The sequence below is a fragment of the Parvibaculum sp. genome, assembly GCF_039680535.1.
GTDB lineage: Bacteria > Pseudomonadota > Alphaproteobacteria > Parvibaculales > Parvibaculaceae > Parvibaculum.
This window is the reverse complement of sequence record NZ_JBDKSS010000023.1, coordinates 1-112,761: the sequence shown is the minus strand read 5'-3', so window position 1 is coordinate 112,761 and position 112,761 is coordinate 1. Positions and strand designations below refer to the sequence as shown.

General features: G+C 62.5%; 111 protein-coding genes and 1 pseudogene (1 of these 112 only partly in view). 67 read left to right on the top strand and 45 right to left on the bottom strand.

What is annotated here, in order from left to right:
• Positions 1-785 carry the 5' portion of a D-amino acid dehydrogenase gene (locus ABFC66_RS15280; protein ID WP_346741830.1) on the bottom strand. 499 nt of this gene lie to the left of the window's left edge, so 785 of the gene's 1,284 nt are visible here — the first part of the coding sequence; the start codon lies at positions 783-785; the stop codon falls past the left edge of the window.
• 110 nt (positions 786-895) lie between these two features.
• On the opposite strand from ABFC66_RS15280, the gene ABFC66_RS15275 reads away from it, so the two are divergent.
• Entirely contained in the window at positions 896-2,218 is a 1,323-nt protein-coding gene (locus ABFC66_RS15275) for an aminotransferase class III-fold pyridoxal phosphate-dependent enzyme (RefSeq protein ID WP_346741829.1), read from the top strand.
• 2 nt (positions 2,219-2,220) lie between these two features.
• Here the strand turns inward: ABFC66_RS15275 and ABFC66_RS15270 are convergent, their stop codons facing one another.
• A complete protein-coding gene (locus ABFC66_RS15270) occupies positions 2,221-3,804 on the bottom strand; it encodes a peptide chain release factor 3 (RefSeq protein WP_346741828.1) in 1,584 nt (527 codons plus the stop codon).
• Between the two features lie 194 nt (positions 3,805-3,998).
• On the opposite strand from ABFC66_RS15270, the gene ABFC66_RS15265 reads away from it, so the two are divergent.
• Positions 3,999-4,217 carry a hypothetical protein gene (locus ABFC66_RS15265; protein ID WP_346741827.1) on the top strand — a complete coding sequence of 73 codons (219 nt, stop codon included), beginning with the start codon at positions 3,999-4,001 and terminating at the stop codon, positions 4,215-4,217.
• A 3-nt stretch (positions 4,218-4,220) separates the two neighbouring features.
• Here the strand turns inward: ABFC66_RS15265 and ABFC66_RS15260 are convergent, their stop codons facing one another.
• Complete coding sequence (locus ABFC66_RS15260; RefSeq protein WP_346741826.1) at positions 4,221-4,562, bottom strand: DUF1491 family protein; 342 nt, start codon at positions 4,560-4,562, stop codon at positions 4,221-4,223.
• A 257-nt stretch (positions 4,563-4,819) separates the two neighbouring features.
• Here ABFC66_RS15260 and ABFC66_RS15255 point away from each other — a divergent pair, with 257 nt between their 5' ends.
• The 3 genes from ABFC66_RS15255 (at position 4,820) to ABFC66_RS15245 (ending at position 7,263) form a co-directional block, all read left to right on the top strand.
• Positions 4,820-5,881, top strand: a complete 1,062-nt coding sequence (locus tag ABFC66_RS15255; RefSeq protein WP_346741825.1) for a hypothetical protein — start codon at positions 4,820-4,822, stop codon at positions 5,879-5,881.
• Positions 5,882-6,207: 326 nt separating this feature from the next.
• The gene (locus ABFC66_RS15250) at positions 6,208-6,624 is read left to right on the top strand and encodes a DUF5330 domain-containing protein (RefSeq protein WP_346741824.1); all 417 of its coding nucleotides are present in this window, start codon (positions 6,208-6,210) and stop codon (positions 6,622-6,624) included.
• A gap of 210 nt (positions 6,625-6,834) precedes the next feature.
• Positions 6,835-7,263 (top strand): SufE family protein, encoded by a 429-nt coding sequence (locus ABFC66_RS15245; protein ID WP_346741823.1) that lies wholly within the window; start codon positions 6,835-6,837, stop codon positions 7,261-7,263.
• On the opposite strand, the gene ABFC66_RS15240 is transcribed toward ABFC66_RS15245, so the two are convergent.
• On the bottom strand, positions 7,254-8,057 hold the full coding sequence (locus tag ABFC66_RS15240) for a DUF6456 domain-containing protein (protein ID WP_346741822.1): 804 nt from the start codon (positions 8,055-8,057) through the stop codon (positions 7,254-7,256). The two genes, ABFC66_RS15245 and ABFC66_RS15240, sit on opposite strands and share 10 nt — an antisense overlap.
• Complete coding sequence (locus ABFC66_RS15235) at positions 8,054-8,494, bottom strand: helix-turn-helix domain-containing protein (protein ID WP_346741821.1); 441 nt, start codon at positions 8,492-8,494, stop codon at positions 8,054-8,056. Before ABFC66_RS15235 ends, ABFC66_RS15240 begins: the two co-directional genes overlap by 4 nt.
• A 146-nt stretch (positions 8,495-8,640) precedes the next feature.
• Between ABFC66_RS15235 and ABFC66_RS15230 the strand changes: the two genes are divergently transcribed.
• Entirely contained in the window at positions 8,641-9,213 is a 573-nt protein-coding gene (locus ABFC66_RS15230) for a helix-turn-helix transcriptional regulator (RefSeq protein WP_346741820.1), read from the top strand.
• A 53-nt stretch (positions 9,214-9,266) separates the two neighbouring features.
• On the opposite strand, the gene ABFC66_RS15225 is transcribed toward ABFC66_RS15230, so the two are convergent.
• From ABFC66_RS15225 to ABFC66_RS15215, 3 genes are all read right to left on the bottom strand, one after another.
• Positions 9,267-9,734, bottom strand: a complete 468-nt coding sequence (locus ABFC66_RS15225; protein ID WP_346741819.1) for a hypothetical protein — start codon at positions 9,732-9,734, stop codon at positions 9,267-9,269.
• Positions 9,735-9,764: 30 nt separating this feature from the next.
• Positions 9,765-10,307 carry a PAS domain-containing protein gene (locus tag ABFC66_RS15220; RefSeq protein ID WP_346741818.1) on the bottom strand — a complete coding sequence of 181 codons (543 nt, stop codon included), beginning with the start codon at positions 10,305-10,307 and terminating at the stop codon, positions 9,765-9,767.
• Positions 10,308-10,425: 118 nt separating this feature from the next.
• Positions 10,426-10,851 carry a MucR family transcriptional regulator gene (locus ABFC66_RS15215; protein WP_346741817.1) on the bottom strand — a complete coding sequence of 142 codons (426 nt, stop codon included), beginning with the start codon at positions 10,849-10,851 and terminating at the stop codon, positions 10,426-10,428.
• Between the two features lie 356 nt (positions 10,852-11,207).
• Here ABFC66_RS15215 and ABFC66_RS15210 point away from each other — a divergent pair, with 356 nt between their 5' ends.
• The gene (locus ABFC66_RS15210) at positions 11,208-12,266 is read left to right on the top strand and encodes an aromatic ring-hydroxylating dioxygenase subunit alpha (protein WP_346741816.1); all 1,059 of its coding nucleotides are present in this window, start codon (positions 11,208-11,210) and stop codon (positions 12,264-12,266) included.
• A 152-nt stretch (positions 12,267-12,418) separates the two neighbouring features.
• Positions 12,419-13,213, top strand: coding sequence for a helix-turn-helix transcriptional regulator (locus ABFC66_RS15205; RefSeq protein WP_346741815.1), 795 nt, complete (start codon positions 12,419-12,421; stop codon positions 13,211-13,213).
• A 5-nt stretch (positions 13,214-13,218) separates the two neighbouring features.
• On the opposite strand, the gene ABFC66_RS15200 is transcribed toward ABFC66_RS15205, so the two are convergent.
• Positions 13,219-14,334 (bottom strand): DUF2336 domain-containing protein, encoded by a 1,116-nt coding sequence (locus tag ABFC66_RS15200; RefSeq protein WP_346741814.1) that lies wholly within the window; start codon positions 14,332-14,334, stop codon positions 13,219-13,221.
• Positions 14,335-14,499: 165 nt separating this feature from the next.
• Here ABFC66_RS15200 and ABFC66_RS15195 point away from each other — a divergent pair, with 165 nt between their 5' ends.
• The 3 genes from ABFC66_RS15195 to ABFC66_RS15185 are packed head-to-tail and all read left to right on the top strand — an operon-like array spanning position 14,500 to position 15,584.
• Positions 14,500-14,820, top strand: coding sequence for a hypothetical protein (locus tag ABFC66_RS15195; RefSeq protein WP_346741813.1), 321 nt, complete (start codon positions 14,500-14,502; stop codon positions 14,818-14,820).
• Between the two features lie 39 nt (positions 14,821-14,859).
• Positions 14,860-15,135 (top strand): hypothetical protein, encoded by a 276-nt coding sequence (locus tag ABFC66_RS15190; protein WP_346741812.1) that lies wholly within the window; start codon positions 14,860-14,862, stop codon positions 15,133-15,135.
• A 35-nt stretch (positions 15,136-15,170) separates the two neighbouring features.
• Positions 15,171-15,584 (top strand): hypothetical protein, encoded by a 414-nt coding sequence (locus ABFC66_RS15185; protein ID WP_346741811.1) that lies wholly within the window; start codon positions 15,171-15,173, stop codon positions 15,582-15,584.
• 10 nt (positions 15,585-15,594) lie between these two features.
• On the opposite strand, the gene ABFC66_RS15180 is transcribed toward ABFC66_RS15185, so the two are convergent.
• Positions 15,595-16,716, bottom strand: a complete 1,122-nt coding sequence (locus tag ABFC66_RS15180) for a citrate synthase/methylcitrate synthase (protein ID WP_346741810.1) — start codon at positions 16,714-16,716, stop codon at positions 15,595-15,597.
• Between the two features lie 111 nt (positions 16,717-16,827).
• Here ABFC66_RS15180 and ABFC66_RS15175 point away from each other — a divergent pair, with 111 nt between their 5' ends.
• The gene (locus ABFC66_RS15175) at positions 16,828-18,084 is read left to right on the top strand and encodes a citrate synthase family protein (RefSeq protein ID WP_346741809.1); all 1,257 of its coding nucleotides are present in this window, start codon (positions 16,828-16,830) and stop codon (positions 18,082-18,084) included.
• Positions 18,081-18,749, top strand: coding sequence for an NAD(P)H-binding protein (locus ABFC66_RS15170; RefSeq protein WP_346741808.1), 669 nt, complete (start codon positions 18,081-18,083; stop codon positions 18,747-18,749). The genes ABFC66_RS15175 and ABFC66_RS15170 overlap by 4 nt, the downstream gene beginning before the upstream one ends.
• Positions 18,750-18,751: 2 nt before the next feature.
• Here ABFC66_RS15170 and ABFC66_RS15165 read toward each other — a convergent pair whose 3' ends face one another.
• Positions 18,752-19,930, bottom strand: a complete 1,179-nt coding sequence (locus ABFC66_RS15165; RefSeq protein WP_346741807.1) for an ATP-binding protein — start codon at positions 19,928-19,930, stop codon at positions 18,752-18,754.
• A gap of 217 nt (positions 19,931-20,147) precedes the next feature.
• Here ABFC66_RS15165 and ABFC66_RS15160 point away from each other — a divergent pair, with 217 nt between their 5' ends.
• Positions 20,148-21,428 carry an MFS transporter gene (locus tag ABFC66_RS15160; protein ID WP_346741806.1) on the top strand — a complete coding sequence of 427 codons (1,281 nt, stop codon included), beginning with the start codon at positions 20,148-20,150 and terminating at the stop codon, positions 21,426-21,428.
• A 6-nt stretch (positions 21,429-21,434) separates the two neighbouring features.
• Positions 21,435-22,199, top strand: coding sequence for a hypothetical protein (locus ABFC66_RS15155; protein WP_346741805.1), 765 nt, complete (start codon positions 21,435-21,437; stop codon positions 22,197-22,199).
• A 49-nt stretch (positions 22,200-22,248) separates the two neighbouring features.
• Here the strand turns inward: ABFC66_RS15155 and ABFC66_RS15150 are convergent, their stop codons facing one another.
• Positions 22,249-23,154, bottom strand: a complete 906-nt coding sequence (locus tag ABFC66_RS15150) for a crotonase/enoyl-CoA hydratase family protein (protein WP_346741804.1) — start codon at positions 23,152-23,154, stop codon at positions 22,249-22,251.
• Positions 23,155-23,385: 231 nt separating this feature from the next.
• Between ABFC66_RS15150 and ABFC66_RS15145 the strand changes: the two genes are divergently transcribed.
• From ABFC66_RS15145 to ABFC66_RS15125, 5 genes are all read left to right on the top strand, one after another.
• Positions 23,386-24,933, top strand: a complete 1,548-nt coding sequence (locus ABFC66_RS15145; protein ID WP_346741803.1) for an AMP-binding protein — start codon at positions 23,386-23,388, stop codon at positions 24,931-24,933.
• Between the two features lie 87 nt (positions 24,934-25,020).
• Complete coding sequence (locus tag ABFC66_RS15140; RefSeq protein WP_346741802.1) at positions 25,021-25,503, top strand: OmpA family protein; 483 nt, start codon at positions 25,021-25,023, stop codon at positions 25,501-25,503.
• 118 nt (positions 25,504-25,621) lie between these two features.
• Complete coding sequence (locus ABFC66_RS15135) at positions 25,622-26,074, top strand: MaoC family dehydratase (protein WP_346741801.1); 453 nt, start codon at positions 25,622-25,624, stop codon at positions 26,072-26,074.
• Between the two features lie 58 nt (positions 26,075-26,132).
• Positions 26,133-26,558 (top strand): peptide-methionine (R)-S-oxide reductase MsrB, encoded by a 426-nt coding sequence (gene msrB, locus ABFC66_RS15130; RefSeq protein WP_346741800.1) that lies wholly within the window; start codon positions 26,133-26,135, stop codon positions 26,556-26,558.
• Positions 26,559-26,675: 117 nt separating this feature from the next.
• Positions 26,676-28,769, top strand: a complete 2,094-nt coding sequence (locus tag ABFC66_RS15125; protein WP_346741799.1) for a S9 family peptidase — start codon at positions 26,676-26,678, stop codon at positions 28,767-28,769.
• Between the two features lie 48 nt (positions 28,770-28,817).
• Here the strand turns inward: ABFC66_RS15125 and ABFC66_RS15120 are convergent, their stop codons facing one another.
• Both ABFC66_RS15120 and ABFC66_RS15115 read right to left on the bottom strand, forming a co-directional pair.
• Entirely contained in the window at positions 28,818-29,351 is a 534-nt protein-coding gene (locus tag ABFC66_RS15120; protein WP_346741798.1) for a DUF1254 domain-containing protein, read from the bottom strand.
• Entirely contained in the window at positions 29,348-29,923 is a 576-nt protein-coding gene (locus ABFC66_RS15115; RefSeq protein ID WP_346741797.1) for a DUF1214 domain-containing protein, read from the bottom strand. Before ABFC66_RS15115 ends, ABFC66_RS15120 begins: the two co-directional genes overlap by 4 nt.
• A gap of 114 nt (positions 29,924-30,037) precedes the next feature.
• Here ABFC66_RS15115 and ABFC66_RS15110 point away from each other — a divergent pair, with 114 nt between their 5' ends.
• Positions 30,038-30,799, top strand: coding sequence for a DNA-binding transcriptional regulator (locus ABFC66_RS15110; RefSeq protein WP_346741796.1), 762 nt, complete (start codon positions 30,038-30,040; stop codon positions 30,797-30,799).
• Here the strand turns inward: ABFC66_RS15110 and ABFC66_RS15105 are convergent.
• Positions 30,796-32,742: a cellulase family glycosylhydrolase gene (locus ABFC66_RS15105; protein ID WP_346741795.1), complete on the bottom strand. Its 1,947-nt coding sequence runs from the start codon at positions 32,740-32,742 to the stop codon at positions 30,796-30,798. The two genes, ABFC66_RS15110 and ABFC66_RS15105, sit on opposite strands and share 4 nt — an antisense overlap.
• Positions 32,743-32,885: 143 nt before the next feature.
• Between ABFC66_RS15105 and ABFC66_RS15100 the strand changes: the two genes are divergently transcribed.
• From ABFC66_RS15100 to ABFC66_RS15090, 3 genes are all read left to right on the top strand, one after another.
• Positions 32,886-33,929: a serine hydrolase gene (locus ABFC66_RS15100; RefSeq protein WP_346741794.1), complete on the top strand. Its 1,044-nt coding sequence runs from the start codon at positions 32,886-32,888 to the stop codon at positions 33,927-33,929.
• A gap of 38 nt (positions 33,930-33,967) precedes the next feature.
• A complete protein-coding gene (locus tag ABFC66_RS15095) occupies positions 33,968-35,209 on the top strand; it encodes a serine hydrolase domain-containing protein (protein WP_346741793.1) in 1,242 nt (413 codons plus the stop codon).
• 142 nt (positions 35,210-35,351) lie between these two features.
• On the top strand, positions 35,352-36,257 hold the full coding sequence (locus ABFC66_RS15090) for an EamA family transporter (protein ID WP_346741792.1): 906 nt from the start codon (positions 35,352-35,354) through the stop codon (positions 36,255-36,257).
• Here the strand turns inward: ABFC66_RS15090 and ABFC66_RS15085 are convergent, their stop codons facing one another.
• A complete protein-coding gene (locus ABFC66_RS15085; protein WP_346741791.1) occupies positions 36,258-37,124 on the bottom strand; it encodes a TauD/TfdA family dioxygenase in 867 nt (288 codons plus the stop codon).
• Between the two features lie 83 nt (positions 37,125-37,207).
• Positions 37,208-38,041: a TauD/TfdA family dioxygenase gene (locus tag ABFC66_RS15080; protein WP_346741790.1), complete on the bottom strand. Its 834-nt coding sequence runs from the start codon at positions 38,039-38,041 to the stop codon at positions 37,208-37,210.
• Positions 38,042-38,135: 94 nt separating this feature from the next.
• On the opposite strand from ABFC66_RS15080, the gene ABFC66_RS15075 reads away from it, so the two are divergent.
• On the top strand, positions 38,136-38,843 hold the full coding sequence (locus tag ABFC66_RS15075) for a Crp/Fnr family transcriptional regulator (protein ID WP_346741789.1): 708 nt from the start codon (positions 38,136-38,138) through the stop codon (positions 38,841-38,843).
• A gap of 140 nt (positions 38,844-38,983) precedes the next feature.
• Here the strand turns inward: ABFC66_RS15075 and ABFC66_RS15070 are convergent, their stop codons facing one another.
• Positions 38,984-39,982, bottom strand: a complete 999-nt coding sequence (locus tag ABFC66_RS15070) for a nitronate monooxygenase family protein (protein WP_346741788.1) — start codon at positions 39,980-39,982, stop codon at positions 38,984-38,986.
• A gap of 195 nt (positions 39,983-40,177) precedes the next feature.
• Between ABFC66_RS15070 and ABFC66_RS15065 the strand changes: the two genes are divergently transcribed.
• Entirely contained in the window at positions 40,178-41,092 is a 915-nt protein-coding gene (locus ABFC66_RS15065; RefSeq protein ID WP_346741787.1) for a LysR family transcriptional regulator, read from the top strand.
• 100 nt (positions 41,093-41,192) lie between these two features.
• Entirely contained in the window at positions 41,193-42,200 is a 1,008-nt protein-coding gene (locus ABFC66_RS15060; RefSeq protein ID WP_346741786.1) for a nitronate monooxygenase family protein, read from the top strand.
• A gap of 170 nt (positions 42,201-42,370) precedes the next feature.
• Here ABFC66_RS15060 and ABFC66_RS15055 read toward each other — a convergent pair whose 3' ends face one another.
• Complete coding sequence (locus ABFC66_RS15055; protein ID WP_346741785.1) at positions 42,371-43,378, bottom strand: SDR family NAD(P)-dependent oxidoreductase; 1,008 nt, start codon at positions 43,376-43,378, stop codon at positions 42,371-42,373.
• A 97-nt stretch (positions 43,379-43,475) separates the two neighbouring features.
• Here ABFC66_RS15055 and ABFC66_RS15050 point away from each other — a divergent pair, with 97 nt between their 5' ends.
• From ABFC66_RS15050 to ABFC66_RS15035, 4 genes are all read left to right on the top strand, one after another.
• Positions 43,476-44,372, top strand: a complete 897-nt coding sequence (locus ABFC66_RS15050) for a LysR family transcriptional regulator (protein ID WP_346741784.1) — start codon at positions 43,476-43,478, stop codon at positions 44,370-44,372.
• Between the two features lie 84 nt (positions 44,373-44,456).
• Complete coding sequence (locus tag ABFC66_RS15045) at positions 44,457-45,659, top strand: acyl-CoA dehydrogenase (protein ID WP_346741783.1); 1,203 nt, start codon at positions 44,457-44,459, stop codon at positions 45,657-45,659.
• Between the two features lie 60 nt (positions 45,660-45,719).
• Positions 45,720-46,949 carry an MFS transporter gene (locus tag ABFC66_RS15040; protein WP_346741782.1) on the top strand — a complete coding sequence of 410 codons (1,230 nt, stop codon included), beginning with the start codon at positions 45,720-45,722 and terminating at the stop codon, positions 46,947-46,949.
• Between the two features lie 256 nt (positions 46,950-47,205).
• Positions 47,206-48,591 carry a CoA transferase gene (locus ABFC66_RS15035; RefSeq protein WP_346741781.1) on the top strand — a complete coding sequence of 462 codons (1,386 nt, stop codon included), beginning with the start codon at positions 47,206-47,208 and terminating at the stop codon, positions 48,589-48,591.
• On the opposite strand, the gene ABFC66_RS15030 is transcribed toward ABFC66_RS15035, so the two are convergent.
• From ABFC66_RS15030 to ABFC66_RS15015, 4 genes are all read right to left on the bottom strand, one after another.
• Positions 48,592-49,146: a DUF882 domain-containing protein gene (locus ABFC66_RS15030; protein WP_346741780.1), complete on the bottom strand. Its 555-nt coding sequence runs from the start codon at positions 49,144-49,146 to the stop codon at positions 48,592-48,594. It abuts the gene before it with no gap.
• Positions 49,147-49,254: 108 nt separating this feature from the next.
• Complete coding sequence (locus tag ABFC66_RS15025) at positions 49,255-50,736, bottom strand: L,D-transpeptidase family protein (RefSeq protein ID WP_346741779.1); 1,482 nt, start codon at positions 50,734-50,736, stop codon at positions 49,255-49,257.
• 224 nt (positions 50,737-50,960) lie between these two features.
• Positions 50,961-51,620, bottom strand: a complete 660-nt coding sequence (locus tag ABFC66_RS15020; protein ID WP_346741778.1) for a class I SAM-dependent methyltransferase — start codon at positions 51,618-51,620, stop codon at positions 50,961-50,963.
• Between the two features lie 9 nt (positions 51,621-51,629).
• Positions 51,630-52,859, bottom strand: a complete 1,230-nt coding sequence (locus ABFC66_RS15015; protein ID WP_346741847.1) for a DUF3419 family protein — start codon at positions 52,857-52,859, stop codon at positions 51,630-51,632.
• Positions 52,860-53,186: 327 nt separating this feature from the next.
• Between ABFC66_RS15015 and ABFC66_RS15010 the strand changes: the two genes are divergently transcribed.
• Positions 53,187-53,825 carry an HAD-IIIA family hydrolase gene (locus ABFC66_RS15010; protein ID WP_346741777.1) on the top strand — a complete coding sequence of 213 codons (639 nt, stop codon included), beginning with the start codon at positions 53,187-53,189 and terminating at the stop codon, positions 53,823-53,825.
• A gap of 106 nt (positions 53,826-53,931) precedes the next feature.
• Positions 53,932-55,056, top strand: a complete 1,125-nt coding sequence (rffA, locus tag ABFC66_RS15005) for a dTDP-4-amino-4,6-dideoxygalactose transaminase (protein WP_346741776.1) — start codon at positions 53,932-53,934, stop codon at positions 55,054-55,056.
• 5 nt (positions 55,057-55,061) lie between these two features.
• On the opposite strand, the gene ABFC66_RS15000 is transcribed toward rffA, so the two are convergent.
• Both ABFC66_RS15000 and ABFC66_RS14995 read right to left on the bottom strand, forming a co-directional pair.
• Positions 55,062-55,379, bottom strand: a complete 318-nt coding sequence (locus ABFC66_RS15000) for a rhodanese-like domain-containing protein (RefSeq protein WP_346741775.1) — start codon at positions 55,377-55,379, stop codon at positions 55,062-55,064.
• Entirely contained in the window at positions 55,379-55,717 is a 339-nt protein-coding gene (locus tag ABFC66_RS14995) for a metalloregulator ArsR/SmtB family transcription factor (protein ID WP_346741774.1), read from the bottom strand. Before ABFC66_RS14995 ends, ABFC66_RS15000 begins: the two co-directional genes overlap by 1 nt.
• A gap of 284 nt (positions 55,718-56,001) precedes the next feature.
• Between ABFC66_RS14995 and ABFC66_RS14990 the strand changes: the two genes are divergently transcribed.
• The 18 genes from ABFC66_RS14990 to ABFC66_RS14905 all read left to right on the top strand — a co-directional run bounded on the left by ABFC66_RS14990 (position 56,002) and on the right by ABFC66_RS14905 (position 75,348).
• Positions 56,002-57,483: a 4-hydroxyphenylacetate 3-hydroxylase N-terminal domain-containing protein gene (locus tag ABFC66_RS14990; RefSeq protein WP_346741773.1), complete on the top strand. Its 1,482-nt coding sequence runs from the start codon at positions 56,002-56,004 to the stop codon at positions 57,481-57,483.
• Between the two features lie 6 nt (positions 57,484-57,489).
• Positions 57,490-58,686 (top strand): amidase, encoded by a 1,197-nt coding sequence (locus tag ABFC66_RS14985; RefSeq protein WP_346741772.1) that lies wholly within the window; start codon positions 57,490-57,492, stop codon positions 58,684-58,686.
• Positions 58,683-59,603, top strand: a complete 921-nt coding sequence (locus tag ABFC66_RS14980) for a polysaccharide deacetylase family protein (RefSeq protein ID WP_346741771.1) — start codon at positions 58,683-58,685, stop codon at positions 59,601-59,603. Before ABFC66_RS14985 ends, ABFC66_RS14980 begins: the two co-directional genes overlap by 4 nt.
• Positions 59,600-61,108: an amidohydrolase family protein gene (locus tag ABFC66_RS14975; RefSeq protein ID WP_346741770.1), complete on the top strand. Its 1,509-nt coding sequence runs from the start codon at positions 59,600-59,602 to the stop codon at positions 61,106-61,108. Before ABFC66_RS14980 ends, ABFC66_RS14975 begins: the two co-directional genes overlap by 4 nt.
• The gene (locus tag ABFC66_RS14970) at positions 61,105-61,617 is read left to right on the top strand and encodes a flavin reductase family protein (RefSeq protein WP_346741769.1); all 513 of its coding nucleotides are present in this window, start codon (positions 61,105-61,107) and stop codon (positions 61,615-61,617) included. The genes ABFC66_RS14975 and ABFC66_RS14970 overlap by 4 nt, the downstream gene beginning before the upstream one ends.
• Complete coding sequence (locus ABFC66_RS14965; RefSeq protein WP_346741768.1) at positions 61,618-62,337, top strand: Asp/Glu/hydantoin racemase; 720 nt, start codon at positions 61,618-61,620, stop codon at positions 62,335-62,337. It begins immediately after the preceding gene.
• Between the two features lie 3 nt (positions 62,338-62,340).
• Positions 62,341-63,354: an asparaginase gene (locus ABFC66_RS14960; RefSeq protein WP_346741767.1), complete on the top strand. Its 1,014-nt coding sequence runs from the start codon at positions 62,341-62,343 to the stop codon at positions 63,352-63,354.
• The gene (locus ABFC66_RS14955; RefSeq protein ID WP_346741766.1) at positions 63,354-64,250 is read left to right on the top strand and encodes a polysaccharide deacetylase; all 897 of its coding nucleotides are present in this window, start codon (positions 63,354-63,356) and stop codon (positions 64,248-64,250) included. The genes ABFC66_RS14960 and ABFC66_RS14955 overlap by 1 nt, the downstream gene beginning before the upstream one ends.
• Before the next feature lie 81 nt (positions 64,251-64,331).
• On the top strand, positions 64,332-64,556 hold the full coding sequence (locus ABFC66_RS14950; protein WP_346741765.1) for a hypothetical protein: 225 nt from the start codon (positions 64,332-64,334) through the stop codon (positions 64,554-64,556).
• Complete coding sequence (locus ABFC66_RS14945; protein ID WP_346741764.1) at positions 64,553-65,581, top strand: GTP-binding protein; 1,029 nt, start codon at positions 64,553-64,555, stop codon at positions 65,579-65,581. The genes ABFC66_RS14950 and ABFC66_RS14945 overlap by 4 nt, the downstream gene beginning before the upstream one ends.
• A 372-nt stretch (positions 65,582-65,953) precedes the next feature.
• The gene (locus ABFC66_RS14940) at positions 65,954-66,973 is read left to right on the top strand and encodes a hypothetical protein (protein WP_346741763.1); all 1,020 of its coding nucleotides are present in this window, start codon (positions 65,954-65,956) and stop codon (positions 66,971-66,973) included.
• Between the two features lie 15 nt (positions 66,974-66,988).
• Positions 66,989-67,966: a hypothetical protein gene (locus ABFC66_RS14935; RefSeq protein WP_346741762.1), complete on the top strand. Its 978-nt coding sequence runs from the start codon at positions 66,989-66,991 to the stop codon at positions 67,964-67,966.
• A 24-nt stretch (positions 67,967-67,990) separates the two neighbouring features.
• Positions 67,991-68,956, top strand: a complete 966-nt coding sequence (locus ABFC66_RS14930) for a helix-turn-helix domain-containing protein (protein WP_346741761.1) — start codon at positions 67,991-67,993, stop codon at positions 68,954-68,956.
• Between the two features lie 124 nt (positions 68,957-69,080).
• Positions 69,081-70,457 (top strand): aminotransferase, encoded by a 1,377-nt coding sequence (locus tag ABFC66_RS14925; RefSeq protein ID WP_346741760.1) that lies wholly within the window; start codon positions 69,081-69,083, stop codon positions 70,455-70,457.
• Between the two features lie 2 nt (positions 70,458-70,459).
• On the top strand, positions 70,460-71,896 hold the full coding sequence (locus ABFC66_RS14920) for an aldehyde dehydrogenase family protein (RefSeq protein WP_346741759.1): 1,437 nt from the start codon (positions 70,460-70,462) through the stop codon (positions 71,894-71,896).
• A gap of 9 nt (positions 71,897-71,905) precedes the next feature.
• Positions 71,906-73,246: an 8-oxoguanine deaminase gene (locus tag ABFC66_RS14915; protein ID WP_346741758.1), complete on the top strand. Its 1,341-nt coding sequence runs from the start codon at positions 71,906-71,908 to the stop codon at positions 73,244-73,246.
• Between the two features lie 110 nt (positions 73,247-73,356).
• Positions 73,357-74,811 (top strand): NAD(P)/FAD-dependent oxidoreductase, encoded by a 1,455-nt coding sequence (locus ABFC66_RS14910; RefSeq protein ID WP_346741757.1) that lies wholly within the window; start codon positions 73,357-73,359, stop codon positions 74,809-74,811.
• Between the two features lie 12 nt (positions 74,812-74,823).
• Positions 74,824-75,348, top strand: coding sequence for an ureidoglycolate lyase (locus tag ABFC66_RS14905; RefSeq protein WP_346741756.1), 525 nt, complete (start codon positions 74,824-74,826; stop codon positions 75,346-75,348).
• Between the two features lie 15 nt (positions 75,349-75,363).
• Here ABFC66_RS14905 and ABFC66_RS14900 read toward each other — a convergent pair whose 3' ends face one another.
• From ABFC66_RS14900 to ABFC66_RS14890, 3 genes are all read right to left on the bottom strand, one after another.
• The gene (locus tag ABFC66_RS14900) at positions 75,364-75,813 is read right to left on the bottom strand and encodes a nucleoside deaminase (RefSeq protein WP_346741755.1); all 450 of its coding nucleotides are present in this window, start codon (positions 75,811-75,813) and stop codon (positions 75,364-75,366) included.
• Positions 75,814-75,924: 111 nt separating this feature from the next.
• Positions 75,925-77,379 (bottom strand): dihydropyrimidinase, encoded by a 1,455-nt coding sequence (gene hydA, locus ABFC66_RS14895; protein ID WP_346741754.1) that lies wholly within the window; start codon positions 77,377-77,379, stop codon positions 75,925-75,927.
• A 175-nt stretch (positions 77,380-77,554) separates the two neighbouring features.
• The gene (locus tag ABFC66_RS14890; protein WP_346741753.1) at positions 77,555-78,286 is read right to left on the bottom strand and encodes a TetR/AcrR family transcriptional regulator; all 732 of its coding nucleotides are present in this window, start codon (positions 78,284-78,286) and stop codon (positions 77,555-77,557) included.
• A gap of 244 nt (positions 78,287-78,530) precedes the next feature.
• On the opposite strand from ABFC66_RS14890, the gene ABFC66_RS14885 reads away from it, so the two are divergent.
• The 15 genes and pseudogenes from ABFC66_RS14885 to ABFC66_RS14815 all read left to right on the top strand — a co-directional run.
• Complete coding sequence (locus ABFC66_RS14885; protein WP_346741752.1) at positions 78,531-79,898, top strand: NAD(P)-dependent oxidoreductase; 1,368 nt, start codon at positions 78,531-78,533, stop codon at positions 79,896-79,898.
• A gap of 5 nt (positions 79,899-79,903) precedes the next feature.
• Positions 79,904-81,181 carry an NAD-dependent dihydropyrimidine dehydrogenase subunit PreA gene (preA, locus tag ABFC66_RS14880; protein WP_346741751.1) on the top strand — a complete coding sequence of 426 codons (1,278 nt, stop codon included), beginning with the start codon at positions 79,904-79,906 and terminating at the stop codon, positions 81,179-81,181.
• A gap of 15 nt (positions 81,182-81,196) precedes the next feature.
• Positions 81,197-82,438 (top strand): Zn-dependent hydrolase, encoded by a 1,242-nt coding sequence (locus ABFC66_RS14875; RefSeq protein WP_346741750.1) that lies wholly within the window; start codon positions 81,197-81,199, stop codon positions 82,436-82,438.
• Positions 82,439-82,452: 14 nt separating this feature from the next.
• Positions 82,453-83,280, top strand: coding sequence for an ABC transporter ATP-binding protein (locus ABFC66_RS14870; RefSeq protein WP_346741749.1), 828 nt, complete (start codon positions 82,453-82,455; stop codon positions 83,278-83,280).
• Entirely contained in the window at positions 83,270-84,190 is a 921-nt protein-coding gene (locus tag ABFC66_RS14865) for an ABC transporter permease (protein WP_346741846.1), read from the top strand. The genes ABFC66_RS14870 and ABFC66_RS14865 overlap by 11 nt, the downstream gene beginning before the upstream one ends.
• A 299-nt stretch (positions 84,191-84,489) precedes the next feature.
• Positions 84,490-85,293: an ABC transporter permease gene (locus ABFC66_RS14860; RefSeq protein WP_346741845.1), complete on the top strand. Its 804-nt coding sequence runs from the start codon at positions 84,490-84,492 to the stop codon at positions 85,291-85,293.
• Between the two features lie 34 nt (positions 85,294-85,327).
• Positions 85,328-86,332, top strand: a complete 1,005-nt coding sequence (locus ABFC66_RS14855) for an ABC transporter substrate-binding protein (RefSeq protein WP_346741748.1) — start codon at positions 85,328-85,330, stop codon at positions 86,330-86,332.
• Between the two features lie 259 nt (positions 86,333-86,591).
• A complete protein-coding gene (locus ABFC66_RS14850; protein ID WP_346741747.1) occupies positions 86,592-87,593 on the top strand; it encodes a 2-oxoglutarate and iron-dependent oxygenase domain-containing protein in 1,002 nt (333 codons plus the stop codon).
• Positions 87,593-87,982: a VOC family protein gene (locus ABFC66_RS14845; protein ID WP_346741746.1), complete on the top strand. Its 390-nt coding sequence runs from the start codon at positions 87,593-87,595 to the stop codon at positions 87,980-87,982. Before ABFC66_RS14850 ends, ABFC66_RS14845 begins: the two co-directional genes overlap by 1 nt.
• A gap of 96 nt (positions 87,983-88,078) precedes the next feature.
• Positions 88,079-89,176, top strand: coding sequence for a BMP family ABC transporter substrate-binding protein (locus tag ABFC66_RS14840; protein WP_346741745.1), 1,098 nt, complete (start codon positions 88,079-88,081; stop codon positions 89,174-89,176).
• Between the two features lie 66 nt (positions 89,177-89,242).
• Complete coding sequence (locus ABFC66_RS14835) at positions 89,243-90,748, top strand: ABC transporter ATP-binding protein (protein WP_346741744.1); 1,506 nt, start codon at positions 89,243-89,245, stop codon at positions 90,746-90,748.
• Positions 90,749-90,764: 16 nt separating this feature from the next.
• Positions 90,765-91,847: an ABC transporter permease gene (locus ABFC66_RS14830; protein WP_346741743.1), complete on the top strand. Its 1,083-nt coding sequence runs from the start codon at positions 90,765-90,767 to the stop codon at positions 91,845-91,847.
• Positions 91,848-91,857: 10 nt separating this feature from the next.
• Positions 91,858-92,796, top strand: coding sequence for an ABC transporter permease (locus ABFC66_RS14825; RefSeq protein ID WP_346741742.1), 939 nt, complete (start codon positions 91,858-91,860; stop codon positions 92,794-92,796).
• Between the two features lie 21 nt (positions 92,797-92,817).
• Positions 92,818-93,489 carry an isochorismatase family cysteine hydrolase gene (locus tag ABFC66_RS14820; RefSeq protein ID WP_346741741.1) on the top strand — a complete coding sequence of 224 codons (672 nt, stop codon included), beginning with the start codon at positions 92,818-92,820 and terminating at the stop codon, positions 93,487-93,489.
• Positions 93,490-93,555: 66 nt separating this feature from the next.
• Positions 93,556-93,761 (top strand): annotated as a pseudogene (locus tag ABFC66_RS14815) (cysteine hydrolase); the annotation flags it as partial.
• 275 nt (positions 93,762-94,036) lie between these two features.
• On the opposite strand, the gene ABFC66_RS14810 reads toward ABFC66_RS14815, so the two are convergent.
• The 8 genes from ABFC66_RS14810 to ABFC66_RS14775 form a co-directional block, all read right to left on the bottom strand.
• Positions 94,037-95,125 carry a BMP family ABC transporter substrate-binding protein gene (locus tag ABFC66_RS14810; RefSeq protein ID WP_346741740.1) on the bottom strand — a complete coding sequence of 363 codons (1,089 nt, stop codon included), beginning with the start codon at positions 95,123-95,125 and terminating at the stop codon, positions 94,037-94,039.
• 115 nt (positions 95,126-95,240) lie between these two features.
• Positions 95,241-96,164 carry an ABC transporter permease gene (locus ABFC66_RS14805; protein WP_346741739.1) on the bottom strand — a complete coding sequence of 308 codons (924 nt, stop codon included), beginning with the start codon at positions 96,162-96,164 and terminating at the stop codon, positions 95,241-95,243.
• Positions 96,165-96,181: 17 nt separating this feature from the next.
• Complete coding sequence (locus ABFC66_RS14800) at positions 96,182-97,264, bottom strand: ABC transporter permease (protein ID WP_346741738.1); 1,083 nt, start codon at positions 97,262-97,264, stop codon at positions 96,182-96,184.
• Positions 97,254-98,789 (bottom strand): ABC transporter ATP-binding protein, encoded by a 1,536-nt coding sequence (locus tag ABFC66_RS14795; RefSeq protein WP_346741737.1) that lies wholly within the window; start codon positions 98,787-98,789, stop codon positions 97,254-97,256. The genes ABFC66_RS14800 and ABFC66_RS14795 overlap by 11 nt, the downstream gene beginning before the upstream one ends.
• A gap of 10 nt (positions 98,790-98,799) precedes the next feature.
• A complete protein-coding gene (locus tag ABFC66_RS14790) occupies positions 98,800-100,194 on the bottom strand; it encodes an AtzE family amidohydrolase (RefSeq protein WP_346741736.1) in 1,395 nt (464 codons plus the stop codon).
• Positions 100,191-100,391 (bottom strand): DUF4089 domain-containing protein, encoded by a 201-nt coding sequence (locus tag ABFC66_RS14785; protein WP_346741735.1) that lies wholly within the window; start codon positions 100,389-100,391, stop codon positions 100,191-100,193. The genes ABFC66_RS14790 and ABFC66_RS14785 overlap by 4 nt, the downstream gene beginning before the upstream one ends.
• A gap of 2 nt (positions 100,392-100,393) precedes the next feature.
• Entirely contained in the window at positions 100,394-101,068 is a 675-nt protein-coding gene (locus ABFC66_RS14780) for a cysteine hydrolase (protein ID WP_346741734.1), read from the bottom strand.
• A gap of 121 nt (positions 101,069-101,189) precedes the next feature.
• The gene (locus ABFC66_RS14775; protein ID WP_346741733.1) at positions 101,190-102,068 is read right to left on the bottom strand and encodes an outer membrane protein OmpK; all 879 of its coding nucleotides are present in this window, start codon (positions 102,066-102,068) and stop codon (positions 101,190-101,192) included.
• Between the two features lie 303 nt (positions 102,069-102,371).
• On the opposite strand from ABFC66_RS14775, the gene ABFC66_RS14770 reads away from it, so the two are divergent.
• The gene (locus tag ABFC66_RS14770) at positions 102,372-102,518 is read left to right on the top strand and encodes a hypothetical protein (RefSeq protein WP_346741732.1); all 147 of its coding nucleotides are present in this window, start codon (positions 102,372-102,374) and stop codon (positions 102,516-102,518) included.
• Here ABFC66_RS14770 and ABFC66_RS14765 read toward each other — a convergent pair.
• From ABFC66_RS14765 to ABFC66_RS14725, 9 genes are all read right to left on the bottom strand, one after another.
• The gene (locus ABFC66_RS14765; RefSeq protein ID WP_346741731.1) at positions 102,515-103,282 is read right to left on the bottom strand and encodes a GntR family transcriptional regulator; all 768 of its coding nucleotides are present in this window, start codon (positions 103,280-103,282) and stop codon (positions 102,515-102,517) included. The genes ABFC66_RS14770 and ABFC66_RS14765 overlap by 4 nt on opposite strands.
• Before the next feature lie 68 nt (positions 103,283-103,350).
• Positions 103,351-103,560, bottom strand: a complete 210-nt coding sequence (locus ABFC66_RS14760) for a rubredoxin (protein WP_346741730.1) — start codon at positions 103,558-103,560, stop codon at positions 103,351-103,353.
• Between the two features lie 13 nt (positions 103,561-103,573).
• Positions 103,574-104,911, bottom strand: coding sequence for an 8-oxoguanine deaminase (locus ABFC66_RS14755; RefSeq protein ID WP_346741729.1), 1,338 nt, complete (start codon positions 104,909-104,911; stop codon positions 103,574-103,576).
• 8 nt (positions 104,912-104,919) lie between these two features.
• Positions 104,920-105,591, bottom strand: coding sequence for a hypothetical protein (locus ABFC66_RS14750; RefSeq protein ID WP_346741728.1), 672 nt, complete (start codon positions 105,589-105,591; stop codon positions 104,920-104,922).
• Positions 105,588-106,784 (bottom strand): amidohydrolase/deacetylase family metallohydrolase, encoded by a 1,197-nt coding sequence (locus ABFC66_RS14745; RefSeq protein WP_346741727.1) that lies wholly within the window; start codon positions 106,782-106,784, stop codon positions 105,588-105,590. The genes ABFC66_RS14750 and ABFC66_RS14745 overlap by 4 nt, the downstream gene beginning before the upstream one ends.
• Before the next feature lie 237 nt (positions 106,785-107,021).
• Entirely contained in the window at positions 107,022-107,513 is a 492-nt protein-coding gene (locus tag ABFC66_RS14740) for a (2Fe-2S)-binding protein (protein ID WP_346741726.1), read from the bottom strand.
• Between the two features lie 4 nt (positions 107,514-107,517).
• Positions 107,518-110,730, bottom strand: a complete 3,213-nt coding sequence (locus tag ABFC66_RS14735) for a molybdopterin cofactor-binding domain-containing protein (protein ID WP_346741725.1) — start codon at positions 110,728-110,730, stop codon at positions 107,518-107,520.
• 12 nt (positions 110,731-110,742) lie between these two features.
• Positions 110,743-112,110 carry an amidohydrolase gene (locus ABFC66_RS14730; RefSeq protein ID WP_346741724.1) on the bottom strand — a complete coding sequence of 456 codons (1,368 nt, stop codon included), beginning with the start codon at positions 112,108-112,110 and terminating at the stop codon, positions 110,743-110,745.
• A gap of 17 nt (positions 112,111-112,127) precedes the next feature.
• A complete protein-coding gene (locus ABFC66_RS14725; protein WP_346741723.1) occupies positions 112,128-112,580 on the bottom strand; it encodes a nucleoside deaminase in 453 nt (150 codons plus the stop codon).
• Between the last annotated feature and the right edge of the window lie 181 nt (positions 112,581-112,761).

Sequence of the window (112,761 nt, the reverse complement as noted above, 5' to 3'; positions counted from 1 at the left end):
ACGCCCGCGGCCAGAATAATGGCGTCGCCGCCAAACAGCCATCCATTCGTCCTGACGCCGGTGATGAGATCGCCTTGCGTTTCGAAGCGTTCGACCTCTGCGCTCGTGATAAAGCGCACGCCCAACCGCTCGGCCCGCGCCGCCAGCTCGCGCGTGAAGGCATGCGCGTCGCCGCTTCTGTCGCTCGCGCAGTATAGGCCGCCGACAATCTCGCCGCGCTGTGCGGCAGATGCGAGAGCCGGCTCCACCTCAACGCATTCATCCACCCTCAGCACGCGCTGTTCGAGCCCCGCGCGGCGCATCACCTCGGCGCCCTTCGCCGCTTCCTTCAGCGAATGCTCATAGTGGAAAATTTGCATGATGCCGTCGCGCCGCTCGTCGAATGCAATCGGCGCGCCTTCGGCGGCGAGCTTCGTCGTGATCTCGTCGAGCCGCGACTGCGTCAGCAGCGCGAGGCCGAGATTGGGCAGAACCCGCTCCGCCCGTGCCGAGGCACGGCAGCGCATGAGAAAACGCAGGAGCCATATCCACTGTTCAGGATCGGCCTTCAGTCGCAACCTGAACGGCCCGTCGGGCCGGCCCATCCATTTGAGCGCGAGCCACGGCACCTCCGGCCCCGCCCATGGCGCGACTTCGCCGGCGCCAAGCTGGCCGCCATTCGCATAGCTCGTTTCAAGGCCCGCCCCTTCGCGCCGGTCGATAAGGGTCACCTGATGGCCGCGCTCGGCGAATTCATAGGCTGTGGTGACGCCGACGATGCCGGCACCAATAACGACAACTTTCAAGATTGACCTCCGGGATGAGCGCACTCTACTCCCGACAGGAGCCGACATGGAAGCGCAACGCGCGCTGAGGCATAATGCGCGGCCTTATGCCCTCCGACTCAGGACCGCCGATGCAAGACAATCTCTGGCCCTTCGTGCCCGCCCGCGTTTCCATCGACCTTTCCCATGCCGAGGGACGCACGCTCTACCTCCGCAATGGCGGATCGATCCTGGACGCCTCCGGCGGCGCCATCGTTTCGAATGTGGGTCATGGACGGAAGGAAGTCGCAGATGCCTGCGCGGCGGCCATGGTTTCCATGTCCTACGCCGTGCCGCCCTTCTCGACGCCGGAGCGGCTGCGCCTTGTCGAGCGCCTGCGCCGCGCCTGGCTGCCGCCGCACCTGACCCGCGTCTGGCTCGCAAGTGGCGGCTCCGAAGCGGGCGACGCGGCGATCAAGCTCGCGATCCAGCATTTTCAGGCCAAGGGCGAGACGAAGCGCGTCAAGATCATCGGCCGCGAGATTTCCTATCACGGCACCACCGCGCTGACGCTCGCCGTCGGTGGCCATGTCGCGCGCAAGGCGGGCTTTGAAAGCGTCATGCCGCATGTGCTCCATGTGCCGACGCCCTATGCGCTGCGCTCGCCGCTCGGCCGCAATCATCCTGATTTCGACATCGCCGCGGCAAAAGCGCTCGAAGAAACGATCCTCCGCGAAGGGCCGGACACCATCGCCGCCTTTGTCGGCGAACCGCTCAACGGTTCTTCCGGCGGCGCCATCGAGCCCGGCCCGCGCTACTGGCCGATGGTGCAGGAGATATGTCGCCGCCACGGCATCCTGATCGTCTCCGACGAAGTCATGGTCGGCTATGGCCGCACCGGCAAGCGCTTCGCCGCCGAACATTACGGCCTCGAACCCGACATCATGTTCGCGGGCAAGGGTCTGGCGGGCGGCTACGCGCCCATCGTCGGCGTCTTCGCGACCGATGCCGTCGTCGCACCGCTTGCCGCGAAGGGCGAAGCGCTGATGTTCTATACCTATGGCGCGCATCCCGGCGCCTGCGCCACCGCCGACAAGGTGCTCGAAATCATGGAGCGCGAAGATCTCGTCGCGCGTTCCGCGACAAAGGGCGACGAGCTCGGCGCCCGCCTCCAGGCGGCGCTCGGCCAGCATCCGAACATCGCCGAAATTCGCGGACGCGGCCTCTTCCGCGCCATCGAAATCGTGAAGGACCGCGAAACACTGGAACGCTTCCCCGTCGAAGCGGGCATCACGGGCCGCGTCGTCGCCGCCGGCCTGAAGGAAGGCGTCTTCTTCTATGGCGGCGGCACGGGCGCGATCCGCGACATCATCTGCGTCGGCCCCGCCTTCACCGTGGAGGACGGCGAGCTCGACCGCATCGCGGAGACGCTGAAGGTCGCCGTCGACAAGGCCGTCGCAAGCGCGAAGGGCTGAAACTAGGCGGCCACCGGCGCGCGCTCGCGCGTGGCGGAGAAGCGGACATGCGGCCATTTCTCGGCCGTATATCCGAGTTCCCAATTGCTCTTGGCAAGGAACACCGGCGCGCCGTCGCGGTCGTCGGCCATGTTGCCGCGATGCGCATCGACGAAACGCTTGAGTTCCGCCGGGTCTTCCGCCGTCACCCATCGCGCCGTCTCGAAGGGTGAGGCTTCGAAGCTCACCTTGATCTCGTATTCGGTCTCGATGCGGGCCGCCAGCACTTCGAGCTGGAGGCGTCCGACGACACCGACGATCCAGTTCGCGCCGAGTTGCGGCTTGAAGACCTGCGTCACGCCCTCTTCCGCGAGGCTTTCCAGCGCGCGGCGCATGTGCTTCGCCTTCATCGGATCGTCGAGGCGCACGCGCTGCAGGATTTCCGGCGCGAAGTTCGGAATGCCGGTGAAGGTCAGGTCTTCCGCTTCCGTCAGCGTGTCGCCGACCCGGATCGTGCCGTGGTTCGGGATGCCGATGATGTCGCCCGCATAGGCCTCATCGACGAGTTCGCGATCCTGCGCGAAGAAGAGCGTCGGATTGTGAATGCCGATGGTCTTGCCTGAGCCCGAGACCTTGAGCCGCATGCCGCGCTTGAACTTGCCCGAGCACAGCCGCATGAAGGCGATGCGGTCGCGATGGTTCGCGTCCATGTTCGCCTGCACCTTGAAGACAAAGCCCGCAACCTTGGGCTCGGTCGGCTGCACGAGCCGCGCCGACGAGGGCTGCGGACGCGGCGTCGGCGCGAATTGCACGACGGCGTTCAGAAGCTCGCGCACGCCGAGCTTCCTGAGCGCGCTGCCGAAATAGACCGGCGTGAGATGGCCGGCGCGATAGGCCTCGAGATCGAAGGCGGGCGAGCCTTCGCGCGCGAGTTCCATTTCCTCGCGGAAGGCCGCGAGTTCATCCGCGCTCATGTAATTGGCGATCTCATTGCCCGAAAGGCTCGTCGCCTCCTTGCCCTCGCTCATGCGGTCATAGGGAATGAAGCGGTCGCGCTCCGGGTCGAAGACGCCCCTCAGCAACCCGCCCATGCCCGCCGGCCACATCATCGGCGCTGTGTCGAGAGCGAGCTTCGTCGCGATCTCGTCCATCAACTCGAAGGGGCTCACGCCTTCGCGGTCGATCTTGTTGATGAAGGTGATGATCGGCACGTCGCGCAACCGGCAGACCTCGAAGAGCTTCAGCGTCTGCGCTTCGATGCCCTTCGCCGCGTCGATGACCATGATCGCCGAGTCCGCCGCCGTCAGCGTGCGGTAGGTGTCTTCCGAGAAGTCTTCATGGCCCGGCGTGTCGAGCAGATTGCAGGTGATGCCCTCATAGGCGAAGGTCATGACCGCCGACGAAACCGAAATGCCGCGTTCCTGCTCGATCTTCATCCAGTCCGAGCGCGCCCGTCGCGAGTCGCCACGCGCCTTCACCTGACCGGCGAGATGGATCGCGCCGCCCATGAGGAGCAGGTTTTCCGTCAGCGTCGTCTTGCCGGCGTCAGGATGGGAGATGATGGCGAAGGTCCGCCGCTTCTGGACCTCGTCCGCGATCGTGCTCAAGATGGTCTCCAGTTCCGCTCAAAGCGTCGTTCCACTCTGCGGGGCGGAACCTACTCGAAGGGGCCCGCCCTGTCACCCGCCGGAATGTCACCCGCCTGAGGGCCTCGAAGCGCGACATCGTGACAGGCTGGCCTCCGGCGCCATCCCCGGGCATTCTCGACCCATTCGACATTCACTATGAGAAGCCAAGACCCATGACAACCGCACGCGATATCGCAGAGCCGCATTTCGAAGCCGCCATCGCCGAAGCCCGCGAAAAGCAGCTTTCCACCGACGCCGTCGCCCGCATCTTCTTCGAAGGCGTTCTTCGCGTCTGGCGCGAAACGCGAAGCCCGGAAGATATCCGCGCCGAATTGCTGGAAGCCGCCGAGCATCTCGACCCGGACGAAGACTTCATGTTCATGCGGCCCTGACGGTCAGGCCACGGGCTCCTGCAGGAAATGCCGCCCGGCGCGATCCTCGATTTCCACGACCCAGAGGTCGGGATCGAACTTGCGCTGTCTCTCGATATAGGCGTCGGCCTCTGGTTCGGGCACGGGTTCCGGCCCCGTGCCCACCATCCAGATCAGTGAGCCGTCGCCCGCGCGGGCGGGCGAATAAACCGAAGCGGAACGGTCGAGCCTGTTTACCTTGACGAGCACGACGCCCGATTGCGCGTCCCCACGGCGTACGACCATGGCCTGCGCGCCAGCGACTTCGCAGCGCCGGATCAGCGCTTTCACCCAGATTTCCGCCTTGAGCCGCGGCGCACTTTCCATATTCCATCCCTGCATCTGCGATGCATTTCGCCTCGGCGATCAAGCCGCCGGGCCTTGGCAATCTTTCCGCTTTGCCGAAGCAGGCGACGCGCATTAGAATCCCTGCCAATCCGTTAACACGTCGGGCGCCGCACCGAAACCGGACAGTCGAAGAGTTTGCCGGACGGTGCGTCAGGCAGGTAGACGCCGAAAAGCAGAAAACGGACTCGCTCTCAAAGGGGATTTGCATGTTGGGTTTAAATAACCGGGTTGCGTTCATGCGTCTGAAGCGTGGCGTGGCCATTGGCGCGAGTTCGCTCATGCTGGGCTCGATGATCGCCGGTTGCACGATCATCGAGGGCGGCTCGGCGGAGAATGCAAGCAAACAGGCTGCGCCCGTTCAGGCTGCCGCGGCCGCACCGGTTGCGAAGCCGACCTACGCCGCCGTGAACCCAGCGGTCGAAAATATCGCGAGTTCGGGCATTCCCATTCCGCTGCCGTCACCGCGCCACCGTGAATTCAAGGTCGCGTCCATTTCGCCCACCGCCGGGCTCGAACGCTTCAGCTACAGCGTGCCGATCCGCCAGCTCGCGGGCGTCTATCTGAAATATGGCGACGCCGTCGCGGGGGCCGAAAAGAGCAAGCTCAACACGCCCAAGGAAGTGCGGCGTGTACTGAAGGATCTGCGTTTCGCCCAGCCCGAAACGATGGCCGCCGGCTGGTACGCGGTTCGCGCGATGACCGCCGCCCAGAACAAGGCCTTCGCCGACGGCGTGCGCAGCGAAGTCGGCAGGAATGGCGAGGCGCGCGTACTCGCCGCCCTCGACAACCCTGACTATGTGCTGAGCATTCCGGGCGCCAGCGCCGCTCAGGCCGACGTGATCGCTTCCGTCAGCGCCGAGAACCAGCGCCTGGCCGCGCTGCGCAAGCGCTTCCTCGACGTGGCGCAGCAGTTCCAGCGCCAGAAGTGGGGTATGAACGAGCCGCTTTCGCCCGCCCAATATGCGCAAGCCCCGGCCCAATCCATCGCCGCGCCCTCCATGACCACGCGCCTCGCTTCGCTGGCCCGCTCCTTCGCCCCGATCGGCGAGGCGCAGGCCGCAACGCCCACAGTGATGACCAGGATCCTCGCCCTGGGCGCGCGTCAGATCCTCTCCGCTCCTGTCAGCAGCGCCTCGGCGCGCGACGATACGTCGACCTGCCTGAACTGGGCACGCCTCAACCTCAACCAGTGCATTGCCGCCGCCCACTTCCCCTCGGAAGAGGCGTGGTGCACCGGCACCCACGGCGTCGAAGACGTCCGCGCCTGCTGGGCCTCGTCGATGCCTGCGGTCCACTGACAAGCGGAAACGCCTTGAGACAAAAGCCCCGCGGATCGCTCCGCGGGGCTTTTTCCTTGGCGCGCAATCCGGGCGCTGGCGGCGCGTGGAAACAGGAACAATTTTAATCAAATCAGCTTCGACATTGAATCGAATGCGCCTCTAATTTTCGGCGTATTCGAGATAAATTAGAATAAATACCAAGCAAAAGGATCATCGTCTTTTCAACCATACTGGAATAAATCCAGATCATCTTCGAATTATCGTCGCATTTTATGTATCGACTTAACGGGCACGAAGTAGATCGGGGCTAATTTCGCGAGCGAGACGCGAAAGGAACTGCCGATATGTCGTTCATTCTCAGAGCCGCCTTCTGGCTGACCGTGCTTGCCTTCCTCCTGCCTGCGGCGGGTTATGACAGCGCGTCGCGCAAGCCCGGCACTGACGGCCTCAGCGCCGCCGCCTATGCCGAAGGAGGCTCCGCGACCGCAGCGAAGCCCGACATCGACGCCGGTGAAATGCTGACGCTCGCCGCACGCTCGGCGCAGGACATGATGGGCTTCTGCAGCCGCAATGCCGATGTCTGCGAGCGCAGCCACGCCGTCGTCGCCCACGTCGCCCATCAAACGGCCTATTACGGCAGCAAGCTTTTCCTGTGGCTCACCGAAAAAGCCCATGAGGAGCAGGAAAACGCCCCGGCAGATGCGGCCGGCGCCCCATCTGCACCCCGCACCATTCCCCCGGCAAATCTCGCGGGTGTTTGAGGACGGCCCTCCGGAAGCTTTGTCCTGAGCTTCCGGTCGGCTGAACGCCGCCCGGTACGGTATGCCTACCCGCCGGGCGGCGTTCCCATTAGAGGGGCCCATCGGGTCGCAAAGCTTGTGCATCCCCGCCATCGTCGCTATGTCCTGAGCGGAATTTGAAGGCGCGCGCCCGGTATCCGCCGGAACCGGGGCCCGGAATGGCGAAGTGGCATGAGCATCGACGACCTGATCGCAGATTTCTCCTTCCTCGACGATTGGGAAGAACGCTACCGCTATGTCATCGAACTCGGCCGCGAGCTCGAACCGCTGAGCGCCGAGGAACATTCGCCCGAAAACAAGGTGCAGGGCTGCGTGAGCCAAGTCTGGCTCGTCACCGAACCTCGCATGGAAGCAGATGGCACGCATCTGGTCTTCCGCGGCGACAGCGACGCCCATATCGTCCGTGGACTGATCGCCATTCTCCTGCGCATGTATTCCGGCAGGACGCCCGCCGAGATCCTCGCCGTCGATGCGAAGGACATCATGGCAAAGCTCGGCCTCAATGAGCACCTGAGCCCGCAGCGCTCGAACGGGCTCTATTCCATGGTCGGCCGCATCCAGCGCGACGCCCGCACGGCATCCGCCGCCGCTCACGGCTGACGCCCCTTCTCTTCGTCCCGTTCCTCCAGCCCGTAATGAGCCGCAAGCCGGTCGAGCGCGATCTGCAGCACGATCTTGCCCGATCGCCGCGGCCAGCCGAAATGCTGTTCCGCGCTTTCGAGCCCATGCAGATGGCAGCAGACGGCGAGAGCCAGATCGGAGAGCTTCGGCCCGACCGCATCAAGCGCACGAGCAAGCCGCTCGCGCGCGGCAAGCGCCCTGTCGGTTACATCGGAAGGATCGCGAAGCCTGCGTCCTCCGCCATCCGCCGTCATCGCGGCCGACCAATCCGTGGTCAGGCGCGGCGTCATGCAGGCAAGCGTGAAGTCGCGACGCAGCCGTTCGCCCGCCTCGAATTGCGTGGCCGAAACGAGCGGCTTTCCATCGGCGCCCTTTCGCCGCCGGAGCCATCCGAGCGGAGACTCTCCGTCATTGACTTCGACCGTCGCATCGCCGACCTGCTTCAGCGTCCCAAGCTGGTGCTGCGCGCGGAAGGGATCGGCGCTCGCCCCGAGGCGTCGCCAATAGGCGATCCCCGCCGAACTCGGACGCCACCGCGCCTCGCCCGCGAGCTCCACAAAGTCGCGCTGCTCAATGGCTTTCCATGCGTGCACTTCGATCCGCGCAACCGGCGCGCGCCAGCTGTTGCGCGCGACGAAAACACCAAAGCCCCCGTCTCGCATCGGCGCGACATAGGCGTCGTCCTCGCTCAACCGGGGAAAGACCCGCCGCACTTCGCGCTCGATTTCCCGTTCGGCAACCATCGGGCCGGGCCTCTTTGCCGCGGCCATCATTGCATGCGCTCCGTGACCGGCATGGCGCGGACTGCCCTTTCAAGCCGGTCGAGCAGAAGATCGAAGTCCCGGTCGTCGCGCCGGTCTTCCATTTGCCGGCAGGCATGCGCTGCCGTGGTCCGGTCCCGTCCGAAGTGAAGTCCGACCTCCGAAAGGTTGAGACCAAAGGCGATATGCACCAGATACATCGCGATCTGCCGTGCCAGTGCCACCCGCGCCTTGCGCCGCGTGGCCGCCCGGAGCTCGCCCACCGGAATGTTGAAGGCCTGCGCGATGATCTCCTGAGTCAACGCCACTTGCGCCGTCCAGGCGACATCCCTGCCCGTCTTGGCCTTGATGGTCGTTGCGCACCGGACGAGACGTCCGCCGAAATCGGGGAACGCCGCCTTTCTCGCCAGATTGAACCTGCTTGAATGGCCCCCACTCATAAATTGCATGTCGTCCCTCCTGGGCGTTACGCGAAGTTAACGGAACATTACGAGAACCCCTCGTATGCTCTACATGGTAAAATTACGCATTCAGTATATGGCGGGGATAAGTTTGCGTAATTTTCCGACGCAATTCGAAACGACAGGAGGACGGAGTGACCCAGACCAGAATCCGCCACTTCCGAAAGTTGCGAGGCATGACGCAGTCGGAACTGGCCCGTCGCGTCGGAACGACCGCCGCGACGGTCTCCCGGCTCGAGACGTCCGGCATGACGGTTTCAATGGACTGGCTGGCGAAATTCGCCGCAGTCCTGGATGTGCGGGTCGCCGACCTCATCTCGGCGCCGCCACGCACCGCATCCATACCCTGCATCGGTCAGATCGGCCGTGACGGGCATTTTGAAAACGTCGTGCCGGCTGGTGACGAAACGCTGACGCTCGAAGCACCGGCGCGCGATCCGGTTGCGATGCGCATTCGCGCCAATGTCGGCCTTTATTGCGCTGGAGATGTCGTGATCGCGGACCGGCTCCCGCCGGAACATGTCACGCGCGCGCTCGGGCGCGACTGCATCGTCGAGATCGACGGCGAGGAGAGCGGCTTTGGCCGCTTCATTTCATCTGTTGACGGAACTTTTTTCCTGGTGCCGCCGCAATCGGGCGCGCAGGCACGAACGCTTCCCCGCCACGGCCGGGTCGCGCCGGTCGTCATGCTCATCCGGCACCTGTGAAGGAGGCGGCATCTGTAAGGAGACGTATCTCTGAAAGAGGCGGAATGCGGCGCTCAGCGATTGCCGCAGGAAACCTTCACGCTCTCCGCGCCGCCTGTCGCTCCGCCGCATTCCATGCCTGGAAAGCACATGGCCTGCGGAACATCGGCAAACAGGAAGCCGATATAGGCGTCGCCCTTGTTCTTCTCGATGGTGCCGGTGATGTCGAAGCGCTTCGTCTCTCCCGGCTTCAGTGTCACGGCATCACCCACCGCCGGATCCGAAAGCGGAATGTAGTGCTCGCCATCGAAGGTGAGCTTAGCGGCGCCGCCAGCGCTCACCTCGCACCAGGCTGAAAGCTCCGACGACGTGTCGCGGGGCGCGGACACCTTGAACTCGGCCAGTTCGCCCTTTGAAACAGTCTTCTCGCCCGCTTCGATCGTTGCCGTCGCCGCCTGGGCCGTTGAACCGGCATAGGCGCTCAACAGCGCGGCACCGACGACGAAATAACGAAGCTGGCGGATATTGGCAGACAACAACATGGTGGCTCCGATGGTGCCGCCCGGTTCAGTTCAGGCGATGCGGAGATTGGCCCGGTTTGCGAGCGCCTGCGCCTTCTCCGATTGCAGGAAGGTATCATGGCCCAGCACCATGACGATGCGTCCATTGTCGCCGACGAGCGGCAGGCGCAACCAGAACTGGAATACATGCGGCTGACGCCACGGCGTCATGGGTACGACGCCCTGCGCGGGGCGGCCTGCCTCCACGACCTCGCGATAGGCCGCATCCCAATAAAGCCGCTGATCGCCAAGGTCGAACTCATCGAGGCAACGCCCCGTCGTTTCGACACCGAGATAATCGCGCAGCCGCGTCCCTGCCAGCCGAACCCGCAGTCTCCGCGGCTCACCGACCGCGCCTCCATCGAGAATGTCGAGAAGACTGATGCAGGGCAGCAGCGCCTTGATATCGCCGGGATGAATGTCCGCCCGCGTCGGATGCCCAGCTTCGTCCCCCTTCGACCGCCAATAGTCGAAAAGCTCCTGCTGTTCGGGAATAATGAGCTGCGCGCGGATGGCCTGTTCGGCGGCGGTCAGAATGGACGTGTCCCCCGTCATGGCGGGAACCCCCTCGTCCCCGCGAATCATCTCAACGATGATGAATCCCGCAGCCCGCCTTGGCAAGGCGCCTCACACGAGGCCATGGCGCGAATGTCTCGGAAAGCCCATAGCGCCGTTATTTGGCGGCGGCGCGGCGAACCGTGCGGCGACGCCCCTTCTGCCCGAGTCCCATCTTCTTGGCGAGCTTCGAACGCGCCTGCGCATAGTTCGGCGCGACCATCGGGTAGTCGCGAGGCAGGTTCCACTTCTCGCGATATTCTTCAGGACTCAGATTATAATGCGTCCGCAGATGCCGCTTCAGAGACTTGAACTTCTTGCCGTCTTCCAGACAGACGAGATAATCCGGCGTGATCGATTTGCGCGTGGAAATGGCTGGTTCCGGCCGTTCCACATGGGAGGCCGCTCCGCTCTCGGCCTGCACCAGCGCCGTATACACCTTGTGGATGAGGCCCGAGATGTCTTCGGCCGGCACATCGTTATGGCCGACATAAGCGGAAACAATTTCCGCGGTCATGCCGATCAATCCCGCCTTTTCGCTCATGTCGCCCCCCGATATTCCTACGCCTGCCACGCGACCGACCCAACGCGAAGTCAAGGGTAAAGAACCACGGCGCATTTATATCAATTCGTATTGAAAGTGCAATGCTGGGAACTATCGATCCGAATACAGTATTTTAAAACAAGCAATATTCATCAAATCAACTTAAGACAAAATTCCTTGGATACAGACCCTACCCCTATTGAACGTTCATCGCTTCATCGTCCGGCGGCCATATATGCAACAAAATGTTTCGAGTGCCGGCGTGTATCCCCGCCTGCGACGTATGAGCGCTTGGCTGAATGGGCCCGTGCTGCGCATTATGCCCTCACCCTGACGCGCATGAGTTGGAGACTGGCTTGTTCCTGAAAGACATCTGGTATTTCGGCGCCCCCGGCGAAGAGATCGCCCCCGGCGCCATGATCCATAAGGTGCTGCTCGGCGAGCCGATACTTATTGGCCGCGACGAGAAGGGCGAGCCCTTTGCGCTCCGCGATATCTGCCCGCATCGCGGCGTGCCGCTGTCCGCCGGCAAGCTCTTTGACTCGAAGTCGAGCGGATGCGGCCATAGCGCGGTCGAATGCCCCTATCACGGCTGGAAGTTCCGCACCGACGGCCAGTGCGCCGAAATTCCTTCGCTCGTTCCCGGTCAGGACATCGAAGTGTCCCGCATTCGCGTGCGCCGCTATCCGGTGCGCGAGGTCCAGGGAAATATCTGGATCTATATCGCCGAGGAAAAGCGTGCCGACCTTGCTCCGTCGGGCGAGCCGCCGCTCATGCCGGGCTTCGATGCCGACAGGCGGCCCAACATCCGCGAGAAGATGACCTTCTCATGTCATATCGATCATGCGGTCATCGGCCTCATGGACCCTGCCCATGGCCCCTTCGTTCACCGCAGCTGGTATTGGCGGACGCAGAAGTCGATCCATGAAAAGGCCAAGGCCTTCGCGCCCGCCGAACTCGGCTTCGCCATGGTCGAGCATGCGCCGTCGAGCAACTCCTTTGCCTACAAGATTCTTGGCGGCGCGCCGCGTACGGAAATTTCATTCCGGCTGCCGGGGATCCGCATCGAACGCATTACGGCAGGCCGTCACCGCGTAACCGGGCTCACCTGCGTTACGCCGGTCGACGAGAAGACGACGGAAATCACGCAATCCTTTTACTGGACGATGCCGCTCCTCACCGTCCTGAAGCCCGTTCTGCGCCCCTTCATGCGCGCCTTCCTCGATCAGGACCGCGCCATGGTCGACCTGCAGCAGGAAGGCCTGCGGTTCGATCCTCGCCTCATGCTCATCAACGACTCTGATGTGCAGGCGAAGTGGTATCACCGCCTGAAGACCGAATGGCAGGAAGCCGGAGAACAGGGACGCCCCTTCGAGAACCCGGTGAAGCCGACCACACTTCGCTGGCGAAGCTAGCCTCGCGCGGCCTCCGCTCCGATGGACTTTGCAGCCCGTCTATGATTCGATCTGCGACGGCGCATGACCTCGGAATGCTCGCAATGGATGCCTAGAATCGGCTATCTCCCGGCGATGGTGCATGACGCAGATGGCGAGTGGAGCGGAACTTCGTGAACGATCAGGCGTCCAGAAGCGAATCCGGCGACAAAGCCCATCAGCACGTCATGGGGCCCGACGGCAAGCCGCTCTTCGTGCTCGTTCCCATTGGCGAATATGAAACGCTGCTGAAGCTGAAGGGCATTGCGAGCGAGCTGACGCGGGCCCGCGCCACGCTGACCGAGCGGCTCGGCGGCGCGCCGGCCAAGGTCGCGCACCGCATCGCGGATGGCGAAAACCCTGTCCGCGTCTGGCGAGAGTTTCGCGGTCTGAAGGCCGTCGAGCTTGCCCGCGCAGCCGGCATCAGCCCGGCTTATCTTTCCGAAATCGAAACCGGCAAGAAGGACGGCACGTTCCGCACCATGGCCGCCGTCGCGCGCGTTCTCGGCGTCTCGCTCGACGATCTGGCGCCGCCCGCGGACGAGGGCGAGAAGCGCCAGCGCGAACGCAATGCGCTCATCGATGGCGTGCGCGCGCAGGTGCGCATGCTTGTCAGTCTTGTGAATGGCTCCGCCGATTTCAACACGGCCGCCGTGCGCCGCACGGTGACGACGCTTGCGGCCGATGCCGTCACGCTCAAGGCGCTGGGCAGCAACCCCGATGGCTGGCTCGATGGCGTTCTCACGGGCGCGCGCGAAGTTCTCGACCTCGTCGATCAGGCGGAGGGCGACATCATCGCGACGGCCGAAAAGGCCCAGCGCGCGCTTGAAACGATCGTCAGCAAACCCATCTTCCAGCCGCCCGAAGGCGCATCGCGTCTGGAAGCGGGCGTCGAGAAGCAGGACATCTCCGCAACCGCGGCCGAATAGACGCCCTACTCTTCGACAGGCATGACGATCTGCGCGTCGCCCGAAATCGACCAATCCCACGAATGAAGGACGAGGTCCGCCCGGTCGATGGAGATCGCGTCGAAAGTCCTCACCACGCGCTCGACGTCAGTGCGGGAGGGAATGCTTCCACCGCGAATGCCGGTGGCATGGACCATGAGATCGCCGAACTCGGCGCGTGTAAGCCCGACCGCCTTGGCAAAGACGGCCAGGGGCTCGCCGCCCTGATCGCTGAGTATGCGGAATGCGGTTTCGGCGCGAATGCGGCCGGCCTGCGCCAGCTCGCCGACGAACTCCTCGATCCGCCCATCGGTTGCGAGACTTGCGAGCTGCGCAATATGCGATTTCGGAGCCGCCTTCGGCGGACGGACCATCGAGAGGATAACGCGAAGCGCCTCGTCCGCGCCCGCCACCTCGATGCCTCCTTCGAGCACGTCCTCAAGAGCTACATGCATCATGCGCCGCTCGACGGTGAACCGCGCGAGAATTTCGCTTCTGAGTTGCGCCGGGCTCCACCAGAACATGAGAAGCGCCTGGCGCGCATTGAGTTCCGGCCGCGCGAGCAGCAGCGGCACGAATTCAGGCTCGCTCGAACTCCGCCGTGCAAGCGCTTCCGCCGCGCGGTGAGAAAGCAGCGCACCCTTGTTCGCCAGCAACCGGCAAATGACCTGCCCATTGCCGTAATCGACCAGCGCATCGACGACCACCGGCGGCAACGAGCGGCGACCCGCGATGGCCAGCGCATGATCATGCCCGGCATCGCGAACGATGTCGGCGAGTTCGGTTGCACCGAGGCTCAGCGAATGCATCAGGATGGGTTCGGCGACGGCGAAGGCGTCGCGCGCCAGCGTCAGCGTGAGTTCCCGCGGGCCCTCCGGCAGCGGCGCGACGCGTTCGGCGAGACGCCTGCGCTGGGTTTCGTCGAGACGGGAGACCGCAGCCGCCATCACCATGTCGACAAGGCCACGCTCCTGCGCGGTAATGCGGCCCGGCGGCAGAACCGCAAGATCCGCCAGGCGTCGCAAGAGGAGATCGCGCTCATGGGCAGCCGTTGACGCGGGTGCGCCAAAACTCATGTTGCCCGGTATTGCGATCGAAGCCATGGTCGCCACTTGTCAGTCTCGGGAGGCAGCTCCTCCCGCAAAGACCCATCTGAGCACCATGCCTGTTAAAAGGTCGTAAACTATAAGGCGGCCTTCGCCTCACGCTTGCGGGCGCGTGCCGCATCGCTATGCTCGCCGCGACATGCCAGGAGCCGAAAAAGAATTATGACAAAGAATATGCTCAAAACCGCCCTGCTCTGCCTCGCCCTCGGCCTTTCCCTTTCGGGCTGCAGCACTTTTGGCGACGATCAGTCGGAAGACCCGGACTACCAGACGGGCTATTCCGCGGGTTGCGGCACCGGCACGGGTTATATCCCCGGCAACTCATCGACGGTCATTCGCGATCCCGACCTCTGGCGCACGAGCAAGGCTTATCGCGCCGGCTGGAAGAAGGGCTTCAACGCATGCCGTACCAGCATGGCCGCCGCTCCCGGCGCGAGCAGCGAATACGGCCGTGGCCGCGGCAACGGTCCGAGCGGATATTGACGGAAATCGGGTTTTGAAGATTTCAGCGGAGACCAACTGATGCGGATCATCCTTGGGCTGATTATCGTTCTCCTCGTGGCCGCCATTGCGGCGCCGCTCATTCGCTACGGAACGCTCGATCCCTGCCGGATGCTGGCCAAGGACCTTGCCCGCGACGCCTATTCGCAGGTCGCGACCGCCCTCGGCGCCGAACCCGGCAAGACGCCCGAAGCCGCCGAGAACATTGCCCGGGCCATGACGAGCCAATATTCGGAACGCGAATGCGTGTCGCGCCTCGTGGACCGCTGGCTCGGCGTCGAAGAGCCGCAGACGTAGCCGGCGGGCACCACAGGTTCACGGAGGTTCAGGCTGTGCGTTCGCCCCCAGGCACCGCCTTTCTGCTGGCGCTCGCCGTCATGACATTCGCGCCCGCTGCCGAGGCCGCTAGCCGCATATCGACGGGCGGGGATCTCGTGGCGGCCTGCCGCGCGCTTTCCGAACACCGGCTCAATCCGCAAGGCCCGACGCCACGTCCGGCCCTTCTGTGCCGCAAATACATCGCGGGCTATCTTGCCTCGGCAAACTATGTGCGCAGCAATGGCGACGCGAAAGAGGCGCTCGATCTTCCGCGCACCGCGGAAGACTGCGTCAGCATCGACGGCCCGCAATCCTACGACCAGCTTGCCTCGCGCATCCTGCGCCAGGCCGAGTGGCAGCCCGCGCTACTCGACAGACCAGCCGTCGAGTTGGCGCGAGCCGCCTTCGGACCGAAGCCGCCCTGTTGAGCCTTGCGGCTCACGCAGCCTTGTCGTCGGGCCACTGGCCGACATAGCGCGACTGCGGACGGATGAGCCTGCCGACGCGCTCCTGCTCGATCACATGGGCGCTCCAGCCCGCGACGCGCGACATGCCGAAGACGGCGGTGACGGCGCTGCGCGGAATGCCCAGAGCCTCAAGCAATACGGCTGTGTAGTACTCCATGTTCGTGTCGAGCCGCTGGTTGGGCTTCGCCGCCTTCAGAGCCGCCAGCGCCGCCTTCTCGACATCGCGCGCGAAACGCACGCGCTCATTGCCGTTGGTGAGCAGCATGACCGCCTGGTTGAAGACGTCGGCACGGGGATCGCGCACCTTGTAGACGCGATGGCCGAAGCCCATCAGCCGCTCGCCCCTGGCAATCTCACGGGCAAGCCACGCGTCGATATTGGCGCGAGTGCCGATATCGTCCAGCATGTCGAGCACCGGGCCGGGCGCGCCGCCATGCAGCGGTCCCTTCAAGGCGCAGAACGCGCCGACGATGGCCGAGATCATGCCCGCCCGCGTCGAAGCGATCACCCGCGCGGTGAAGGTCGACGCATTCATGCCGTGATCGGTGACCGTGACGAGATAGGCATTGAGCGCCTTCACCTCGGCCTCGCTCGCCGGACTGCCCTTCAGCATGCGGAGAAAATCGGCGGCATGCCCCGACGCGGCATCGGGCGCGATCGGCTCCTTGCCCTCATCGCGACGGCAGAGCGCCGCGATGAAGACAGGCGCCGAGCCCACGGCGCGGATATGCGGCAGAAGATCGCCCTCGTCCGCCAGAAGGGAAAAGCCGGTCCTGAGCCCCTCGGTCACCGTAAGGCCCTTCGTCGCGGCAAGCAGCGCGGGAACAAGCTTAAAGGCCTCGACGCGCGCCCGGCCAAGGCCATCGCGAACATCTTCCGCCGAGGGAGCGGGCTCCAGCCCCGCCACCCGCCAGAGCAGCGCGACCGCGCCCTCGAAGTCGTAAGCCGCGACCAGGTCCCCGACATCGTGGCCGGCAATGATGAGCCGCCCCGCCTCGCCATCGACATGGCTCAGGGGCGTTTCGGCGGCGACCACATTGTCGAGACCGAAGGCGGTCGCCCCGCTCCCAGCTGAAAAATGACCATTGGACATCTCACACCTCATTTCCCGAGGCGCCCGAGCGCGCCTCTCGGGTCAAAAATGTTGATCACCTCAATAATCGTCAATCTTGATTAAGCTAATCAATCTATATAAAAATAGGCCATGCCCAAGCTCGCCCCACCCCCGGAAAGCCTCTACCTCACGGCCAAGGAAGCCGCCGCCGAACTCGGCATCAGCCTTGCGACCCTCTATGCCTATGTAAGCCGGGACCTGATCCGCTCCGAACCTGTGCCGGACAGTCGGGCGAAGCGGTACCGGGCCGAGGATGTGCGCGCGCTGAAACAGCGCCGCGCCGCCGGAGCCTCCCCCTCATCGCCCCAGTTCGAAGGCGGACGAGACGCGCTCGCCGCCGCGCTCAATTTCGGCGGCGCACCGGTCCTCGATTCCGCGATCACGCTCATTTCCGACGGCAAGCTCCACTACCGCGGCTCGAACGCGATGGCGTTGGCGCGCAATTCGAGCGTCGAACAGGTCGCCGCCCTCTTGTGGGGTTGCCGCGATGTGCAGCCCTTCACACGCGACGCCGTGCCGAAAATGACGCCGCTGGTCGAAAGGCTCGCATCGGACCTCGCCGATGCGCCGCGCATCGAGCGTTGCCTCTCGCTGCTGCCGCTTGCCGGTCTCGACGATCCCTCCATCTACAACATGACCGATCGCGGCCTCGCCGCCACGGGCGCAAGGCTCATGCGCTTCGTTGCGGCCGTGATCGCGGGCGTCGCGCCCTCCGCCGATCCCGTACATGAAGTGCTTGCCCGTTCGCTCACCTTCGGCGACCGCCGGGCGGCGGAACTGATCCGCGCCGCGCTCGTCCTCTGCGCCGACCACGAACTCAATGCGTCGGCCTTCACCGTGCGGTGCGTCGCGGGAACCGGCGCCACGCTTTACGCGGCCGTTCAGGCCGGCATCTGCGCCGCGCAAGGCCCGCGCCATGGCGCCTTCACCAGCCGCGTCGAAAGCTTTCTCACCGATCTGGCCCATCGCCAGGACGTTGAGGACGCGGTGCTAAGTCGCCTGCGCAATGGCGATCTCGTGCCCGGCTTCGGCCATCCGCTCTATCCCGACGGCGATCCGCGCGCGGCGATGCTGCTCGACCTCATGCGCGCCAATCATGGCGACGACCCGGCGTTCCTCCGCGTTCAGCGCATCGTCGATGTCATGGCTGAAGCCGGCGGCGTCTATCCCAATATCGACTTCGCGGTCGGCGCCCTCTCCGTTACCCTGCGAATGATGCCCGGCACCGGCCTTTCGATCTTTGTGCTCGGCCGCACGGCGGGCTGGATCGGCCACGCCATCGAACAATATCGCTCCGGCCAGATGATCAGGCCCCGCGCCCGCTACACGGGAGAGGCACCGAAATGACCAGGACAGCTCTCGTTGCCGGCGCGACCGGCCTTGTCGGCGGTTTCCTGCTCAAGCGATTGCTCGACGCGCCAACCTATGACCGCGTCGTCGTGATAACGCGTCGGAGCGTTGGCCTCTCCCATCCGAAGCTCATCGAAATCGTCACCGATTTCGAGACGCTCGAGCTGGCGCTCGCGAAATCCGCCATCCATGCCGACGATGCGTTTTGCGCCCTCGGCACGACGATCAGGAAGGCGGGAAGCCAACCAGCCTTCCACCGTGTTGATTTCGACTATGTTGTGAATTTCGCCCGCGCCGCGAAAGCCTCCGGCGCGACGCGCTTTCTGCTCGTCTCGGCGATCGGCGCCAGCGCGCGTTCGTCGATCTTCTATTCGCGGGTGAAGGGCGAGGCGGAAGACGCGGTCGCCGCGCTCGGCTTTGAGGCGGCACATATCTTCCGGCCCGGACTCATCCTCGGCGAGCGCGGCGACAGGCGCCCCGCCGAAGCCGCGATGATGGGCGCAATGCCGTTTCTCAATCCGCTGCTCGTCGGCCCCGCAAAGATCTATCGCGGCATTCCGGCGGACACGGTCGCCGCAGCCATGGTCGCCGCCGCTGCCTCGTCGGCTAGAGGACGCATCGTTCACACCTACGCGTCCATGGCCTCTCTCGCGCAAGCCTGATCTCAGGCCGCGTCTGTCTTCGTCCTGTTCAGAACGCGCTCCGCCGGCAAGGTCACGCGCACCCGCGTTCCCTTGTCGAGCACGCTTTCGATCCAGAGCCGCCCTCCATGCGCCTCGACCATCGCCTTGGTCAGCGGCAGGCCGAGCCCCGTGCCTGCGCGCGTGCGCGTGAAGGAATTTTCCACCTGCTCGAAGGGCTCCAGCACCTTTTCGAGCTTGTCCGCCGGAATGCCGATGCCGGTGTCGGCCACCGCGAGTTCAAGGCCGCCGTCGGCGCGCTCCGCAAAGGACAGCGTGATCTTTCCGCCTGCAGGCGTGAACTTGATCGCATTGGAAAGAAGATTGACGAGGATGCGCCGCATCTGCTGCTCATCCGCCATGACATGCGGAAGATCGCCCGGCACACGCATTTCCAGCTGCACCCGCGCCGTCGCGACCGACTGGCGCAACATGCGCGTCACTTCCTCGCAGATTTCCAGCGGGCAAATCTCCGCATCGTGCAGATCGAACCGTCCGGCCTCGATCTTTGCCATGTCGAGCAGCTCATTGATCATGTGCAGCAGATGCACGCCGCTGCCGTGAATGTCGTGCACATATTCGAGATAGCGCGACGGCTCGATCTTGCCGAAGAGCTCCATGCGCATCAGGTCGGCAAAGCCGATGATCGCATTGAGCGGCGTGCGCAGCTCATGGCTCATGCTGGCGAGAAACTGCGTCTTGCTTTCGCTCGCGGCCTCCGCGCGGCGGCGCTGGCGCTCAAGCTCCTCGGCGCGGCGCATGTTGATTTCCGCCATGACGCGCATCAATACGGCCGCCGAGCCGAGGCCGATATAGTGCCCCTTTTCCACGACGATAAAGCCCTGAAGCGGTGAACTGCCTGCCAGCGCGGACAGCCGCGCGTTGATCTCCTCGCAGGTTGCGCTCGCGTCGACGATGGTCGGTGCCTTGTGCATCAGAGTCGTGATGGGCTGGCGGCCATAGACCTCGCGCCCATACATGCGCACATAGATGAGCATGAAATCCAGGCGGTTGACGAGGCCGACCGGACGCCCCCGGTCCACCACGGGAATGTTCAGCACGTCGCCATCCGAGAGAAGAAAATCGAAAACCTCGGCGCACGTGATCTCCGGGTCGATAGGCTCGACCGGCTCTGCTAGCTCGCGGGCAGTTGTCGTCGTCATCCTGAACTCGAGGCTGAAGAATCGAGGGCACATCCGACGCTCTTATCGCTCCCGCTTCCTTTACCACTGCCTAAAACGGCGCCTTTTCAGGCTATCGTCAAAAAAATTTCACATTCGCCGGCGGCAGGACGAGCATTGAACCGGCAAACGCGATAGAAGGCGACAAGGGAAGGCGAGGACCGGCGCATCGAGCGCCGTCGAGAGCGAGGGGAGCGTCATGAATCGGCCGGAAGAGCCGGTGGCGAAAGCCGCTGCGGGCGGAAGCGACGAATTCACCTGGTACATGTCGGGCGTCTGGATCTATTTCTTCTCGGCCGGCATCCAGGGTGTTCTCTTTCCGTGGATCGTCACCATCGTCCTGCATGAAAGCTCCGAGCGCGTCGGAATCGCGCAGATGCTTTCCATGCTCCCCATGATGGTGCTCGGCCTTTTCGGCGGCGCCGTGGCCGACCGGCGCGAATTGCGTGGCCACCTCTTCCGCCTGCAGCTCGCGGCGATCATTCCGCCGGCGGTCCTCGCGGCATTGATCTTCGGCGGCTGGCTCAGCTACCCACTCATGGTTTGCTATGCGCTCGTCATGTCGGCGCTCGGCGGCTTCGTGATGCCTGCCCGCGATGCCATGCTGTCCCGCGTTGCCGCCTCGCGCCCCGGCGCCCACATTCAGCATGCCGTCGCCCTCGTTCTGGGCGGCCAGTTTCTCGCCCAGGTGATCGGCTATCTCGTCGCCGGCAGCGCCACCGTCGTCGGGGCACCTGCCCTTCTGGTTCTCCAGTGCGCCGGTCTCGGGCTCGCTGCCTTCACGACGTCTCGGCTGTCATTCATTCCGCCCACGCCGCGCTCCGGCACCGCGTCATGGCTCTCGCCTTTCCGCGATGTCCGCGAGGGCCTCGAAGCGGTCTGGCGCCATGAAAGCATCCGCCCCGTGCTGCTTTACAGCTTCTTCTCCGGCGTGCTTTTCATGGGCGTTTTTCTCGTGCTCTTTCCGGTGCTCGTCCGCGATGTCTATCACGGCGCATCCTTCGAGATCGGCTTTCTCAATATGTGTTTCTTCGGCGGCATCGGCTTCTCGTCGCTGATGCTGAGCCGTTTCCGCCCGATCAGGCGGCAGGGCCGCGTGATGATGCTCACCGGCTTCACGGGCTCCATCGTCACCGTTCTCATGCATTTCTGCCCGCCGCTCTGGGCAGTGAATATTCTCGCCCTGATATGGGGCCTCTCCGGCGGCATCGCGATGAGCCAGTCCCGCGCCATCGTTCAGGAGGCTGCGACGGAGGCCTTGCGCGCGCGAATGCTCGCCGCCTTTCAGCTCGGCTCGATCGGTGGCGGGCCCATCGGCGCACTGCTCACCGGCTTCGTCACCAAATGGCTCGGCCCGCTCAATGCCTTGCTCGTGCCCTGCTCGCTGATGATGATGCTCTGGCTGGCGATCTTCTTCCTGACCCCGCTCTGGAACGTCACCGGACACAACCGCAACTACACGCCAAACCCGGAGCAGTGATAGAAAATGCTGAAGGCTGAAGACAACGGCGCAAGCAAGGTACCGGCAGTCACGCTCGTTTTCTGGATCATCAAGATCGCCGCGACGACGCTTGGCGAAACGGGCGGCGACGCCGTCTCCATGTCGCTCGATCTCGGCTATGCCCTCAGCAGCATCATCTTCATCGGCATCTTCTTCGTCGCCGTCATTGCTCAAATCAGAGCCAGGGTATTTCATCCAACCCTTTATTGGATGGTGGTCGTCGCAACCACGACGGCCGGCACGACAATGGCGGATTTCGCCGACCGCTCGCTGGGCATCGGCTATGCGGGCGGATCGTCGATCCTTCTGGCGCTGCTCATTGCGTCGCTAGGCGTCTGGTATCGCGCCGCCGGATCGGTGTCGGTTTCGTCCATCGTTTCGCCCAGGGTCGAAATCTTCTACTGGGTGACGATCCTCTTTTCGCAAACGCTCGGCACGGCGCTGGGCGACTGGATGGCGGACACGAACGGGCTCGGCTATGAAGGCGGCGCGCTTGTCTTCGGCGCCGGGCTTGCGCTGATTGCGGCGGCGTATTTCTTCACCAGGATTTCACATACGCTGCTGTTCTGGATGGCGTTCATCCTGACCCGCCCCCTCGGCGCGACGGTGGGCGATCTGCTCGACAAGCCGATCGAGCACGGCGGCCTCGCCTTCAGCCGCTATACGGCAACGGCCGTTCTCGCCGCCTTCATTATCGGCTGCATACTGCTTCTTCCGCAGAAGGCGGGCGGAAAGCCGAATGTATCGTGAGCGGGGCCGGGGTCCGCACCGGCAGGAACAGACCCCGGAATGCTCAGCCTCAGCTGTACTTGCGCTCGTCCCACCAGGGGAAGAACGACGGCATGTCGGTCGACACCTTGTTCGGATAGGTCGCCGGGCGCTTTTCGAGGAATGACATGACGCCTTCCTTGGCGTCCGCCGAGGCGCCGCGCGCATAGATGGCGCGGCTGTCGATCTTGTGCGCTTCCATCGGATGATCCTGCGCCGAAATACGCCATAGCATCTGGCGCGTCAGCGCAACGGAGACTGGCGCCGTGTTGTCGGCGATCTCGCGGGCGAGCGCGCGGGCAGCAGGGAGCAGCTCGTCGGCCTTGTAGACCTTCTTCACGAGACGGCCCTCATGCGCTTCCTGCGCATCGAACACGCGGCCCGTATAGGTCCATTCGAGCGCCTGGCTGATGCCGACGATGCGCGGCAGGAACCAGCTCGAGCAGGCCTCCGGCACGATGCCGCGGCGCGCGAAGACGAAGCCGAACTTCGCGTTCTCCGAGGCAAGGCGGATATCCATGGCAAGCTGCATGGTCACGCCGATGCCGACTGCCGGTCCGTTCACTGCCGCGATGACGGGCTTCAGGCATTCGAAAATACGCAGCGTCACGCGACCGCCGCCGTCGCGCACGGCGGGGTGGCTCCAGTCGATTTCGCCATTGGGCAGGATCGGCGAAGCCGACTTGTCGGGCCGATCTTCGCGCTGGGCATAGTCGAAAGTCTTGGCGCCCGCGGAGAGGTCCGCGCCGGCGCAGAAGGCGCGGCCCTCGCCCGTCACGATGATCGCGCGGACATTGTCATCCGCATCCGCCTTGTCGAAGGCGTCGATCAGCTCGGACATCATTTCGCCCGTGAAGGCGTTCAGCTTGTCCGGGCGATTGAGCGTAATGGTCAGAATCCCTTCCGCCACTTCGTATTTGATTGTCTCGTAGGCCATGCTTCCTCTCCCTGTTGATGGCAAATTGCCTGAATTTCTTGCCGTTTGCGCCGCGCGGCCCCTGCGTCAACGTACATGAGTTGACGAGGGCGTCATCTTGCGCTCACTTTCACGCAAAAGATGTGGCGCGGCGAATGTCCCGCCCAGATATAACAACGGACCAACATAAAAGCGAAGTCCGGCTCGGCGGAATGTGTTTCTGTCCGTCCAGAGCCCCGGGAGAGGACCCTAATGCATCCCTATATTCATGCGCAGAAGACGCCGTCGAAGCCCGCCTACATCATGGCGGCGACCGGCGAGACCGTGACCTTCAAGGAACTCGACGAACGCTCCAACCAGCTTGCGCATCTCTTTCGCGCGGCTGGCCTGAAGACGGGCGACTCCATCGCCATCTTCATGGACAACAACGTCCGCTATTTTGAAATCTGTTGGGCCGCCCAGCGCGCAGGTCTCTATTTCACCTGCGTCCCCTCGCGCCTCACGGCCAGCGAAGTCGCCTACATCGTCGGCGATTGCGGCGCGCGCCTCCTCTTCGTCTCGAAAGCTCTGGAGCCGGTCGCCGCCCAACTCGTGGCCGAGAAGCTCATTCCCAAGGTCGAGCGCTGCTTCGCCGTCGGCGGCGACGTTCCCGGCTATGAGAAATATGAAGACGCCCGCGCCGGCTTCCCGACGACGCCGATCGCCGACCAGACCGCCGGCACCGACATGCTCTATTCGTCGGGCACGACAGGCCGTCCGAAGGGCGTGAAGCATCCGCTGACCGGTGGGCCCATCGACGAGGTGAACGCTCTCGCCGGCCTCGCCCAGCTGCTCTACGGCTTCGACGAAAACACGATCTACCTCTCGCCCGCGCCGCTCTATCACGCCGCGCCGCTCCGCTGGTGCATGACCGCCCAGCGTCTCGGCGGCACCGTGATCGTGATGGAGCATTTCGACGCCGAGGAAGCGCTGAAGCTCATCGAGAAGTACAAGGTCACGCACAGCCAGTGGGTGCCGACCATGTTCGTTCGTATGCTGAAGATGCCGGAAGACGTCCGCAAGAAGTACGATGTGTCGTCGCTGAAAGTCGCGATTCACGCCGCCGCTCCCTGCCCCGTGCCGGTCAAGCAGCAGATGATCGACTGGTGGGGCCCGGTGATCTTCGAATATTACGCAGGTTCGGAAGGCAACGGCTTCTGCGCGCTCAACTCGCAGGAATGGCTCGCTCATAGGGGCTCCGTCGGTAAGGCGCTCAACGCCATCGTCCATATCTGCGACGACGAAGGCAATGAACTTCCGATCGGCGAAGCAGGCACCATCTACTTCGAAAGCGAGACCAAATTCGAATATCACAACGACCCGAAGAAGACCGCCGAGAGCCGCCATCCCAAGGGCTGGTCGACGCTGGGCGATATCGGTCGTCTCGACGAGGAAGGCTATCTCTACCTCACCGACCGCAAGGCCTTCATGATCATTTCCGGCGGCGTCAATATCTACCCGCAGGAAGCAGAGAACACGCTGGTCCTCCACCCGAAGGTCGCGGACGTCGCGGTCATCGGCGTGCCCAATGAGGATTTCGGCGAAGAGGTGAAGGCCGTCGTCCAGCCCGTCGACTGGAACGATGCGGGCCCGGCGCTCGAAGCGGAGCTCCTGGAGTTCTGCAAGCAGCACCTGTCGCCCATCAAGTGCCCGCGCTCGGTCGACTTCGAAGAGCAGCTGCCGCGCCATCCGACCGGCAAGCTCTACAAGCGCCTCATCCGCGACCGCTACTGGGGCAACAAGGAATCCAAGATCGTCTGATCTGACCTGCGGGCGGCCACTGGCCGCCCGCATCGTTTCCGCCGTTCGATGTGCTAACTTGGGCCCCGAATCTGAAAGGGGGCAACCATGAACATCGCCAATCTGACGCGCGCCGCTGCCGGTCTCGCCATTGCCTTCGCCCTTCTCGCGCCGCTCGCGGCAACGCCAGCCATGGCGGACGAGGTTTCGACCTATGGCGGCCGTTGCCGAAACAATCCCGGCGCCGGCCGCGCCTTCACCCAGGACTACTACGTCTACTTCGACACCAATTCGAGCCGCATCAAGCCGGACGGCCAGAAGCGGATCGAATATGTTCATGGCCTTGCCACCGGCAAACAGGCGGGGCAAATCTGCCTATTCGGCAAGTCGAGCAAGACGGGCGACGCGGCCGCCAATGCCCGGCTGGCCCGCAAGCGCGCCTCAAATGTGGCCCGGGCCTTCGAAGCCCTTGGTTGGCCGCGCTCGAAGATCGTCATCGTGTCCGAAGGCGAGGCCTGGGGCTGGCTTGAGGAGGCCCTGACCTCCGATTCCGAGGACGACCGCCGCGTCCGCATGCGCCTGTCCTTCTGAAGAAGGCGGCCTCCGATTCCCGGTTGGCGGCGCGGCCATGCGCGGCTAGGTTACCCGCCAACGGGACCGGCCATCCGGCCCCTGCGGAATACCCCATAATTCGAACGGGAGACAGCGCATGCGCACCTTCAATACAGTCGCCGAATACATCGCCGAGAAGGGCAACGAAATCGGCGTCAGCGATTGGGTCCAGATCGACCAGGACCGGATCAACAAGTTCGCCGAAGCGACGGGCGACCATCAGTGGATCCACGTCAATCCCGAGCGCACCCAGAAAGAGCTGGGCATGCCCACCATCGCGCATGGCTATCTGACGCTGTCGCTGCTCCCCTACCTCATGGGCATGGTCAGCACCGTCAAGAGCGCGACCCGTGGCATCAACTACGGTTCGAACGCGGTGCGCTTCACGCAGATGGTGCCGGTCGGCTCCAAGGTCCGCGCCCGCGTGAAGCTGAAGGACGCCCAGCCCAAGGCCGGCGGCTGGCAGGTCACCAATGAGGTGACCATGGAGATCGAAGGCCAGGAGCGCCCGGCAATGGTCGCCGAGACGCTGAGCCTCATTTTCGAATGAGATTCCGCCCGCGCCGCGTCCTGCGGCGCGGGCATTCTTCTCCCAGCGGAGGTTCCCCATGTCCGATAAGTCCCGCCCCAAGGTGGTCAAGAGCGACACGGAATGGCGCAAGGAACTGACGCCCGAGCAATATCAGGTGACGCGGCAGGCCGGCACCGAGCGCGCCTTCACCGGCCCCTGGCTCGACGAGCACCGCAAGGGCACCTTCCATTGCGTCGCCTGCGGCACGCCCCTTTTCCGCTCCGAAACGAAATATGAAAGCGGCTCCGGCTGGCCGAGCTTCTTCGCGCCTATCGCACCGGAGGCAATCGAAGAACTTGAAGACGTCTCCCACGGTATGCGCCGCGTCGAAGCGCGCTGCGCCACCTGCGAAGCCCATCTCGGTCACGTCTTCCCCGATGGCCCCCGCCCGACCGGCCTGCGCTTCTGCATGAACGGCACCGCCCTCGACTTCGAACCCGACGACGAGCAGGAAGCGCCGTAGTTCAATTGAAAGTGTCATCCCGGCCTGGTGCCGGGATCCAGGGGCAACACGCTCCGAGCAAGCGGCCCCTGGACCCCGGGACAAGCCCGGGGTGACAAATAAAAGAAACACACGAACATGAATCTCACGCCTCCCGCCGTCGCGCCGGTCGCCGCAAGGCATGCGCAATCCGATACGCATCACGGGATTACCCGCACCGACGATTATGCGTGGCTGCGCGATCCGAACTGGCGCGACGTCATGCGAGACCCGGGCGCGCTCTCACCCGAAATTCGCGCCTATCTCGAAGCCGAGAACGACTACACGGATGCAGCACTCGCGCCGCTTGAGGATTTGCGGGCGACGCTCTTCGCCGAGATGAAGGGCCGCATCAAGGAGGAAGACTCCTCCGTTCCCTCGCCCGATGGCCCTTTCGCCTATTACCTCCGCTACGCGCAAGGCTCGCAGCATCCGATCTTCTGCCGCCGCAACGCGGACGACGCGGAGCAAGTCCTTCTCGACTGCAACAAGGAAGCGGAAGGCGAAGCCTATTTCCGCATCGGCGAAGTCGATCACGCACCGACGCATGATCTCATTGCCTGGTCGACGGATCGCAAGGGCTCGGAATATTTCACGATCCGCATCCGCGACGCCGCGAGCGGAAAGGACCTTGCCGACGAGATTTCCGATACATCGGGCGACATCGCTTGGGATGCGAAGGGCAAGAGCTTCCTCTACGTGCATGTGGACGAAGAACACCGACCGCTGAAGGTCTTCCGCCATGTCGTCGGCACGTCCGCGACGGACGACACGCTCGTCTATGAGGAAGAAGACCACGCCTTTTATGTCGGCGTCGGCAAGACGCAGAGCGGCCGCTTCCTGCTCATCGACACGCATGACCATCAGACCAGCGAAATCCGCCTCATTCCGGCGGATGCGCCCGAAACGCCGCCGCGTCTCGTCGCCGCTCGCGAGCATGGCGTCGAATACGACATCGAGCATGACGCCGACCGGGAACGCTTTCTCATTCTCACCAATCTCGGAGAAGCAGAAGACTTCAAGCTCATGGAAGCGCCCGCTGCCGCGCCTGAACGCGCAAACTGGCGCGACTTCGTGCCCCATCGTCCCGGCACGCTCGTCCTTTCGCATGTTGCCTATCGCAACCACCACGCGCGGCTCGAACGCCGCGACGGTCTGAGCCGGATCGTCATCCGCCGCCTCGGCGACGGCACTGAACACGAAATCGGCTTCGACGAGGAGGCCTACGATCTCAACCTTTCGGCTGGCTACGAGTACGACACCACACGCACACGCTTTTCCTACAACTCCATGACGACGCCCGCCGAAGTCTATGACTACGACATGGAGAGTCGCGAGCGCACATTGCGGAAGCGTCAGGAAGTTCCCTCAGGCCACAATCCCGCAGACTATGTTACGCGTCGGATCTTCGCCACCGCGCCGGACGGCGAACTCGTTCCCGTCTCGCTGCTCTATCGCAGGACGACGAAGCTCGACGGCAGCGCGCCATGCCTGCTCTATGGCTATGGCTCATACGGGATCAGCATCCCCGCCTCATTTTCGGTGACGGCCCTTTCGCTTGTCGATCGCGGCTTTGTCTACGCCATCGCTCATATTCGCGGCGGCATGGAAAAGGGCTATCGCTGGTATTCCGACGGCAAGCTCATGAAGAAGCGCAACACCTTCGCGGATTTCATCGCCGCCGGCGAGCATCTCGCGAAGGAAGGCTTCACCTCGCGCGGCCGGATCGTCGGCCATGGCGGCAGCGCAGGCGGCATGCTGATGGGCGCAGTCGCCAACATGGCGCCGGACCTCTTCAACGGCATCATCGCCGAAGTGCCTTTTGTCGATGTCATGGCGACGATGCTCGACGCATCGCTGCCCTTGACGCCGCCCGAATGGAACGAATGGGGCAATCCCATCGAAGATGAGAACGCCTACAGATACATGGCGTCCTATTCGCCTTACGACAATGTCCGGGCGCAGGCCTATCCGCACATCCTGGCGCTTGGCGGTCTCACCGATCCGCGCGTCACCTATTGGGAGCCGGCCAAATGGGCGGCGAGGCTCCGCGCGCTGCGCACTGACGGAAACCTGACGCTGCTGCGCATCAACATGGATGCGGGCCATGGCGGCGCACCCGGCCGTTTCGAGCGGCTGAAGGAAGTCGCGCTCGTCTTCTCTTTCGCGCTCGCGATCAGCGATCGGGCCTGAACGAACCGGGGCCGCGCTCCCTCCTCGGACCGCGGCCCCGTTCGGCGCTCACCCATGAAGGGAAGCGCAGGTCCCCCTCTTGCGGGCTTCATCGAGCGCCGGGAATGCCTCCGGGCTCTCGACCACGCGACGCACCAGCACGAGCCCCTTTGCGGTCGGCGCCGTCACAACATCGGCACCCGTCGGAACGTCCGCTGGCGCGGAAGCGCCCTTGGGCAGGATGACAACGTCGAGCTCCCTGCCCTTCGCGTCGCGATCGTTACGCACAAAGTAATTATCCGTCGTCGACGAATAGAGCGCGACCGAGGTATAGGGCTCGGTCAGCGGCACCTGCACACGCACCGGCCCCTTCGAGAGATCGAGAATGCAGATCGAATAGGCGAGATCCGGGCTCGGCCGGACGACACGCCGCGCGGCGGAGGTCGCCAGCGGCAGCTCGGCGAACTCGTTCACCTTCGCATCGCCCGCCACCGCGCTCATCACCTTCGTCATGATAACGCGGGGAAGCGCCCAGACAACTGCCACATGAACGGCGCCTGCCACGATCGCGGCGCCGACAACGAATGTCAGGACACGCTTCATTTGCAGCTCTCCTTCACGATATGCGGAAGTTTGGCCGAACCCGGCGCGGCCTGGACGGATTGATCCGGATTGTAAAAGCGGGCCGTCATGTCGAAGCTTTCCCCCGCCTTGACGGGCAGCCAGTTGCCTTGCTGACGCTCCGCCGAGACGCGCACGATGTAATGCCCATCGGCCTCGCGCTTCACGGTCGTCTTGGCGAATGAGTAGATGTTGGCTTCGTTCGGAATGAGGAAGCTGTCCGGGCCATAGGCCGTCACGCTCCACCAGCGCGCGGCGAGATCCTTGCCTTCGACCACATAGGTGCAGTTGCCGGACAAGGGCGCGCCTGAATCGTCCGTCTGCGCTGTATAATAAAGCGTTTCCTTCTTGTCGAGCGCGAGAAGCCCGTAAAGAGCGACACGCGCCCGCGTATACATGCCAGCACTCGCGCTGCCGAAATCGGTACCTGTCTTCCAGGGCCCAACGCTGTAGCCGCCATCGAGCTGGCCAAGCCCCAGCATCATGCGCGCCGATCCGAGGCCGAGCGCAATGCCCAGCACGATCATGCCGCCCCAATAGGCGATCTTTTTCATTCCGCTTCCTCCATTTCGGCGTTCCGGTCGGAACCGGCCATTACTAGACGCGAGGAGCCCGCCGAGGCGCGATCAAAGTTTTGCAATTCCGCAATGCGGAATTATCATCGCCCCATGGACAAGGAGCCTGTACAGCCCGTCCTCCGGGCGCTGCGCATTCTCGAGGTGCTCAACGAGGAGACGGTGACCACGCTTGAGCGGCTTCACCAGCGAACCGCGCTGCCGAAACCGACGCTTGTTCGCCTGCTCGACACCCTGATTGCCGGCAAATATGTGCGCCGCGTCTCACGCCGCGCGGGCTACGGCCTCACCGATCGCGTTCTCCAACTGTCCGACGGCTTCCGGCATACCGACCGCGTCGTCGAGGTGGCGCGGCCCATCATGCACGCGCTGACCGCGAAATATAAATGGCCCGTCGCGCTCGCGACCTTCGACGGCGACGCCATGATCGTGCGCGCCGGCACACTTCACAAAAGCCCGCTCGGCACCGGTCCAAATTATCTCGATGCGCGCCTGCCCATTCTCCTGTCCGCGCTTGGCCGCGCCTATATCGCCTTCTGTCCGGAGACGGAGCGCCAGACGATCCTGGCCGTTTTACGCGCGTCGAAAGCGCCGATGAACGCCATGGCGAAGGATGACAAGGCGGTCACGCGGCTCATCGCGAGCATCCGCAGGCTCGGCTACGCCTCGACGGTTCCAATGCCGGACGAACTGGCCACCGGTCTCGCCATCCCCGTCATGCAGGGAGACGAAGTCGTGGCGGCGCTCACCATGCGCTATTTCGGCTCGGCAATGAGCGACGAGGAGGCAGCGCGCCGCTACCTCGCGCCCATGCGCGCTGCCGCCGAGGAAATATCGGCCTCGCTTACCGGCTAACCAATTCGCGCGATGCTGACGCCCACCTTGCCGGGCATATCCGCCCGCACGAGCAGGCGCTGATTGGCGTCGTCACGCACCGCCGCACCGCCTTCGACCTCGACCGTGAAGCCCTTGGGATATTGAAGCCTCGGCACGAAGATTTCGGTCTCGCCCTCGCGCGTCGCCTCATAGACATAACGGAATGCGCCCGTCTCGCGCTTGAACTTCATCTTCAGCGGACGGCCCGCCGTCGTTCGCGCATAGGGCCTGACAAATCCCTCGAGCGCGCGACCGCCACTGTTGATGTCGCTGGACGATCCGCGCTGATCGGCGGAATAGATGGAAAGGTCTTCCTGGTTCCAGCCGTCGCCCACCGCCTGATCGTTGCGGTTCGACGCCGTGTAGTTCCATTGCGTCGAGGAGATGAGCAGCGCATCCATGGCGTTGTACATGAGATCGAGCGCGACGATATGCTCCTGCCACGGCCCCGACCCATGATCGCCTGTCGCCCATGCCTTGTAGGCCGCGGCGTGGTCGAGATCGAAGGGAATGCCGAATTCGCCGATCAGCGTCGGCGCGCCGAGACCTTCATTGAGAGAGCTTCCCAGATTCTTGATGAAGGCGAGATTGCGCGTATAGGAATCCTCCCGCGCCTGCATCTTGTCGGGCGTTTCGGGAATCCGGAACTCCTTCGTCACCAGCGTGCCTACATCATACCAATGGCTCGCATTGACGGTGCCGCGCGGCGTATCCTTCGGAAAGCCATGGCCGAGACGCCAGGGATCGACCTCGGCAAAAAGCAGCCAATCGGGATCGATGGCGCGCACGCGCTCCGCCACGCGATGGAAGAAGGGCGACATGAAATCGCGTTCCATGCTGACGGCGTGTCCACCGCGTTTCATGAAGAAGAATTCGTCGACGACCTCGACGCCGCCGCCCTTGATGCGATAGGCGCCTTCCTTTTCAAAGGGGCATTCCACGCCCTCGCGCCAGATCGAAACCTTGCCGGCATTGATGCGCTCGTCGTCCACGCGAACGACCTTGCCCAATGTCTTGTCGACCCGGAAATTCGGTATGTCGCGCGAAAGACCGCGCGCGACCGCGAGCCCATCCAGCGGCGACCAGGCAAGACCCGGCTGCGGCCCGCTTCCATCGATCTCGCTGGGGCCGATATGGCGATAGCTCAGATGCTTTTCGACATAGCCCGAACCCGGCTCGTTGAGTGAATCGAAGCCGAGCACATTGGGCAGCCCCTTCACGCGATGCGCCACTGCCTCCATGGCGCCGAGATAATGATCCTGCAGGAAGTCCTGCACGTTGCGGCCATCAACCTTGAAATCCGGACAAAACGTGTTGCCCGCAAAGAAGAACGTCCACATCAGCGCGTTGGCCGGATAGCGGTAATTCTGCGACCAGGTCATGGTCGGATAGCGGTCCTCCTGCCGTCCGCCGCGCGTGAAATCATATTTGTATTGCATCACATGCGCGGCGCCCGCCGCATGGAACTTCGTGAAGTCGAGACCAACCGCCTCGAAGGTCCATCCCGGCGCGCCGTCGCCGCCGGTCATGCGGCTCCATACATCCTGATGGAAGTCGATGAAGACATAGAGCCCGTGCGCGTCCGCCATGCGGCAGAGCGTGGCAAAATAGTCGAGATAGGCTTCGTCATGAATGCCCGGTCCGGCGTGTTCGACAGCCTCCCACGTCGTCAGCAGGCGGATGCAATTGAAGCCCCAGGCCTTCAGTCTGCCGAGATGTTCCGCCGCCTCATCGAGCGGAAACGGGCGGCCGACAAAGGAAACGGTCCTGTGATCGGAGAAGTCGGTCGGAATGTTCGTATGCCCGTTTGGCGTGAAGGGAACCTTGCAATCGCCACCTAGATTGACGCCCCGCAGGATATGCGTCCTGCCATCCTCGCCCTCGAACCATTCGCCTTCGATCTGGAGCCGCGGTAACGCCATTCTCTTCTCCCCATCAGGTTGTTGGGATTGAGGATAGCGGTCTCTCCGCCAAGCACAACGGTTAGCGTGCCTGCCGGACCTTTCCCATATGTCGAAAAAACAGTTAGTTTTGAGCGAACCCAACCGCATTCGACGGACCACGCATGACATTCCTGCCGCCGCTTCCCCCGCAGCCCGCCGGTACGCCCTGGCCCACCGAGGAATGGCCGCTTGGCAACCTGCCGACCGGCATGGATCGTGCGCGCTTCGATGCGCTGGTCGATGCGCCCTTCGTCCATCAGCATGGGGACTTCGGCGAGACCTTCGCCTTCGTCGCAGTGCACAAGGGGCGACTGGTCCATGAGCGCTACGGTCCCAATTTCGGTCCCGACGTCACCTGCCCCTCATGGTCGGAAGCCAAAAGCATCACGCAGGCGCTGGTAGGGATTCTGGTGGGCGACGGCAAACTCGACATTCATGCGCCGGCCGATGTCCGTGAATGGCGCGAGGCGACCGACGATCCCCGCCGCGCGATCACACTCGATCTCCTTCTGCGCATGTCGAGCGGCCTCGCCTTCATTGAGGAATATTCGCCCGATCGTCCCTCCGACGTGGTCGAGATGCTCTGGGGCAAGGGCAAGGACGATGTGGCGCATTTCGCCGCCTCCTTCCCTCTCGCGCACAAGCCCGGCTCCTTCTATTCCTATGCGAGCGGAACGACGAACATCGTCAGCCGCTGTGCTGCCCAGGCTGCTGACGCCTTCGGCCCGGATTTCGAACGGTTCATGCGGGGGCGTCTCTTCGATCCCATCGGCATGAAATCGCCGCGGCCGAAATTCGACAAGGCCGGAACATTCATCGGCTCGTCCTTCTGCTTCTCGACGCCGCGCGACTTTGCGCGCTTCGGCCTGCTCTATATGCGCGGCGGCGTCTGGGACGGAAGGCGCATTCTGCCGCCGGGTTGGGTCGATTATGCCCGCACACCGACATGGCAGCAGGAGACGACGCCCGACGGCCCCTATGGCGCACATTGGTGGCTTGGACTCGGCGGGCCAGGCTCCTTTTCGGCCAATGGCTATGAGGGCCAGTTCACAGTCATTGCGCCCGATATCGACCTCATTCTCGTGCGCAACGGAAAGGCGCCCGGCACCACGGAGAAGGAAAACGTCAGACGCTGGCTCGGCGAAATCGCGAACTGCTTCCGCTGACGCTGCCACAAAAGAAAAACAAACGGGGAGGATTGATTATGAACATCGCCACAAAGCTCGCTCGGCCCGAGGATGTCGGTCTCAATGCGGATCGCCTCGCCGCCATTCCTGATTATTTCGGCTCCTATGTGGACAAGGGCAAGCTCGCAGGCCTTTCAACGCTCGTTTCACGGCGTGGCCAGATTGTCCATTTCGAGAGCATCGGCAAGCGCGACCGCGACCTGGGTGCGCCCATGGAGCGTGACTCGATCTTCCGCATCTACTCCATGTCGAAGCCGATCACGAGCGTCGCGTTGATGATGCTCTTCGAGGAGGGGCACTTTCAGCTCAACCACGAAGTCGCGCGCTACATTCCAGAGTTCAGGAAGCTCCGCGTCTGGGCAGGCGGAACAAATGCCGCCTGGGCGACGAAGGAACCGGCGCGTCCGATGACGATCCGCGATCTCCTCACGCACACGTCGGGCCTCACCTATGACTTCATGAACCAGCATCCGGTGGATCGGCTCTATCGACGAGCAGGCATCGACAGTCTGGCAAAAGACAAGATGACACTGAAGGAGATGATCGAGCGTCTGGCCGATATCCCCCTTCTCTTCTCTCCCGGCGAGTACTGGAACTATTCCGTCGCCACCGATGTCTGCGGCTATCTGGTCGAGGTACTTTCCGGTCGGCCGCTCGATGAATTCCTTCAGTCGCGGATATTCATGCCGCTCGGCATGGTCGATACGGGCTTCACCGTGCCGAAGGAAAAGCTCCACCGCTTCACGGCCAATTACGAGAAGGACGCGCAGACGGGTGAAACGCGCCTCGTCGACCGGAGCGACGAGTCCAGCGCCTATGTGAAGGCGAAGCCCTTCCTTTCCGGTGGCGGCGGCCTCGTCTCGACCATGACGGACTATTGGCGCTTCTGCCAGATGTGTCTCAATGGCGGCGAACTCGATGGCACGCGCATCATCTCGCGCAAGACGCTCGAATTCATGCGGCTCAACCATCTGCCCGGCGGGCGCACGATGAAGGAGATGAGCCTGTCGAGCTTCGGCGAGCTCGCCGCGGAAGGCGCGGGCTTCGGCCTTGGCTTCCAGGTGATCCTCGATCCCGCGGAAGCGCAGTCCATCGGCTCGGTCGGCAACTATTCATGGGGCGGCGCCGCCTCGACCTATTTCTGGATCGACCCCGAAGAAGAACTCGTGGCCATCCTGATGACGCAGCTCATGCCGTCGAGCACCTACCCGCTGCGGCCTCAAATGCAGCAGCTCGTTTACGCGGCAATCGAGGATTGATCGGCGCGATCAATGTGAGGCGGCTGGGTCACGCCCGATCCGAATACGTCATGGCCGGGCTTGACCCGGCCATTCACGTCTTCCTTTATGGGGCATCGCAAGCGAAGACGTGGGCGCGGCGTTAAAGCGCGCGCAATGCATCATGCCCCTCTGGATACCCCTCACCATTGCCGCAGCCTTTCTGCAGAACATGCGTTCGACGCTGCAGAAGCAGCTGACGGGCGACCTCTCTGCCATCGCTGCAACCTATGTGCGCTTCGCCTTCGGACTGCCCATCGCGCTCGCTTATTTCTGGGGCCTTCATGCGATTGCGGGCTACGACATCCCGACGCCGAACCGGACGTTCCTTCTCTACTGCGCCATAGGCGGTTTCGCACAGATACTGGCGACGGCGCTGCTTGTCGCGCTCTTTGCCTATCGGAACTTCGCCGTGGGCACGACCTATTCGAAGACAGAGACAGTACAGGCCGCCCTTTTTGGCATCATTGTGCTAGGCGATCATCCAAGCTCCGGCGCCGTCGTCGCAATCCTTGTAAGCCTCGCGGGCGTCGTTGCGATCTCGATAGCGAAATCGCATCTGACCTTCGCGAATTTCGTTCGTTCATTCGCGGAGCGTCCGACGCTGATGGGCCTCGGCTCGGGCGCAGGCTTCGGCATTTCAGCAGTCGCCTATCGCGCCGCCTCGCTCTCGCTCGGTCGCGCCGACTTCCTGATGCCCGCCGCCTTCACGCTCGTCGTGGTGCTCGTGATCCAGACCGTCGCCATGACGGCATGGCTCGCATGGCGCGAACCGTCCCAACTCATCGGCACCGCGCGGGCGTGGAAAGTCAGCTCACTCGTCGGCATCGCGGGGTCGCTTGCCTCGATGGGCTGGTTCACCGCCATGACCATCGAGAATGCCGCCTATGTCCGCGCGCTCGGACAAATCGAACTCGTCTTCACCTTCGCCTCGTCGCATTTCCTGTTTCGCGAGAAGACGGAGCGGCTCGAGCTCATCGGGATATTGCTTGTGATCGGCGGGATTTTGCTGCTGCTTTTTACGAGGTAGTCAGCGCGGTCTGTCGCCCGCCGTCGTCGTGCGATACATCAGCCGCCGGTGTCCGTCATAGCCGCCATCGGCGTAATGCTGGACGCAGCGATTGTCCCACATGGTCAGCATGTCGACCTGCCAGTGATGGCGATAGACATATTTCTCCTGCGTCGAATGCTTCGTGAGGAGGCCGATCAACGCCTCGCCTTCATCCCTCGTCATGCCTTCGATACCGATCGTGTAGACGCGATTGACATAAAGGCTCTTGCGGCCCGTCTCCGGATGCGTCCGCACGATGGGATGAAGCTCGGTCTTCTTCGCTTCGTCCGACGGAATGATCGTCATCGACCGCGCCTTGCCTTCATTGGCGTAGAAGCCTTCCTTCGAATAGGGAAGCGCCGCGCTGTGAACCGCATTGAGCGGCGCGAGCATCTTCTTCATCGCGTCGGAAAGATCGTCATAGGCCGCATACATGTCGGCGAACAGCGTGTCGCCACCGACAGGCGGCGTGATCTTCGACAAAAGCAACGTCGCCGCAGGTGGCTCCGGCTGAAACGAATAATCGGAATGCCAGCCCGCGCCGAAATTGGACGAACGCTCATCGGGCTCGCGGCGGAGTTCGAGCACGTTCGGATGGCCGTCGAGCGGCTTGATGAAATCGGTGCGCCCCCAGTTTCCAATCGACAGCGTGAAGCGCTCCAGTTCGTCGAGCGAAAGCGGCTGGCCCGAAAACCAGACGACGCGATGCGCGAGCCAGGCGCGGCGGATGTCGGCCACCACGCCCGCGCCGAGCGGCTGGCGCAGATCGACGCCGGTGATCGCGGCGCCGAAGCCGTCCGCCCTCGGCGCGACGCGAATGGATGTCTTCTCGGCTGCCTCAGCCATGTGTCCCTCCTCCGCTGCCGGTTGGTCCGGCTTGCTCTTCATGGCTTAAAGTCTGCCATGCGGCGGCGGAGGAGAAAACAGGCTCAGTTGAGCGCGCACCCGCCGATCGTGATGCGATGCAACAGACGCCGCTCGCCGTGATAGTCGTTCACCGCGTAATGCCAGGTCGCGCGATTGTCCCAGAAGGCGACCGATCCGTCGCGCCACTGGAAGCGGCAGGTGAATTCAGGGCGGACCGCATGCGCATAGAGCAGGTCAAGGAGCGGCCTGCTTTCCAATGGCGTCCAACCTTCGAAATGCGCCGTGAAGGCCGGGTTGACATAGAGCGCCTTGCGCCCGCTCAAGGGATGCGTGATGACGACGGGATGCGCCGCTTCGCCGACGAGGCTCTCGCCCTTGAAACCGCCTGCCTGATCGCTGTTCTTGTAAAAGCCCGCCGCGCCGAAGGCGAGCGCGTTCGAATGCACGGATTTGAGATTGGCGAGCGTCTGTTTCAGCCCGTCGGACAGCGCGTCGTAGGCGGCATACATGTTGGAGAAAAGCGTGTCGCCGCCTTCTTGCGGCAATTCGCGCGCAACGAGAATCGAACCCATGGCGGGCGTCGGATCGTAGGAATGATCCGTGTGCCAGCCGCCGCCGATATTGGTTTTCTGGTCCTTTTCCTTCCGCACCTCGGCAATCTCAGGATATTGCCCATTGGCGGGAAAGAACTTGTTGATGTCGATCTCGCCCCAGCGCCGCGCGAAGGCAATGTGCTCTTCCGGCGTCAGCTTCTGATCGCGGAAGAAGATCACGCCATGGTCCACATAGGCCTGCCGCACGAGTTCCATCTCGCTATTGCTGAGATGCGCGAGATCGATGCCCAGCACTTCCGCGCCGCAGCCCGCCGTCAGCTTCCTCACAACCGGTGTCGCCATTGCTTCCTCCTCCCGAAAGTCACCCTCATTGGGCTTGAGAATAGGGCTGCATTCGGAGAAGAATGTTACCGAGGTAACAATCTTGAGGGCCCCGATGGCCGGACCTGCCAGCCCGCATGAGCGTGTAGCCAGCGTCTTGAACCACAACGCATGGTTCAGCCGCCGGCCCGCGGAGCTTCGCCGGCAGTTGATCGAGCGCGCCCAGGTTTCGACCGTCGAGGCAGGGCACTGGCTCTATGACAAGGGCGACGAGGCGCGCGGCCTCTATGGCGTCCTGAGCGGATCGGTCACCACCCTCGTCGCGCTCGACAATGGCGAGAACGTGCCCGTGAACATCTCGGGCCCCGGGACGATCTTCGGATATGCGGCGCAGATCCTCGGCGGCCACCGCGTCGCGACGGCCATTGCCCGTGAACGGTCGGAAATCATCTTCGTGCCGCAACACGCACTCGCGGCCATCGCCCGCGAGCAGCCATCGCTGTGGATTCACTTCGCGGAACTTGCCACCGAACAGCTTATCTGGGCGGTCAAGATCATTGCGGAGCGCGCCCGGCTGAGCCCTCGCGCACGCCTCGCCGCCCGTCTCTACGGCTATGCGATGAACTGGGGCAAGATCGGCGGCACCGTCACGCTGCCGATCCGGCAGGACGAACTCGCCGAACTGACCGGTCTTTCGCGAAAGACGATCAACGGCATTTTGCGCGAGTTCGAGGAGGCAGGTCTCGTCAGACTCGGCTATCGCGAAATCGCAATCCTCGACGAAGGCGGCTTGCTGCGCGTCGTCAGGAAAGAGCGCACATGAAAAAGCCCGCGCCGTCTCCGGCGCGGACTTCATTCATCTCCCGGTCACCCCGGCCTTGAGCCGGGGTCCACCTTAATGCTGCACACTCGGCAAAGATGGATGCCGGATCAAGTCCGGCATGACGGTTAAATTCCTTATCCTTACTCGGCGGCGCGTGCCACCGAGAGGCCCGCCATGCGGTTGAGGCGCGTGGAGATGATGCCTTCGGCTTCCGAAACGATGCGGGCCACGAGGTCCTTCACCGTCGGAATGTCGTGGATCAGGCCCTGCACCATGCCGGCCGACCAGATGCCGTAGTCCGGATCGCCCTGCTCGTAGACGACCTTGCCGCGCGCGCCGGAAACGAGATGCGCGATGTCCTCGATCTTCGCGCCGCCCTTCTTCTCGATGGCAACGACTTCCTGGCTCACCGCATTCTTCGCCACGCGCGCCGTGTTGTGCAGCGTACGGAAGATGAGGTCGGTGGCGCGTTCGTCATTGGCGACGATCTGCTCCTTCACCTTCTGGTGAATGGGGCTTTCGACCGTGCACATGAAGCGCGTGCCCATGTTGACGCCTTCGGCGCCCAGCGCCAGCGCCGCGACGAGGCCGCGCGCATCCGCGATGCCACCCGAGGCGACGAGCGGGATCTTCACCTTGTCGGCGGCAGCCGCGATGAGGATCAGGCCCGGAATGTCGTCTTCACCCGGATGGCCCGCGCATTCGAAGCCGTCGATCGAGACCGCGTCAACGCCCATGCGCTCTGCGGAAAGCGCATGACGGACCGCCGTGCACTTATGGATGACCTTGATGCCGTGCTTCTTGAAGTCATCGACATGTTCCTGCGGCTTGTAGCCCGCAGTCTCGACGACCTTGATGCCGCTTTCGATGATCGCCTGGCGATACTCGGCGTAGGGCGGCGGCTTCAGCGCCGGAAGAATGGTCAGGTTGACGCCGAAGGTCTTGTCCGTCATCTCGCGGCACTTCTTGATCTCCTTCACGAGATCTTCCGGCGTCGGCTGCGTGAGCGCGGTGATGAAGCCGAGAGCGCCCGCATTCGCGACAGCCGAAACGAGCGTCGCGCGGCCGACCCACTGCATGCCGCCCTGAACGATGGGGTGTTCGACCCCGAACATTTCCGTAAATCTGGTCTTCAGCACGGATTTCTCTCCCTGATTTGGCCATTCGGCCTGATGCCTTGATGCCATGGTTCTAGCAGAAGGTGGCCACGCTTTGCAGCCTCTTGCTTGCGGCGGCGCGTCGGCCCGCCCTTCCCCTGCGTCCGCCTCCTCCGACTTGAAATCGAGGGGCGCAGGGCGCATCTTTCGGCAGAAATTGGCATGGGGTGTTCGGCAATGAACAGTGAAGAAGCGCCGGGCGCAGGCTGGGACGCCTACCGCATTTTCCTCGCCGTGGCGGAGGCCCAGAGCCTTTCGGCGGCAGGCCGCAGGCTCGGCCTGAGTCACGCGACCGTCGGTCGCCACGTCGCCGCTCTCGAAAAGGCGCTTGGCACGAAACTCTTCATTCGCGAGCCCGCTGGCTATGCACTCACCGCTGCCGGTGAACGCCTCAAGTCCGAGGTCGAGCCGATGGCGATGGCCGCCGAGCGCGCGGTCCGCGCTGCGACTGCGGACGATGGCGAGCCGCGCGGCACCGTCCGCGTCTCGACGGCGCCGGGCATCACCGCTCACTGGCTCATGCCGCATCTGCCGGGCTTTCATCGCCAATATCCCGGCATCGAACTCGACTTCGTCACCGAGTCCTGGCCGGCAAGCGTTCGCCGGCGCGAGGCCGATATCGTCATTCGTCTCTATGGCCCCGGCGAAGAAAACCTCGTCGGCCGCAAGATCGGGCGCCTCGGCGTCGCTTTCTATGCGTCGAAGAGTTACGCGGCGGAACACGGCCTGCCGACGAAGCGCGAGGAATGGGCGGAGCATTCGATTCTCGGTTTCGCCGGATCGAGCGCCAATCAGGAACTCGCCCGCTGGAGCGCGCATGTCACCCGCAACGCGCCGACGCATCTGCGCTTCTCCTCACAGATCGACACGGCCTATGCGGTGCTGGCGGGCGTCGGCATTTCGGCGCTGACCTGCCTGACCGGCGACGCCTATCCGCAGCTCCTGCGCATCTCGCCGGAGAAGCTCTATAGCGCCACCGATATCTGGCTGCTGACGCATCCCGACCTCAAGGACACGCCGCCGGTCCGCGCCGCCATGGACTTCATTGCCGCAAGGGCAAAGGCCGATCGCGCCCGCCTTGCCGGGCGCTGATCATCTGCGCACAGGCCTGTGTGGATTTGTGCGCAGACAAGGCCCCGCCGCCGGACCATAGTTTCGTCAACGCTTCACAACACCCGGTCAGGAAACGCTCATGGCTTTGACTAACAACCTCAAGAACCGGCTCGAACTGCCCGTTGTCGGTTCGCCGCTCTTCATCGTCTCCGGTCCCGAACTCGTGATCGCACAGTGCAAGGCAGGCATCGTCGGCTCCTTTCCGGCGCTGAATGCACGGCCTGCGCATGTACTGGAAGAATGGATCAAGCGGATCAAGGGCGAACTCGGCGAATATCAGGCCAAGCACCCGGACAAGAAGGTCGCGCCCTTCGCGGTCAACCAGATCTGCCACTCCTCCAACGACCGCCTCGCGCATGACATCGAGATCTGCACGAAGCTCGAAGTGCCGGTCATCATCACGAGCCTTCGTCCGCCGGCGGAAGTCGTCGAAGCGGCGCATTCCTATGGCGGCGTCGTCTTCCATGACGTCATCAATGTGAAGCACGCGATGAAGGCCGCCGAACAGGGCGTAGATGGCCTTATCCTCGTCTGCGCGGGCGCGGGCGGCCATGCCGGCACGCTGTCGCCCTTCGCCCTCGTGCGCGAAGTGAAGCAGTGGTTCAAGGGCACGGTGCTCGTCTCAGGCGCCATTTCGGACGGCTTCGGCATCGCCTCCGCCCTCGCCCTCGGCGCCGACCTCGCCTATATGGGCACGCGTTTCATCGCCACGCAGGAAGCGAATGCGGAAGCCGCCTACAAGCAGGCGCTGATCGACCACGCCGCCGACGACATCGTCTATTCGAACCTCTTCACCGGCGTTCACGGCAATTATCTCGCGCCGTCGATCGCCGCGGCTGGCCTCGACCCGGCCAATCTTCCCGAGGCGGACAAGTCGAAGATGAACTTCGGCTCGGGCGGCAACATGAAGCAGAAGGCCTGGAAGGACATCTGGGGCTCGGGTCAGGGCATCGGGCAGATCAAGGACGCGCCCGCCGCCGCCGACCTCATTGCACGCCTCAAGGCCGAATATCTTCAGGCTTGCCGCGAATTCGCCGAGCGCATGCCGCGCGAAGCTCTGGCCGGTCTGCAGGCTGCTGCGGAATAAGCACCTTCCGCCAACACATAGCGGCACCCCGGCATTCACCGGGGTGCCGTTCTTCTTTCAGTGCCCCATCATGATCGCTGTGGCGAGCCAGACAAGCGTGCCGGCCACAGCGCCGCCAAGCGAAAGCGCAATCCTCTGGGCACGCGTCCTGAGTTCTTCAGGCATGCACATCACACCCTCCTTTCGGCGCCGATTGCGCCGCTTTTGAATGACATCGTGTCGAGACAGCCGAGCCCCTTGAGCGTGACGCGCAGCGCCACTTCGGTCGGCGTATGCGGTTCCTCGCCGAGAAAGGCGACAAGCTTCCTGTTGTCGAGACGGACCGGGCGTTTCCAGAGGTAACGCATCTCGATCATCTCGCGGAACGTCTCAACGAAAGGCGAAGCGAGATAGACGGCGAACCACGGAAACCGGCGGATCGGCGCGTCGGGGACGCCCGCTGCCTTGCGCGTCGCATCCGCAATCTCGACGCCCTTATCGAACCAGTGACCGCCGAAATGAAAGACATCGAAATCGGCAAGCTCATTCTCCCGCTCGACGAGGCGCATGATCGTCTCCGCCAGATCGGGAAGATAGGCCCAGGCATGGCCGACATCGCGCTTGCCCGGATAGGTCACCGAGCCGAGCGGCTTGCCCATCTTCACGAGGCCCTGCCCAAACCAGTTGTTGCCGCCATGCGGTCCGAAAAAGTCGCCCGCGCGAACGATCAGCACCGGTGCTCCTTCTTTCGAAGCACGGCGCAACCGCATTTCCATCGCGACGCGGATCGCACCCTTTCGCGTCTTCGGATTCTGCGGTGAGGTTTCGCTGATGAGCGGAAGGGCATCCGGCCCGAAATTATAGACCGTACCCGGAAAGACGAGGCGCGCACCCGCGGCCTTCGCAGCCGCGATCGAGCTTTCGAGCATGGGCAGCGCCGTGCCCTTCCAGTTCCTGTAGCCGGGCGGGTTTGCGGCATGAACGACGAGGCTGACCCCTTCCGATGCGGCAATGACGTCCGACGCCATCATCGCGTCGCCCTTCACCCATTCGAGGCTGCCGAGCCGCGCAAAGTCCCGCGCGGCCTTTTCCGGGTTGCGGTTGAGTGCCCGGACGCTCCAGCCGCGGGCCTTGAGCGCCAAAGCCATCTCGCTGCCGATGCCGCCTGTCGCGCCGATGATGAGAGCTGTGCGGGTCATGTTCCGTCCTCGTGGGTTCCTGTTGACCCCCGAAACATGATCCATTCAAATACGAATATGAATTGCCTATTACCGGCGGATCGATATACGTTTTTGCATGACCAATACGCAGCCAGGCTGGGAGCTTTACCGCTCTTTTCTCGCCGTGGTCCGGGAGGGAAGCCTCTCCGGCGCCGCAAGGGCCCTCGACATCACCCAACCGACCGTCGGCCGCCATATCGACGCGCTGGAGCAGGCGCTGGGTATCGCCCTCTTCACGCGGTCGCAGACGGGCCTTAACGCCACAGAAGGGGCGCTGGCCCTCGTCCCCCATGCGGAGGCCATGGCCGCCGCTGCCGAGGCGCTGCAACGAGCAGCCTCCGGCGAGGCCGAGGAAGACCGGGGCACGGTCCGCATTACCGCAAGCGAGATCATCGGCACCGAAGTTCTGCCGCCGATCCTCGCCGCCTTCCATGAGCAGCATCCGCGCATCGCGGTCGAGCTTCTGCTGTCGAACCGCGCCGAAGACCTGCTGCGGCGCGACGCCGACATCGCCGTCCGCATGGTCAGGCCCACACAGGCCGCCCTCGTGGCAAAGAAGATCGGCACCATCCATCTCGGGCTCCACGCCCATCCGAGCTACATCGAAAAGCACGGGGCGCCCAAGAGCGTCGAGGAGATCACTTCCCACCCGATCATCGGCTTCGACCGCGAGCCCTCGGTGCGCCGTCTGGAAGGGCTCGGCATTCCAATTTCCCGAGACCTCTTCGCCTTTCGCTGCGACAGCGACGTCGCGCAATATGCAGCCCAGCGGGCGGGTTTCGGCCTTGGCTTCTGCCAGATCGCGCTGGCCAAACGCGATGGGCTCGTCCCCATCCTTCCCGGCCTCATCGGCTTCCAGCTGGATGTCTGGGTCGCCATGCACGAAGACCTCAAGACCAGCCGCCGCATGCGGCTGATGTTCGACCATCTGGGCGCGCATATCGCCGCCTATATCGCCTCGGAAAATCGCTGACGCCTTGCGCGGAAGGGGAGTCGCGCATCCCCCTTCGCCCTGCTATATGACCGGCCAAACGCCTATTTCCGCGAGGTCAAGCCGATGTCAGAAGCCGTGAAGGCCAATCCGCCGCTTCCGCCCTTCAACTGGGAGGACCCGCTCCTCCTCGACGAGCAGCTCACCGAAGAAGAGCGGCTGGTGCGCGACAGCGCGCGGGCCTATGCGCAGGAAAAGCTCTTCACCCGCGTGAAAGAGGCCAACCGCCACGAGATATTCCATCGCGAGATCATGAACGAGATGGGCGCCCAAGGGCTGCTCGGGCCGACGCTGCCGGAAAAATATGGCTGCGCCGGCCTTTCCTATGTCTGCTACGGCCTCGCCGCGCGCGAAGTCGAGCGCGTGGATAGTGGCTACCGCTCGGCGATGAGCGTTCAGTCCTCGCTCGTCATGCACCCGATCTATGCCTATGGCTCGGAGGCCCAGCGCGAGAAATATCTGCCCAAGCTCGCCACCGGCGAATGGGTCGGCTGCTTCGGCCTGACCGAGCCCGATCACGGTTCCGATCCGGGATCGATGAAGACCCGCGCGAAGAAGGTCGATGGGGGCTACATCCTCAATGGCGCGAAGATGTGGATCACCAATGCGCCCATCGCCGATCTCGCCGTCGTCTGGGCGAAGACGGATGATGACGTCATCCGCGGCTTCGTTGTCGAACGCGCCTTCAAGGGCTTCTCGACGCCGAAAATCGAAGGCAAGTTCTCGCTTCGCGCCTCCATCACCGGCGAAATCTCGCTGCAGGATGTTTTCGTGCCTGACGAGAACCTGTTGCCGAATGTGCGCGGCCTCGCCGGTCCTTTCGGCTGCCTCAACCGCGCCCGCTATGGCATCGCCTGGGGCGCCATGGGCGCCGCTGAATTCTGCTGGCATGCGGCACGTCAATATACGCTCGACCGCAAGCAGTTCGGCCGCCCGCTCGCCGCGAACCAGCTCATCCAGAAGAAGCTCGCCGACATGCAGACCGAGATCACGCTCGGCCTTCAGGGCTGCCTGCAGCTCGGCCGCCTCTTCGACGAAGGCAAGGCGGCTCCCGCCGCCATTTCGCTGATGAAGCGCAACAATTGCGGCAAGGCACTCGACATCGCTCGCATGGCCCGCGACATGCACGGCGGCAACGGCGTGTCGGACGAATATCACGTCATCCGCCACGCGATGAATCTCGAGGCGGTGAATACTTATGAAGGCACGCATGACGTCCATGCGCTGATCCTCGGCCGCGAGATCACGGGGATACAGGCTTTCAGTTGATCGATGGCGCGGACCGGTGCCGTCTGGCCCGGTCCGCCTGCAGGCACATGGGAGACGATCGTGAGTGACAGCGTTGCGAAGGCTCCCAGCCCGGCCGTGAAGGACACCGCCTTCGTCGTGCTCGCCGCGATCAGCCTCTGTCATCTCATCAACGACATGCTGCAGTCGCTGTTGCCGGCGATCTATCCGATGTTGAAGGAGAATTACGGCCTCGACTTCGGGCAGGTGGGGCTCATCACCCTCACCTATCAGATGACCGCATCGCTGTTGCAGCCGGTCGTCGGCGTCTACACCGACAAGCGCTCAAGCCCCTGGTCGCTCGCCATCGGCATGGGCTTCACGCTGGCAGGCCTTCTGCTTCTCTCGGTTGCAAGCTCCTTCCTCATCCTGCTCGTCGCGGCCGTCCTTGTCGGCACGGGCTCGTCTATCTTCCATCCCGAATCCTCCCGCGTTGCGCGCATGGCATCGGGCGGGCGGCATGGGCTCGCGCAATCGCTTTTCCAGGTCGGCGGGAACGCGGGCTCGGCCATCGGCCCTCTGCTCGCCGCCTTCATCGTCATTCAGAAGGGTCAGGCGAGCGTCGCCTGGTTCTCCATCGCCGCGATGCTCGGCATCGTGCTGCTCTGGAATGTCGGCGGCTGGTACAAGCGCAACGCTGCGCCCATCGCGAAGAAGCCGACGCAGGGAACGGCGAACTCCGAAGCGCTGCCAACGCGGCGCATCCGGATGGCGATCGCCATTCTGCTGCTGCTGATCTTCTCGAAATATTTCTATCTCGCCGGCTTCACCAGCTACTACACATTCTACCTGATCGAGAAATTCCACATCTCGGTCGAGAGCGCACAGGTCCTGCTCTTCGTCTTTCTGGGCGCGGTGGCGGCAGGTACGATCATCGGCGGCCCGCTCGGCGACCGCTTCGGCCGCAAATATGTGATCTGGGCCTCGATCCTTGGCGTGTTGCCCTTCACGTTGATCCTGCCTCACGCCAATCTCTTCTGGACGGCGCTCCTCAGCGTGCCCATCGGCGTGATCCTCGCCTCCGCTTTTCCGGCGATCATCGTCTATGCTCAGGAATTGATGCCGGGCCGCGTCGGCACGGTGTCAGGGCTGTTCTTCGGATTCGCTTTCGGCATGGGAGGCATCGGCGCCGCCGTGCTCGGCGAACTCGCCGACATGACGAGCATCGACTTCGTCTATCAGCTCTGCGCCTTCCTTCCGGCACTGGGACTCATCGCGGGCTTCCTGCCAAATCCGGATGCGGCTCGCCGCGCCGCCGCCGCGAAGGTCTGACCGCGCGGCTCGTCAGCCGGCAATTCGCCAGACGATCTCGTCGCCGCCATATTAGGCATCGAGCCGAAGGTGGCGATTGTGAACTGCAAACGGCACCCTCCCTTTGCGCGAACGAATGTCAGCACAAGCCCCGTCATCAATGCGTTGCGGGCGTGACGGCGGCCTTGTAGCCGGGACGAACATTGACTCGCGCAATCAAGATTGACGGTCGTTCGCGGCAGCGCCAACTTTCCCCGACAGACACGGAGAGAAAGCTATGAAATCGGCGACGCAGGCTCTGACAGAACTCTGGACCGCAGCAGGGGGCGATGCAGAGGCGCTTTCACGCGTCGCTTTTTCCGGCGCAGAGCCTGCGCTTCCCTCTTCCTTCGCGCTCGGCACTGCGGCGCAGGCATCAATTGCAGCGGCTGGCCTCGCCGCAACGGAGATCTGGAAAGCTCGCACGGGCCGCGCGCAGAACATATCAGTCGACATGCGCCATGCAGCCATCGAATTCCGTTCGGAACGCTATCTTCGGATCGACGGCAAAGCGCCCGAGAGCCTCTGGGACCCGATTGCCGGCATCTACAAGGCGGGAGACGGAAGGTTCGTCCGGCTGCATACGAATTTTCCGCATCATCGGGACAATATTCTGAGGCTCCTTTCCTGCGCCAACACGCGGGACGATGTGCAGAAGGCTCTCGATAGCTGGGCCGCCGAGAATTTCGAAACGCAGGCAAACGAAAGCGGCTGCGTCGTCTCGATGATGCGCTCACCGGAAGAATGGGCGCGACACCCACAATCCTCCGCTTTGGCGCCGCTCCCGGTCATCGAGATCGAGAAGATCGGCGACGCAGATCCACGCCCTTTGCCGGCAGGATCGAGACCGCTTTCCGGCCTACGCGTTCTCGACCTCACACGCATCGTCGCAGGTCCCGTGGGTGGCCGCACGCTCGCCGCGCATGGCGCGGACGTGATGCTCGTCTCCTCGCCCAGATTGCCCTTTGTCGACTGGCTGGTGAAGGACACAGGCCGTGGGAAGCGCTCTGCCTTTGCCGACCTCGAAACGGCGGAAGGGCGGGCTGCGCTTCGAACGCTCGTCACAAGTGCCGACATCTTCTCGCAAGCCTACCGGCCGCAAGCTCTTGCACGACACGGTTTCTCACCGGAAGAACTGGCCGCGATCCGACCCGGGATCGTCTATGTGACGCTCTCGGCCTATGGCCATACCGGCCCATGGGCGGCGAGGCGTGGCTTTGACTCTCTGGTGCAAACCGCAACAGGCTTCAATCATGAAGAAGGCCGCGCGGCCGGCATCGAGGGTCCGCGCGAATGGCCCGCGCAGGCGCTGGACCACGCCAGCGGATATCTCATGGCCTTCGGCGCGATGATGGCGCGCCTGAGGCAATCACGCGAAGGTGGAAGCTGGCTCGTCCGTGTTTCGCTCGCGCAGACGGGGCGCTGGATCGCAGGCCTTGGCCGCGTCGAAAACGGCCTCGCGGCTCATGACCCAAAGCTTGAAGACGTTCAGGATCTCCTGGAAGACAGCGCCTCGCCCTTCGGCGCCTTCAGGGCCGTGCGCCATGCCGCGCAGCTTTCAGAAACGCCGGCACATTGGGCACTCCCCGCGGTGCCTCTTGGCACCGACGCCCCGCGCTGGTGATCAGGCGTCGCGGCCCTGCTGCCAGTGGCGTACGCGACCGCAATCGACATGCACGAAGTCGGACGCGGGATAGTAGCCAACGCCACCGCCCTTGAGCATCAGCGCTGCCTTCTGCACCACGGCGAGATCGCGGCCCGGAACGCGAATGTCGATCGCCTGTCCCTGCATGTGAAGGCTGTGCTTGGCGACGCCGCCGCTCGCCTTGTGCATCTTCGCGTTGCTCTCAGGCGAGCGATAGCCGGAGATGACTTCGAAATGTGAGTTGGTGTCGAGCTTGCCGCGCAGCACGACCAGAAGATCGAGCAAGCGCGTGTCGATATCGTGCTCCGCGCCGTTGCGATGGTCGCGCAGGACCTTCTTTATGCCCGCAAGCGCTTCGGGTACGTAGGCGCCATCCGCCCAATAAGTCTCCGCAAAGACTTCACCCGTATGTGTATTATGGAATTTTAGAGCCCTGCGTGAGGGGCTTGCGGCAAATGCCGGCTTGGCGAGCGCCAAGGTCGCTGCACCAGCGCCCAGACCGAAAAAACCTCTGCGTGTGAAATGCAACGCCACGCTACCTCTCGAAGTTTGAACGCCCCCGTGAAACCCGTATAGGAAATACGGCCTTCAACGTCAAATGACATCGGCCTCATGCGATCATGAGACGCAACTGCATAATCCTCAGGCCATGCAGACCCCAACCTTCGCGCCGCCCACAGGGGCCATGCTGACTGGCCCCATTCCGGCCGCCGGCGCCTGCTCGCCGCCATGCGGCAGAGCGGCCGCGAGCCGCGCGTCGCGACCATAAATATCCTCGCGGAATTCCGCGTCGCCGCTCTCGCCGGCGAAGGCGGTCCAGTAGGTGATCACAACCGGAATGTCCGTCGCCATCTGCACGCGCTGGGTCCCGCCCTCTTCGATTGCCGCTTCGATGCGCTCGCGCGGCCAGTTCGCATTGTCCTGGAGAAGCCTCTCTGCGAGGTCGAGCGGCTTTTCGAGGCGGACGCAGCCATGGCTGCGCGCACGGGCATCACGGTCGCCCTTGTTGAAGAGGCTGCGAGCCGGAGTGTCGTGCAGATAGACGTCGAAGCTGCTGTGCAGCTCGAACTTGATCCGGCCCAGCGAATTCTTCGGCCCAGGGGCCTGCACGATCTGGCCGTTCTTCCACTCCATGTTATGCGCTTCGAGATAATCCGGATTGCGTTTCAGCGCCGGCATGATCTCCTTGCGCACGATCGAAACCGGCACAACCCATGGCGGATTGACGACCACCGCTCGAATGTCGCTGCGCACCAGAGGCGTTGGCGTCTTCTTTGCGCCGACCACCGTCCGCATTCGCAGCACGGGCTTCTGGTCAACGATCAGCGCGGCTGTGGCTGCTGCCGTATTGACCTCGATACGCGTCGGCGGGATGCCGCGCGACAGCTGCCGCCAGCGCTCGAGATTGAGCGCGATCTGCTCTGCACGCGCGGCGGCGCTTACATTGAGAGCGGCGACAGTCTTCTTGCCCAGCGCGCCATCAGTGTCGAGGCCGTGGCGTTCCTGAAAATGCTTCAATGCCGCAAGCACATCGCCCGTCAGAACATCGCCACCTTCGGCCGTCGCGAGATAGCCTTCCGCCGCGAGACGTTCCCGCAGCGTCGCGACGAGCGGGCTCGACTTGCCGGGCTTCACCGAGGTTTCCGGCGTTCCGATCACGGGCCAACCACCCTGTGCGGCGAGCGTGCGGTAATGCGCGAGCAAAGCCACAAGAGCCGCGTATTGCGGTTGCGGCGGCGGCAGACTCGCGAGCCACGCCGAGACGTCACCACCATTCAGTGCCGATTTCAGCCCCGGCAGGACATCGCCGGGATAGATGTCGAAATCGATATCGGCATCGACGGTGGCCGGATCGACCTGTCCGCGCGTCATGATCCGCGCATAACGAAGCGCGGCATCCGACAACAGCAGATCGCGCAGCGCCTTGTCGGTGGATGACCCGTCAAGTCGCGCAATGTCCCTCAAGTGAAATATCGCCGGATCGAGACCCTGCGCCTCGGCCTTGCTCAACGTCGCGATAAGCGCCGCCGCATTCTGGCCTGACCACAGGCAGGGCCCCTGGGCTCCGGCATAAAGCCTTTGCAGATCGTCCTGGCGAATCTCTGCGCCGAGATCGGCGGTCAAGGATGCAACGGTCCCGACCGAAGCGGCACATTCGCCCGCTTGCGCGCCGGCAGGCAAAAGAGCCCCGGCCATCATCATGAAAGCAAGACCCGTTAGCCGGAAGACGGAAGACCTACGCTGCACTGGCGACACCCTGCTTCAATCCATCGGTACGCATTCACGATCAGTCTGAAACTGGACCAATCGATGACAGCTTACATTGAAGCAGATCAACAGGGCAAAAATCAGGCGGGACGTTTCAGCACAGCAATCCAGCTATAGCCGCGGTGCAGCGACTGGAAATCGAGAGTTGCATCATGAGATGCGGCAATTTCGGCCAGCACCGCCCGCAACTCAGCGCGCGGTGCGACATGAAACCAGCCGAGCCAGGCGAAAAGCAGCGCCCGGAAGAAGCGGGGAAGTCCTTCCTGCTGACCGAAATCGACGATGTGAAGGCTGCCGCCGGGCGCCACATTGCGCATGGCCTGTTCGATGGCCTTGCGCCAATCCGGGATCATCGACACCGTGTAGGACATGAAGACGCGTTCGAATTGGGCAATGCCGAAAGCGCGCTGCGGATCGAAATCGGTCGCATCGCCTTGCGCGAAATTGACCCGCTGCTCGAGCCGCGCCTTGCAGGCCGCGGCACGCGCCGTCGCCAGCATCTCCGATGAGATGTCCATGCCGTAAAACTCGGCATGGGGATAGCGGCGCAGTGCGGCAATGAGGTTCCGGCCCGTGCCGCAACCGACCTCGAGAACACGCATTCCGGGCCGCGCGGCAAGCCCGGCGATGAGCAGGTCGCGGCCGAGGAGATAATAGCGGCGCGTCAGGTCATAGATATGCCGCTGGTTCCGGTAGACCCGGTCCATCAGATGCGAATGTCCGGCGTCGGCAATCGACATGGTCGTCCCTCAACCCTTGAACGTATAGAGATGGAAGCCGCCATAGATCGACGAGCGGTCGCGCTGCGTCCAATCGCGTGAACGTTCGGCGTCATAGTGCCAACGGTCGATGATTTCAGGCGCAACGCGACCGGGCAGCAGGGTCGGCTCGGCGGCAGTGCGGAAGATCACCCGCGCGCCGGGACGCGCCGTGCGCGTCATTTCGCGCCAGATGTCGTTCAGCTGTTCGTCGGTCATCCAGTCCTGCGCGTCGAGCAGGACATAGCGGTCTGCGCTGGCATCGGGCTCGCCGCGCAGGAATTCGGTGAAGTTGCGATTCAGCACTTCGACGCGGCCCGCACCCGCCTGCAATGCGGCGAAATTCTCGCGCTGGAGATAGGGCGGCAGAGAAGGATTTTCGCCCGGCGCGTAGTGACGGGCGAAGGCCTGCCAGGCAAAATAATTGTCGGCGATGGGAAAGCCGCAAGCGAGCCGTTCGAGGCGCTCGCGCAGCACCTCATGCATCGGCCGCCCGCCGGCAAGCTTCTCATACTGCGACGGCGGAATGCCGAGACCGTAAAGCGAGGCCGGATTGTCGGTGACGCGGCGCACGAATTTCTTGTCGAAGAGAGGCGCGAGCTTGGTGTCGAAAAAGACCCGCTGACCGGCGAGCGAACCCGCATCAAGCAGCGGACGGAAATCGACGCCATAGAGCTTCGCCGCGAGATGCGCCCAGCCGATGAAATAGCCGAGCAGCCCGTAACGGTAGAAATTGCGCGTGAAGAGCGTGATGCGCTTGCGGCCCGAGATCGACCGGCGCTCCCAATAGTCGAACGTGTCGTCATCGAGACGGTCGCGCAGGAAGCGCCGATAGGCTTCGAGATTGGCTGCGCTGTTCGCCTCGCCGAAGAAGCGGAAGAAATGCTCATAGCTCGGCATATGCGCGGCAGCGGCAAGCTTCAGACGGCCCAGCGCCACATGCGCCGGATTGAGATCGACCGCCGTGATGCGGGCGGGACCCGCCGCGAGATAGGACATGACGTTGCAGCCACCCGACGCGATCGCCACCACATGATGCTCGGGGCTGAGTTCCATCGCCTCCAGATCGATCAGCGGATCTTCCCAGATCTGCGGATAAACGAGGCCGGTGAACAGAAGCGTGAAAAGCCGCTCCAGCACGCCTTCCTTCGAGGCGGCCTTGTGCCGGTGTACGGCGCGGTTCAAACGCTCCCTGGGGCGCAGAAGGGCGCCTTCTTCCACCAGAGGTTCGGCAATGGCAGCGGCCTGATCGGTCACGTCGTCCCTCGCTTTCGCGCTATAGGCCGGCGAATCGAATGCCTGAAATTCCCTGCCGGCTTTTCAGCAGCTACAGGGCTTGCGTGAAGTGCTTATGAACTTCTTGTGTCGAATGTGACAATGCGGGCACAGATTGATGGAAATGCTCCCCGAATGATGACAATGACCGTCAGAACGACAGACCGCGCCATCAAATTCATGAACGGGCGCACTGCCCTTTCACGAAACACGGGCCCCATGGTCTAATGGCGGCTTACGGCGAGGTGGAACTATGATCGGGCGCGCAGGCTGATGCTTCTGGAGAACGGCGTATGGATTTCCGATCCCGCGCCCGCGCGGCATGGCGGCCCCGCCCTCTTTCTCGACCGCGACGGCGTCATCGTGCACGAGGTGAACTACCTCTCGCGTCCTGAAGACGTGGCTCTCGAAACAGGCATCGGGGACCTGATCGACTGGGTACATGCGCGGGGAATCGCGGTCGCCGCCGTCACCAATCAATCAGGCATCGCCCGCGGGCGCTTCGGCTGGACCGAATTTGAGGCGGTCGAGGCGGAGGTCGCGCGACAGCTCGCGGAGCGCGGCGTGGCGCTCGACCTCGTTATCGCCTGCGCCTTCCATGAAGACCACACCGAGGGCTTCGGCGCTGAACATGCGCGCTGGCGGAAGCCCGGCCCAGCCATGCTAGAGCTCGCTGCAGCAAAGCTCGGATGCGACCTCCGGAAGAGCGTCATGATCGGCGACAAGGCAAGCGACGTCGAAGCGGCCCGCAATGCAGGCCTCGCCCATGCCATCCATGTTCTGACCGGGCACGGCGAAAAGGAGCGCCCCGCCGCGATGCAGCTCGCCCGTCCCGGCTTCACGGTCCACGCCGCGGCCGACCTCCGGGAAGCGCTGGCGATCCTGAAATCCGGGCCTTGGAGCACACTCTGACCGGCCCCTTGCCTTGGACCTGACGGGCCTGTTGAATGAGCGCCGACTCGGGGCCCGGACACCCGCGCCGCCGCCCCTTTAACCCACCCCGCCCTGGCAGACAAAAATGACCGTTCCCTATTACGAGCCGACTCTTGCGGGCCGCGAGAGGCAATATCTGGATGAAGTTCTCTCGGCGAAGCAACTCGCGGGCGACGGCAGGTTCACCAAGGCCTGCCATGCGGTCATCGAGGAGAAGACCGGCACCCACAAGGCGCTGCTCACCCATTCGGGCACCGGCGCGCTCGACATGATCGGCCTGTTGCTCGAAATCCAGCCGGGCGACGAAGTCATCATCCCGACCTACACCTTCGTGAGTTCGGCCAACGCCATCGCGCTGCGCGGCGGCGTCCCGATCTTCGTCGATATTCGCGCCGATACGCTCAATCTCAATGAAGCGCTCATCGAAGCCGCCATCACGCCGAAAACCCGCGCCATCATGCCGGTACATTACGCGGGCATTTCCTGCGAGATGGATACGATCCTCGCCATCGCGAAGAAGCATGACCTCATCGTGGTGGAGGATGCCGCGCAGGGCTATGGCGCGACCTACAAGGGAAAGCCGCTTGGAACGCTGGGCGCGCTCGCCGCGCTGAGCTTCCACGCCAGCAAGAATGTCATCGCCGGCGAAGGCGGCGCGTTGCTGGTCAACGATCCCGCCTATCGGCTGCGCGCCGAAATCGTGCGCGAAAAGGGCACAAACCGCGCCCAGTTCTTCCGTGGCGAGATCGACAAATATACATGGGTCGATCTCGGCTCATCCTTCCTGCCCAGCGAGATCGTGGCCGCTCTGCTGCTCGCGCAGCTTGAAGAAGCCGACTCGATCAACGAGCGACGCATAGCCTTGTGGGAGTCCTATCATTCGGCGCTCGCACCGCTCGAGGCGCGTGGCCTCGCACGGCGCGCGGTCGTGCCGAATGCCTGCCGCCACAACGGCCATATCTACTGGCTGGTTTTTGAGAGCGGCGATCTTCGCGCCAAGGCACGGGATCTGCTCCTGGCCGAAGGCATCACGGCATCAGCGCACTTCGCACCGTTGCACAACTCACCCGCCGGCAAGCGTTTCGGCCGCACGGGCAGCGACATGCAGGTCGCCGAACACGCAGGCGACGGCCTGCTCCGCATGCCGCTATTCGCGCATATGGAGCCGGACGTCATCGGCCAGGTTGCGGATGTTCTGAAGAAGCTCTGACGCGATCAGCCGTGCTTGACGGGCAGGCCGGCCTTTTTCCAGCCTTCGATACCGCCCGTAAGCTCGAAGAGCTCGCCCTCGCAGGCGGCCGCGAGCTTGCCGGCATTCGTCGTCGTGCGCATGCCGCCCTTGCAGTGAAACACGACCTGACGCTTGCCCAGCGCCTTCAGGTCATGCTGGCCGAGTTCCGACAGGGGCACGAGATGGGCGCCGGCAATATGCTCGGCCGCATGCTCGTTACGCTCACGGATATCGACAAGCACGGCATCGCCCGCGTCGAGCCACGATTTGACGGTGGCCGCATCGACAGGTTTCAGCGACATCAGACTTTCCTCTTTGCACTTCTGGACTTCGCGGGCGGACAATAGATGTCGGCCAGTGTTTCAATGACACGCTGAGCCGCCGGACTCGCGAGCTTGTAGTAGATCGTCTGGGCTTCACGCCGGGTGGCGACCAGCCCCAGTTCGCGCAACAAGGCGAGATGCTGGGAGAGGGCCGACTGGCTGATGCCGACAAGTTCCTGGAGTTCGCCAACGGAAATTTCCCGGTCCGCGATCTGGCAAAGGATCAGCAGACGTCTTTCATTGGCCAGCGCGCCGAGAAGCTTGCTCGCCTCGGCCGCGCTTGCCTCCAGATCCCTGATATCCGCCGCCATGGCCATGCTCGAAAAATCCGCCGTTGCCCGCCGACGGCGCGCCTCTAGTGAGACTTATATTAGCGATAGTTGATATATTTTCAAGTTCCGGAGCAAAATCCGAACTGACCTCTTGACGCCCGCCCGCCGCCGCCGCTAGTCTTGTTGCAATGCAGCATCGGACCCGAAAATGGGAGATGCGTCATTCCGAGTTCTTCGGACATACCCTTTTTCTTTCAAACGGCCTCTCTTCCGATTTGCAAAGGGCATGAAGCCTGGCGTCGGTCTCCAGCTCAGAAAGCGGACCCGCCATGGTAAAAGACAGCAAGCGCCACATTGACAGCCTCAAGGACGGACGGACCATCTTCATCGATGGACGGCGCGTCGCGGATGTGACAACAGACCCCGCTTTCGCCCATGCCGTTGCCACCTCCGGCAGATTCTACGATTTTCAGGCGGCGCCCCAGAATATCGACGCGATGACCTTCACCTCGCCCAAGACCGGCGATCAGGTGAGCCGCGCCTGGCAACTGCCCCGCAATCACCGTGAACTGGTCGAACGCCGCGAGGCGCTGGTGAAATGGTCTCGCATGACCTGCGGCATGGTCGGCCGCTCGCCCGATCACGTCGCCTCGACCATGGCCGGCTTCCGCATGGGGCTGCACGTCTTCCACGAGAACAACCCGGCGCGCGCCCGCGCGGTCGAGGGCTATTACGAATATGCCCGCGACAACGACCTCTACCTCTCCTACGTCATCATCAACCCGCAGTCCGACAAGGCGAAATCCGCCAGCGGCCAGCCCGATCCGCATCTCGTCGCGTCGGTTGTGGATGAGGACTCCACCGGCATCACCATTCGCGGCGCGAAGATGCTCGCGACCAGCGGCATCATGGCGAACGAGGTTCTGGTATCGGGTTTCCAGGCGTTGCAGGCGGGCGACGAGGCATATGCCTTCACGGCGGCCGTTCCCATCGGCGCCAAGGGCCTGACGCTGATGTCGCGTCGCAGCTATGAGCAGAACGCGACATCGACCTTCGACTATCCGCTCTCCGCCCAGTTCGACGAGAACGACGCCGTCATCTATTTCGACGATGTAAAGATTCCGTGGGACCGCGTCTTCGTCCACAAGGATCTGAAGATGGCGCAGGCGCAGTGGCACGACACGCGCACGCATGTCTTCCAGAACTATCAGTGCATGATCCGCCTGATGGTGAAGCTGCAGTTCCTGCTGGGCCTTGCGCGCAAGATCGCGGAAATCAACAACATCATCAACTATCCGCAGGTGCGCGAGACGCTCGGCCTGCTGGCGGCCAAGGTCAACAATATCGAGGCCCTCGTCATCGCGATGGAAGCCTCGGGCGAGAGCTATCACGGCTATTACGTGCCGAACCGCAGCATCCTCTGCACCGCGCAGGTGGTCGCGCAGAACACCTATCCGGAAGTCGTTGAGGCGATCCGCACCCTCGCCGGCGGCGGCCTCATCATGGTGCCGTCCTCCTATGCCGATTTCGACACGCCGGAAACCAACGCCATCATCCAGAAGACGCAGCGCTCGGTCAGCACCACGTCGGAAGGCCGCGTGAAGCTGATGAAGCTTGCATGGGACGCGATCGGCTCGGAATTCGGCTCGCGCCATCTGCAATACGAGATGTTCTATTCGGGCCCGACCTTCGTCACGCGCGGAAACTCCTTCCGCTTCTTCGACTGGGATGGCGTCAAGGGATTCGTGGACGAGTTCATGAATTCCTACGACCTGCCTTCCGCTGGATCTTCGCGCTCCGCAGCGGAGTAAGCGTCGATGCACGGATCGGTAACAGTCTCGCCGGATGAGATCCGGCGGCTCGCCTTTGTCGAGCATGGGCCCACTTCGCTTCGCATTTCCGAGACCGGCCCGCTTGCCGGCCTCGACTTCGCGGTGAAGGATCTTTTCGATGTCGCGGGGTACAAGACCGCCTGCGGCAATCCGGACCGATTGCGCGATAGTGCTCCTGCGGTCGCGACCGCTCCCTCGGTTGTAGTGGCGCTCGCCGCAGGCGCACGCCTCATCGGCAAGACGCACACGGATGAAGTCGCCTGCGGCATGTTCGGTATGAACCCGCATTTCGGGACGCCGATTAATCCCAAGGTGCCCAACCGCGCGCCCGGCGGCTCGTCCAGCGGGTCGGCATCCGCTGTCGCCGCGGGCCTCTGCGACTTCGCACTCGGCACGGACACGGGCGGCTCAATCCGCGTGCCGGCGAGCTTCTGCGGCCTTTATGGTCTTCGCACGACCTTTGGCCGCGTCTCGGTCGCAGGCGTCATGGCCATGGCGCCGAGTTTCGACACGGTGGGCTGGCTCGCTCGCGACGCCGCCATGCTCCGCCGCGTGAGCGAGGTCTACCTTGGCCCGGTGTGCAAGTATTCGGCTCCGCGCCTGCTGTTGGCCCGCGACGCATTCGACATTCCCGTGCGTGGTATCGGCGCGGCGCTCCTGCCCTTCGCGAAGACGCTCGGCGCAACGAGCGAGATCACGCTCTTTCAGGAAGGCATTGACCATTGGCTCGACACGTTCCGCCCTCTCCAACTCCACGACCTCTGGTCGACGCTCGGCCAATGGGGCACGGCGCCGGGGCGGAACCTGAGCCAGGCCGTCGCCGAGCGCATCGCGCTTTCATCGACCATCAAGCCGGAGGCCGTCGCCGCCGCCGTCCTCAAGCGTGAGGCGCTGACCACACGCCTTATCGACCTTCTCGGCGATGACGGCTTCATCGTCATTCCGACGGCGCATGACCTGCCTCCACTCCGCGACGCACCCGTTTCCGCACAGGTCGAGTTCCGCGAGAAGACGCTCGCGCTCACCTGCGTCGCAAGCCTGACGCGATTACCGCAGATCAACATCCCTGCGACGACATTCGACGGATGTCCCATCGGTCTTTCTCTCATCGCAGGACCGCGCGGCGAAGAACGGCTTCTTGCCTTTGCCGAGAGCCTCGGTTCACTGGATGGAATGGCATGAGGCCAACACCCAACGGACAACGCGACTTCACAGGCTATGGCCGCAACCGACCAGACCCACGCTGGCCGGGCGGCGCGCGCATGGCGCTCGTCATCGTCCTCAATGTGGAGGAAGGCGCCGAACCTTCCCTGCCCGATGGCGACGCCGCGACGGAGATCGCCCTGACAGACGGCATTTTCGGCGAGGTGCCTGCAGGCAAGCGCGATTTCGTTGCCGAGACGCTGTTCGAATATGGCTCTCGCGTCGGCTTCTGGCGCCTCCACGACCTTTTCGTCGAACGCGGGCTCCCGCTCACCATCAATGCCTGTGCGCAAGCCTTGGTACGCAATTCTGAAATCGCAAGAGCAATCCGCGAAGGCAAGTTCGACCTCTGCTGCCACGGCGACCGTTTCCTCCGTCAGTTCAACATGAACGAGGATGAGGAACGCAACGCCATCGCCAAAGCCGTTCAGAGCCTGCAGCAGACGCTGGGCCGCGCACCTCTCGGCTGGCAAAGCCGCTATTCGCCGAGCGAGCGCACCCGTGCGCTAATCGTCGAGCATGGCGGATTTCTCTACGACGCGGATTCCTACGCCGACGATCTGCCCTACTGGGTCGATGTCGCGGGCAAGGCTCACCTCGTCGTTCCGCACAGCTTCACGAATAACGACAACCGGCTCGCCACAGCCAAGCTCGCGACCGGCGCCGAATTCTACGAACACCTCGCCAGCGCCTTCCGCGTCCTCCACGCCGAGGGTGCCCGCAGCCCTGGCATGATGACCGTGAGCCTGCACAGCCGCATCTCGGGCCAGCCCGCGCGTTTCGAGGGCATCAGCCGCTTTCTCGATCTTGTCGCCACACATGACGATGTGTGGATCGCCGGACGTTCCGAGATCGCGCAGCACTGGATGGCCGAACATCCTCCGGTGACGCCATGAGCGCCGCGCAACTTCTCATCCGTGGTGGTCTCGTCGCCGATCCGGCATCGGCCATTGTGGAACCGCGCGATATTCTGATCGAAGGCACGCGGATCGTTGCCTTGGGAGCGCCGGGAAGCATAGCGGAACCGCGCGCCAGAATTCACGGTGCCTCGAACCGGCTGATCCTTCCGGCCTTCGTCAATGCGCATACGCATGGCCACTCGAACCTCGTCAAAGGTATTGCGGACCGCTGGACGCTCGAAGCTTCGCTCACCAATGGGCCATGGCTCGCTGGCGCGCGCGACACCGAGACGATCTATCTCTCCGCCCTGCTCGGCGCGCTCGACATGCTGTCCAAGGGGTGTGTGTCCTGCTTCGACCTCGTCTATGAATTTCCGCTGCCGACAAAGGCCGGGTTCGCCGCCGTTGCGCGCGCCTATGCCGACGCCGGGATGAAGGCGGTTCTCGCCCCCATGGTCGCGGACAAGACACTCTTCACCGCCATTCCTGGCCTGCTTGACTCGCTCCCTGAGGATCTCCGCAAGACTGTCAGTCAGTTCGATCTCGGCAGCGCCGACGCCACGATTGCAGCCATCGAGGAAATAGCCGCGGCCCGCGACGACTTGCCCGACGGGATCGACCTCGCCATCGCTCCAACCATCCCCCATCACTGTTCGGAAGATTTTCTCGCGCGCTGCATCGATCTTGCCGAGCGCTACGACCTGCCGATTCACATGCATATTGCAGAATCGCGGCTGCAAGCGACCACGGCGCGAAAGCTCTGGGGCGTCTCTCCCGTGCGCTATCTCGCCGACCGTGGCGTCCTGCGCCCTGGCTTCGTTGCCGCTCACGGCGTCTGGCTCAAGCACGACGATCTCGATATCCTCGCCGAGCATCAATGCTCCGTTGCACATATCCCGGCCAGCAATTTTCGTCTTGGCTCAGGCATGGCCTATGTCCGCGCAATGCTCGACCGGGGCATCAATGTCGGGCTCGCGACGGATGGCGCAAATTCCTCCGATGCCATGAGCATGCTGCAAGCCATGCGCCTTGCCTCTTACGCTTCGCGCGGATTTTCCGGCCCGCGTGACAAGTGGCTCGGGGCCGCCGAGACGTTGAGGCTTGCGACGAGGGGCGGCGCCGATCTCGCGGGCTTCAAGCATGCAGGCCGAATGGAAGCGGGCGCGGACGCCGATCTGGTCTTCTTCGATCTCGACCATCTCGACTTCGTTCCCCTCACCGATCCCATCAACCAGATCGTCACCGCCGCCGACTCCGCATCGGTCCGCGAGGTCATGGCGAACGGCCGCATGGTCCTTTCCAATGGCCGCTTCACCGCCATCGACACGTCCGGCCTGCGCGAGCGTGTGCGCGACACCGTATTGCGGCTCTCGGCAAAACTCGCCGATGCGCGCCCTCTCGCAGCGAGGCTCGAACCTCATGTCGTCGCTTTCGTCGACAAGGCGTCCGAAGAGCCGCTCGACATCGAACGTTTTGTAAATCCGCGTGAGAAGATCACATGACCGTCATCTCCCCCACAATCGGCGCTCAGGAGTTCCGCCACGCCTGCTCGCTCTTCGCCACCGGCGTCGCCGTGGTGACTGCACGTCTCGGCGAAGTGCGTGTCGGGATGACGATCAATTCCTTCGCTTCCGTGTCGCTGGAGCCCCCGCTCGTGCTCTGGAGCCTCCGCGATATGTCGCGCGCGCGGCCTGTTTTCGAAGAGGCCGGCAGCTTTGCCATCAACATACTCTCGGCCGAGCAGATGCCGCTGGCACAGCATTTTGCGACAGGTGCCGACGACCTGTTCGAGGGCCATGAAATGAGACCTTCCGAATTCGGCTTGCCGCTTATCGCCGAAGCGCTGGCGCATCTCGAATGCCGCACGCGTCATATCTACGACGCGGGCGATCACCGCATCCTCGTGGGAGAAGTCGTCGGGCTCAATTCCCGGGAAGGTGCCCCGCTCGTTTTCTATCAGGGACGCCTTTCTGCCGGTCTTCCTCAACACACCATTTCAGGCATTGCATAAATGACGATCCGCATCGGCCATATCACACCATCGTCGAATACGGCGCTCGAACCCCTCACCTATGCAATGAACGAACCTCTGAAGCATCGGATGACGCATCACTTCTCACGCATGACGGTGACGCATCTCGCCCTCAGCGGCTCGTCGGAGGCGCAATTCCAGCCGGAGCCGATGCTTGCCGCCGCGCGTCTTCTGGCGGACGCGCCGCTCGATGCAATACTCTGGAACGGCACATCGGCGAGCTGGCGTGGGCTCGAGAACGATCTCCGACTTTGCGAGGCCATCACGCGCGAGACGGGCATTGCCGCCTCGACGACAACTATCGCCTTCTACAAGACTTTTCGTGAAAACAATTGGCGCCGGATTGCGCTCGCCGTTCCCTACACACCGGACATCACGGAACAAATCGGCGTTGAATATGCAAGGCAAGGCTTCGACGTGGTGGGTGCGGCGAGCCTTGGCCTGCGCGAGAACATACAGATCGGCGGAACCGACGCGGAGCCGATCCGCAAGCTCCTGCGCGAAGCGGCACGGAGCGAACCGGATTGTATCGCCGTCGTCTGCACGAATTTCAACGCGACCGAAATCGTGGATGAGATGGAAACCGAACTCGGCGTCCCAATCGTCGACTCGATCGCCATCACATTTCGCGAAGCCTGCCTCATGACGGGCCTGGATCTGCGCGTCCCCGGCTGGGGTAAAATTCTTGCCGGTCACTGACCCATGCCGAGCCGCGCCTCCGCTCCCGCCAGAGTCGCCGTGCTCACCACGGGCGGCACGATTGCATCGACCTATGACCGGACGGTCGGGACCGTCCACGCGACACTCGATGCGGAGGCCCTGCTTGCCGGATTGCCCGCGAGCAACCTTCCGCCGATTGAAGGCCGGAGCATCCTTGCGCGCAATAGCTACGCTCTCACGCTCGACGAAGCGCTCGGCATCATACGCGCCATTTCAGAAGCGCGAGCCCGTTCGGACATAATGGGTGTCGTCGTCACCCACGGCACCGACACATTGGAAGAAACCGCTTTCCTTGCCGACCTCCTGCTCGAACCGGGCAAGCCCGTCGTCTTCACCGGGGCTCAGGCTTCAGCCGATGAGCCCGACCGTGACGGGCCTCGCAACCTTGCCGATGCAATCCGCGTCGCGACATCGGGAGCCGCAATCGGCCTCGGCGTTCTCATCGCCTTCGATGGCGACATTCTTCCCGCGAGGGACGCAACAAAGCGCCATAGTTCGCGGCGGCATGCCTTCGCGTCGTCAAATGGTCCAATCGGTGCCGTCGATCGCAGCGTCGTTCGCATCACGCGGCGCCCGGCGCAATTCAAGCGCTTTTCCGAGCCGAAGCTCGCCCTCCCCATCGACCTCGTCACACTGACGCTTGGCGGCGATGACCGGCTTCTGAAACTCAGCGCCGATGCGGGCGCGCACGGCATCGTTCTCGCCGCGACCGGCCGCGGCAACGCCACACCGAATATCGTTGCCATCGTCCAGCAGCTCAGCACGCGCGGTGTTCCCGTTCTCGTCATATCGCGGTCGCCCGAAGGCCGCGTCGAGCCGATCTACGGACAGGGCGGAGGAGCGGATCTCGAAAAGGCAGGCGCCATTTTCGCAGGCGATCTCAGTGGACCGAAGGCAAGGCTCCTTCTTGCGCTGATCATGGGCCAATCGACGGTCGGGAATGTTGCCGCTCTCGTTCATTCCATCGCCAACTCAAGCATTGAGGAGAAAGTCTGATGACGAAGGAAATTCTGGTCGCTTACGGCATCGACGTCGATGCGGTCGCTGGCTGGCTTGGCTCCTACGGCGGCGAGGACAGCCCTTGCGACATCTCGCGCGGCGTCTTTGCCGGCGAGGTCGGCATTCCGCGTCTGCTGCGCATGTTCGACCGCTTCGGCATCGAGACGACGTGGTTTGCGCCGGGTCATTCGATCGAAACCTTTCCCGACGAAATGAAGGCCGTCGCCGCGGCAGGCCACGAGATCGGCATGCATGGCTACTCGCATGAAAACCCGCTGATGATGACGCCCGATCAGGAGGCCGCCGTCATCGACAAATCCATCGAACTCATCACGAAGCTGCAAGGCCGCCCGCCCGTCGGCTATGTCGCGCCGTGGTGGGAGTTCAGCGCGGGCACGATCGATCTGCTCCTCGAACGCGGCATCCTTTACGACCACAGCCTGATGCATAACGACTTCTTCCCCTATTACGCCCGCAAGGGCGAGAGCTGGTCGAAGATCGACTACGGCAAGCCGGCCGAAACCTGGATGAAGCCGATGAACCGGGGCACGGAAACGGATCTCGTCGAAATTCCGGCCTCCTGGTACATCGACGACCTGCCGCCCATGATGTTCATGAAGGCCTCGCCGAACAGCCACGGCTTTGTCAATCCGCGCGATATCGAGGAGTTGTGGCGCGACCAGTTCGATTGGGTTTATCGCGAATATGACTACGCGGCCTTCACCATCACGATCCATCCGGACGTATCGGGCCGGCCGCAGGTTCTCTCCATGCACGAGCGCTTCTTCAGTCATATGGCGAGCCACCCCGGCGTGCGCTTCGTCACCTTCGAAGAGATCGCCCGCGATTTTCTCGTGCGCTATCCGCGTGGCACGCAAGGTCCGCGGCCCTGAACCATGTGCGGCTTCTGCGGATCTTTCACTGAACACAGACACTGGAGTGCCGGCCCGCTCACGGCGGCGCGACAGGGGGCGGTGCGGCTTCGCATCGCGCGCACCGCAGGCGAACTTGCCGCGCCCGCAGGTGTGCGCCTGACGGCATGGCGTGACCGGTTCCAGCTTACTGGACCGACCGGCAAGCGCGAGCTGGCGACTGACCTCGCCGGCATCTGGCGCGCGGTCGATCGGCTCGGTCGCGTCATGCCGGATCCACTCGACGAGACATTCCTTTCGCACCTGGAGGGAATGCTGGACAAATGACCAGTGAAGTGGCGCTCACCGTCGATGTCCTGACCGGCTTTCTCGGCGCGGGAAAGACGTCGCTGGTGCGACGTCTCGCCGAAGCGGGTGCGTTGGCGGACACTGCCGTTCTGGTCAACGAATATGCCGACCTTCCCGTCGATCAGACCTTGATGGGAATTTCTGGCATCAAGGCCGGAACCTTCGCGGACGGATGTCTCTGCTGCGCGACTGATGGCGATGCGCGTTCGTCGCTGCTGCAACTTCTCGAAAGACGCGCGGCCGGAGCCGTTCCACGCTTCACGCGCATCCTCGTCGAAACATCGGGCATTGCCGATCCCGGCTCGCTGCTGGCAACCCTCATCGCCGACCCCATGCTGCGCCCGCGCCTCAGACTGGGGCGCGTTGTGACGCTTGTCGATCTCTGCCATGCAACGGCCACATTGGCGGAGCATCCCGAAGCCGCCGCACAGATCGTCGCCGCCGATATCCTGCTCTTCACCAAGGCCGACATGGCCGATGAAGACGAGACATCGGCCCTCATAGCGGCGGTGGGCGCGATCAACCCGATCGCCCGGACGCATGAATGCAGTCCGCACGACGATATCAATCCCTTCAATCTCGAAATACACCAAACGACTGGTGAGCGAACGCTGCCCGCGCCGCCGCATCACGAGCATCGGCACGGCATCGGCTCCACGACTCTGCGCTGGCCTGCGCCCGTCGACTGGGCTGTCTTTGCGAGCTGGCTGTCTCTCCTGCTCCATCGGCACGGACACAAGATTCTCCGCATGAAGGGAACAATGACAATCGCAGGCGAGGAGCAGCATGGTCCCGTCGTCATTCAGTCCGTGCGCCATGTCGTGCATATGCCGGAACATATAAGCGCGCTCGCGGAAAGTGCCGGCGCCGAAATCGTGGTGATTGCGCGCGAGATCGACACCGCCTTGATCCGCCGCTCCTTTGAAGCGGCACTTGGCCTTGCCCAACGGAATTCGCGCTGTGAAGAGGATCATTTGCCCGAAAACGATGCGGCAATTGCCTAGTTTTGCATCATCGCTTCATCCCTGCCTCGGGATCGCGCCGCGCTCAAACTGGTATGAGCATTGCTTGGTGTTCAGCGCTCCGAGTGACCGGAAAACCGGATCGGGCCGACCTCCATAAATACGCGACGAATGCTGCGTAAATGCGTCGGATACCGGCGGTCCCTGGGGCAGAAGAGTAAGCGTTTGGGAAACTCGCCGAATGTCCATCGAGGCACGCGTCGCGACAGAGTGGCGAACTGATACTGCACCCAGCCAAAGCGTCAAATCTGTCCCTGACGCATTGGCGACCGCCATAGCGGATTTCGCGAAGGCACCGTTTTCCTGAACGCGCTTCGGGCCGCAGCCTGGAGCCTGATCGTTTCGAGAGTACCCATGGTTACAATCACCGACCGCGCCCAGCGCTTCCTCGAATCCTCGCAGAAGATCGAAAGTCCCTTTCAGCTCGATCCGACGTTGTGTCTCTATAGCCCCCAGGACAATGTCGACTCGCTCTCGCACCCGCGCATTTCCGCGTGGCTGGATTTCGTGCGGAATGAATATGAGCCCAAGCTTCCCAAGGCGAAGCGCCGCGTGCTGCTCTTCATGCCCTGCACAAAGACCAAGCCCTATCCGTTCTCTTCCGAGCATAAGGCCATCAACCAGCGTCTGATTGATTCAGGCTTCCGGCCGACGGCGCGTCAATATCTGCCGCAGGAATTACAGGCGCGGCTGGAGCCTTCCTTCTCCCAGGAAGTTCTGAACCTCTCGCCTCTCGTCGACGATGACGGACTGCTCATTCACCGCATGGTGATTTCCGAGCCCATGGGCGTCGTGCCCTATGAACACATCGCGGAGTATCGCGGCCTTCCATCGCCCGCTACGGCTTATGACGATCCGGGTCTTTTCGAGAAGCGGGGTAACGCCGTGTCGCCATGGCGCGCCGACTCGACGGCGACCGCCATCTCGGCAAACCGCTGGAAATGGGGCGACGAGGAGCGCCGCGCCTATGTGGTGATGCACAATGCGATGGCCGAAGCGGTCGCTGCCGTGGTCGCACGTATCGGGCACAATTACGACGATGTCGTTTCCTGGGTCGCGCCCGGCCTCACACATCGCAGCTTCGTCATCGGGCGGGGCGAGCGCTCGGCCAACAATGTCGCCGCATCGCGCAAGGTCGGCACGAGACGTCTCGAACTCATCGGTGCCAATGATCATCTGCCGGCAGACAAGGCGATCACCTGTCTGCCCACCGCCCAACAGTGCAAGGAGGCGGTCGTGCGTCTCGCCGACCGGCTCGGCGTCGACCTTACCCATGCCTATGGCGTCTATGCGCGTGGCGGCGCCAATGCGACGCCGCTCGCCCTGCCGGAGCTTCTCGATGACCTGATGGCGCGCCTGCGCCCGACAGTTTGAGCGAAGGGCTCGAGAATGACCTCAGGAAAACTGAAGATCGGCGTCAGCGACAGCGACAGGACGCGTCCGCTGGCGAATGGCGAAGTCCCGCTCGAAGGTATCGATGCCGAAATTTCGCTGATGGGCGTGCAAGCTCTCTTCAACAAGCAACTGAAAGATCACACCTTCGACGCCTGCGAATTTCCCATCGCTACCTATCTCCGCACACTGGAGACGCCTGAGCGACCCTATGTCGCCGTGCCGCTCTTCCCGTCGCGGCATTTCCGTCTTTCCTGCGTCTTCATCAACAAGACGAAAGGCATAGAGACGCCGGCCGATCTCGCGGGCAAGCGCATCGGCCTCATGGTCTTCGACATGGCCGCGGCCGTCTGGCTGCGCGGCATCTTCGAGGAGCATTTCGGCTTGCCGCGCACCTCGCCCATCTATGTGAGCGGCGGGCTCGAAGCGCCTCGTTCGGGCGACGAGCATCCCCAGTTCTATCCCGAGCAGTTCAGCATCGAGCATCGCACCGATGCGAGCCTCGCGGCGCTTCTCGAAAGCGGTGAAATCGATGCGCTCTATACAGCTCGCGCGCCGAGCACCTGGCCTTCGGCAAATGTCGGTCGCCTCTTTGAAAATCCCATGGAGGCCGAACTCGGCTATTTCGATAAGACGGGCATCTTCCCGCCCATGCATATTCTCGCAATCAAGCGGCCGCTCGTCGAGGCCGACCCCACGCTGCCGCGCAAGCTCTTCAACGCTTTCGCCGCCGCGCAGGATGTCGCCCGCGCCAAGCTCTTCGATTCCGCGGCTCTCTCCACCATGCTGCCCTGGCAACTCGAAGCGCTTCTGGGCACAGAGGAGAAGCTCGGAAAAGATTACTGGCCTGTCGGGTTTGCGAAGAACCGGGCCATGCTCGACGTGTTCATCCGTTACATGCTGGAGGACGGCCTCATCACTACGTCCTTCACGCCGGAAAGCATTTTCGACGGCGCGGACATTCTTTCAACCTGACGGCGACGGAGCGGAGAGAACGGAATGGCACAAACGCCCGGCGGTTGGCAGAACCTCTGCACCGAGACCGTTCCTCCCCGCGACCGGCTCGCCTACTGGCACGAGGCGACGAACCGCCTCTTTCCACCGACGCGCCTGAGCCGGCCGAGCCATGAGGGCTTCTACGGCCGCGTTTCGTGGCTCGAATTCGGCGAGGTAACACTTGCCAACATCGTCTCCACGAGTCTGGACGTCACCCGGAGCGAGCGTGAGATCACCAGCGACGACGATCGCTGGTATGAGATCAATGTGCAGATCGAAGGCACCAGCGCCTTCCGTCAGGATGGGCGCGAGGTCGCCGCCGGCCCGCGCTCGCTCGTTCTCTATGACAGCCGCCGTCCTTATGAGATGCGGTTCAAGGGGCCATACCGGCAGCTTTCCCTGAAGCTGCCGCGAGAGACGCTACGCGACCGTGTGCCGAATATCGATGCTCTCATCGCCCGCAACATTTCGGCGGACGGCATTCCGGGCCGCTTCTTCTACGATTTCGCAGCGGCACTTTGCGACGCGCCAGAGGGCATTCCGGGCTTCATCGCCTCCCGACTCGAACAGCACACGCTCGATCTTCTCGCCACAGCCTTGCTTGGCGTGGGCACCGACGCCTCGGCCACGGTCAATCGCCTGTCGCAGCTCGACCGGATCAAGGCCCATATCCTCGAAAGGCTCGACCAGCCCACTCTCACGCCCCGCTCCATTGCGGAGGCGCACCAGATCTCGCTTCGCCATCTCTATGAGCTCTTCGAGGCAGAAGACGAGCAGGTCGCACGCTGGATACAGACGCATCGCCTCGATCGGATCAGGCGCGATCTCGCCGATCCGCTGAAGCGCGGCTGGCCGATCAACACCATCGCGCTGAGCTGCGGCTTCAAGGACTTCTCCCACTTCAGCCGGCGCTTCCGGCGCCAATATGGAGTCTCGCCCCGCGAATACCGCAACAGGCTTTCGCATTGAGCGGCGCATGGCCAGTCATGTTTTCGCGCCGTCCCAGACCAGTCGTCGTGCTGGCGCCTCGCCATGGATGAAGGCTCAATGGGCGCAAGGGCGGCATCCTGCCGCGCGGAACGCGAGTGACATCTTGACCTACAAATCCCTGGAAACATCGGCCTGGCAAGTGCTCGACCGGGCGCATTATCTCCACCCGTTCACCGATCATGCGGGCCTGCGCCAGACCGGATCGCGCGTCGCCACGCGGGGTGAGGGCATTTACGTCTGGGATACGGACGGCAAGCGCATCATCGACGGGCTTTCCGGCCTGGGCTGCGTCAATATCGGCTATGGCCGCAAGGAACTGGTGAACGCTGCCGCCGAACAGATGCTCGAACTCTCGTTCTGCCAGTCATTCTTCAAGACGACGCATCGCGCCGCCGTCACGCTTGCCGAGAAGCTTGCAAGCATGCTGCCGGAAGGACTCAACCATATCTTCTTCCAGTCGTCGGGCTCCGAGGCGAACGAGACTGCCATGCGCGCCATTCGCCGCTATTGGGAGCTCGCCGGCCAGCCCCAGCGCCGCATCGTCATTGCCCGTGAGCTCGCCTATCACGGCAGCACGCATATGGCGGCGAGCCTTTCCGGCATTCCGCCCATGTACACAGCGGGCGGCGACATCCCCCTGCCCGGCATCGTTCACATCAAGACGCCTTATCAATACCGGCACGGCGCCGACATGAGCCCGGACGACTTCGGAATCGTCGCTGCAGGTTGGCTTGAGGAAAAGATACTGGAACTCGGCGCCGACAACGTCGCTGCCTTCTTTGCGGAACCGGCGCAAAGCGCCGGCGGTGCGATCTGCCCGCCCATGACCTATTGGCCGGAAATCCAGCGCATCTGCAAGAAGTACGATGTGCTTCTCGTCGCCGACGAAGTGGTCTGCGGATTCGGCCGCACAGGCCAATGGTTCGGCGCCCGTCATTACGGCATCACGCCGGACCTGATGCAGCTCGGCAAGGGCATCACCTCCGGCTATCTGCCGCTCTCCGCCTGCGCCATGTCCAACCGCGTGGCCGACATGCTGATCGAGAAAGGCGGCGAATGGGCGCACGGCTTCACCTATTCGGGCCACCCCGCCTGCTGCGCGGTCGCACTCGAAAACATCCGCATTCTTGAGGAAGAGCGCATCGTCGACACGGCAGGTGCGGAGCTCGCGCCCTATTTCCGCTCGAAGCTCGAAGGCTTCGCCGATCACCCGCTCATCGGCGATGTTCGCTCGGTGGGCTTGATGGGCGGCCTTGAGATCGTACAGAGCAAGAAGACGCGCGAATCTTTCCCCTATGAGGCGCATATCGGCGACGCATGCAGCGCGGAAGCGCTGAAGCGTGGCCTCGCCTTCCGCGCCAATGGCGACACGATGAGCCTGATGCCGCCGCTCGTCATTACCAGGTCCGAAATCGACACGATGTTCGAAGTCGCACGCGAGGCGCTCGATGCCACCGCAGTCACATATGGCGTGATGTAAACATGCCAGATCCCCGTCTCTTTTACATCGATGGAAGCTGGGTCGAACCGGCGACCCCACGGCTTGCCGACGTCATCAACCCGGCGACGGAAGCCTCGATCGCTCGGATCAGCCATGGCAGCTCAGCCGACGTGGATCGTGCTGTCGCCGCCGCCCGCGCCGCCTTTCCGGCATTCGCCGCCACGAGCCGGGAGGAACGTCTCGCTCTTTTTGGCCGCATCGTCGAATGCTTCAAGGCGCGACGTGAGGAACTGGCCCGCGCCGTGACTGCCGAAATGGGGTCGCCCGCGAAACTCTCCTGGGACATGCAAACCGGCTCGAGCATCGTCTATTTCGAGGAGGCTGCCGCGGTTCTCCGCGACTTTGAATTCGACAGGCTGAAAGGCACAACGCTGATCGCGCATGAACCGATCGGCGTCTGCGGCCTCATCACACCATGGAACTGGCCGCTCAACCAGATCGTGACCAAGCTCGCCCCCGCCCTTGCGGCCGGCTGCACCGTCGTACTGAAGCCGAGCGAGCTTTCGCCGTTGAGCGCGCTCCTGCTTGCCGAAGTGCTGCACGAGGCAGGCGTGCCGAAAGGCGTCTTCAATCTCGTCAATGGAACCGGCGCGGAAGTCGGTGCCGCCATCGCTGCTCATCCCGACATCGACATGGTCTCATTCACCGGCTCGACGCGCGCCGGAATCCTCGTCGCGGAGGCGGCTGCCAAAACCGTCAAGCGCGTCCATCAGGAGCTCGGCGGGAAGTCCGCCAATATCATTCTGCCTGACGCGAATCTCGACCTTGCCGTGACCGACGGCGTCAATCGCTGCTTCATCAATTCGGGCCAGTCCTGCATCGCGCCGACGCGCATGTTCGTTCACCGTTCGCAGAAAGACGAAATCATCGATCGCGCGAAGGCCGTTGCCGTTGCCGCTGCCGCCATCGTCGGCGATCCGACCTCGCCCGAAACGACCATGGGGCCCGTCGCCGGCATGGCGCAGTTCACCAAGGTCGGCGGCATGATCGAAACCGGCATTGCCGAGGGCGCGACTCTTGTAGCTGGCGGACCGGGCAGACCCAAAGATCTCAGCCGTGGCTATTTCATTCGCCCGACGATCTTCTCCGATGTGTCTCCCGACATGACCATCGCCCGGCAGGAAATTTTCGGCCCTGTCCTTTCGATCCTTACCTATGACGATGAGGCGGAAGCTATCCGGCTTGCCAATGACACGGTCTATGGGCTCGCCGGCTATGTCTATTCGCAGGACGAAGAGCACGCCCGCCGCATTGCCGCCCACATCCGCGCCGGCCGCATCTTCATCAACAATCCCCCCTTCGATTTCAACGCACCCTTCGGCGGATACAAGCAATCCGGCAATGGGCGCGAACTCGGCATCTTCGGCATGACCGAGTTCCTCGAAGTAAAGGCCGTTCTCGGCTACTCCCAAGTATAAGGCCAAGCGATGAGAACCTGGTTGCGTGATCCCATTTCCATCCTCGCCGAAGGCGCCGAACGCGGCGTCGTCGTTGAAGATGGGCGTATCGTCGAGCTTGTCGGCCATGACGGGCCGTCCACCCCATACGACCAGACCTTCGATGCGGGACGCCATGTCGTTCTGCCCGGGCTCATCAACACGCATCACCACTTTTTCCAGACGCTCACTCGCGCACATCCACAAGCGATCAACAAGGAACTCTTTCCCTGGTTGAAGTCGCTTTATCCGATCTGGGCGGACCATCTGAACCGCGACAGCTTCCGCCTCGCGACGCGGGTCGCACTCACCGAAATGCTGATGTCCGGCTGCACAACGGCTTCGGATCACCTCTTCGTCTTTCCCGCCGACATGCCGGATGCGGTCGACATAGAAGCCGAGGAAGCGTCGAAGCTCGGCATGCGCATGACGCTGACGCGTGGCGCCATCAATTTCGGAACGAAGAATGGCGGCATCGCGGATGAACGCCTGATGCAGGACTATGATGCGGTTCTCGCCGACTGCGAGCGCGTACTCGGCAAATATCATGACCGCTCGGAAGGCTCTTACCTTCAGGTGGCACTGGCTCCCTGCGCGCCCTTCAACGTGACGAAACAATTGATGGTCGACTCGGCCACTCTCGCCGAGAAGCATGATTGCCGCCTGCATACGCATCTTGGCGAAACGCTCGATGAAGACGATTTCTGCATTTCGAAGTTCGGCATGCGCCCGCTCGACTATCTCGAGGAAGTCGGCTGGCTTAATTCGCGCGTCTGGCTTGCACATGGCATCCACTTCGACGACGAGGAAGTCGTCCGCCTCGGCAGGCACAAGGTCGGCGTCTGCCATTGCCCGACCTCCAACATGGTCCTTGCTTCCGGCACCTGCCGCACAAAGGACCTCGAGGCCGCAGGCGCAATCGTGGGACTAGGCGTCGATGGTTCCGCTTCAAACGACAGCTCCAACCTCATGGAAGCGGTGCGCCACGCCATGATGCTGGGTCGCCTGTCCTATGGCGCCGCCGCCGTTACGCATCACGATGCTCTTCGGTGGGCGACAGAGGGGTCGGCCGCGTGCCTCGGACGCACCGACATCGGCAAGATCGAGGTGGGGCGCCAGGCGGATCTCGCGCTTTTCACCCTCGATGAATTGCGGTTCTCCGGCGCCGGCGATCCGATTGCAGCGCTCGTTCTCTGCGGCGCACATCATGCAGACCGAGTGATGATCGGCGGCGAGTGGCGCGTGACCGATGGACAACCCGTAGGCCTCGACATCGCGCGCCTGCGCCACGAGCATGGCGAAGCGGCGAAGGCGTTTCTGAAGGCGGTTTGATATCACCGTTGCCAAATCGGCAACGCAATGTGCGGAATAAGCTTCTTTTCGCGAACGCATGAAGCAGAGAGACTGAGACACGGCCCAACCCAGCCATACAAAAGGTCTACATGTCCCCGATTGAAGTTCCTCTTGACGAAACAGCGCTTGCGGAGCTCGCTCGGGAGGAGTTGGCGCTTCTTTCCTATCCGGAACGTCGATGGGTGAAGCCCTATTTCGATGCAGGTGGAAGGCGGCTCTACGACGTGGTGATCGTCGGCGGTGGGCAGTCGGGGCTCGTCATCGCGCATTCGCTGATCCGTCAGGGCGTCGACAACATCCTCGTGCTGGACCGCAGCCCCGAAGGCTATGAGGGCGTGTGGGAGACCGTCGCCCGCATGTCGCATCTACGGACGCCCAAGGCGCTTTGCGGCATGGAACTTGGTCAGCCGAGCCTTTCGCTCCAGCGCTGGTACATGGCGCGACATGGACGTGAAGCCTGGGAAGCGCTCGACCGTGTGCCCCGCCGCGACTGGATGGAATATCTTCGCTGGTATCGCAAGACGCTGAACCTCCCGATCGTCAACGACACGGAGGTTGAAACCGTCGAACCTGAGGCCGACCACATCCTCGTCACCGCGCGCCGTAGCGGCGCGAGAGAGACTTTTCCCGCACGGCTCGTCGTGCTGGCGACGGGCTTTGACGGCGCGGGCCGCTGGAGCGTGCCTGAGGTTATCAGCGATAATCTTCCTCCGACGCTCTATTCGCATTCTAATGTCGAGATCGACTTCGCCGCGCTGGCAGGCAAGCGCATTGGCATTCTCGGCCACGCCGCCTCCGCATTCGATACGGCGACTGCTGTCCTCAACGCGGGGGCCGCGTCTGCGGACATCTGCTTTCGCCGTCCGGCGCTTCCGACCGTCAATCCGCATCGCCATCTGGAAACAGCCGCTTTTCTCGCGAACTTCCCCGAGCTTTCGGACGCGACGCGCTGGCAGATCGCGCGCCATTTTCGGCAGGTCGATCAGCCGCCCGCGCATTCGGGCTTCTTCGCGGCAACTGCACTCCCCGGCTTCCGCATGCACGCGGCCAGCCCCTGGCTCGACGTTCGGCAGGAGGGCGACGCAATCAGGGTAAAGACGCCGCGTGGCGAGCACGTCTTCGACTACCTCATTGCGGCTACTGGCTACACCGTTGACTACGCCGCCCGGCCGGAACTGTCGGCGCTCGCTCCTCATGTCCTGCGCTGGAAGGACCGGTACACGCCGCCGGCAGGCGCGGAACACGCCTTGCTCGGAGATTTTCCCTATCTCGGGCTCTCCTACGAATATCTGCAGCGCGAGCCCGGAACCGCGCCTTGGGTCGAACGCATCTTCGCCTTCAATTTCTCGGGCACCGTCAGCATGGGTCCGCACTCCACCTCGATCAGCGGCCATCGATATGCGTTGCCGAGGCTCATTCGCGGCGTGGTACGCCGTCTCTTCCTTGAACAGGAGGAGCACATCATCCCCGACCTCATCGCCTACAAGGATATCGATCTGGTCATACCGCCTCATCTTCGGCAAATGGCCACAGCGGCGGAATAGAGAGGCCCTATCATGACAAAGCACGCAATCGACGGACATTCGCTCGTCATCGAGGATCTGAAGCTAACGCCGATCACGGCGCAGAACTTCCGTACCTATGGCACACTCGTCGAGGCGACCGAGGACGGCACATTGTTCGGCCCGCATGACGCACAGCTCGATCTTTCGCGCGGCACGCCACGCTTCTACATCATGCGCCTCGATTTTCGCGAGCGCGTCGCACGCCGCATCACACGGCATCGCCAGGTCACGCAGCTCCTCGCCTCAGTGGGAGGAAAGGAATGGCATCTCGTCGTCGCTCCGCCCCATGATGTCGACGATCCGAACGCGGAGCCGCATCTCGATGAAATCAGGGCCTTCGCCATTCCCGGAAATGTCGGCGTGATGCTCTATCGCGGCACCTGGCACGCGGGTCCCTATTTCGACGATACGGAAACGAGCTTTTTCAATCTCGAACTCGCCGACACGAACGAAGTCGACCACCAGACCTGCAAGCTGGAAGACCGCTTCGCCAGAGCCTATCGCCTCATTGTCTGAAAGATGCGCCCGGCCTCAGTGGCCGCCAATATCCTCCTCCCAGATTTCGGGATGGTCCTTGATGAAATCCTGAAGAATCCTGTAACACCCGGCATCGTCGACCACCTCGACCTCGATGCCCTTGCTGCGGAGAAAATCCTCACTCATCTCGAAGGTTCGGTTCTCTCCGATCACCACCTTCTTCACGCCGAAAAGAGCCGCAGCGCCCGCGCACATCGAGCAGGGCGACAGGGTGGTATAAAGCGTCGCCTCGCGATAGACGCTCGGAGCAAGACGACCGGCATTTTCGAGACAGTTCATCTCGGCGTGATGAATCACGCTGCCGTTCTGCACGCGCCTGTTGTGACCGCATCCAATGATGACGCCGTCGCGCACCAGCACGGAACCAATGGGAATGCCGCCCTCATCCCGCCCCTTCTCGGCTTCTGCGAGCGCGGCAGCGAGAAACTCATCTTTCGGCGGCATAGGTTCATCTCCTGAGCTTGAAGTTAATATTGATCCTGCCGCGGCGCACAATCAAGGCGTCGGCAGCAGACGGATTCCATGAGCATCCACTTCCGCGAGCGCCTCACCTGATTACTTGGCAGCCTCTCCGCGATGGACCGCCCTCGGCGCATGCAGCGCGGCTTGACGTTCCATTGCGTCATAATAGGGAGCGAAAGCCGGACGCTCAATATTCCGTCCGGCGCCCTTCACCGTGCGAACATCGCCATCCTTGTAGACAATTTTGCCATTGGCGATGGTGACTGTGTTGATGCCGCGCACCTCCATACCTTCGAAGATGTTGTAATCGACATTCTGGTGATGGGTCTTTGCGGAAATCGTCCGCGTCTTCGTGGTATCCCAGACGATGAGATCGGCGTCCGCGCCCGGCGCTATCACGCCCTTGCGCGGATAGATATTGAAGATCTTCGCCGCATTGGCCGATGTGACGGCCACAAACTCGTTTGGCGTCAGCCGTCCGGTGTTGACGCCGTGATGCCACAACACATGCATGCGGTCCTCGACGCCGCCTGTCCCGTTCGGAATCTTGCTGAAGTCCTGGCGACCCGCAGCCTTTTGGGGCGCACAGAAACAGCAATGATCCGTCGCCGTCGTCTGAAGATAGCCCGCCTGGAGCGCGCGCCATAGATGCTCCTGATGTCCCTTCGGACGGAAAGGCGGGCTCATGACATGCGCGGCCGCCACGTCGAAATCAGGATGCTCATAGACGGAACTGTCGACGAGCAGATGCCCGGCCAGCACTTCGCCGAAGACACGTTGCCCTTCGCCGCGTGCACGCGCGATTGCCTCGACGGCTTCGCGACAGGAATTGTGGACGATATAGAGCGGCACGTTAAGGACCTGTGCAACGCGTATGGCCCGGTTGGCCGCCTCGCCTTCGACTTCCGGCGGACGCGACAATGGGTGACCTTCCGGCCCAGTGATCCCTTTGGCAAGGATTTCGCGCTGAAGATGAAAAACAAGCTCACCGTTTTCTGCATGCACCGTGCATAGCGCACCCAACTCACGAGCGCGGGTGAAGCTGTTCACCAGAATCTCGTCGTCGGCCATGATTGCGTTCTTGTAGGCCATGAAGTGCTTGAAGCTGTTCACGCCATGCTCCCGCACGAGCGTAGCCATGTCGGCGTGAACCGTTTCGTCCCACCAGGTGACCGCGACATGGAAACTGTAATCGGTCGCCGCCTTCTCGGCCCAGCTTCGGCAACGCTTGTAAGCGGCAATCAGGCTTTCCTGCGGATCGGGGATCGCAAAGTCGATGATGGTCGTCGTGCCGCCAACGGCGCCGGCCGTCGTGCCCGAGAAGAAATCCTCGGACGCAACCGTGCCCATGAAGGGCAGTTCCATATGGGTATGCGGATCGATGCCGCCGGGCATGACCAGCGCGCCGCCGGCATCGACGATCTCCGCGCCGGCAGGCGCTTCCAGATCGGACCCGACCGCCTTGATCAATCCGTCTTCGATATAGACATCGGCCCGCCGGCTGACATCCGCATTGACCGCCGTTCCACCGCGAACGAGGATTCCCATCTGAGCCTCCTTCTGCCGGGTTTCCGCGCTTCTTCGCCCCGGCGTTATCTGATCATTTGGTCAGGAAGCATGAGACGTGCCATCGGCAAAGGTTTGGCAATCCGCCAATTTTCTGAATGAAATGTTTGTCAGGTGCCGCTTTTTATAGCGGCCTGTACGCCCCACATGCACCCCGTCAGAGAGGCGATTTGAGCCCCAGCCCGCGCAGGATGAGCCGCGTCGCAGTCTGCGTGGCATCCTCGAATACGGCGTCGTCGAGCGTCCGCCTGCCGAGGACGGCGGTCATCTGTGCGCCGAAATCGGCATAGGTCTGCGTCATTGCCCAGATCATGAAGAAGAGATGTGGGGGATCTATGTCTTCGATCTTGCCCTGATCGATCCACTTCTGGACGATTGCACCCTTCTCTTCCACCAGCTTGCGCAGGCGCCCCTTGAGAAACGGCTGCACATGGCGCCCGCCGCCAATGATCTCGATGGCCCAGAGACGGGACGGCTGCGCTGAATTCTTCGCCGCCTCCATCTTCTTCGCAATATATTGCGCGAGAGCGGCAGCAGGATCGCTATCGCTCTCGATCTCCTCAAGAGCATCGAGCCAGGATTCGACGATCTCCACCAATACAGCCGAGTAGAGATCCTGCTTCGTGCGGAAATAGTAATGCAGGTTGGCCTTGGGCACGCCCGCCTTCCGGGCGATTTCCGCCGTGCTGGCGCCGGCGAAACCATCCTTTGAAAAGACGGCTTCGGCCGCTTTCAATATCCTGGCGACATTGCGTTTCCGGATCGCTCCAGCGCTTCCATTTCCGCTGTCGGTGGACGACACCGTCGCCTTGCCTGCAGCTCTCCCGGCCCTTTTCGAAGCGGAGGCGACAGTCACGACCTTGGCCTTTTCCGTCTTCCGTTTCGGCATCTCATCTCCCGATTGAGCAGATTCAGTGACGACGCTTTGAGCAATTGCATACAGCTCAGGCAACCTTTCCGCCCCACATGAGTGTCGAGGTCGCGAGGCGAACGGCAAGTCCTGAAATATATTTTGACCAAAAGGTCAGGTTTTTTCCAGCCTAAATCAGCGTTTTCCTTGGTAGCCATTCACTTATAGGGAAACGGCATCGTTCTTGCGAAGAGGAATTCGGACGCAATGAGCGGAGCATACGATGGGAACCCTTGATCTCACCAACGACAGTCCCGACATTTCTGCCGGGCGACTTGACCTCGGTGAATATGCGATCAACTTCGACGATGCCGTGTCGCCGCTCAATCCGCAAACGGCACGTGTCGAGGCGAACCGTTGCTACTTCTGCTACGATGCGCCCTGCATGAATGCGTGCCCCACGGGTATCGACATTCCGGGCTTCATCAGGAAGATCGCGACAGGCAATCTTTCTGGCGCCGCAGTCCGCATTCTCGAACAGAATGTTCTTGGCGGTTCATGCGCGCGCGATTGCCCAACGGAAATCCTTTGCGAACAGGCCTGCGTCCGAAAGGCGGAGGGCGAGAATCCGATCACCATCGGCAACCTGCAGCGTTACGCGATGGACAATGGCCTTGACGGCATGCCCCATCCCTTCGCCCGCGCGGAGACGACCGGCAGGCGCGTCGCCGTCGTTGGCGGCGGGCCGGCGGGTCTGGCCTGCGCGCATCGCCTTGCCATGCTCGGGCACGATGTCACGATCTTCGAGGCACGCGAGAAGCTCGGCGGCCTCAATGAATATGGCGTCGCGGAATACAAGCTCGCGCATGATTTCGCCGCCCGCGAGGTCGCTTTCATCATGGAGATCGGCGGTATCGAAGTGAAGCTCGGCACGGCGCTCGGCCGAGACGTCACTCTTTCCAGCCTGCGCTCCGAATATGATGCGGTCTTTCTTGGCCTCGGCCTCGGCGCCGTAAAGGCGCTGGACTGCGAGGGCGAAGAGCTGGCCGGCGTCTTCAACGCCGTCGATTACATCGCCTCAATCCGCCAGACGGATGATTTCGCTTCGCTCCCGATCGGGCGGCGCATCGTTGTCATCGGCGGCGGCAATACTGCCATCGATATTGCCGTGCAGGCAAAGCGCCTTGGCGCCGAAGATGTGATCCTCGTCTATCGGCGCGGCCCCGACGCCATGACCGCCACGGGACATGAGCAGGAGTTCGCCCAGACAAACGGTGTCACCATCAAGCACTGGGCGCGTCCACTCCGCATCGAAGGCGTGGATGGCCACGCCACACGCGTCATCTTTGAGTACACGGCGCTCGACACGAGCGGCAAGCTCATCGGCACGGGACGCGAATTCATCATCGAGACGGATATGGTGTTCAAGGCGATCGGCCAGAGCTTCGTTGCCGATCCGCTCCGCGAAGGCACAGAAAGTCCTCTTGAGCTAGAGAACGGTCGCATCAAGGCCGATGATGAGGGCCGCACATCGCTGGAAGGTGTGTGGGCTGGCGGCGATTGCGTCGCGGGCGGACAAGATCTGACGGTCGAGTCGGTGCAGGCGGGCAAGCTTGCCGCCCATTCGATCGACCGTGCATTGAGGAAGTGAGACAGATGGCTGACATTTCAAGCATTTTCGCAGGCATCAAATCCCCAAACCCGTTCTGGCTCGCCTCCGCGCCGCCGACCGACAAGGCTTACAATGTCATTCGTGCCTATAAGGCCGGCTGGGGCGGCGTCGTTTGGAAGACGCTCGGAGAAGATCCGCACGTCGTCAACGTTTCATCACGCTATGGCGCCTATTCCTACAAGGGCAACCGCGTCGCGGGCTTCAACAATATCGAGCTCATCACCGACCGTCCGCTTGACGTCAATCTACGTGAGATCAAGGAGGTCAAGCGCGACTGGCCCGACCGTGCGCTCGTCGTCTCCTTGATGGTGCCATGCACCGAGGAGAGCTGGAAGTCGATCCTCGCCCGCGTCGAGGACACCGGCGCGGACGGCATCGAACTCAATTTCGGTTGTCCGCACGGCATGTCGGAACGCGGCATGGGCGCGGCGGTCGGTCAGGTACCTGAATATGTCGAGATGGTCACGCGGTGGTGCAAGCAATATAGCCGCATGCCGGTGATCGTGAAGCTGACGCCGAACGTGACCAACATCCTCGGTTCCGCGCGGGCTGCCGTTCGCGGCGGTGCGGATGCGGTCAGTCTCATCAACACGATCAACTCGATCATGTCCATCGATCTCGACGCCATGGCGCCGACGCCGGTGGTCGATGGAAAAGGCACACATGGCGGCTATTGCGGTCCGGCCGTGAAGCCCATTGCCATGCATATGGTAGCAGAGATTTCGCGCGATCCGGAATGCGCGGGCATCCCGATCTCCGGCATCGGCGGCATCGAGACCTGGCGCGACGCCGCCGAGTTTGGCGCGCTTGGCTGCGGCACGATGCAGGTCTGCACTGCGGCCATGCACTACGGCTTCAACATCGTCGACGACATGATCGACGGGCTGAAGCGCTGGATGGATGCGAAGGACTACGCCACCATCGAGGACTTCCGCGGCATCGCCGTGCCGAACATCACCGACTGGCAGTACCTCAACCTCAACTTCAAGACCATCGCGAACATCAATCAGGATCTCTGCATCAAATGTGGACTTTGCCACATTGCCTGCGAGGACACATCGCACCAGTCTATCGCTTCGCTGCTTGAGGATGGCGCTCGTAAATATCAGGTGATCGAGGAAGAATGCGTGGGCTGTAATCTCTGCGCACATGTCTGCCCGGTCGATAACTGCATCACCATGAACCCTGTCGACAACGGTCTGCCCTATCTCAACTGGACCCAGCATCCGAACAATCCGATGCGGAAGCAGGCAGCCGAGTAAACGAAGGACGACGCCATGAGCACGAAGACAATCCAGAACCTGCAGATCGATCAGGATCGTCTCTGGGACAGCCTGATGGAGATGGCGAAAATCGGTGCGACGGACAAAGGCGGCTGCGCCCGCCTCGCCCTCACCGATCTCGACAAGCAGGGCCGGGATCTCTTCGTGCAATGGTGCAAGGATGCGGGCTGCTCGATCACCGTCGACCGCATGGGCAATATCTTCGCCCGCCGACCCGGCCGGAACAATGACCTGCCGCCTGTCGTCACCGGCAGCCACCTCGACACGCAGCCGACGGGCGGCAAGTTCGACGGCGTATTCGGTGTGCTCGCCGGGCTTGAGGTCATTCGTACATTGAACGACTACAAGTTCGAGACGGAAGCGCCGATCGAGGTTTCAGTCTGGACGAATGAAGAGGGCTCGCGCTTTGCCCCCGCCATGATTGCCTCGGGCGTATTTGGCGGCGTCTTCACGGAAGAATATGGACACAGCCGCGCCGATCTCGACGGCAAGACCATCGGCGAGGAGCTGAAGCGCATCGGCTATTTCGGCGACGCGCCGGTCGGCGGACGCCCCTTCAAGGCTTTCTTCGAGGCCCATATCGAACAGGGCCCGATCCTCGAAGCCGAGCAGAAGACCATCGGCGTCGTGCAGGGCATCCAGGGGATCAAGTGGTTCGAGGTGACGCTGACGGGCCAGGACTGCCACGCCGGCACCACACCGATGAACCGTCGCAAGGACGCCATGCTCGCTGCTGCTCGCATGGTCGATCTCGTCAACAGGATCGCGCTCGACCATCTGCCCGGTGTCGGCACGGTGGGCCTGATGACCGTGCATCCCAATTCGCGCAATGTCATTCCCGGCAAGGTCTTCTTCACGGTCGATCTTCGCCATCCCTATGACGAGGAACTCGAGAAGATGAAGGCTGCGCTCGAGGCGGGCGCCGCCGAGATTTGCGGCGGTCTCGGCGTCGAATGCGACCTTCAGGAAATCTGGAACTCGCCGGCGATCCACTACGATCCGGCTTGTATCGATGCGGTCCGCAGAGCTGCCGACGAAGCCGGCCTTCCCAATCGCGACATCGTTTCTGGCGCAGGCCATGACGCGGGCTATATCGCGCGCGTCGCGCCGGTCGGCATGATCTTCGTTCCCTGTGCTGAGGGTATCAGCCACAATGAGATCGAGTCAGCGCTGCCGGAAGACCTGGCCGCGGGCTGCAACGTGCTGATGCGCGCAATGGTGGAACTCGCCGCCTAGGAGACAGAGACGCCATGACGACAGAGCGCCAGGAAGACGCCGTCTCGCCCAAATCCGGTGGCATTCCTGCGGTTGAGGTAAGGGATCTAAGCCTCGTCTTCCAGACAGCGGACGCCCCCGTCCACGCGCTGTCGCATGTGGACCTGACAATCGCGAAGGGCGAATTCGTCTCCTTCATCGGCCCGTCGGGTTGCGGCAAGACCACCCTGCTTCGTGTCATCGCCGATCTGCAACAGGCAACCAGCGGCACGATTCAAGTGAACGGCACCAGCCCGCGGGCTGCGCGGCTCGATCGCGCTTATGGCTATGTCTTTCAGGCGCCCGCCCTCTTCCCGTGGCGCACGGTGGAACGCAACATCACGCTTCCTCTCGAAATCATGGGACTGAACAAGACTGAACAAAAGGCCCGCGCGAAGCGTGTATTGGACCTCGTCAATCTGTCGGGTTTCGCGCGCAAGTTTCCATGGCAACTTTCGGGCGGTATGCAGCAACGCGTTTCGATTGCCCGCGCCCTGTCCTTCGATCCAGACCTGCTGCTGATGGACGAGCCTTTCGGTGCACTGGACGAGATCATTCGCGACCATCTGAACGAGCAATTGCTCGATCTCTGGCGACGTACCGAAAAGACGCTCGTCTTTGTCACCCATTCGATCCCTGAAGCCGTCTTTCTCTCGACCAGGATCGTCGTGATGTCTCCGCGCCCCGGTCGGATCATCGACATCATCGAGTCGCCTTTGCCGAGGGAGCGGACGCTGGATATTCGCGAGACGGCGGAATTCGCACAGATTGCCCACAGAGTTCGCGAGGGCCTGAAGGCTGGGCATTCCTATGATGACCGCTAGCACCCTTCTCGCCTCTTCGGGTGGCCTCATCCGTCGCGCGGCGCGAGGGACCGCGCTTCCCGTCGCAGCCATTCTTCTGCTCGCGCTTGCCATCTGGTATGTGGGCACCGTCTTCCTCAACGCTTCTGTCGTCACCGATCAATATCAGCGCGACGGCAAGACCGTCTGGACAACGGGCGAACTCATCGCCGACACCATGTCGATGGAGCGCCCGGTTCTGCCCGCACCCCATCAGGTGGCGGCGGAACTCCAGAAGTCGATCTTTGGCGTCAAACTGACCTCAAAGCGCAATCTCCTTTATCACGCCTGGGTCACCTTCTCGGCGGCCTTTATCGGCTTCGCCTTCGGCAACCTGCTCGGCATTGCGCTCGCCATTGCCATCGTTCACGTGAAGAGCCTCGAGCGTGCGCTGCTCCCTTGGGTCATCGCATCGCAGACCGTGCCGACGCTCGCCATCGCGCCCATGATCATCGTCGTGCTGGGCTCCATCGGCTTTGTCGGCTTGTTGCCCAAGGCGCTGATCTCCACCTATCTCTGCTTCTTTCCTGTCACCATCGGCATGGTGAAGGGGCTTTCCTCGCCGGAGCCCATTCAGCTCGACCTGATGCGCACCTATAGCGCCAACGAAATGCAGATGCTGCGCTATCTGCGCCTTCCCGCCTCGCTCTCCTTCCTCTTTCCCAGCATGAAGGTGGCCATGGCTCTTGCCATTGTCGGCGCCATCGTCGGCGAGTTGCCGACAGGTGCGCAGGCAGGCCTCGGCGCACGCATTCTCGCGGGCTCCTACTACGGCCAGACGGTGCAGATCTGGTCGGCTCTCGTCGCCGCCTCGATCCTTTCGGGCGCCTCTGTTGGCCTTATCGGCATCGGCGAAGGCTGGCTTTCGCGCCACTTCGGAGGCCAGGCATGAAGCGAGATCCCGCGCTCCTCATCGCCGTCGCGCTTGGCGGCCTCGCCTTGCTGTTTCCGCTCGGCGCTGCATCATGGACAGCAGCACCCTTATCTCTCGCGCTCTGGCTCGCGATGGCGGCGGCGGCGATATTCCAGATGCTTCGTCCCCTGCCGACTGCCCGCGCCTTCGGGTTGCTTGGCATCGCCACACTCACTGGCGGCTTCTCGCTCCTGAAGCTCGTCGAGACAGGCGCGAGCGGCGGCGAAGCGCTGGCGCTCTGGACCGGGCTTGCCTCGCTCTTCTTCCTCGTCTGGCGGCTGCTCGAACGCGCGTCCATGCTGAGCATTGAGCATCCCGGCGTTGCGACGCTCATCGCGGCCCCGCTCATTTTCGGCGTCTGGCTCCTCTATGTCTGGCAAATGCTCGTCACGGGCTTCGAGGTGCCGGGCGTTCTGTTGCCTGCGCCGAGCGTGATCTGGTCCGCCATATTGGCTGCGCGTGAGACGCTCGCCGCCGATTTCGTGCAGACATTCATCAAAGCCGTCATTCCGGGGTTTTTTATCGGCTGCAGCGCTGGCTTCGTCACCGGCCTGCTCGTCGACCGCGTGCCCTTCCTGCAGCGCGGCCTTCTCCCTCTCGGCAATCTCGTCAGCGCGCTGCCCATCGTCGCAGTTGCGCCGATCATGGTCATGTGGTTCGGCTTCGACTGGCAGTCCAAGGCGGCCGTCGTCGTCATCATGACCTTCTTCCCGATGCTGGTGAACACCATCGCCGGGCTCGACGCACTCGGACGCATGGAGCGCGACCTCATGGCTACCTACGCCGCAAGCTATGGGCAGACGCTTTCCATGGCCAGAATCCCCGCTGCGCTGCCCTTCGTCTTCAACGCGCTGAAGATCAACTCCACCTTGGCGCTGATTGGCGCGATCGTTGCAGAGTTTTTCGGTACGCCGATCGTGGGCATGGGTTTTCGCATTTCGACCGAGGTCGGCCGCATGAATATCTCGATGGTCTGGGCAATGATCGCCGTAGCCGCCGTCGCCGGTTCCGCGAGCTACGGCCTCATCGTCCTCGCGGAGCGCCGCTTCACATTCTGGCACGCGTCGTTTCGCAAGCCGTGATTTTCCCCCAGGGGCAACACAGAGGAGTAATTGCATGAAGTTGAAGGCAATCTACGGAGCGGTGCTAGGGGCGGCGCTTCTTGGGTCGCTCGGCGCGACCGGCGCACAAGCCGCCGACGCCGTGACCTTGCAACTCAAATGGGTGACGCAGGCGCAGTTCGCCGGCTATTACGTCGCCAAGGACAAAGGCTTCTACAAGGACGCCGATCTCGACGTTACAATCAAGCCGGGCGGTCCCGACATCGCACCTGAGCAGGTCATCGCGGCTGGCGGCGCCGACGTCATCGTCGACTGGATGCCCGCGGCGCTCGCGGCCCGCGAAAAGGGCGTGCCGCTGGTCAACATTTCGCAGACCTTCCAGAGATCCGGCATGGAACTGACCTGCGCGGCTTCGAGCGGGATCAAGTCTCCCAAGGACTTTCCGGGCCACACCCTCGGCGTCTGGTTCTTCGGCAACGAATATCCGTTCCTCGCATGGATGGCGAAGCTCGGCCTCCCGACCGATGGCAGCGCCAAGGGCGTGAAGGTGCTGAAGCAGGGCTTCAACGTCGATCCGATCATCCAGAAGCAGGCCGACTGCATCTCGACCATGACCTATAACGAGTACTGGCAGGTCATCGACGCAGGTTTCAAACCCTCCGATCTCGTCGTCTTCAAATACTCGGATCAGGATGTCGGCATGCTGGAGGACGGCCTCTATGCCGATGGCAAGAAGCTCGCCGACAAGGCCTATGCCGACAAGCTCGCCCGCTTCGTAAAAGCCTCCATCAAGGGCTGGGAATGGGCCAAGGCGCATCCGGATGAGGCGGCGATGATCGTGCTCGACAACGACACGACCGGCGCACAGACGGAGAAGCACCAGAAGCGCATGATGGCCGAAGTGGCGAAACTCCTGGGCGAAACGAAGCTCGGCTATCTGGAACCTGCGGATTACGAGCGCACAGTCTCGATCCTGCTCTCGACCAAGTCCGATCCGGTCATTACCAGGAAACCCGAAGGCGCATATACGCACGCGATCTACGAGGCGGCGATGAAATAGAGGGCAGACAGCCTTCGACGACCCACGAGCGGCGGGGGAAACCCCGCCGTTTTTTCATGCCCGGCCATCAAAAAGCACTCCGCTGCATTTGTATGCATGTGCTGCTCAATAATCCGTCGAATCCGTGTGGGCATAGCCGAAAAACGGCCCTCCCCCGGCCTCCCGAAAATGGCACGGGACTTGAAGAATGAGCCTGACCAATTGGTCAGGATTCTGACGAATTCCACGACGACGCAACGAACAAAGACGGATGAGCGCGATGACACTCAAAGCAGTGCCGATAATCGACATTTCGCCATTCCTCAAGGGAACGCCTGAGGGCAAGAAGAAGGTCGCCGCCGAAGTCGGCCGCGCCTGCCGCGATATCGGCTTCCTCGTGATTACGGGACATGGGGTTCCTGAGGCCCTCATCCAGCAGACCTACGACACGGCCAAAGCCTTTTTCGATCTTCCCGAGGCAGAGAAGATGAAGGTTGAGCGGCCAAGCCCCGATCAGGTGCGCGGCTACAGCCCGCTGATGGGAGAAGGTCTCGCCTACAGCCTCGACGACAAGACGCCGCCCGACCTCAAGGAATCCTTTTCCATCGGGCCGACCGACGTGCCCGCCAGCGATCCCTATTACACCGGCGCCGAGGCGGGTCCTCACTTCGCACCGAATGTCTGGCCCGCCTCGCCGTCGCTGCTGAAGCCGGTCTGGACCGAATATTTCCATGCGATGGAGAAGCTTTCAGCGCAGCTCATGGCCATGTTCGCCATGGCGCTCGACCTGCCCGAGGATTTCTTCGAGGACAAGATCGACAAGCACATCAGCATGCTGCGCGCGCTGAACTACCCCGATCAGACGACGCCGCCGGAGCCCGGCCAGATGCGGGCCGGCGCGCATTCCGACTATGGCAGCCTCACCATCGTCCGGCAGGAAGAAGCGCCCGGTGGGCTTGAAGTTCTCAACGACGATGGAGAATGGGTGCCTGCGCGGCCCGTTCCCGGCGCTTTCGTCGTCAATATCGGCGACCTGATGATGCAGTGGACCAACGACATCTGGAAATCCACCATGCACCGGGTCGTCAATCCGCCGCGCGACAAGGCGCTCGGCAGCCGCCGCATCTCGCTCGTCTTCTTCCATCAGCCGAACTATGACGCGATGGTGACCTGTCTCGATAGCTGCCACGACGACAGCCGCCCGATCAAATATGCGCCGATCAGCTCGGGCGATCATCTGAAGAGCAAGTTCGTCAAGCAGACCTCCGTCGAGGCTGCGTGATGGCCGCGCTTTCCTACGTCAATATTTTCGCGAAGGACATCGTCGCGCTTTCAAGCTTCTACATGGACGTCTTCGGCTTCACCGAGATTGAAGCCATTCGTTCACCAATCTTTCGCGGCATCGATACCGGAAAGAGTGCAATCGGCTTCAATGCGCTCGACGCCTACGAGCTTCTGAAGCTCAGCGACTACGCGGATACGAAGGGCATCAAGTTTCTGCTGAACATCGATGTCGACACACCGGAAGAAGTCGATCGCATGGTTCCTGTCGCGCTCTCGAAGGGCGCGACGCTGATCAAGGAACCCTACAAGACCTACTACAACTGGTATCAGGCCGTTCTGCTTGATCCCGAGGGCAACGTGTTCCGCATCAACAAGATGCTGGATTGACGGGCCCGCAATTTCGAAACCTACGTCTGAGTCCAAGAATGGGGGGCGTAGCCGCTGAGAGACCCGATATCGTTCCCATAGAAAGAGGGTAGTTCGATGAGATCAAACTGGTGGCTGAGGATCACGACGGCAGCGGCCGTCGCGGTCGGCATGTTGAGCGGCTCCGCCTTCGCGGATGACGCCGGCTTTTCGCTGAAGGGAAAGCCCAAGATCGCGATCATCATGTATGGCGCGAAGAATGATGGTGGCTGGACGCAGGCTTTTGAAGAAGCGCGCGAGCGCATGGAAAAGGATCTCGGCACGAAGATCGCCTATGTCGAGAACGTCGACGAAAACGCCGCGAAGATCACGCCGCCGGTCGAGAAGTTCATCAAGAAGGGCTACAACATCATCATCGGCACGGCCTTCGGCTATTCCGACACCTTCCTCGCCCTTTCGAAAAAATATCCGGACGTCGCCTTCCTGAATGGCTCCGGCACGACCAACGGTCCGAACCTTCAGGCCTTTTACGGCCGCACTTATGAGAGTCAGTATCTCTGCGGCATGGTCGCCGGCGCCGTCTCGAAGACCGGCAAGCTCGGCTTCGTCGGCGCCAACCCCTATGGCGTCGTGAATTGGACGGTGAACGGCTTCGAAATGGGCGCCAAGCTCTCCAACCCGAAGGCGACGACGACGGCCATCTTCATCGGCACCTGGGCCGATCCGGTCAAGGAGCGCGCGGCCGCAGAAGCCCTCATCGATGGTGGTGCGGACGTCATCGGCCAGCATGTGGACACGCCGACACCGCAGATCGTCGCGCAGGAGCGCGGCGTTTTCGGCACGGGCCATCACCGCGATCTCGGCGAATTCGCTCCCAAGGCAACGCTCTGTTCATCGGTCTGGTACTGGGATCGTTATCTGACGCCGGAACTCAAGAAGATCATCGCCGGTGGTTGGAAGCCCAATCCCTATGGCGCCTTCCCGACCATCAAGGAAGGTCCGACCGACATCATCCTGAACGAAAAGCTCGTTCCCGCCGACGTCGTGAAAAAAGTCATGGCGGAACGTCAGGCCCTCATCGACGGCAAGGAAATCTATGCCGGTCCGATCACCGACGTGAGCGGCAAGGAAGTGGTGCCCGCCGGCAAGGTTCTCGACGATGCCGGCCTCTGGAAGATGGACTGGTACGTACCGGGCGTCATCACGCAGAAGTAAGCGAAACGACAAGGACGCGAAGCTTCGCGCTTCGCGTCCTTGATCTCTGCAATCAAGGTTATCTTCATGACGCCCGCGCTTGACCTTGTCGATATCCGCAAGACCTTCGACAGCTTTGTCGCGCTGGACGACGCGCGCTTCTCTGCCTATGCGGGCGAGGTCCATGCGCTGCTCGGCGAAAACGGCGCCGGAAAATCCTCTCTGATGAATGTGGCCTGCGGCCTCTATACCCCCGACTCCGGCCAGATGCTGCTCCACGGGGCGGAAGTCTCGCTCTCAGGCCCCAGCGAGGCGAGTGCGCGCGGGATCGGAATGGTTCATCAGCATTTCAAGCTGGTGAAGCCTTTCACCGTTGCGGAAAACATCCTTCTCGCAAATCCGCGCCGGAGCTTCGGCAAGGGCATCCGCGAAATCTCCGATGAAATCCGCAAGCGCTCCGATGCGCTCGGCTTCAATATCGATCCCACACGACGCGTCGGCGAACTTTCCGTCGCAGAACAGCAGCGCACCGAGATCCTGAAGGTTCTCGTTGGCGGCGCACGGATTCTCATCCTCGACGAGCCCACCGCCGTGCTGACGGATCAGGAGGCGGAAACGCTGCTGACCACCGCGCGCGGCATCGCCGCTCAGGGCGCGGCAATCATTCTCGTCACGCACAAGCTTTCCGACGTCAAGAAGTTCGCCGATCGCGTTACCGTCATGCGCGGCGGCAAGACCGTCGCGACCATCGATCCCGCGACCAGGACAACCGAAGAGCTGACGGAGCTGACCGTCGGCGCCAATCTCCCTCTCCCCGCGCGCAGTCCGGGGCATTTCGGACGCCGCCGTATCGAAGTCATCAACCTGCGTTGCGCGCGCGCCGACGGGCACATCGCGCTTGAAGACGCGAGCTTTCATGTCCGCGCGGGCGAAATTTACGGTATCGCAGGCGTCAGTGGAAACGGACAGAGCGAACTCGCCGAAGCGCTGATGGGTGTTCGCAAACCTGAGAGCGGTCTGATACAGATCGAGGACGCGGGCGAAGCCGTTGCCGCGGCGAGCCCCGCCCGGATGCGCGCGCTCGGAGCTGCCTTCATTCCCGCCGATCGCTATAGCTACGCCCTCGCAGGCAGCTTATCGATCACCGACAATTTCGCCGTCGGCGGCGTGGGGGCCGGCCGCTATGGCTCCTGGGCGCGGCTACGGCAGGGCACCATGAAGAAGGATGCCGAGGCCGCCATCGCCGCCTTCGACGTGCAGGGCGTTCGTACCCTTTCACAAAAGGCGGCGCTGCTTTCCGGCGGCAATGCGCAGAAGCTCGTCATTGCGCGCGAGTTCAGCCGCTCGCCCAATGTGATCGTCGCGCATAGCCCGAGCCGAGGCCTCGACGCGCGGGCGACCGCCGCCGTCCATTCGCGCCTCATGTCCGCGCGCGAGGCGGGCGCCGCCGTCATCCTCATCAGCGAAGACCTCGACGAGGTGCTTGCCCTTTCCGACCGGATCGGCGTGATGACGCATGGCCGCCTCGTCGCCGAATTCGACGCGCCGGCCGACCGGCAACAAGTAGGACGCGCCATGGTGGGTCATGTCTGAGGATGCAATTTCAACGATGACGGCGTCTGCAGTGGCAAAGCGCAGACTGCGCGGCGTCCGCCTCAACCTTGAGGTCCGGCGCGATATCTCTCCCTGGCGGCAGGCGGCCTACCTCGCCGGGTTCATAGCGCTCGGCGTCTGCATCTCCGGCCTCATCCTCATCTGGGCCGGCGTTCCCGCCGGAGACCTGCTCGACCAATTCCTTGTCGAGACGATCTCTGACGGCGACAACCTGCGCTCCGTGCTTTTTCAGGGCGCACCGTTCATCCTCGTCGGTCTCAGCGCCTCGGTGGCCTTCCGCGCGCGCTTCTGGAATCTCGGCCTTGAAGGCCAGATGATCTGGGGCGGCATCGGCGCGACATTCGTATCGCTTCACCACATTGGGCCTGAGGCCCTGCGCCTGCCGCTCATGATCTTCGCCGCCGCGGCCTGCGCCATGCTGTGGGTGGCCATAGCCGGACAGCTGAAGCTCAAGCTCGCGGTCAACGAGATCATCTCGACGCTGCTGATGAATTATGTCGCCCTGAACTTCCTCTATCACCTGCTCTACGGCCCCTGGCGCGACGCCTCCGACGGTTTTCCCCACTCGGCCAAATATGCGGATTTCGAGCGCTTGCCGGACATCTTCGGTGTCAGCGGCGCGCTGCCGCTGGCTCTTGTTGTAACGCTTCTCATCTGGTGGCTCGTCGGCTTTACGCGGTTCGGCTTCTACATGAAGTTCGTACAGGCGAGCGACAAGGTTGCAGGCGCGGTCGGCATTCCGGTCGGGCGGATAACGCTCGCCTCAGTATTGCTCTCCGGTGCGCTTGCCGGCATTGCAGGCTTCATCGTCGCCTCCGGTCAGGAAGGCCGCCTGATCCAGAATTTCTCCGACGGTTATCTCTTCTCCGGCATTCTCATCGCCTTCCTGTCGCGTAATAACCCCATCGTTGCGGCTATCGTGGCGATGCTCGTCGCGATGCTTTTCATCTCCGGCCAAAGCCTTCAGGTCTTCTACCAGATCCCCTTCGCCATGGTTCAGCTCATCCAGGCGATCATTGTCATATGCGTTGCCGCATCGGAATTTCTGATCCGCCACCGCATTCACATCGTTCGCTGAGGGTCTCGAGGTGTACGAACTCTTCATCAACTGGATCGCAAACACCCCCGGCTATGCCGCTCCCTATGCGCTGGCAGCGCTCGGCCTCATCCTTTGCGAGCGGGCCGGAGTCCTCAATCTCACCGCCGAAGGCATCATGCTGGTCGGCGCCCTTTCGGGTATCGGCGCCACGCTGATCTTGGGCGGTTATCCGCCCGTCGCGATCGTCATTGCGATGATCATGGCCGCGCTCGTCTCCATGCTCTTTGCGACAATGACCGTTCTCCTGCGCGTCAATCAGGTGATCGCGGGTCTCGCCATGGTCTTCTTTTGTCAGGGGCTGACGGCGCTTCTCGGCAACCTCTTCGAATGGAAGAACCAGCCCATCACGGGCATCGGGCGCATCGACATCTGGCCGCTCTCGGAAATTCCCGTGATCGGCCACGTCCTTTTCAGCCAGGACATGATCGTCTTCCTGCTCATCCCGATCTTCTACCTCGTCAACCGGATGCTGACGCGTAGCATGGTGGGCCTGCGCCTGCGCGCGGTCGGCGAAAGCCCGGAGGCATCGGATGCGGCCGGAATCAACGTCACCGCCTATCGCTTCCTTACGGTGATGGCGGGTTCAGCGCTGGTCGGCCTCGCCGGCGCCTATATCTCAGTCGCCAGCACGAAGATATGGGTCGATAACGTCACCGCGGGTCGCGGCTGGATCGCGCTCGCCCTCGTCATCTTCGCCCGCTGGCGGCCTTGGCGCGCGCTGCTTGGCGCGCTTCTCTTCGGCGCCATCGAGAGCGCCATGCCGCGCATCGCGGCAGCAGGCATCAAGGTACCGCAGTATTTCATGCTCATGCTTCCCTATGTCGTCACCCTCTGCGTGATGATCTGGGTTGCATGGTCGAAGCGCGGCGGCGCAACGGACGAACCTGGCGCCCTGGGCCAGCCGCATGTGCGCGAAGAACGCCGCTAGCTCCAAACGAAGGAAAGCGAAATGCAGGCCTATGTCTATGGCGCAAAGCGTGAGCTGCCGGAAGGCTTCGAAGACTATGTCGGCCGGAAGAATGTGGCCATCGTCTCGATCGACATGCATGAGGGCCATCTCGCGGATACGCCCGATTGCCCCTGCCCCGCACCGCGTGCCCGCGAGATCGTGGAGCCGCTGAACGAGTTCCACCGCGCTGCGCGTGCGCTTGACATTCCGGTTATCCATGTCCGCAGCGTGCTGCGCAAAGGTGGTGCCGACGACATCAACGGCATTCCCTCAGCATGGCGACGCACGTTCCCTCTTTATGTGGGCGACATTCCGAATGCCGACGAGCATGCGATCCAGGGCACGCGCTGGACGAACTTCGTCACCGAGGTTGCCGAGGGCGATCTAATCGTCGAGACGAAGAAGCGGCTCTCGGCTTTCTATCCGACCGATCTCGATTTTCTGCTGCGAAACATGCGTATCGAAACGGTGATCTTCGACGGCGGCTTTACCGATTGCTGCGTTCTCAATTCCTCCTTCGACGCCAGCAACCACAATTATCGCGTTGTCGTGCTGCGCGATCTCGTTCGCGGCACCAATGACGAGATGGAAGACGCGGCGCTCAAGATCATCTCGCTCCATCTGGGCCTTGTGATGGATAGCGCCGATCTGCTCGCCGCCTGGAAGGACTAGACGGCACCCCCGTGCTTTGCACCAATCTTGCCTACAATATTGGTGCAGCAACGCCGGAGGTTCTCAGTGTCCCAGACTTTTGCGAAATCCGACCCCTATCCGTGCCCCCTTGACGGCAATCTGACGCCTCAAAATATGGCACTCACCATATCGATATGCAGACCGATTTCTGCGGCAGGGACGGCTATGTCGACAGGACGGGTTATGACCTCTGCCTCACCCGCGCGCTCATCGAGCCCATCCTGCGCACGCGCAGCATCGCGAACATCGTCCTGACCGGCATCACCACCGATGTTTGCGTCCACACGACCATGCCCTCAAGATGGTGAAGATGCCAAAGACGATGACGGCTTTATCCGTACGCGGTTTAGCGCTGATCGAACCGGACCAGATACATCACAAGCTCATCCGTAGGCCACGGAGGGAATTGCCCACATCCGCCGGATGGTCGGAACCCGCTTTGATAAGGAAGCTATGAGAAAGAAAAAGGGCCGCACCGCTTCACTGGCACGGGGCGACCCTTCATTTTTCTGTCGAGGACTACCGATTACTTCGGCAGATCGCCCACCACGCCTTCGACGAGCCAGTTCATTCCGGCGATGCTGCCGTCATCGAGCACGGCGCCTTCGGTCGACTTGGCCACGCCCTTCTGATCCTTGAGCGGGCCCTTGAAGACGACGATCTTGCCGCTCTTGATGCTTTCTTCAGTTTCCTTGGCTGCGGCGACCACATTGTCGGGCATGTTGTGATAGGGCGCCATCTCCAGCATCTTGGAGTCAAGGCCGCCCCAGGTGTTTTCGGACTTCCAGGTGCCGTCGAGCACGTCCTGTACGCGCTTGATGTAATAGGGGCCCCAGTTGTTGACCGAAGAGGAAAGCTGCGCGCCGGGCGCGAACTTCAGCATGTCAGTGGCTTCGCCGAAGCCCTTGATGCCGCGCTGCGCGTAGACCTGCAGCGGCGCGGTCGAGTCGGTATGCTGCGTGACGATATCGCAGCCCTGGTCGATCAGCGCCTTTGCCGCATCGCCTTCCTTGCCCGGGTCGTACCAGGTGTTGACCATGATGAACTTCAGCTTGGCATTGGGGTTTACGCTGCGCATTCCGAGCAGGAAGGCATTCATGCCCATGATGACTTCCGGGATCGGTATCGAGGCAATGTAGCCCGCGACGCCCGTCTTCGACATCATGCCGGCAATGACACCCTGCACGTAACGGCCTTCGTAGAAGCGAACATTGTAGACGCTGACATTGCTGGCAAGCTTGTACCCCGCGCAATGCTCGAAGAAAGTCTTTGGGAAGCGCTTCGCGGCCTTGATCGTCGGATCCATATAGCCGAACGAGGTCGTGAAGATGAGCTTGTGTCCCTTGGCCGCGAGGTTCGCGATGACGCGCTCGGCATCCGCGCTTTCCGGCACATTCTCGACGAAAGTCGTCTTGATCTTGTCGCCGAATTTCTTGACGAGGTCCTGACGGCCGACATCGTGCTGGTAGGTCCAGCCGAAGTCACCCACCGGTCCGAAATAGACGAAGCCGACCTTGAGCACGTCATCGGCCAGCGCCGGCGTGACGATCTTCGGAGCCGCGGCGGTGACAAGCCCGGCGCCCAGAAGCTTATTGAAATTTCTACGATTCATCATTGAAGCAGACTCCTTGTCATTTACTGGCCTAATTCAAAGCCCGAAGACCGTCCGTGTACTGCCCGTGGTCGATCCCCAAGGTCCCTTAACTCGCCCAAGGAAGCGGGCGATCTCCTTATCCCGCTGCGTGGAACGTCTTTCCGAGGCTGGCGGGAGCATTGAGCCTGATGCGTTTGCGATCGCGCGATATCGCGACCAGCACAACGACCGTCGACGCGTAAGGCAGCGCTGAAATGAACTGCGAGGGGATGTGCACGCCGAAGCCCTGAATGTAGAGCGACAGGTACATGATGCTGCCGAAGAGATAGGCGCCGACGACGAGCCAGAAAGGACGCCACGTCGCAAAGACCACGAGCGCCAGCGCAATCCATCCGCGCCCCGCGGTCATGCCCTCCGACCAGCTTGTGTTGTAGGCGATCGCCATATAGGCGCCCGCGAGACCGGCCATGGCGCCGCCAAACATGACGGCGAGATAGCGAATCCTGATGACCGGAAAGCCGATCGCATGTGCCGCATCGTGCGAGTCACCCACGGCGCGAAGCACGAGGCCGGCATGCGTCCTGAACAGGAACCAGTAGATTCCACCAACCAGTGCGAAGCTCAGATAGACGAGAATATCCTGGCCGAAGAAGACCGGGCCAAAGAACGGGATGTCAGAGAGCCCCGGAATATGGATCTGCGGAAGCCGCGCAACAACCATGCCGACATAAGCCTTGCCGATCAGCGCGCTGAATCCGGTGCCGAAAATCGTCAGCGCCAATCCGGTGGCCACCTGATTTGAAAGGAAGGAGAGCGTCAGCACTGCGAAGATCAGCGAGGTCAGAACACCCGCTGCAACGCCGGCCAGAATACCCAGCGTCGAACTCCCCGTCGTTACGGCGACCGCAAAAGCAGTAATGGCACCCACGAGCATCATGCCTTCGACGCCGAGATTGAGTACGCCTGCCCGCTCGGCAACGAGCTCGCCCGCGGCGGCAAGCAGCAAAGGTGTTGAGGCGATGACGACACTCAGAATGAAGCTTGTGTACTGGAAGTGCATGAGTTGGCGCTCTCCTTCTACGCGCGCGCAGCTGCCGGACGTGAAGACCGGATACGAAGGCGATAGAGAATGAGCGTGTCGCAACCGAGGAGGTAGAACAGCAACACCCCTTGAAAGATGCCCGTGACGGCGCTCGGCAGCGCGAGTTCGATCTGCGCCGCTTCGCCGCCAAGATAGGAAAGGCCGAGCAACAGCGCCGCGAACACAACCCCGAGCGGATGCAGGCGGCCCAGGAACGCCACGATGATCGCCGTATAGCCATAGCCGGGCGAAATCTGCGGCGTGAGCTGTCCGATGGGTCCGCTGACCTCGAGCGTGCCCGCAAGTCCTGCAAGACCGCCGGTCAGCGCAAGTGCTGTCCACACGAGCCTGGTTTCCCTGAAGCCCGCAAAGCGCGCGGCACGTGGCGCGAACCCTTGCACGCGCAATTGAAAGCCGAGGAGCGAGCGCGTCAGCAGAAGCCACCCTGCGGCTGCCGCGGCAAGCGCGAAGAATATGCCGAGATGGAGGCGCGTTCCTTCGATGATCGTCGGGTTCGTCGCATTCGCGCTGAACATCGCGGTTTGCGGGAAGCCGAAGCCCTGCGGATCACGCCAGGGCCCAGTCACCATATAGATGAGAATGAGCTGCGCGATATAGGTGAGCATGAGGCTCGTCAGAATCTCGTTCGCGTTGAACCGCGTACGAAGCAGAGCAACGATCAGCGCCCACAACATGCCGCCAATCACGCCTGAAATGAGCATCGCCGGAAAAAGAAGGTCAAAGGGCAAATCGGGAAAAGCCAGGCCGACGCCGCCGCCAAAGAGCGCACCGATGGTGAATTCGCCCTCCGCACCGATGTCCCAGACATTTGCGCGATAGGCGAGCGAAATGCCGACACCCATCAGGATAAGCGGCGCCGCCTTGACGAGGAGCTCCATCGCACCATTTTCGGCGACGATCGGCTCGATAAGAAACGTATAGAGCGAAATTCCCGGGTCCTTCCCCAGAACGAGGAAGATGATGGCCATTGTGACGATTGTCAGCAGGATGGCGAGAACGGGCGATGCATAGCTCCAGAACTTCGACTGAAACCCGCGCGGTTCGAGCTTAAGCTGCATGACTGTCTCCAACCGGATCGCTGATGCCGCCCATGAGAATTCCGATCTCGGAAACGCTGGTCGCATTCACGGGCTTCGGCGTGGACAGGCGACCGCCGGCGATGACGGCGATGTTGTCGCAAAGGGCAAAAATCTCATCGAGATCCTGCGAGATCAGGACAACGGCCGTGCCCTCATTCGCCAGCTCGATGATCGCCTGATGGATGGCGGCCGCGGCACCTGCATCGACACCCCATGTCGGCTGACTGACCACGAGAACCTTGGGCTTCTGCAGCACCTCGCGACCGATCACGAATTTCTGCAGATTGCCGCCCGAGAGAGCACGTGCCTGCGCTTTGGGCCCAACGGTGCGCACATCGAAGGCGCGAATGACTTCCTGCGCGAATTCAGTCGTCTTGCCGTGATTGATGAGTCCTAGCCTCGCGAGCGAATGGCGGATATGACCCGACAGGAATGCGTTTTCGGAAAGTGTCATCGCCGAGACAGCGCCATGTCCGTTGCGCTCCTCCGGCACGAAGCTCGCACCGATGGACCGGCGCTGCGACGGGCCCATATGCCCGGCGGGTAGTCCATCGATCAGGATGGTCTGCGGCTTGCCCGAATAGACTTCGCCCGACAGCGCATCCATGAGTTCTGTTTGTCCGTTTCCGGCGATGCCCCCGATGCCCAGGATTTCGCCGCCGCGCACCGAAAACGAAATCTCGCGAAGGCTGGTGCCGAACTGATGGTCGGACATGAGCGTAAGCCGGCTGACTTCCAGCCGCGGAGGCCCGTCAACCGCGCCTGCACGCAGGGCTGACGGCGGCTTCAACTCGGTGCCGATCATGAGCTCGGCAAGCTGCCTCGCCGATGACTCGCGCGGATCGCAATGTGCGACGACGCGACCGAGGCGCATGATTGTCGCCTTTTCGCAGAGCGCGCGAATTTCCTCGAGCTTGTGGCTGATATAGAGAATCGAGCATCCCTCGCTCGCCAAGCGGCGCAGCGTCTCGAAGAGCTTCTCGACCTCTTGCGGCGTCAGAACGGAGGTCGGCTCGTCCATGATGAGCAGCTTCGGACTCTGCAGCAGACAGCGAACAATCTCGATACGCTGGCGCTCACCGACGGAGAGATCATGGACCGCGCGATCGGGATCGAGCGGGAGACCGTAATTGGTCGAGATCTCGACGATGCGCTCCCTGAGGCCTTCCCTGTCCCTCGGGTCGCTCAGGCCGAGCGCGATATTCTCGGCCACCGTCAGGGCCTCGAAGAGCGAGAAATGCTGGAACACCATGCCTACGCCAAGCTTGCGGGCGTGGTTCGGGTTGGCGATCGACACCGGCTCACCCTGCCAGAGGATTTCGCCTTCATCCGGACGGAGCACGCCGTAGATGATCTTGACCAGGGTGCTCTTGCCTGCGCCGTTCTCGCCCAGAAGCGCGTGAATCTCGCCCGGCATCACCGTCAGATCGACGTGATCATTGGCAAGACAACCGGGAAATTGCTTCACGATGCTGGTCAGCTTGAGCAGTGGCGTGTCGGTCATGACGATCTCCTCAAACGACGGACGCCACTGGCGCGGTGGCGATGCCCATGCGTTGCAATTCCGCGGCCACACGCAGCGCGAGATCTTCGCGCCACGGCGCAGCGATGATCTGGACGCCCAGCGGCAACGCGCCCTCTCTCTGGATGGGCGCAACGACGACCGGAAATCCGATGCAGGAAATGGGTTGCGTGAAGAGCCCGAGATTGGGCCTGAGCGGCACCGTCTCTTCGCCGAGCGTGAGAAGCTTCTCGCCTATCTTCGGCGCGGCGCAGGGCGTCGCCGGTGCGAGAATGATGTCGACGTCCTTGAACAAGGCAAGGACCTGATTGTGATACCAGCGGCGGAAGCGCTGCGCCTTGATGTACCAGGCGGCAGGCACCAGCGCGCCGGAAAGAAAGCGATAGCGCGTATCGGGGTCGAAATCCGAAGCGCGAGTTCTCAACCTGTCCAGATGAAGCGCGCTGCTTTCGCTCGTCGTGATGATAAAGGCGGCGGCGCGACCACGCGCTGCCTCCGGGATCATCACTTCGCGCGTCACGGACAGCGCGGACGCGGCCTTCGTGACGGCATCGAGCACTTCGGGCCGGGCGCCGCGCGTGAAATAATCGCCAGCAATTGCGATGCGGAGTCCATTGGCGCCCGCATCGAGAGTCTTCGCCGTCTGAAGTACCGGCTTCCGGGCACAGGCAGCATCCTGAGCATCAAAGCCCTGCATGACGTCGAATGACAGCGCTAGATCCTGCGCCGATCGCGCCAGCGGCCCGAGATGATCGAGACTGTCGCAGAACGGAAATGTGCCACTGCGCGGCAGGCGGCCATAGGTCGGCTTCAGCCCGAAAATTCCACACAACGCCGACGGCACACGGATGGAACCATTGGTATCCGACCCCAAAGCCAGGGACACCATTCCGGCGGCAACCGCCGCGCCGGAGCCGCTCGACGATCCGCCAGACATATGGTTGATGTCGCGCGGATTGCGGCAAATGCCGTCATGCGCGTTCTCGCCGGTGAAATCATAGGCATATTCGCCCATGTTCAATCCACCGACGAGGATCGCTCCCGCCTCCGAGAGACGGCGAATGAGCACCGCATCGTTTGTCGCCGGCGCCCGGTCGCGATTGATCATCGAGCCCGCGCGCGTGGGCAATCCCTCTATGTCGAAGAGATTCTTGACCGCGAAGGGAACACCCGCAAGCGGTCCCGGATCGCGCCCGGCTGCAACGGCTGCATCAATCTCCCGCGCCTTCTTCTCGGCGCGCTCGAAGGTCAGATCCGTGAATGCCTTGAGCACGCCATCAACCGCTTCAATGCGCGCTTTCGTGGCGTCAAGAATTTCGCTTGCGCTGGCGGCGCCGCTGCGAACGGCAGTCGCGATCTCGAAGGCTGTCCCCGGAGCCACGGTCATTCCGTCTCACCCGGACAGAATACAGAAGCCGCCTCCGCTTCCTCGTCGGCCAGCGGAAACTCCAGAACGGCGGCGGCAATCGCTGCGGTCCGCTGCAGATTGGCCAGAACTTCGGCGCGATAGTCCGGCGCTATCGGCAGGTCGATAATGGCCGACGCCGCATCGAGATAGGTTTCCAGATCAAGTGGAACTGCCATGGTCACGCGCACGCTCCTGCCAGCGCCGACACGATCTGGTCTGTCGTCGCGGTCCAACCGACAATGCCGCCCTGCGCGCGAACCATGTCGAGCGTCGCCTGCTTGAAGCCGGGGTAGTAACTCTCGGTCGCGTCTTCGGCGAGAAGACATTCGAAGCCACGATCGTTCGCCTCGCGCATGGTCGTCTGCACGCAGACTTCAGTCGTCACGCCGGCAAAAATCAGATGGGTAATGCGCTTGTTGGCGAGAATGGCGCCTAGATCGGTCGCATGGAACGAGCCCTTGCCCGACTTGTCGAGCACAACCTCGCCGGGAAGCGGCGCAAGCTCGGAAATAATGTCGTGTCCAGGTTCGCCACGAATGAGAATACGGCCCATCGGACCCATATCGCCGATCGTCACCTTTCCACCGCCACGTTGGCGCTTGGATGGCGGACAATCCGACATGTCTGGCCTATGCCCTTCTCTCGTATGAATGATCGGAAGTCCGGCATCGCGCGACGCGTCAAGCAAGCGCTTCACCGTCGGCACGATCGCGGAGAGGATGCTCACATCATTGCCCAGCATTTCGCCAAAGCCGCCGGGCTCGAGAAAATCACGCTGCATATCGATGACGATCAGCGCAGTGCTTTCGAGCGGAAACGAGAAGTCGTATGGCTTGGCTGCAATAATCGGCATGAAGCGACCTGCAAGTTACAGACGGAATAGGCGATCTCCGCGCCCGAGGGAGCAGACGCGGAGATCGTCCCCGCTTACGTTGCTGCCGCGCCACTGCAAGAAGCGCGGCAGCAGAACGCAATCAGAACGTGTACATCACCATGATGTTCGGATTGCTCTCGTTGGCGCCGTCGATGCCGTACTTGTTCAGCCAGACGTCATATTCGATACCCGCCTTCAACACGCCCGGCTTGGCACCGATAAGCGCGCCGACGTCGAGCAGCAGCTGCGGCTGCGTGATCACGCTGTTGGTCTTCGAGGCGTCGCCACCATACTGGGTCACGCCACCCTTTTCGCCGAAGGCATAGTCGAGGAAGCCGCCGAACGACCACTGGGTCGAACCGATCGTGAAGGGATAGAGCCAGTCGATGGTGACCTGGCCGCCGAGGCTCGTGTCCTTGGCAATCCACTGACGATAGCTCTTGCGAGCGTAGAAATTGATGTCCGCAAAGGCGAAGCCCGGGAGATCGAGCGAGAAGCCCGGACCGACGAGGATCGAGTGACCGGTAGCGAAATGATCGCCGCTCGAATATTCGAAATTGGCCGCAAGGAACGTGTCCTTCACGATGCCGCCGAAGCCGAGCTCCTTGCCGGCGAAGATCTTGCCGACGCTGAGACGCGGCGACCACTCGCCATAGGTCACAGTGCCCTTGCCCAATCCACCGCGACCGTCGACGCCGTCATTGCCGCCGAAGGGATTTGAAACGTCGAAGAAGAAGTAGTTGTCGCCGTAGGACCAACCGCTGGCATGCTCGATCGAGACGACACCCTTGTCCTGATCGTCGATCTTGTTGCCGTACTTGTCGTAGTCCTGGAAGCTGCGGCCATAGAGATACTGAATGTCCGTATTGCTCCAGTCTGCCGCCTGGGCCGAGGCGCCCGCCATCAGAGAGACCGCCATCACGCCACCAGCAATCGCCCCGCCGACTGCCTTCGAGAAAATCTTGCTCGTTACAAACATCCCCGCACTACCTCGCTAAGTTGCACATTTACTAGTTTCGACATCACGTCGCCCATCCAGCCGGCTGGTTCGAACGCATGCGGGGTGAATAGCAATCGGCGTACCAATTTTGCGGAGTGGGGATTCAGGCGGTAATGCGCGCGTTCCTGAAGATTTTCCGACCGATTGGTCAGGCTATGCACCGCGCCGCGTCATAAACCTGTCTTTTTGTATGCAGACGCTGCCATTTCTGCTCAATGAGTGAGCGCCTGCAGCATTTGCGCGATTATCTTGCGGTGATGCGCCATGCCAGGAGCCGCATCGATGTTGAAGTTTGGCGGCCACTGTTACTCACGCGCCACTATCGACATCTGGGACGTGGCACGAGCGCGCGTCAGCGCCGTGCCGCTGGCGCGCGGCGACGCGCTTCGACGTCGAATAAAAAGCATCGTGCTGAAAAATGAAAACTAGTCTGCGCCGGATTTCACGCTGGCGAAGAAATTGGCATAGGCCATTCGCGCAGCAACGATGTGCTCCCGGACGATATCCGCCGCCGTCACCTGATCGGCGCGAAGAATGGCGCGGACAATGTGATCATGTTCCTCGAACGATTTCGCCATTCGGTCGGGTGTGTAGAACTGCGCCTTGCGGAAAGGCGCGAGCCTGATCCTGATCTGCTGGGTCGCTTCGACAACGTAAGGATTGTGCGAGCCTGCATATATAATGGCGTGAAAAGAGGCGTTTGCCTCTCCATAGCCCACCGCATCGCCCTGACGCATACGTTCGCGGCATATCTCATGCGCTCTCTCGATGCGCGCTCGATCCTCGCTCGTCATCTTGACCGCAGCAAGCCGCGCGCATGTCGCTTCCAGTTCTCCCATGAGTTCGAACATCTGGTCGAGCTGCGCCGACGAGATTTCAGCGACGGTCATGGTCCGCCGCGCGCCGCGGGATACAAGACCGATCGTGCTCAATTGCTTCAACGCCTCGCGCACAGGCGTACGCGAGACGTCGAAGCGTTCGGCCAATTGTACCTCGTCGAGCCGAGTTCCGGGCGGAATAAGGCCGCTCGTAATCTCGTCCGCGATCCGCGTACGGAGTTCGTCGGCCCGCGTTCCACCCTGCCGCCCCAGATTGGCGTCGAAGCGCAGAGCCATCAGCCGTCCCTCTTCCCTTCCCGACACTTCCATATCGGCTTCGGAAGAAGTTTCGACCTGCGATCGCTCAGTATCCACGCGCCCCTCCAAGGTGATAATCCGCCAATAGGCCGTGCGGTCATCTGGAGAGGATTAGCCGCTCCTGCCTAGACTGACAGAAGAACGAAATCCGACTTCGACACCAGACAGACCGGACAGACCCAATCGTCGGGAATCTCTTCAAAAGGCGTGCCAGCGGGGATACCGCTATCGGGGTCTCCCTCGGCTTCGTCGTAAATCCAGCCGCAGACCTTGCAGATCCACTTTGCTTTCGTCTCGGTCGCCGTGCCGGAACCGATCGTCACTTTCATGTTCATGATGTCCTTCCGGTCACGCTGCCTGGACGCGGCGGGCCGCTTCCTGATGGGCGTGACGCAATTCGGCAAGATCGAGTCCGGGCACTTCTCCGTCGATGAGACGCCATTGACCGGCGACCATGATCCGGTCCGCCGCGTGTGCGCCGCAAATGACGAGGGCGGCGACGGGATCGTCGTAGCCGGAGAACCGCATTTCATCGAGACGGAACATGGCAAAGTCCGCCTGAGCGCCCGGCGCAACGACGCCAATATCCTTTCGTCCGAGACAGCGTGCGGAGCCCTCTGTCGCCCAGCGCAGCGGATCCTTGTGCGTGACGGCTTCCACGCCGCGCATGGCACGTTGGAGCAGAAATGCCTGCCGAACTTCCTGCACAAGATTGGAGCTGTCTGCCGCCGCGGCCCCATCGCAGGCGAGACCCACCGGCGCACCGAGAGACTCAAGCGCGACGGGCGAACAGACGCCCGAGCCGATGATCATGTTCGACGTGGGGCAATGAGCGATCCCCGTACCCGCCTCGCCCAGCCTGCGCATTTCGTCATCGGTGAAATGAATGCCATGCGCAAACCACACGCGATCCGAAACCCAACCAAGGCTCTCGACATAATCAAGCGGTCGAACACCGAATTTCTGAAAGCAATAGTCGTTCTCGTCGAATGTTTCGGCGAGATGTGTGTGAAGACGCACATCGAGCGTTGCCCCGAGCTTTGCACTCTCGCGCATCAGATCGCCGGAAACCGAGAAGGGAGAGCAAGGCGCAAGCACAACCTGCCGCATCGCCCCCTCTCCGCGCTGATGCCAACGGCCCACCAATCGTTCGCAGTCGGCCAGGATCGTATCTATATCCTGCGTCACCTGCCTGGGTGGCAGACCGCCATTCTCGACCGAGAGGTCCATGGAGCCTCGGCAAAGCGCGACGCGCAGGCCGAGCTTTTCGGCTTCCTCCATCTGGATGTCGATTGCCTCTTCGAGACCAGCCGGAAACACATAGTGATGATCCGACGCGGTGGTGCAGCCGGACATCAACAGCTCGACCATCGCCACCCTCGTCGCCAGGCGAAAGGCCTCCGGGTCCATCCGTCCCCAGACAGGATAAAGCGCCTTCAGCCAGTCGAAGAGCGCCTTGTCCGCCGCAGGGCGGAAGGCGCGCGTCAGCGTCTGGTAGAAATGATGATGCGTATTGATGAGGCCCGGCAGGACGACATGCTCGGAGGCATCAAACACCTCATCGACCGGCATCGAGGGTGTTTCCCCCGCTGCCACCAACTCCATGATGCGCGTGCCGTCGATCACGACGCCGCCTTCCGCGCCCTCGGCGAATATGCCGAGCGGATTCTTGATCCACAAAGTCATGGGCCCACCTATTCCGCGGCCGCGAGCGCCTGGACACGCCGATCGAATGCGAGACGTCCCTTCTGCTCCAGTTCGAAAGCCTGACGAACGCGGCGCCGCACTCGCGCCTGCCGGTCCGCCGTCGTCGCATAGCGATGAACGATGGTGCGTCCGAGTGCGATATGGAATGCCTCATCCGGCATGATCTTCTCGATCACATGCCGCGTCGCTTCGGGAATGCGCGGCATCAGCCCTTCGAATGCATTCATCACGCCGATTTCGCCGGTGATGTTATGCGCCGAGACGCGCTCAAGCGTGTCGTCGCCACTCGCATAGAACTCCTGCACCCATTCCACATATTCAGGCTCGGGCACCCAGCCTTCCATCGTGTCGCCAAGCGACTCGATGTGAGACTGCACGATCTTGCAGTGGCGGCCTTCATCGGAAATCTGCGTGCAGAGGCCGAAAAAGGCTTCGGGTTCCGGCGTATCGGCGAGCCAGGAACCGATGAAGTTCGCGGCCTGCCGCTCATACCAGCATTGAAACTTGAGCCATTCGAGAAGCTCTGCCCGGCCTAGCGGACGGGAAGCGCCGAAACTCTTGGCGGCGTCATCCTGCCCTTCGCGCCATTTGCCCAGGCTGGCGACGAGATCTTCGTAGAAAGCCTTTGGTTCCATCACTTCTGTTGTTTCGGTGCTCATTCCGCAGCCTCCAGCATCCGCACGCGGTCATGCGTGGCATCGAACCATTCACCGGCGCGCAGGCAACCGACCGCACGCAGGCGCTGATCGGTGCGCATGGTTTCGTGGCCATCGGTCAGCAGGAAGTCGCCTTCCTCGATCCGCAGCACGCTCACCTCGGCCGACCGGCCGACGCCGAGCGTTCCATATTCATGGCTCTTGCGGATGGCAGCGGCGGCGCCGACCGTGTTCATGCTGATGACGTCGGTGAGCGACGCACCCAGCGCCCAGATCTTCGTCATCGTGGTCGACATGGAGAAGACCGGCCCATCGACGTTGAAGACGTTGAGATCGGTCGAAATCGTGTTGGGGCGGAAGCCGCGCTCCATCAGGCGCATCGCTGTCGGAATGTGGAAGTCGCCGCCCGAATGGCCGATATCGAGAACGACACCGCGCTCCACCGCCGAGACAAATTGCGGAGTCGGCTCGCCCTTCGCGTCGAGCTGTCCGCCGCCGCCACGGAACGCATGGGTGATGATATCGCCCGGACGCAGCGCATCGAGAAGATCGTGGTAGTCGATCACCGGCGTATGCGGGAAGGTGCCGAGATGAATCATGATCGGCAGGTCCTTGCCGATCTCCTTCGCCATTTCGAGGAAAGGCGACACTTTCGGATTGTCGGTATAGGTTGCGCGGACCTTGAAGCCCACGATGACGTCGCGATTGGCTTCGAGCGCTTCGAGCGTCACCTCGGGATCGAGATTGCGAAGATCGGCTGCGATCTCGAGCTGGTGACAGATATAGCCCTTGTTCGCGAGATAGATCTGGCAGGGATCCATGAACGCCAGAACCTTGGTCTTCGTGTCCGGATGGTCGATGACAGCGCGACGCGCGAGGCCGAAAATCGTGGCGCCCGCAGTTCCGGCATCGACAATGATCGGCACACCCGAGTTGACGCCCATCATGTCGGCGGGAAGGCAGAAATCGCCGAGGCCGACGAAGCAATGCGTATGAATATCGATAAGGCCGGGCGTAACGAGACAGCCCGAAACATCGATGACTTCGGCATCGGCAACCTCGGCGCCCGCAGCAGCACCGACCGCGGCGATCTTGCCATCAACGACCAGCACATTGGCGATCGCATCGAAGCCCGATGCCGGATCGATGACGCGGCCGTTCTTGAGGAGGGTTTTCTTCTCGGTGGGTAGAGTCATAGCCGTGATCCCGAACAGGGAGAGAGAACCGTACGCGGCAAGCGTTATGACGGAGGCTAGCCCGCCATCTTGACTCAGGAGTCCCATCCAGGTGGTTCTCTAGACCCGGAAATTCCCAGCCGTAAGGCTGAACATATGTATGCAAAGCAAGTGCCATGGTGGAATGGCGGAATTGCAGCGCTTCAGCGCAGGGCCAGGCTCTCTTGTCCGCCCCGCATCGGTCAGAGTGACCAAAAACTAATCACACTCGCGGCACTTGGCGACCGCATCCGCAGCGGCGCGCAGAATCGAGTGATAGCCCGTACAGCGGCATATATGGCCGCCCAGCGCCTCGCGAATATCCGCCTCGGCGGGCGCCGATTCTCGCAGAAGGAGAGCCGTCATCGCGAGCGTAAAGCCCGGTGCACAATAGCCGCATTGAAAGGCGTTGCCCTCGCTGAAGGCAGACATGACGGCCCGGCCCTCAGCCAGGCGACCAAGACCTTCGATCGTGGTCACGCGGCGGCCTTCCAGCCGGTAGGCGGGCACGAGGCAGCCATTCATCGCAACATCGTCGACGAGAACGGTGCAGGAGCCGCAGCGGCCGATGCCACAGCCCACCTTCGCCCCCCGCAGGCCCAGATGATCGCGCAACAGATCGACGAGGCGCTCATCGGGCCGCGCCGCGATCTCTACAGACTCGCCATTGAGCACAAAGCGGACGGTCACGCACGGTTGATGAATGGTCATGACGCTACTCCGCGGACGCGGCCATGCCGCCCGTTCGAGACAATATTTTCTCCGGATTGAACGGCGCTTCGGTCACCCAGACGCCGACGGCATCGGCAACTGCCGCCGCAATGGCAGGCGCGACCGCGGCGATGCCGAGCTCGCCAACGCCGCGCGGTCCGTAGGGATCGTCGGCATCCAGCTCTTCCATGGCAAAGACCCGCATATGTGCCGGCGCATCCGCAATCATCGGAACCATGTAACTGTCGAAATTGCGCGAGGTGAAGGTGCCGCCTTCGATCAGCGTATCCTCGGTCAGTGCGAAGCCAAGCGCCTGCACACCGCCGCCCTCGATCTGGCCGCCGTAATTGGCCACATCCATGACTGGTCCGGCGGCCGTATGCTGGTCGAGGTCGAGCACTTCCACCATGCCCGTGACACGATCGACAGCCACCCGCGCCAGAACGGCGCTATGGCAATGCAGGAAGCGCGCATTGCCCTCAACGCTACCGTGCGAAATCGGAAAGGCGAAACAGCACTCAGCGCTCGGCCGTTCCTCGTCGCCCAGAGATTGCGCCAGCGTCACAAAGTCCAGCAACCGCTCGTCCGGCGAATTGCGCCGCGCGTCGTAAATGCCCCCCGGCCCGATGGCAAGTTCCTCGGGCTCCCGGCCCAGTTCCTTCGCCGCCACGGCGAGCAGCCCGGTGCGGAGCGCGGGGCCCGCTTCCGATGCCGAACGCCAGATGACATAGGTCATGCGCGACGCCGTGGTCGAGCCTGAGTCAACCGTTCGTGCGGTGTCACCGATGACCGGCCGCACGTCGTCGCGCTCGCAACCCAGTACACGGGCAACGCTCTCCTGAATGAGCGCGAGCACGCCCTGTCCAATTTCTTCCGTACCAAAGGCTGCTTCTATCTTGCCGTCAGCCGCCAGCGTCAGACGCGCCGCGCCGCTGTCGCCAATGGCCGAGCCGAGGCCGGACCCCTGAAGCGCGATAGCGAGCCCAACGCCGACGACCTTGCGCCCGTCCGGCGATACACCGCGTTCACGCGCCCATAGATCGCTCGCCGCCGCGGCCGCCAGGGTCTCCCGGCCGCGATCGCTTGGCGCCACAACCTGCCCCATATAGCCGATATCACCCGGGTGGCGCAGATTGCGCGCCCGGAAAGTCACGGGATCGAAGCCTGCCTTCTGTGCGAGTCTGCCGATCTGGCTTTCTACGGCGAAGAGCATTTCATTGCAGCCAAAGCCGCGAAACGCACCTCCAAAACCATTGTTCGTATAAGCAAGCCGTCCCCGCGAGCGGACATTGGAAATCCGATAGGCGCCGGTGACGTGTTCAAGCGCGGTTTCGACAACGGATGCCCCAAGCGATGCATAGGCGCCGCCATCGGCCAAGGCGTCCACTTCCTGCGCGATCAGATATCCATCGGCGTCGCAGGCGGTACGCATCCTGATCCGCATCGGCTGGCGCTTGGTTCCCGACAGGACGGACTCAGCGCGATCGAGCTGGAGCCGCACGGGCCGCCGCGCTTTCAGTGCCAGCAGGGCCAGCGCTGGCTGCACCGTCAACTCATCCTTGCCACCGAAGGCGCCGCCTGACGGACTCGACACGATCCGAATGCGCTCCTCGTCGATGCCGAGAATGCGCGCAAGCTGCATGCGGTCGCGATAGCCGTGCTGCCCGGCGACGCAGACGAGAAGTCCGCCTTCAGGCGTCGGTTCGGCATAGCCGCCCTCGGTCTCCATGAAGGCATGCATCTGACGCGGCGTGACATAGACATCCTCGACGACATGCGCCGCGCGCGCAAAGGCCTCGTCCACCTTGCCCCGCTCAAGGCCCAGATCGGCGAGGAGGTTGCCGCTTTCGTGGACAAGCGGCGCATCGGGTAAAAGCGCGCGCTCCGCATCGGCAACGACCGGCAGAACTTCATAGTCGACGTGGATCAAACCGAGAGCACGTTCCGCAATCTCTTCGCTTTCTGCTGCCACGGCGGCCACGGCGTCGCCGACATAGCGAACCTTGTCGGCGCAGAAGGCAGGCTGGTCCTGAACGACGATGCCATAACCATTCAGCCCTTTGACGTCGCGATGGGTGACGACTGCATGAACGCCTGGCAGCGCCTCCGCCTCGGACGTGTCGATGGCGAGAATTCGTGCATGCGGATAATGCGCCCTCAACACGCGCCCGACGAGCATGTCTGGCTTTCGAATGTCGGTGAGATAGGTGAAGGCGCCCTCCACCTTCGCCGAGACATCAGGCCTCATCCGCCAGCGTTCGCCCATCGTCCTGCGCGACACTTCGGCTTCGCTGTAGGGAACCGGAAGGAAAGCCGGAATGGAGGCGTAGCAATGCGCCGATATCCTTCCGCCTGCGGCGTCGAATGCATCTGCACCACCCAGCCCCATGAGGATCGCGTTGGCGGCCACTTTCCGGCGATAGTCGGCGCTACGAAAGGCGTCGGCAGGCACGCGCATTTCGCCAAGCATGTCGCGCTTCAATGAAGCCCAGTCGATCGAGGAAAGGGGTTGGCCAACAAGCCCACACTCTGCCGCCGAAAGCCGCTGTGGCGGCGTCGCGCCGCCACCGATCGCAAGCCTCGCCTTCGTCACATTGCCCGCGACGTCGAACCACAGTCCCGCCGCCGCATTGACAACGCTCGGCGTAAAGGCACGACGCAGCCCGATCTTTTCAAAGCAGGCCTTCGCCGGAAGATCCGCTGGAATGATGATGGCCACAAGAACGGTACCGTCCATCGGCGCGAGGCTCGATGAAAGCAACGCCGCAAGATTGCGCCTGACGATGCCCTTCGCAGTAAAGATTTCCACATCGGCGTCGAGCGCCAGCAGCGCGGGGATTATGCAGCCCGCACCACCGGCGACGTTGCCGCCCAACGTCGCAAGATTGCGAATACCTGCCGAGCCGATACGGGCCACGGCCTCCGCCAGCACCGGAAGTGCCTCGCGAATCCGCATGTCATGACGAACGGAACTGAGGCTGGTCAGCGCGCCTATCCTGAGGCTGCCATCGGCAAGCGACTCGATACCGCGCAAGCCGTCGATTCGGTTGATATCTATCCAGTGCTCCGGCACGGGCGCGCCGGCAGCCCAGTCGAGTTGCAGGGCGGTACCGCCCGCCAGAAGCCGCGCGGCCTTGCCGAAGCGCTTCAGAAGGGACCACGCTTCGGAGAGGTCCGCCGGATGCCAGATCTTCGGGGCGACGACACTTTTGGTCATGGAACGCTCTACTCAAACCGGCGAAAGGGCGCCCTGCTCGTTATCCTTCAACCATTTGGTTCGACGTTCGATGACGTCGGCGCAGGCCTTCTCAGCATCCGCGATGAACTGCTGCATGTCGCCTGCAGTCAGCACGCCGTTCTCCGCGGCAATGAAGCCGTCGACCATCGTCATGAGCACGTCGCCACCCTGCACCGCATGAACGATATTGTGATGGAGATTGAAGAAAGGGCCTTCCTTGATAAAGGGCGTCATGTGCGGCCCGTCGGCTCGCACCGCCACGATGTCGGCCTGCTTGCCCACCTCGAGCGATCCAATCCTGTCCGCCATGCCGATGGCGCGGGCGCCTTCGATCGTCGCGGAGCGCAGAACGTCCCACGCATCATAGGCCGCCGCATTCATGCCCCGAAGCTTGGCAAGGATCGACGCGATCTTCATCTCCTCGAAAATATCGAGATTGTTGTTTTCCTTCTCGCCATCCGAACCGATACCGACCGCAATTCCCGCCTTGATCATGTCGACGACAGGCGCTGGCCCGCTCGCAATCTTCATATTGCTGGTCGGGTTATGCGCGACGCCGATGCCATTGTCGCGGAGCAGCGCGATCTCTTCATCCTCCAGCCAGACGCAATGCGCGAGCAGCACGTTCTCGATGTCGAGAATGCCCTTGTTCTTGAGCGCCTTGATCGGGCTGATGCCATACCGCTTATAGGATTCCTTCACCTCATCGCGCGATTCATTCGAATGCGTGTGAAGGCCTACGCCGTAGCGCGCGCACATGTCGATGGCGCGCTTGCAGGCCGCCTCGTCGACATAGAATTGGTGCTCGAGGCCAACCCAGACATTGATGCGGCCATTGGCCTTGCCATGCCACTCCTGAATGAGCTTCTCGTTGTCGTCGAGATTGTCGAAATAATCGAAGCCGACCTCTTCGCCCACATAAGGCACCATGACGACGCGAAGGCCCAGCTGCTCTGCCGCCTTGGCCGAACCGTACATGAAGCGCCACATGTCGACGGCAGTCGTCGTTCCCGCCAGCAGGCTCTCGCCATAGCAGAGCCATGACGACGCCTCGGCCTCCTCGGGACGCAGCACACGATGCATGGGGTCGATGAAAAGGCGTAGCCAATCCCAGAGCGGCAATCCCTCCGCCGTCCCGCGCAGAATGCCCGAATGCATATGCGTATTGACGAGGCCGGGAAGAAGGACCGCCTTGCCGAAATCCTTGCGCTTCGCCTCCGGATAGCGGGCGGAAAGTTCCGCCGCCTCTCCAACCTCGGCGATCTTGTCATCTCGCACCAGGACCGCGCCATCGACGATAACCGTGTTGACGGCGTCCATGGTCAGAACCGCCTGGGCGGTAAGCAGAACTTCACTCATAACTCTCTGCACTCTACTTAATAGGGAACTCGGTCCGGCTTTTCGAGCCAGGCGTGAAAGACTTTTGCCGCCTCGTCGGACATGAGGCTCTTGGTGGGGAGCGAACGCTCGCTCTCCGGCAGCTTCATTTGTTCATAGAGAAACGCATCGTCGAAATCGGCAGCGGCGGCGTCAGCCGCATGTGCGCCGTAAAAAAGCCTTGAGGCGCGCGACCAGTAAATGGCTGACAGGCACATCGGACAGGGTTCGCAGCTTGCATAGACCTCGCAGCCCGAAAGGTCGAACGTGCCCAGCGCCTTCGCCGCCCTGCGGATCGCCTGAACCTCCGCATGTGCGGTCGGATCGTTGGCGCTCGTCACCTCGTTCCAGCCTTCCGCGATGATCTTCCCGTCCTTCACGACGACCGCACCAAAAGGTCCGCCCGCGCCCTTCGCCATACCCTCGGCGGAAAGCTCGATGGCCCGACGCATGAAAACGGTCTCATTGCACATTCGCAGTCCCCTCATCGACGCGACCGAGCGCGCGGAGGATTGCTTCCGGCGTCGCAGGCGCTTCAAGCTTCAGCGCCTTCTCGGCGCCCACCACCGATGCTACAGCATCCTGAAGCGCGAGGAAGCATGCGAGCGCCAGCATGAAGGGCGGCTCGCCGAT

Bases quoted from the DNA above. Each gene is read 5' to 3' on its own strand.
- ABFC66_RS15000 (WP_346741775.1), bottom strand. From the start codon at position 55,379: ATGTCGCTGAAACCTGTCGATGCGGCCACCGTCAAATCGTGGCTCGAC.
- ABFC66_RS15150 (WP_346741804.1), bottom strand. From the start codon at position 23,154: ATGGCCTACGAGACAATCAAATACGAAGTGGCGGAAGGGATTCTGACC.
- ABFC66_RS14885 (WP_346741752.1), top strand. From the start codon at position 78,531: ATGGGAACCCTTGATCTCACCAACGACAGTCCCGACATTTCTGCCGGG.
- ABFC66_RS15060 (WP_346741786.1), top strand. From the start codon at position 41,193: ATGGCTTTGACTAACAACCTCAAGAACCGGCTCGAACTGCCCGTTGTC.
- ABFC66_RS15080 (WP_346741790.1), bottom strand. From the start codon at position 38,041: ATGGCGACACCGGTTGTGAGGAAGCTGACGGCGGGCTGCGGCGCGGAA.
- ABFC66_RS14875 (WP_346741750.1), top strand. From the start codon at position 81,197: ATGAGCACGAAGACAATCCAGAACCTGCAGATCGATCAGGATCGTCTC.
- ABFC66_RS15105 (WP_346741795.1), bottom strand. From the start codon at position 32,742: ATGGCGTTACCGCGGCTCCAGATCGAAGGCGAATGGTTCGAGGGCGAG.
- ABFC66_RS14835 (WP_346741744.1), top strand. From the start codon at position 89,243: ATGACGCCCGCGCTTGACCTTGTCGATATCCGCAAGACCTTCGACAGC.
- ABFC66_RS15065 (WP_346741787.1), top strand. From the start codon at position 40,178: ATGAACAGTGAAGAAGCGCCGGGCGCAGGCTGGGACGCCTACCGCATT.
- ABFC66_RS14990 (WP_346741773.1), top strand. From the start codon at position 56,002: ATGGTAAAAGACAGCAAGCGCCACATTGACAGCCTCAAGGACGGACGG.
- ABFC66_RS15170 (WP_346741808.1), top strand. From the start codon at position 18,081: ATGACCAGGACAGCTCTCGTTGCCGGCGCGACCGGCCTTGTCGGCGGT.
- ABFC66_RS15180 (WP_346741810.1), bottom strand. From the start codon at position 16,716: ATGTCCAATGGTCATTTTTCAGCTGGGAGCGGGGCGACCGCCTTCGGT.
- ABFC66_RS15110 (WP_346741796.1), top strand. From the start codon at position 30,038: ATGGACAAGGAGCCTGTACAGCCCGTCCTCCGGGCGCTGCGCATTCTC.
- ABFC66_RS15250 (WP_346741824.1), top strand. From the start codon at position 6,208: ATGTCGTTCATTCTCAGAGCCGCCTTCTGGCTGACCGTGCTTGCCTTC.
- ABFC66_RS15095 (WP_346741793.1), top strand. From the start codon at position 33,968: ATGAACATCGCCACAAAGCTCGCTCGGCCCGAGGATGTCGGTCTCAAT.
- ABFC66_RS14745 (WP_346741727.1), bottom strand. From the start codon at position 106,784: ATGACTCTACCCACCGAGAAGAAAACCCTCCTCAAGAACGGCCGCGTC.
- ABFC66_RS15240 (WP_346741822.1), bottom strand. From the start codon at position 8,057: ATGATGGCCGCGGCAAAGAGGCCCGGCCCGATGGTTGCCGAACGGGAA.
- ABFC66_RS14960 (WP_346741767.1), top strand. From the start codon at position 62,341: ATGCCGAGCCGCGCCTCCGCTCCCGCCAGAGTCGCCGTGCTCACCACG.
- ABFC66_RS14975 (WP_346741770.1), top strand. From the start codon at position 59,600: ATGAGCGCCGCGCAACTTCTCATCCGTGGTGGTCTCGTCGCCGATCCG.
- msrB (WP_346741800.1), top strand. From the start codon at position 26,133: ATGTCCGATAAGTCCCGCCCCAAGGTGGTCAAGAGCGACACGGAATGG.
- ABFC66_RS14740 (WP_346741726.1), bottom strand. From the start codon at position 107,513: ATGACCATTCATCAACCGTGCGTGACCGTCCGCTTTGTGCTCAATGGC.
- ABFC66_RS14955 (WP_346741766.1), top strand. From the start codon at position 63,354: ATGACGAAGGAAATTCTGGTCGCTTACGGCATCGACGTCGATGCGGTC.
- ABFC66_RS14750 (WP_346741728.1), bottom strand. From the start codon at position 105,591: ATGAGCACCGAAACAACAGAAGTGATGGAACCAAAGGCTTTCTACGAA.
- ABFC66_RS15135 (WP_346741801.1), top strand. From the start codon at position 25,622: ATGCGCACCTTCAATACAGTCGCCGAATACATCGCCGAGAAGGGCAAC.
- ABFC66_RS15235 (WP_346741821.1), bottom strand. From the start codon at position 8,494: ATGCAATTTATGAGTGGGGGCCATTCAAGCAGGTTCAATCTGGCGAGA.
- ABFC66_RS15200 (WP_346741814.1), bottom strand. From the start codon at position 14,334: ATGGCTTCGATCGCAATACCGGGCAACATGAGTTTTGGCGCACCCGCG.
- ABFC66_RS14785 (WP_346741735.1), bottom strand. From the start codon at position 100,391: ATGGCAGTTCCACTTGATCTGGAAACCTATCTCGATGCGGCGTCGGCC.
- ABFC66_RS15100 (WP_346741794.1), top strand. From the start codon at position 32,886: ATGACATTCCTGCCGCCGCTTCCCCCGCAGCCCGCCGGTACGCCCTGG.
- ABFC66_RS14930 (WP_346741761.1), top strand. From the start codon at position 67,991: ATGGCACAAACGCCCGGCGGTTGGCAGAACCTCTGCACCGAGACCGTT.
- ABFC66_RS15220 (WP_346741818.1), bottom strand. From the start codon at position 10,307: ATGACGGGGGACACGTCCATTCTGACCGCCGCCGAACAGGCCATCCGC.
- ABFC66_RS14985 (WP_346741772.1), top strand. From the start codon at position 57,490: ATGCACGGATCGGTAACAGTCTCGCCGGATGAGATCCGGCGGCTCGCC.
- ABFC66_RS15035 (WP_346741781.1), top strand. From the start codon at position 47,206: ATGAAATCGGCGACGCAGGCTCTGACAGAACTCTGGACCGCAGCAGGG.
- ABFC66_RS14790 (WP_346741736.1), bottom strand. From the start codon at position 100,194: ATGACCGTGGCTCCGGGGACAGCCTTCGAGATCGCGACTGCCGTTCGC.
- ABFC66_RS15075 (WP_346741789.1), top strand. From the start codon at position 38,136: ATGGCCGGACCTGCCAGCCCGCATGAGCGTGTAGCCAGCGTCTTGAAC.
- ABFC66_RS15125 (WP_346741799.1), top strand. From the start codon at position 26,676: ATGAATCTCACGCCTCCCGCCGTCGCGCCGGTCGCCGCAAGGCATGCG.
- ABFC66_RS14910 (WP_346741757.1), top strand. From the start codon at position 73,357: ATGTCCCCGATTGAAGTTCCTCTTGACGAAACAGCGCTTGCGGAGCTC.
- ABFC66_RS15155 (WP_346741805.1), top strand. From the start codon at position 21,435: ATGCTGAAGGCTGAAGACAACGGCGCAAGCAAGGTACCGGCAGTCACG.
- ABFC66_RS14995 (WP_346741774.1), bottom strand. From the start codon at position 55,717: ATGGCCATGGCGGCGGATATCAGGGATCTGGAGGCAAGCGCGGCCGAG.
- ABFC66_RS14845 (WP_346741746.1), top strand. From the start codon at position 87,593: ATGGCCGCGCTTTCCTACGTCAATATTTTCGCGAAGGACATCGTCGCG.
- ABFC66_RS14760 (WP_346741730.1), bottom strand. From the start codon at position 103,560: ATGAACATGAAAGTGACGATCGGTTCCGGCACGGCGACCGAGACGAAA.
- ABFC66_RS14830 (WP_346741743.1), top strand. From the start codon at position 90,765: ATGACGGCGTCTGCAGTGGCAAAGCGCAGACTGCGCGGCGTCCGCCTC.
- ABFC66_RS14730 (WP_346741724.1), bottom strand. From the start codon at position 112,110: ATGAGTGAAGTTCTGCTTACCGCCCAGGCGGTTCTGACCATGGACGCC.
- ABFC66_RS15140 (WP_346741802.1), top strand. From the start codon at position 25,021: ATGAACATCGCCAATCTGACGCGCGCCGCTGCCGGTCTCGCCATTGCC.
- ABFC66_RS15225 (WP_346741819.1), bottom strand. From the start codon at position 9,734: ATGTTGTTGTCTGCCAATATCCGCCAGCTTCGTTATTTCGTCGTCGGT.
- ABFC66_RS14870 (WP_346741749.1), top strand. From the start codon at position 82,453: ATGACGACAGAGCGCCAGGAAGACGCCGTCTCGCCCAAATCCGGTGGC.
- hydA (WP_346741754.1), bottom strand. From the start codon at position 77,379: ATGGGAATCCTCGTTCGCGGTGGAACGGCGGTCAATGCGGATGTCAGC.
- ABFC66_RS14940 (WP_346741763.1), top strand. From the start codon at position 65,954: ATGGTTACAATCACCGACCGCGCCCAGCGCTTCCTCGAATCCTCGCAG.
- ABFC66_RS14935 (WP_346741762.1), top strand. From the start codon at position 66,989: ATGACCTCAGGAAAACTGAAGATCGGCGTCAGCGACAGCGACAGGACG.
- ABFC66_RS15120 (WP_346741798.1), bottom strand. From the start codon at position 29,351: ATGAAGCGTGTCCTGACATTCGTTGTCGGCGCCGCGATCGTGGCAGGC.
- ABFC66_RS15260 (WP_346741826.1), bottom strand. From the start codon at position 4,562: ATGGAAAGTGCGCCGCGGCTCAAGGCGGAAATCTGGGTGAAAGCGCTG.
- ABFC66_RS14755 (WP_346741729.1), bottom strand. From the start codon at position 104,911: ATGACTTTGTGGATCAAGAATCCGCTCGGCATATTCGCCGAGGGCGCG.
- ABFC66_RS15160 (WP_346741806.1), top strand. From the start codon at position 20,148: ATGAATCGGCCGGAAGAGCCGGTGGCGAAAGCCGCTGCGGGCGGAAGC.
- ABFC66_RS15020 (WP_346741778.1), bottom strand. From the start codon at position 51,620: ATGTCGATTGCCGACGCCGGACATTCGCATCTGATGGACCGGGTCTAC.
- rffA (WP_346741776.1), top strand. From the start codon at position 53,932: ATGACCGTTCCCTATTACGAGCCGACTCTTGCGGGCCGCGAGAGGCAA.
- ABFC66_RS14770 (WP_346741732.1), top strand. From the start codon at position 102,372: ATGTTGAAGTTTGGCGGCCACTGTTACTCACGCGCCACTATCGACATC.
- ABFC66_RS15085 (WP_346741791.1), bottom strand. From the start codon at position 37,124: ATGGCTGAGGCAGCCGAGAAGACATCCATTCGCGTCGCGCCGAGGGCG.
- ABFC66_RS14970 (WP_346741769.1), top strand. From the start codon at position 61,105: ATGACCGTCATCTCCCCCACAATCGGCGCTCAGGAGTTCCGCCACGCC.
- ABFC66_RS14900 (WP_346741755.1), bottom strand. From the start codon at position 75,813: ATGCCGCCGAAAGATGAGTTTCTCGCTGCCGCGCTCGCAGAAGCCGAG.
- ABFC66_RS14805 (WP_346741739.1), bottom strand. From the start codon at position 96,164: ATGCACTTCCAGTACACAAGCTTCATTCTGAGTGTCGTCATCGCCTCA.
- ABFC66_RS15090 (WP_346741792.1), top strand. From the start codon at position 35,352: ATGCCCCTCTGGATACCCCTCACCATTGCCGCAGCCTTTCTGCAGAAC.
- ABFC66_RS15145 (WP_346741803.1), top strand. From the start codon at position 23,386: ATGCATCCCTATATTCATGCGCAGAAGACGCCGTCGAAGCCCGCCTAC.
- ABFC66_RS15215 (WP_346741817.1), bottom strand. From the start codon at position 10,851: ATGAGCGAAAAGGCGGGATTGATCGGCATGACCGCGGAAATTGTTTCC.
- ABFC66_RS14800 (WP_346741738.1), bottom strand. From the start codon at position 97,264: ATGCAGCTTAAGCTCGAACCGCGCGGGTTTCAGTCGAAGTTCTGGAGC.
- ABFC66_RS14735 (WP_346741725.1), bottom strand. From the start codon at position 110,730: ATGACCAAAAGTGTCGTCGCCCCGAAGATCTGGCATCCGGCGGACCTC.
- preA (WP_346741751.1), top strand. From the start codon at position 79,904: ATGGCTGACATTTCAAGCATTTTCGCAGGCATCAAATCCCCAAACCCG.
- ABFC66_RS15165 (WP_346741807.1), bottom strand. From the start codon at position 19,930: ATGACGACGACAACTGCCCGCGAGCTAGCAGAGCCGGTCGAGCCTATC.
- ABFC66_RS15275 (WP_346741829.1), top strand. From the start codon at position 896: ATGCAAGACAATCTCTGGCCCTTCGTGCCCGCCCGCGTTTCCATCGAC.
- ABFC66_RS15045 (WP_346741783.1), top strand. From the start codon at position 44,457: ATGTCAGAAGCCGTGAAGGCCAATCCGCCGCTTCCGCCCTTCAACTGG.
- ABFC66_RS14795 (WP_346741737.1), bottom strand. From the start codon at position 98,789: ATGACCGACACGCCACTGCTCAAGCTGACCAGCATCGTGAAGCAATTT.
- ABFC66_RS15175 (WP_346741809.1), top strand. From the start codon at position 16,828: ATGCCCAAGCTCGCCCCACCCCCGGAAAGCCTCTACCTCACGGCCAAG.
- ABFC66_RS15010 (WP_346741777.1), top strand. From the start codon at position 53,187: ATGCTTCTGGAGAACGGCGTATGGATTTCCGATCCCGCGCCCGCGCGG.
- ABFC66_RS14915 (WP_346741758.1), top strand. From the start codon at position 71,906: ATGAGAACCTGGTTGCGTGATCCCATTTCCATCCTCGCCGAAGGCGCC.
- ABFC66_RS14780 (WP_346741734.1), bottom strand. From the start codon at position 101,068: ATGCCGATTATTGCAGCCAAGCCATACGACTTCTCGTTTCCGCTCGAA.
- ABFC66_RS15255 (WP_346741825.1), top strand. From the start codon at position 4,820: ATGCGTCTGAAGCGTGGCGTGGCCATTGGCGCGAGTTCGCTCATGCTG.
- ABFC66_RS15190 (WP_346741812.1), top strand. From the start codon at position 14,860: ATGCGGATCATCCTTGGGCTGATTATCGTTCTCCTCGTGGCCGCCATT.
- ABFC66_RS15055 (WP_346741785.1), bottom strand. From the start codon at position 43,378: ATGACCCGCACAGCTCTCATCATCGGCGCGACAGGCGGCATCGGCAGC.
- ABFC66_RS14810 (WP_346741740.1), bottom strand. From the start codon at position 95,125: ATGATGAATCGTAGAAATTTCAATAAGCTTCTGGGCGCCGGGCTTGTC.
- ABFC66_RS14775 (WP_346741733.1), bottom strand. From the start codon at position 102,068: ATGTTTGTAACGAGCAAGATTTTCTCGAAGGCAGTCGGCGGGGCGATT.
- ABFC66_RS15245 (WP_346741823.1), top strand. From the start codon at position 6,835: ATGAGCATCGACGACCTGATCGCAGATTTCTCCTTCCTCGACGATTGG.
- ABFC66_RS14890 (WP_346741753.1), bottom strand. From the start codon at position 78,286: ATGCCGAAACGGAAGACGGAAAAGGCCAAGGTCGTGACTGTCGCCTCC.
- ABFC66_RS14850 (WP_346741747.1), top strand. From the start codon at position 86,592: ATGACACTCAAAGCAGTGCCGATAATCGACATTTCGCCATTCCTCAAG.
- ABFC66_RS14865 (WP_346741846.1), top strand. From the start codon at position 83,270: ATGACCGCTAGCACCCTTCTCGCCTCTTCGGGTGGCCTCATCCGTCGC.
- ABFC66_RS14980 (WP_346741771.1), top strand. From the start codon at position 58,683: ATGAGGCCAACACCCAACGGACAACGCGACTTCACAGGCTATGGCCGC.
- ABFC66_RS14725 (WP_346741723.1), bottom strand. From the start codon at position 112,580: ATGCGTCGGGCCATCGAGCTTTCCGCCGAGGGTATGGCGAAGGGCGCG.
- ABFC66_RS14820 (WP_346741741.1), top strand. From the start codon at position 92,818: ATGCAGGCCTATGTCTATGGCGCAAAGCGTGAGCTGCCGGAAGGCTTC.
- ABFC66_RS14945 (WP_346741764.1), top strand. From the start codon at position 64,553: ATGACCAGTGAAGTGGCGCTCACCGTCGATGTCCTGACCGGCTTTCTC.
- ABFC66_RS15115 (WP_346741797.1), bottom strand. From the start codon at position 29,923: ATGAAAAAGATCGCCTATTGGGGCGGCATGATCGTGCTGGGCATTGCG.
- ABFC66_RS15050 (WP_346741784.1), top strand. From the start codon at position 43,476: ATGACCAATACGCAGCCAGGCTGGGAGCTTTACCGCTCTTTTCTCGCC.
- ABFC66_RS14840 (WP_346741745.1), top strand. From the start codon at position 88,079: ATGAGATCAAACTGGTGGCTGAGGATCACGACGGCAGCGGCCGTCGCG.
- ABFC66_RS14920 (WP_346741759.1), top strand. From the start codon at position 70,460: ATGCCAGATCCCCGTCTCTTTTACATCGATGGAAGCTGGGTCGAACCG.
- ABFC66_RS14855 (WP_346741748.1), top strand. From the start codon at position 85,328: ATGAAGTTGAAGGCAATCTACGGAGCGGTGCTAGGGGCGGCGCTTCTT.
- ABFC66_RS15265 (WP_346741827.1), top strand. From the start codon at position 3,999: ATGACAACCGCACGCGATATCGCAGAGCCGCATTTCGAAGCCGCCATC.
- ABFC66_RS14965 (WP_346741768.1), top strand. From the start codon at position 61,618: ATGACGATCCGCATCGGCCATATCACACCATCGTCGAATACGGCGCTC.
- ABFC66_RS14905 (WP_346741756.1), top strand. From the start codon at position 74,824: ATGACAAAGCACGCAATCGACGGACATTCGCTCGTCATCGAGGATCTG.
- ABFC66_RS15195 (WP_346741813.1), top strand. From the start codon at position 14,500: ATGACAAAGAATATGCTCAAAACCGCCCTGCTCTGCCTCGCCCTCGGC.